The organism is Oligoflexia bacterium (assembly GCA_035326705.1).
Taxonomy (GTDB): Bacteria; Bdellovibrionota_G; JALEGL01; order JALEGL01; family JALEGL01; genus JALEGL01.
On record DAOLES010000003.1, the window covers coordinates 57,672 to 173,014 of the forward strand.

Here is a 115,343-nt window from a genome sequence, read left to right on the forward strand (position 1 = left end):
AAAACTTGTTTAGCTTTTTTATTTTCTTTGAATTACTGAGCTTGGTCACTTATCCTTTGGTTATTCACAAACGCTCAGAAGATGCCTTTAAAGCAGGAAGAAAGTATTTAACTTACACCCTAATGGGTGGACAAGCAGCTTTACTGGGTATGCTTTTTTTATCACCATACATCGACTTAACCTTTAGCAACAGTCCTTCCGTTGATGCTTCTCTGGTTTTTAATAAAGTATTCGTTGCTGGCTATCTCTTACTTTTCTTAGGTTTTTCCGTTAAAACGGCTTTGATGCCATTTCATGGTTGGTTGCCTTCTGCCATGATTGCACCCACACCTGTATCTGCATTATTACATGCTGTTGCCGTTGTAAAAGCTGGCGCTCTAGGAATTTTTAGACTTAATATTAACTTACTATCACCAGATTTAATTTCACAATTACCGTATTACTATGTTCTTATTGGTCTTGCAGCCGTTACCATTGTTTTTGCTTCCCTTATTGCCATGACCCATCAACATATTAAAAAACGTTTGGCCTACTCAACCATTGGACAAATTTCTTATATCACTTTAGGCACATTGATTGGTTCACCTTTGGCAATCTTGGGTGCATTTTATCACTTTTTTGCACATGCCTTGCAAAAAATCACTTTGTTCTGGGTTGCGGGCATCTTCCAAAGTCAAGAAGGCAAAAACTACATTGATGAACTCAAAGGCTATGGTTATGCCTATCCAGTGATCAGTGTTTGTTTTTTTATATGTTCTTTAGGTTTGGCTGGTTTACCGGGAATGATTGGCTTTATCAGCAAAGAAAATTTATTACATGGGAGTATTGAAGCCCACCAGCCTTATTTACTAGCAGTTTTTTTGATCAGTGGTTTTTTAAATCTGCTTTATTTAATTCCTATCACTTTAAAATCATTTGAAACCAGCAGTGACCAGGAACGTCCAAAGCGAGTGAAGCTGGCTTTAGGTATGCTCATTCCCCCCATAATCACTACTTTGATTGCCATGGTCTTTGGGCTTCATCCAGAACTACTTGCAAAGGTTTTAATGCCATGAGCCCATTTACTATTATTTTGATTAAACAATTTATTCTAGGTTCAAGTGCTATGCTTGTTATTTTAATTCTAAACAACCTTTTAACATTTAAAAAACAATCTTCTAACTCTATGGAAGGGACTGACCATGAATAATTTGATTCACTATTTGCCGGTGCTTTTTGTTGTTTGTTTGTTTGTCAAAAAACCCTATTTTTCATGGCTATGGTTGGTCAATTGTTTATTACTTGTTGCAACGGTTGTTGCTAAACACGCTGATGGTCTTGAGCAACTCATTCTACTAAATTACACTGCTGTTGCTCCACACAGTTATTTTCAATTGGCTTTCCTTGTCGCATTATTTTTTTCCTCTCTTATAAGTTTTAAGCAGCTCAATAAACTTGCGGCATTAGCAGCTTACTTTGTTGCCTACTATGCTCTTGAATTACTCAACACATCAACCTGGACAGAGTTTATTTTACATTTTGAACTGGTGGCAATTTTTTCTGCTTTGCTTATTTTTTCACGCAATACCTATGCAGCACAAAAAGCTGCCTTTTCTTATATTCTGTTGCAAGTTTTGGCTGCTTCTTGCTTAATTGCTGGCAGTTTAATTGTTCATGATAACACTTTACTGCATTTTAAGTGGGGCTATGACTTGCCCAGTTATCTTATTTTACTTGGATTTTTGATCCAGGCGGCTGTTTTTCCGTTCCATTTTTGGTTTCTTAACTCCCAAGAAAAATCTTGTACAACCAGCAATTTACTCTCTCATATCTCTTTACCTTTGCTTAGTAGCTTTGCTTTACTACAGTTGTTTTCTGGTTACCCTTATCTTATTTATATTGGAATTGTTTCCAGTCTATATGCAGCAGTTTATTTAACCCTTCAAAATAGTTTACAGGCAATACTATCTTATCTAACGCTTGTTTTACTGGGTTTAATTGTATGCTCTATTGGACTTGGAACTGCTTTTTCTACACAAGCAGCACTTTTTTTAATTTTAACCGCATGCTTTTCATATTTAGGTTATTGCGCAATCATAAAAAATCAGAACTCTGATGAAAACAGTACCTGTTTATTTGAATTACAAAACAAACAACAAAAACTCTCTTCTCTTAATAGTATTTTATGGATTGTGTTTTCTATAGTAGTGATAGGTGTCCCTTTCATAGGCTATGCTTCAATGGCTATGAGCTGGTTTCATCATGGGCTAACAACAGAAAAAACCTTCACCTGGTTGAACTATGCCTTGGTGTTTACTTCCGTTGCTTCATTGTACGCTTTGGTTTTAAAACCCGTGCACTTATTTAAATTTAAAGAGCTATTAAAAAAGTGGCCTCTTTCACGATATACTGAGTGTTTATTTGCAGTGTTACTTTTGTCTCTTAGCATCCATACATCTGTCAACGCACCACAAGACTATAGAGCTATTTTTTCTGGCTATGCCCTGCACCACATTACAGTGCTTTTGGGTGCTCTGCCACTATTTTTTGGCTTTAAAAAAGTTCTTACTTATTACTCCAAGCAAAGCCCCATAGATATTTTTACAAAACTTAAAATCCCCACCATCACTAAAGACTCTACAAAAACTAGACGTTTATTCTATCCTCCTAAAATACCAACACCTCAAGTGAAATTATTTTACTTTGAATCAATTGAAAATAGCATGACTTATGTTTTAGTTGTTTTTATTATTTGTGTTGTAATGTTTTTATGGTTTTAAACTAACTCACATTTGCTTCTACTGTGAACTTTGCTGACTTTTAATTTGTTGCAAGTACTGCTGAGCAAACATATTTTGGGGGTTGATTTTTAGAACTTGTTTAAAAAATAAATCTGCTTTTTGGTAATCTTTTTGTGCGTAATAAAGCTTTCCAGCAGCATACACTAATCTTTCATTATTCTGAAAATCATGGATGACTTGACCCAATAGCCATTGTGCTCTTTTATAATCTTCCATCATTATAAATAAAGTTAAAAAATCACTAAACTCTTCAATATTGAGCTGTTTATAATCTAAAGGCTTAAGCACTTCATAAACATCTTGTTTATTGTTTTCTTTAAACCAAACAGATCTTGCAATTTTAACTCGGTAATAGGGTTTTGTACTGATTAACAAAGATTTTTGGTAATGTTCAATTGATTGCGCATATTGTTTTTGATTAAAATAAATATCTCCCAGCTCACTATGGGCAAAGTCACTCTGGTCATACTCTTCTACAATATCTGACCAAATGATTTGTGGACTGTAATATTTTATATTTTGCAAACTGGTTAATGCTATCAATACAATAATAAAGGGTACAAGCATATACTCTATAGATATTTTGCTTTTCCATTTTTTTAAAGCTACATCAATTGTTAATAAGCTTAAAACTGCTAAAGATGCTACAGCAAAATACATTCTAATTTGATCCTCTATGTTGTACATTGGGTAAAACGATGTGTGGGGAAGCATAGAAAGCCAAAAACCAATAATAAAAAATTTTGCCACAGGTAAAACATCTTTTTTTAATAATGCTAAAAAGCTGCTTAAGATAAGTGTGATATAAAACATTGTATAGCCATTGATCAGCTTGGTCACAGGTAAAGGATCATTCATCAAAAATGGTCTGGGCTTAAAAAACCAAACAACATAATGAAACACTGAACGCATTGAACTTAAAAAATAAATGTCTTTATTAAACACTCTATTTTGAGTCATTTTTCCTAAGCTCGGAGCTAACAAACCTTGAATATAGTCTAATCTAAACCACAGTAAGCCTGCTGCACATACAAATAGAAGAAAAAACAATACGCGTTGACGGGTTATATTTTTCTCTAAATTTTTTTGGTTTAACAGGGCATAGCTAAGCAACAATGCTGGATAGATGATGGCTATTTCTTTACAGAAAAATGCCAATAAAAATAAAGTCCCCTGCAAAAGGGCTGATATATACTTATGATACCGACAATAAGCATACTCACATAAACCTAAAAACATAAAAAAAACCGCAAAACTTGTACTTCTTTTCCAAACAAATTGTACTGCAATACTCTGTATAGGATGCAACAAAAAAATAAGCACCATATAAAATGCATGTTTGCGGTTCACTTTAAAAGAACAAATAAGATAATACAGCAAAATACCATTGCTTATATGTACAAAAAGATTAATCAGTCGCCAGGAAAAAAAATTAGCCCCTAAAAGTTGCGTATTCCATTGTGATATTTGCATTAAAACTGGCCTATAGCCGGCAAAACTTTGTTGACCATCTAAAAACAAAACATGAAACCATGATGGCTTTGGTCCAGACAATAACCAATGATTGTTTTGAAAAAGAGCAATATCATCAAAATAACCTGGAGCATTTAACAAAAAGATGTAACTAAAAAATGGAATTGCTAAAAGTAAGTATATATATTTATTTTCTTTTTTAAGCATTAAGCACCCAACCCATATAAAGCATAAAAATCAATCCTATTTAAGCCCGTCCTTAAGATAAAACAATAAATATTGATCAATTGCCTACTCTGAGCAATAATAACCCCCATGATTAGAGAAAAGCAATTTTTGATAAAACTAACAATTCTCGTATTGTCTCTTTGTTTGTACGCATGTGCAAGTAAAGCACCGCAAAAGCACACTATTTTTCAACGCCACTATGGCAATGATGCTATAAAAAGTGAACTCAATCAGTTGCTTGAAGACAACTATTCCCAAACCCAAGCTATTTCTGTCTACTATATGACCAATAGAAAGCAAGGCAATTTAAACAACAATTGTGGGCCCAACACTTTTGGTAACGACGCCGACAATACCGTTCACTATGGTCAGTGTCGCATTAGCGTACCTACCAATCACTTGGTAGGAGATATCACTTTTTCACAAAACCCAAGAGCAAGCTCACATCAGAACTATAAGTTTTTACAACAAAACTCAATGCAAGAAAGCGAGCTTAGCTCAATGCTCAGTAGTTTTCAAAATGATATTCTAGTCTTTATTCATGGCTTTAATGTTCCTTTTGAACAAGCTGTGTTAAGAGCCGCACAAATCAAATATGATCTAAAATTTAAAGGTGAAATTGTTCTTGTATCTTGGCCAGCTGGCGCTAATGGTAGTAGCTATATGATTCATAAAACTTACGCTGAGAATAAAAATAATACTCTAAAATCATATGCCTTGATTCATACTATGGTTGATGTTTTGGTACAATCCAAACACAAAGCCCATATTTTGGTTCACTCTATGGGACACCAAGTTTTCTTACCAGGCTTGGTCAGTTACTTACAAAAAAATCCTGATATTGCTCAACAAACCCCTATTTTTGCTGAAGGAGTTTTTCATGCGCCAGATATTGCTACTCAAAAAGCTGTTTTATACTTCAAAAACATTCAAAAATTTTTTGATAGAACCACCGTCTACTGTTCACATAAAGATTATGCCATCACAGCTTCTCAACTTTACAATGAGGATCAACGTCTAGGACATTGCTTTAATCTTGAAAACACAGACGTTATTAATGTTTCTTTATTGCATGAACAATTACAAAATTTAGACTATTTAGGCCATAGCTATTATGCTTCAAGAGCACTTTTAGGTGACCTGTTTCAAGTTCTTTTAAATCTAGACGCAAATAAAAGGCTATTTATAAGAAAAGCTGAACCCTATGCACCTGAAAATTATTTTTTAAGACCTTAATGATTATTTTTATATAGGCTCATAAGCATTTTGACCGTTTTAAGAAAAAGTAAGCGCTTTAACAGTTCAATTCCTGCATATTTTTATGCCTATGGAAAAAAACGACCTGGTGTCATAACAAATTTTTCTCAATCAGGTATTTTTTTAAATTCTGAGACTCTTTTAAAAAAAAATACAGACGTAACTGTATTTTTTAAACACAATGGCTACTTACACAAAACACATTATAAAGTTGTTCGTTCACAATCAGAAATTAACTTAAAAAGTGATAAAAGTTATCTGCGTGGAATGGGACTTGAACTCAATGACCACAAAAACCCATTTCCTATTTTTGCCAATTGTGCAGACATTTTTTCTAGCCAAGATAAAATTTCTAACGCTCAGTCTGATCAAGCGTCACACATCATCATTTTTGACCATATTTTTGACTTTATCAACCTCTACCATGCTCAAATTACAAATCTAAATTTTACATTTTTAAACAAACAAAAAATTCCAGAAAAAACCACAATCAATATTATCATAAGAACAAAAGATCAAAATTTTAACTGTAATTTCAATGTGTTGGTTAAAAAACATGTTAAGGATATTCATAGCAAGAACTATTTTATTTACTGTGAAGTCAATCAAAACACTCACCAACACTTACAATCTCTTGTTGATCAAACCTTAAGTCAATTAAACTTAAACAAAAACCTACCCATTGCCAACAAGGGAACCTTAATCCAACATCCTCTGCTTAAAATCATTTTAATTTCTATTGAAATGAAATACTCTGGCATGTTAAATCTGACAAACTTTAACAATCAAACTCTTGCATCTTTTTACTTTAAAGATGGAAGTTTACTACACGTACAAACCAACAGTAAACAACGTTTATTAAAAATCATACTCAATTCAAATAGTATTTCTGATAAATCCAAACAAATCATCTTAAAACAAAATCTAAACCTAGAAACGCCTATTGATCTACGGGATTTTTTAATTAGAAAAAACATTATCTCAGCTGAATTAATGTTTAATATATGGAAACAATATTTATTAAAAAATTTTCATCATTTGGCCAATATGTTTAATTTAAATTACTACTTTATTAAAAAACTACCTAAAGAGATGATAGCACTCAATGAAACCTTAGAAATTAAAAATAATATTTTTGCAATACTCAACGGCTATGATGATATGTTCTTAAAACACTTTAGTCATTTTTCCACAGAAAAGTACTTCAGCATTCATAAGCAAAAGCTCTACTTATGGCCACGCATTATTTTAAATCTGCATCACTTGGTTGATGAACAAACCATTTATAATCAAGATAAGCTGGCCAAAACGCTATCTATTTCTCAAAAAGAGAGTAGAGCTTTTATTTGTTATCTAAGCTTTATCAATGAGTTAATTGTTATTGATTGATTTTAATCAACCCATTTTAACTCAACTCTTCTATTTTGAGCTCTACCTTCAGCGCTGGTGTTGCTGGCCAAGGGTTGGCTTTCACCATAGCCTTTAGCAACCATTCTATCTTGTGGCACACCTTTTTTAACCAAGAATGCCATCACTGACTGGGCCCGAGAATAAGATATCTTTTGATTAAACTCTGCCGCACCCACACTATCTGTGTGACCTTGTATTTCTACCCGCACCCTTGGAAATTCTAAAAGTTCTTTGGCTATGTCCTCTAAAATTACCATTGAGTTTAAGGTAAGCTCTGAACTTCCTGACTTAAAGTTAACGCCTTTAAGCACTCCTCTAGATTTTACTACTTTTGGACAACCTTTAATATCAACTGATTCACCCTGAACTGTGTTAGGGCATAAATCTTCCACATCAGAGACACCATCTTTGTCAGAATCTCGTGGGCAACCCTTTTCGTTTACAGCAATACCTTGTGGAGTATCAGGACAGGCATCATTTTTATCTTCAACACCGTCTTCATCTGCATCAAAAAGACAGCCTTTTTCATTCACTTTACTGCCTGCAGGTGAATTTTCACATTTATCAATACCATCAAACACACCATCTTTATCACTATCAATACCACAACCTTTGGTATCAACTTTTACGCCCTCAGCTGTTTTTTGACATTGATCTATACCATCAAATACGCCATCTTTATCACTATCAATACCACAACCTTTTTTATCAACCTTTGCCCCTAAAGGTGTTTTTAAACATTGGTCAACGTTATCTCTTACCTTATCCTTATCAACATCTTTATGGCCACCAGTTAAATAAGAAATACCCCCGGTAAATTCATAATTTTGTTGATGCTTAGTGACGACTTCTGCGTAAACGTAGCGTGCATCTGCTCTGAATGCCCAATTTTCATTAAAGAAAATCTTAAAGCCTAAGCCGGTATTAATCGCTAAATCATTTGTTTGATTAATCGTTGGATCAATATCGGTTCTTAGCCAACCCATACCCAAAGTTAATGTAGGCGTAAAACGCATATTTCTAAAAAAATGATACATATAGTTGATGTTCAATGTATTTAACTTGGCTTTGGATGTTGTTAGAGCCTCCGTTGGTAACATCTGATAGGCCAGTTCAAAACTGGTTTTATCTGAAGCAAAAACTCCAAAACGAAGACCATACAAAGCCGCATCATTAGGTTCAGTTTGACTAAAAGAATCCAATACCGCATAACCTCCGTAAGCACCCAGTTCCATTTTTCCCTGAGTCAAATACTGGGCTTGGGCAACCACTGCTAGGAAGATAATCAAAGCAAACATATATTTTTTAAACATTTTAAAACCTTTCAATGTGTTTATACAAAGTGAGTCTACTATATTCACGCCAGAAATAAAAAATTTTATGCTATCTGTAAAAAATGCTTTCTTTTATTTCAGATAATCATACGTTCTTCTAATATTGTTTACCACCGTGCCGGTAAGCTCTAGAAGCATTGTAATCCATTTTAAGCTGCAAAACTTGTTCAAGATCCCAGCCCTTATAAGCAAAATAATCTGCAATACGAATCATTGCATCCATCAGCTCTACTGCTTCTCCTTCAGGTTTTAACCCTTGTCGTGCAATATCTTGGATATCTGTGACTGTTATTCCAGAATCTGTTTGAGCATATACAGGAGGGAGATCTTGACGAACACATTCAGTGGCTTCAGATAATTCTGTTACCATTAACATGTGCGCTTCTAAGGGTGATCTTTCCTTATCATACCAACCTTTTTCTTTGGCTGTATCATGGACTATCTTAGCAAATTCATTGATTTTCATGCCAGTAGACATACTGAAAAATGAGTCTTTGGTCCAATTTATTACCATGCGCACAATATGACATCCCTCTGTAATACCTTTTGACCAATAAAAAAAGGGTCTACCTCCTGATAGAGGTAAACCCTTCTATTGCTTGCTTAACTCAATTTTTATAAAAAGTTAACCGTTAAACCGGCTTGGGTTTGGGTGTCTAAGTTTTCTGCTCCGGTAACAGGATCATTGTCAAATCTCATGGCATAGCCCACTTGAAATCCAACTTTTTCAGTCACTTTGGTGGTTAGACCTGTTAATGTATTGAATCTAAAGTCATCGCTTTTTTCTAAGTTGTACAATAACTCAACGGTTTGTGAAAAATCTGCCCAATCTGAAATTTTACGTTTGTAAATACCAAACACACGTGCAGAATGAATGTCTGCTAGAACATCAGTAATACGATCTTCACGGGTGTAGTCATAACCTATTTCATAACGTAAGAAGTCTTTTTCTTTCTTTATTACTTCATGCGCAAAACCGGTACCACCACCAAAACGCCAATCAAATCCAGCAGGTCTATCTTGACCTAAGTGTCCGTATCCAAAAATGGCTATGGTGTCGTTCAAATAACGATCATATCTTAATTGTGTTCTCCAATTTTCTGTATTGGTACTGGTCACACCGGCATCATCTTGCGCGCGACCGTACGCACCTATACCTGATAACTCAACTTTGTTCATACCCGTTCTATTGACCACTGAGAACAAACCACTTACAGTTTGGTTAACTGCGTTACCTGTGTTGGAAACACCATTCAATCCAGCATTGGCTTTCCAACCCATATCATCTGTTTTAACTTCTGGTGCTACTTCAGTTTGTGTTGCAGCTTCAACGGCTGTTTTTTCTGAAGCATCTTCAGTAGCTTCATCATCTTGAGCAAAGGCTGATGCACCTAAAATCAAAATTAAACTTAATAGAATTTTTTTCATTTCTTTATTCCTTTCAAAAATTCACACTAATTATTTGTAAAGTGCCCTGGGAATATAACAGAGGCTAATAATTGTCCAATAGTTTTTAGAATTGATTTTATCTTTAAATTAAAATTTTATTTCCCCTAAACTACTGTATTTAAAAACAAATAAGCATAATTACATATAAAGTACCCAACATGAGAAATTATTGCTTTGCGTATGACTTATTATTAATATATGTGCTGAAATTATATAGGCAATTAATTTAAAATTAAGGATAGAGAATGAAAACAAAACAGTTTCTGAAGATAATACCCTACTTTTCCTTAATACATTCTATGGTATTGGCCAACCCATTCTGTATTGCCCATAGAGGTTATCACACAAGTCAGGAAAATTTACCAGAGAACTCTCTGGCCGCAGTTGTAGCTGCAGAAAAAATCGGGGCAGACGGCGTAGAAGTTGATATCCATCATACAAAAGATGGATTTGCTGTTTTAAATCATGATAAAAAACTTGGAAAGTACGCTAAAACTAAACCAAACTCTACAAAACCTTGTCCTGTTGATATCCCTATAGCTGAGCTTAATTTAAGTCAGTTAAGTTCTTGCATTTTATTAAATAACGAATCTGTTCCTACGCTTGAACAACTTTTTAATCAAATGAAAGTATTGAATAAAATTAGACCCTTTAAACTTTCTCTTGAATTCAAAGATTCAGGAAATGAAAAAACTTTTGATCATTTAAATGGTTTTATAGAGGAAGTTCCTTGTGAAATGTTAAGTTTTAAAAGTTCTATTTTACATGAAATGCAAGAAAGTAGCTGTCATTTATCTTTGCTAAACTCTGAAATTGTTGATCTTGCTTTATTTCCAACTTCAGGTCGAGGCAAGGGTTTTGGCATGGGTTTGGGTTTTGATCATGATATTTCTAAAGTCTACTTTAATTATACTGTTACTGGAACAGAGTTTATTAAAGAACGTTTAGAAAAGGGACTCCCTACAGGAGTATGGACAGTTAACGATGCCTCTAGCATTGAATTGCTAATTGAAGTAGCTTTTCAATATTCCGACACTCACCTTAGCATTGTAACCAACTATCCAAATATTTGTGTTGAAAAACGCAATAAATATCTACAAGAATAATACTCTGTTGCAGGTTTAAATTTTTTAAAGATGAGTTTTTGTTTGCGTAAGTTATTTATACTTTTTCAAGCATCTCTTGCGTCATTTTTTCTAAATTGTATTTTGGGTTCCATCCCCACTCTTCTCTGGCCGCAGAATCATCCATACTATTTGGCCAAGAGTCAGCAATGGCTTGTCTAATTGGATCTATATCATATTTGATTTCAAAGTCTGGAATGTACTTTTGAATCTCTTTGGCCAACTGATCTGGCGTAAAATGCATGGCCGTGATGTTAAATGCATTGCGGTGTTTTAAACGACTTGCATCTGCTTCCATCAACTGCACCATGGCATCAATGGCATCTGGCATGTACATCATATCCAAGGATGTATCTTGCTTTAAATAACAGGTGTATGTTCCGTATTTTTTAGCTTTTCTAAAAATCTCAACGGCATAGTCTGTGGTTCCACCACCAGGTCTGGTTTGATAAGAAATTAAGCCAGGAAAACGAACCCCGCGCGTATCCACCTCAAATTTATTGTAATAATAATCACACAACAACTCACCACTGACTTTGGTAATGCCATACATGGTTTTTGGACGCATCACTGTAGTTTGTGGGGTGTGATCCAGTGGCGTTTCCGGACCAAAGGCGCCAATAGAGCTAGGAAAAAACAAAGCACATTTGTATTGACGTGCGCTTTCTAACATATTGTACAAACCATTCATGTTTAAATCCCAGGCTAGGTTGGGCCTGGTTTCACCAATAGCGGATAACAGTGCTGCCATGTGATAAATGGTTCCAATTTCATGAATTTGCATAACGCGTGTAATTTGATTGGGATTTAAAACATCTAAAAACTCAAAAGGACCACTATCAAGCAACTCTTTGGATTCTGGCATACGAATATCCGTGGCTATAACCTGGTCTGCACCATAAATATTGCGTAAACGATAAATCAACTCAGTTCCTATTTGACCCAAAGCACCTGTGACTAAAATTTTTGTTTTCATAGATTTTTCTCCAATCCAATATAAACTGCCACATCATCAATATTTTCTTGTGTATGATATGGCAATTGTTCAATACCATCTTTTTTGAACAGCAGGGTTGATAAAGTTTCTTGTTCAATTTTCTGTACATGGTTTGAAAATGCATCAATGACTTTTTTATCTTCAGCATGTACTGCTAAATTAATTCTATCTTCAACATTTAACCCAGATTCTTTTCTGAAGTTTTGTACTCTATTGATTAACTCTCTGGCTTGTCCTTCTTGAATCAATTCTTGACTTAGATGCTCGTCAAAAGCAATTACAAATTGGTCCGCCACTGAACATTCATGTTTAAAGTGACTCTCTTGTGCTAACTCTAGAATAAAGTAATCATTGGGATACATCTCTCCATCAAGTTCAAGTCCCTCCCCTAAAGTGATTTTTTCTATCTGCTCTGCAGATAAGTTTTTGCATGCCTGCGCAAAAACTTTCATTTTTGCACCCAAGGCTTTACCTACTTTTTTAAAGTTGGGTTTGATGGCTTTGGATACCATATTGGAAAAAATTTCAAACTGAATTGTTTTGACATTCAGTTCTTCTTTAATGGTATCCAACATGCCTTCAATTAATGTTACATCTTTCTCATTGAGAAAACCTACATACAAAGTGGACAAAGGCTGTCTCACTTTTATTTTTAGCTTTTCTCGTAACTCTCTACCAAGAGCACTCAGTTGTCGGGTTAAATCTATTTTTCTTTCAATGTTTTTTTCTTCTGCACTTAAGGCTTGAGGACTGGTAAAATCTTCTAAATGCACAGATATTTTTTCTGCCAACGCATGCCCTAAAGACAAATGTTGATAAAGATAATCTGAGAAAAATGGAGCGGATGGCGCCAAACATTTACTGAGTTCCACCAAGACCGTGTACAAACAAGAAAAAGCCTGTTGCTTATCACTGTCATTTTCACTTTTCCAAAAACGTCTGCGACTTCTACGAATATACCAATTGTTTAAACAATCCAAAAAGGTATGAATGGCTGGCATCACAGCTTGCAATTTAAATTCAGATAAATTGTCATTGATCTCATGCTGCATGTTTTTCAACTTAAGCAAAATCCACTGATCCAATTCATGATCAAAGTTTTTTGTATAATTTTTTTCTGGATCCCATTCATCTACCGCAGCATAAGTTGCAAAAAAACTATACGCATTCCACATGGGAAGCAATACTTTACGTACCACTTCTTGCATGCCTTCTTTAGAAAATTTCATGTCTTCTGCTGCTACAGCTCCACTTTGCATCAAGTACAAACGCAAAGCATCGGCACCTATTTCATCTAAAACTACGCTAGGCTCAGGATAGTTTTTAAGACGCTTGGACATTTTACGCCCATCTTCGGCCAAAACAATTCCGTTCACAACAACATTTTTATAGGCAGGTTTATCAAACAAAGCCGTTGATAAAACCATTAAGGTGTAAAACCAACCCCGCGTTTGATCTAAACCTTCCGCAATAAAATCTGCAGGGAAAACCTGGGAAAGCTGTTCATCATTCATTTCAAATGGATAATGATTTTGAGCGTAAGGCATAGCTCCTGATTCAAACCAACAATCTAAAACATGGGGAACACGTCTTAAAACATCTCCAGTCTTTGGTGAAACAATCTCCAAATCATCAATAAAATGTTTGTGGATATCTTCTACTTTTTTGCCAGTTAACTGCTCAAGCTCAGCAATACTGCCTACACACAATTGTTCACCGCTGTCTTCATTAAGCCAAATGGGAATAGGATTACCCCAAAAGCGATTGCGTGAGATGGCCCAATCTTTAACGTTCTCTAACCATTTTCCAAAGCGACCATCTTTAACATGCTCAGGCACCCAATGCACCTGTTGATTGTTGGCAATCAACTTGTCTTTAATACTGGTCACATTAACAAACCAGGTAGAAATAGCTCTGTAAATTAATGGTGTATCAGAACGGTAACAAAATGGATAACTGTGCTGTATGGTTTCTTGCAATAACAATTGATCTTGGTTTTTTAAGTGAGCAATGATTGTTTTATTGGCATCTTTAAAATACTCGCCGGCAGCCAATGTGTTTTCTGCAACAAAGTTACCTTGATTATCCAAATGGTCTAAAACTTCTAAGCCCTGGGTTTTACCTACAGCAAAATCTTCCTCACCAAAGGCAGGCGCAATATGAACCAGTCCTGTACCAGAATCTGCTGTCACATAATCCGCAGGATACACTGTAAAACTGTGCTCATTACTTAAATACTTAAAGCCAGGAATCAATTGTTCATACTTTAAACCGAGTAAATCTTTACCCTTTAAAGTCTCAATGATCTCAGCATTTTTTTGCCCAGCTTTTTTCTTCACCACAGACTCAAAAAGATCCGCATGCACATACCAATACTCATTGTCAGTTTTTACTTTAACGTAATCCATTTCTGGATGAACCGCTATGGCCAAGTTGGCTGGCAAGGTCCACGGTGTGGTGGTCCACACCAAAAAGAAACTATTTTTTTGATCTTTGAGTTTAAACTTTACATAAACTGATGGATCTTGCACATCCTGATAATTTAAATTGGCTTCAAAGTTAGATAAAGGAGAAGCAATGGGCGTAGAGTACGGTAAAACTTTTTTATCTTCGTATATTAAACCTTTTTCCCATAATTGTTTGAACACAGCCCAAACAGACTCCATATAGCTGGGATCCATGGTTTTGTAGTCATTGTCAAAGTCAATCCAACGCCCCATGCGTTCAACGGTTTCTCTCCACTCTTTGGTGTAACGCAAAACGATACTTCTACAGGTTTCATTAAACTCGGCCACACCATGCTCAACAATATCCTGCCGACCTTTAAGGCCTAATTGTTTTTCTACCTCAAACTCAACGGGCAAGCCGTGACAATCCCAACCAAAACGACGCTCAATTTTTTTGCCTTTCATGGCCCAAAACCTTGGAATGACATCTTTTATCATCCCAGCCAAAAGATGCCCATAGTGTGGTAAGCCTGTAGCAAAGGGCGGCCCGTCATAAAATGACCAAGGTTCTGCATCTTGGCGTTGCTCAATACTTTTTTGAAAAACTTGATTCTCTTTCCAAAAATTTAAAATGCTTTTTTCAAGCTCTGGAAAGCTGATTTTTGATTGTGGCTTTTGTACTTTCACATGCTCTAAATCGCTTAAAATAGCGTTTTGGTCAAGCTTGAACCGAGATCATGCTATTTTCATGCTTATTTTTTACAGAAGCTTTGTCCACAAAAAAATTTCTATGCTATCAAAGTCATATCCGTTATTTATGTATATTAAGAACCGTATAACTACAGGAAACAACGCATGAAACAAAGCCCCACGCCGTCTGATTTACAAATTGCGCAAGACTGCCAAATGCATCCCATTGATAAAATTGCTGAAAAACTAGGGGTGCACAGTGATCTGTTGGAACATTATGGCAAATACAAAGCAAAGCTTCCCCTTGAACTGATTAATGAAGAAAAAATTAAACACTCTAATCTCATTTTGGTCACGGCTATTACACCAACCCCAGCTGGAGAAGGCAAAACCACGCTATCAATTGGCCTAAATGAAGGTCTAAATAAAATTGGCTGTCAATCTACAGTTGTTTTAAGGGAACCTTCTTTAGGCCCAGTTTTTGGTATCAAGGGTGGCGCAGCTGGCGGCGGCTATTCTCAGGTGGTGCCCATGGAAGATATTAATTTACATTTCACTGGTGATTTTGCTGCCATAGAAAAAGCCAACAACCTACTTTCAGCACTGATTGACAATAACCTACAAAGTAAAAAGCGCAGTGTAAACTTAGACCCAAGACAAATTTATTGGAAACGCGTGATGGATATGAATGACCGTGCCTTGCGTGAAATAACCATAGGCCTTGGTGGAAGCAGCAATGGTATGCCAAGACAAGAAGGCTTTAACATCACCCCAGCCTCTGAAATTATGGCTATTTTATGTTTGGCAAAAGATAGAAATGATCTGAAGAAAAAATTAGGCAATATCTTTGTTGGTTTTACTTTTGCTGGCAAGCCAATCTTTGCCAGAGATCTCAATGCCCATGGCGCCATGGCCATATTGTTAAAAGATGCTATTTTGCCCAACTTGGTCCAAAGTTTAGAAGGCAATCCTGCTATTTTACATGGTGGCCCTTTTGCAAACATTGCCCAAGGAACCAACAGTATTTTGGCCACCAAAATGGGCATGTCTCTGTCTAAATATGTGGTGACCGAAGCGGGATTTGGTGCAGATCTTGGCGCAGAAAAATTTCTCAATATTAAATGCCCTTATGCTGGCATCACCCCCAAAGGGATTGTGATTGTAGCTACAATCAGAGCCTTAAGACACCATGGCGGGGCTAAAAAAGAAAAGCTAAACACCCCCAATTTAAGTTTAGTCCAACAAGGATTTTGTAACCTAAAAAAACATATTGAGAATATTCAACAATTTGGGATTACACCCGTGGTTGCCATCAATCATTTTATGACTGATAGTCCAGAAGAAATCCAGTATGTCATTGACCAATGTGCTCAATTCAAAATTAAGGCAGTTTTATCTAAAGGCTGGGAACTTGGCGGGGCTGGCACCCAAGAATTAGCGCAAGCTGTGGTTGATATGTGTCAATCCAACAACACTTTTCAAGTCTTGTATGATTGGCAATTGCCCATTGAAGAAAAAATAAAAACCATTTCACAAAAAATATACGGTGCTTCCAGCGTTCATTATGAAAAAAAAGCTCAGTCTGATTTAAAAAAAATCAAAACACTTGGTTTTGACAAACTCCCAGTCTGTATGGCCAAAACACAAAAATCATTTTCGGATGATGAAAGCTTGATTGGACAACCCACAGACTTTAGCATTACCGTTAGAGAATTTGAGTTTGCTGCCGGCGCTGGCTTTGTCATCCCAATTTTAGGAAAAATGATGCGCATGCCAGGTTTGCCGGACATTCCTGCCGCTGAGCACATGGACATTGATGCCACTGGAAAAATCTCAGGTTTATCTTAGTTTGTTTTTTGCTTATGGCTTAAACGCAGTATAAGCAAAGCCCCTAAGCTAAGAATTAAACCAGGATACATGGGCTCTAGGCCAAGTGGATAATGCTCATATGATCCAAACTCCTGCCACCAACCTATGCTTAAACTAAGAAATGATACTATGGGTGCTGCCAACATGACATAAACTGCTGTTTGTTGTGGGTAACGTAATTTTGGATAATAACAACCTAAAACAGGAATCAGCAAACCTGGAACCATAACACTGGCAATGCTATACCAAAGCTGAATCACAGAAGGTACATAAAGCGCTAGGCTTGCTGCAAAAAGCAAAGAAATAATAAGCCCCAATTTGGTCAATTGAGTTTCTGAATACCTTTTAAAGTATGTTAATCTCCCTAAAATATCTTTACCCAAAGACATACCTGAAATAAAACCTGTTGTGTTTAATGTAGACATCACCACCGCAAACATGGCCACCCAAAAAACACCAACTAAACCTGCGGGTAAAATATTTTTAGCTAAAATTGGATAGGTCCATAAAGCATTTTTTAAATCTGGAAAAGCAGCTTTGGCATACAGTGCTGTAGAAATACTCATACAATCAAAGATAAACCAAAAAACAATAGAACTTAAAATACCTTTAAAAGCAGTCTTTTCATTTTTTGCAGCTGCACAACGCTGATAAAAAGACGGCTCAACCAAAGTCCATAAAGCGATAAAAAACCAAACCACGATAAACTGAATAGAGTTACCACCATGCCAAGTTTGGTGAAGATGAGGCAAGTTGCTTTTTAAAAAACCAAGCCCACCAAAGCTTTTAACACTAAAAAAAAGCAGTACTGCAAACCCAAGATACATCAAAACAAACTCAAAAATATCGGTGTACAAGTCTGATAAAAACCCGCCTTTAAATAAATAGACTGTTGAGAAAACCAACCCTATCAACATACAAAACCATGGCGACCAACCACTTAAGGTTTGCAATAAAACTGAAAACATTAAAATATAGGGTGCAGGACTACTTAAAAAAAAGACCCAAGTACTGGCAAGCATTGCAGCTTTTTTACCGTAAACAGCTTCAACTTGATCCGGTAAGCTAATGTGTTGATTGCTTCTTATTTTCCTAGCCAATAAAAAAGCAAACACCACAGCAAAGACATAATATGGTAAGCCTTGAATTACCCAATTTGAAAAGCCATAAAGATAGGTAAACTCACCTACACCTAAAATCCCACCATACCAAGATGAGGTTAAAGTCATCACAAACAAGGGGAGCGTTAATTTGCGCCCACCCAATAAGTAACCTTCACTGGAATTGGTTTTTAATTTAGCAAAGAACCCAACAACCATCAGTAAAAGAAAATAAATTCCTATAACACCATAATCTATACCGCTTAATTGAATACTCATCTCATTCCTTTAGGTTAAAATTGATATCCTAATTTCAAATTCCAAACAAAATCATGCTGATTGTCTTGAAATAATTTTTTATAATTTGGAACCCATAGATATTGTCCACTCAAAGATATGAACCAAGGTTTCAACAAATAGTTTATGGGTAATATTAAGGCAAGTTGAGAAAAAATAAGCTGATCAAGATATTGACTTGAAGCTGTCATTTTTACTGCTGGCTCAATATTAATTCGTTCGCTTAGTTTTTTTTGTATTGTATAGACTGTTTCAAAAACATTACCCTCAATGCCTTGATCCAAACCTCTCTTATAAACCAGACTGATTTTAGATAAGGGTGACAATTGAAGATGATGATAAGACGCCAGTTCAAAATCATGTTTATTTGAACCAACATTAGAAAAAAAATTGGATGTCCAATAAAACCAACCCAGTTCTATATAGGAACTGATTTTTTGATTCCAGGCAATGAAATATCCTAATAGGGTATCAAACTCATCCAAAGTAAAACTTTGATCATCTCCTGCCACGCTATCTTTATTTAAACCATAGCTGGTCCAAAAACTGAGGCTGATATTTTTTAGTATTTTATTAAAATGAATCGACAAAGCTTGCGTTAGCACTGGATCATCATGATTAAGATCTGCTCCGTTCCACACATAGGCACTGTGTATTCCTGTTTCTAAACGGACACTGGCAGTGTTGTTGGATTGAGCAAAAACAATTGTTATAAAAATTAAATAAACAAAAACAAATGACTGTAAATATTTCATGATCTCTCCTTACGCCGGTATCACCCGGATCAAGTTAAACGGTCAATGCATTGGATTTGCAATTTCTCAGACTCAAAGCAGAGTCTCCCGTGGAATAATTTGTATCTTCTTCCTACCCTTAATTAAATTCACTTGCTATGTAAAGTAAAAAGGTAGCCGGTACCTTTTGCTAGCATTGCTCGATTATTTTTTATTAAATAGAAAAACACAGGCATAGCCTGACTTTATACTGATTCTTACATCTTCTTGAGTCACTTCATTGCTGACACCTATATCCCCAAGTTTCATGCTTGTATTTTCAAGCGCATACTTTAAACCTTTTAAATTAATCCCTTCACAGTGCCCAAAAGGAATAAAGCTTAATATCTGTCCCGCTTCACATTTTTTTTGCCAATGATCTATGACTGGAAAAGCCAAGTAATCTTTGCCTATGACTTTAAGGTTCAATTGTTCACAGTAATGTTTAAGAACAATAAAATTGGCAATGGCATAATCTGCTCTTCCCCCCTCTAAGCCAATTAGATTGACGTTTTTATAGCCCTTGTCTACACAATAATCTAAAGCTTTTTCTAAATCACATTGGTATTGTGAAGGTTTATGGATAATCTCAACCTTATCCTGAAAAAAATCTCGGCTTTCAGAGCTTAATGAATCCAAATCACCAATAATCAAAGTAGGTATAAAATTGATTTTTTTCATATCATTTGCAGCCCCATCACAACAAATAACCGTATTGAACTTTTGCAGCTGTTGTTGCAAAAACTCTAAATCATCAAAAACATGATTGGCTATAATAAGAACGGACTGTTGCATGTACACTTCCAAAGCTAATGTTCATCTTTTGATACAAAGATGTCCCAACAAAGTCCATTATTAAATATCTGAGCATAAAATCACCGAAATCAAAAATACATAAATATTTGATTTTATTGCATTATTTATGGCACGCCGTTTGCTTTTTTATGTCAGTATGAATAAAAACAAACCCAGCCTTAGTGAAACCATAGACGCAATTTTTTACGATTTGCAACTGGATCTCCACCAGGCTTTACGTAATTATGAACAAGACTTACAAATTATTGTTCAGGATACAAAAAAGCAGCTTAAAAAATAACCCTAGTCTTGTTTTACCTCTTGCCAAAGCTGATCCAGTTCATCAAAGCTGCTTGAAGAAAAGTCTTTCTCCTCAGCTTTCAAGCGTTCTTCTACAGCATAAAAACGTTTTTGAAATTTTTTAATGGCGTCTTGCAGTGCACTTTCAGCATCTAGACCTTCATGTCTAGCCAAACTACACAATGCAAATAACATATCACCTAATTCTTCATTCTTTTCTGCTACTGTTTGCGCTTGCGTAAGTTCTAACAACTCTTCTTCAACTTTTGCATAAACATCTTGTTTTGTTTGCCAGTCAAATCCAAACTTAGCAGCTTTTTTAGATACTTTTTGCGCTTTACTCAATGCTGGTAAAGTTTGACACACATCCAATAACTTTTTTTCACTTGTTTTAGCTTCTTGTTCTTTGATTTGTTCCCATTGAACTTCTACATCTTGTCCAGTATAAACACCTTCTACTTGTTCAAAAACATGCGGATGGCGTCTAATCATTTTTTCACAGATGCCTTGAGCAACTTCTTCTATATCAAAGCAATTTCTTTCACTGGCCAATTGGGCATGAAAATAAACTTGCAATAACAAGTCCCCCAATTCGTCTTTAATGGCAAAGTCATCTTCACTGTCAATAGCCTCACATACTTCATAGGCTTCTTCTAAACAATATTGTTTTAAACTAGCATGCGTTTGCTCTTTGTCCCATGGACAACCCTCATCACTTCTAAGTTTTTGCATGATTGTTTCTAATTTTTTTAACCAACCACTGGTTTTATTCTCTTCTGTACTCATAATTGCATTGCATCCCATCTAAAACTCTGACTTTTGGGCTCGTGCCCAAGGGTATACACCATAAACCTATGCATCAGCTGACCCAGTAAACGTATATCTTGCTCACTATAAATCACATGGTTGTCATTGTTCATCATCTGCGCTTGTGCTGGATTAATCCACATTCCTTGTCCAGCCACAAAACACTGTTTGCATAAAGTTCCACCTTTTTCAAATGAAAAGTAAAATCGTTCTTGCTGCTGTTCTTTTGCACAATGTACACAGTTGTATATATGCGGCCTGTAACCCAACATGGACAATAGTTCAAAATCCATTTTAAGATAATCTATATTATTTTTGCAATCACCATTGGCTACTTGGTTTAGAGTTTGCTCCCACCATAAAAAAATAGTTTCTTGTTTTTGTTCATCTGCCAAAAGTTTTTTTAAACACTCAGACAAATAACTCATACTTGCCAAAGCTTTTAAGTCAGACCGTAAAGGGTAAAAAGCATTGAGCAATTGCGTTTTTTCTAAACGCCACAAAAAACTGCTTTTAGATTTAGGTGGTTTAAGCTGCACATGCAAGTAAGAAAAAAGATCTATACCTCCTGAAAATCTTTTTTTACTTTTTTTTGCTGACATGGCAAATGCAGAAATTTTACCAAAGTCCTTGGTTAGCAGTGAAATAATCATATCATTTTCACCATAAACGCTGCTGGATAAAACAATGGCTTGGGTTTTTTCTTCAGTCATTAGCCCGTCTTTTTAAACTTGTTTCAAGATCAAATTGATGGCGTCTATCACTATCATATGCAAAAACTTTTAATTTTTTTGGATGCATTTGGATGGTTAACTCATGACCATTTTTAAAAGGAATTTTTATATGTGCTCCATCAAAAAAAATAACTCCTTGTCGCATTTTTGAGATAACTTTTAAGGATTCTTTTTTACCTAGGACCGCTCTTGATGGTTTTCGTTTTTCTAAAGGTGCATGGTAGTTTTCACGCACATAAAACATGAACTTCTCATCTTCAAGTGGTAGGACTTCCCCCCCGGTACTCCGCATAGCTCCAGTTGAGCCTGCTGCTGAGGAAACCCATAGTCCTGAAGATTTATAACTGTATTTTTTTTTACCAAACTCTAAATCAAAGCGGGACGTTTCAGCTGGGTTAAGACTTGTGATCAAACAATCATTGAGCACTGGTGGCATATAGTTATCGTTATTAAGGCACATTTGAAGACGAGAAATGTGGTACTGAGGAATACTTTTTTGCATGATTCCTTTTAATGTTTTTTTTAATCGTTTCACATCAATGGCACAATACATTCCTACACTTCTCTTTGGATCTGAATTGACACCTAACATTGGTTTTTTAATGGTGTGCCTTGCGGCATCCAAAAATGTACCATCTCCACCAATGGTTAAAATGAGGTCTGCCCAAGCTTCATTGAATTTTTTTGCTCTATGGATAAATTTGGATTGAATATTTAATTGACTTAGCACTTGGCGTGCTTGCTCTATGCTTTTATAATGGGCTTCATGACTTGGAATAAACTGCGCCACCGAAGGGTGTTTTTGTTCTAACAAATTTAAAAAATGCGGGTCTTTTTTTTCTAAAGCATACAACTCATAGCTGCTCTTTTTATAAACCACAATAACTCGCTTAATATCCATATATGTTTATCCAATGGCAATATTATGTCTACGACCAATTCCAAATGCTTTTTGAGAAACTTTTATAATGGGCGGAGCTTGTCTACGTTTAAACTCACTGCCATTAACCAAACCAACTATTTTTTTAACCACTTCAATATCATAGCCTTGATCAACAATGTCTTTTACTGACTGCAACTGTTCTAAATACAAATACAACACTTTGTCTAAAATATCATAATGTGGCAAGCTGTCAGAGTCTTTTTGATCCTGCCTTAACTCTGCTGATGGGGCTCTTTCAATAATAACTTGTGGAATTATTTCTTGCTGTTTGTTACACCACCGGGCCAAATCATAAACCTGATGTTTGTATAAATCACCAATTACAGACAATCCGCCAATCAAATCACCATATAAAGTAGAATAGCCTACAGCCAACTCGGATTTATTGCTGGTGTTTAAAACCATTCCTCCAAATTTATTGCTGTATGCCATCAACAAGGTTCCTCTTATTCTTGCTTGAATATTTTCTTCGGTGACATTGACTTGTTGGCCTAAAAAAATCTGTTCTAAACTCTGCTCAAAACTTGTTCTTAAGCCATCAATGGCAATTGTGTTTAACGCTATGCCAAGGTTTTTACACAAGTCCTCAGCCCCTTCTTGTGAAATCTGAGCTGAGTATTGCGATGGCATGTAGATTGGCGTCACATTTTCTTTGCCCAAAGCTTCACATGCAATAGCCAAAACTAAGGCTGAATCAATCCCACCAGATAAACCAATAATTGCTTTGGATTGATGGGTTTTAGTAAAAAAATCTTTTACGCCCATACACAATGCTTGCCATAATATTTGCACGGGTTCTGAATAAGTTGTTTGAATAGGACTTAAACTCTTTTTTTCCAGGTCAAAACTAGAAAACCCTTCCGTAAATTTAGAAGACTGTTGCACTATCTCACCTTGGGCAGAAACAACCGTACTTTCTCCATCAAATAATATTTCATCATTGCCTCCAACCAAGTTAACATAAACCATGGGGCAATTCAGTTTTTTTACGGCTCTTTGAAGTACTTGTTGCCTAATCTTTTCTTTACCAACGTAATACGGTGAAGCTGAAATATTCACCAACAGATCAACTTTTTCTTCTTCTAATTGATCTAAAGGATCACTCTCATATTTAAAATGCTTCTCTTCTACAAAATCTTCCCAGATATCTTCACAAATCAAAACGGCAATTTTTTTATCTTTATAATTAAACACCAATGGCTGGCTATGATCTGGTGAAAAGTAGCGCCGCTCATCAAACACATCATAATTGGGTAATAAGCTCTTATGCGCAATATGCTGAATTTTTCCTTCTCCCATAACATACGCAGCGTTATAAATTGCAGAAGATGTTTTGTGTGGAGCCCCAACAATAAACCACATGTTTCCACTGTTTTGAGCCAAGCTTTCTAAATGCACTTGAACCACATTTAAAAAGCCAGATGAAAAACTTGCGTCTGTTAGAGGGTAGCCCGTCAAACTTAACTCTGGAAAAACACATAAATCAATATTTTCATTGCCTGCTTTTTCCAGCATTGAGATTATTTTGTCTTTGTTGAAAACCACGTTGTTAACACATGTATTGATTTGGGCAATGCCTATACGCATGATAAGACCTTATACTCCAAGTCCACAGTTATATCAAACAAGCAATGTGGTTAATCACGCTTCTTACTTAACTTTAATCATCGTTTTAAGTTTATTAAATTTTTTTTCCCCTATCCCCTCAACATATTTTAAGTCATCAATATGATTAAATTGTTTTATTTTACGGCGCTCGACAATGCGTATAGCAAGCGTTCTACCAATTCCAGGTAGGTATTCCAAATCTTTTAAACTGGCCGTATTAAGGTTAACCAAATAAGCTTTTTGATGAACCCCTTTATCTTGTTTTATAGGCGTGGAATTCTGCCCATAAACAATAGGCTCTTGCACCATATGTGTTAATGCCAATAATGCCAACAGTGATGTATTGTATACTTTCATTTGATCCTCCTTAGATTATTTAATGCGCTCTAGGAGTGTTCAATTTTTATACCAAAAAAAATTATGATTTTTCAATAGCTTCTATGGCTTTTTCTCCATACAAGTGACTGATTGTAGGACGGGTATCCTATACCTGGTCACCCCTTCTATTTCTAGGTAATGGGTTTAGACTGTTCCCCTGGCAGCGAGAACAATTAACCTCTTGGATCATTGTATTTTGCTGGCACAGCCTTAGGCATAGGCTCTGCTTCTGGTTCAAAACAATCTAAAACTTCATCAGGTAAATCTTCTTCTTTTAAATTGTTTTCACGTTGTAGTGCGTGGTATTTAAAATATCCCATAGTGTGCAACTGTAAAATAGTGCTAAAACTATACAATATATCTTTATATGCATACTGGATATAAACATCCCGCGAGTTCTTGATTCTTGCAAACAGTATTTCAATAACCAGCTCTTCATTGTTAACCAATTCCTGAGCAACAGTATTGAGGTCCCACTCTCCAGATGCGTTTTGAAAAGCTCTTGCAATATTTGAGTTTTGAACATGTCCATCCATCACAAAACTTAAGGCGGTAAAGATACCGAACTCCGCTATCCCCACTGTTGAAAATATCCAATGATCTCTGCCGTTGCGTGGAGCATTATCTGGTTGTTGCCCCTCTTCTTCCAAAATTCTATTTTCTTCTAAAATTTTAAAAAAATAAGTCAGATCATTTCTAGCAATGGCTTCTGATCGCGCATATTTATCTGTGGCAACAAATGTGGGTGTCTGTATATACCCATCGGGCCCAACATCATTTTCACCCAGATCAGGAAAAAAACCATTTACCCCTAAAGGCAACAACCTGCGCTTGGCCAGCCAGTCTTGAGCCATGTCTTTGCTTTGATCATCATGGTATTCATAACATAGGATATAGCGACCCGAGTCAGCAAGAACACCATATTTACGAGCCATCGCTTCAATATGACGTTGATGACGATTAATAACATCAAGATTACAATGACGCCGCCAATTTTTATCCGTTCCTTCTAAAAATGATTGTAGAAGCAGTTTTTTTTGATGTGCTTTAGCTCTAGCAATACCGTGAATCGCTGGCGCTTGAGAAAAGCTTACAAACGAAAACAATAAACAAGAACACAAGCCTAATTTAAAAATGTTTTGTTTTAATGTGTAAGGTCCCCTCACGCTAAATATTAAGTTACACAGTTATGATTTTGATGCAAATAAATCGCACGCCCTCACACACTTTTTTAGACTCTTTTTATGCTTCATTCAGGGAGCTTGCTCAAATTGACTGACTGTTGTATATAGCGCAAACAAAAAAATATTAGGAGAGGTGTCCGAGTGGCCGAAGGAGCTCGCTTGGAAAGCGAGTAAACGGAGAGAACCTCCGTTTCGGGGGTTCGAATCCCCCTCTCTCCGCCATTTTTTGACTATTCCTACTCATTGTTAAATCAAACCATTTAGCTTACCCTTTAATCCGTTTTAGAGGGATTCGAACCTCGCGCCTTTGGCGCGGTTCGTTTGTCTATTTGGCTCGCTACGCGAGCATGGCCCTCTCTCCGCCATTTTTTTCACTAACCCTACTCAGCATTAAATCAAATTATTTAGCTTACCCTTTAATCTTTTTTAACGATTAAATGTATTCAATAGCTTTATTCAAAATATGCTGCAATCGTTTCATTCATCGTTTCAACATCACACCTAGATACCAATTGTTCTCTTTCACAATAGGTATTCAATACTTTTATTATGAACTTAATTAAATGATCTTGATCAAGCTCTTTGCTTTTTAATGCAGTTTTAAACTTTCTATGCTTTAAAAAACTAGCTTGGATTGCTTCTTGTAAGGCCGTCCTTTTCTCTTCAAAGTCTACAAACCATAATTGACTAGAATTGTAGACTCCATTTAGCTGTTCATGTGATAATTGTTGTGGATAATTGATTGCAAATTGTTTTTCATAGTTTCTAAGATAGCTTTTTTCATCCTCTAAATACAATTCAAGATCTGGCTTAATCCCTTTAGGAGAAGTGCCTTTAGGACCAAAAAACTTGTATTGGGTCAACCAAAACGCCAAAGGACCCACCAAGTAGGACTCTGCCGCTGTTGTCTTACCACTGCTTCTTTGTCCTACAACTACACCTAATCCTAAATCCTGCACCGCCATGGCTACAATTTCTGCACCCGATGATGAAACTGGACTGGTATACACCAGCAAAGTTTTATTGATTGCTGGCTCTTGCCATGAACGCTGAATACTTCCTTGTTTTCTTATTAGCATTCGTTCAGGTAAACTTTCATAGCCTTGTCTATCAAAAAAGCTGGCCATAAGAATATCTTGCTCTTCTAAAGCAATAAAGGGTTCAAGAATGTGTTCAAATTCTGCTCTTATTCCACCCAGCGTATTACGAAAATCATAAACAACACTATCATAGCTGTTTTGATATTCACTGAGTATGCTTAATAAACTATCAGAAGCATCCATACCTAATTCATGACTAAACCTGACCCATAAAACCCTATCTTGTAAGCTAACTTTACCAAAACGATGGGGTCTACTAAAAACACTCTTATTTTCTTGTTGTGAAACTGTTTGTGAAGATGGGCTATTTTGTCCATCAATAAGATTAGAAGCTCGAGCATAACTCGCGCTATCAAAAGTAAACCATGAGTTTGGATCAAGAACTTGTGCTATGCCATGCAAAAGAGCGGCATATTTATAAGCGTCTACTTCATGTTGAAAAATTTCTTTTGCCCTACTTTGCCGAAAAACATGTTCTTCCAGCCAGCTAAAATAGTTCTCATCAACTTCTATTTTTCCTGTTTCTTCATCTCTGTTTACAGGAAGGTACTGGTCAGGCTGTGGATGGTTTTGATTTATGTATTGAATGACATTAGGAAAACTTTCACGATCAAAAAATGCTCTAAACCTAGACTCTAGATAGGTTTTCTCTTCTTGATTGATGCTTGCATACAAGTCAAAACTATTGAGTGTGCCGTTAATAAGAACTTGATTAAGCTCTTCTAGTGAACGCAGTTTAAAATGATGCTTATCAATTGCATCCATTATTACATTGATCTCTTTTTTCCATGGAATAACTTTAATGCTATGATCCATAGAGTTATACGAATACTCAGAGCTGACTGCGTTTAAATGAGAAGATGTTGTACTTGTTTCATTTGCAACCCTAACCCCAGCAATAGGCTCTGACTGACCAAATACGACTTGGACCATAAACAAAATCATTAAACACGTATATTTCCCCCTACACATGTCATTTTCTATTGCATAAATATTATTGTTAATCAATAGGATTAATATTAATTTTTTTAATAGCTTTATATTGGTTAAATTGAAACCAAAAAGTACCTGTGTTTCATACAAAACATGACCGACCTTTTATTTTTTGCTATTTTACTCCAATGCTAAACAATCAATATAGTATTAAAAAAATAAGCCTGTTTTTGTTTTTAAGTCTGTTTGTATCTGCATGTGTTGAAATCCCTGAAACTGGACAAAAAACATTGATGCTCACCACCCCTGCTGAAGAAAAGCAAATGGGTGAACAAGCCTATGCCGAAGTCATGAAAAAAGAAAAAATCAGCAAAGACCCTCGTCTCAATGGCATTCTAAAACGTGTAGGCAATGAAATTGCCCAAGAAGCCGCCCAACCTGACTTTAATTGGGAATTTAATATTATTGTCTCCGAGCAAGTGAATGCTTGGTGCATGCCCGGAGGTAAAGTTGCGTTTTATACGGGTATTTTCCCTTATCTTAAAAATGAAGCCGGCATGGCCACAGTCATGGGGCATGAAGTTGCGCATGCTGTTTTAAGACATGCTGGACAACGCATTTCTCAGCAGATGAAACAACAACTTGGCTTGGGTCTCCTCAGTGGAGCAACCTCAGGCCTGTTTAAAAACCCTGCTGCCCATGATCAAATCATGAATATCTTTGGTGCTGGATCAAATGTCGCTTTTGCTCTTCCGCACAGTAGAGAAAGTGAAACTGAAGCCGATGTGATTGGCTTAAAATATATGGCCAAAGCGGGTTATGACCCAGAAGAAGCTTTACGTTTTTGGCAAAGGTTCTCTCAAGCAGGGGGGCAGGCTCCTCCAGAGTTTTTATCAACACACCCTGCAGGTGCAACAAGAATAAATACCATTAAAAGACTATTACCTGACGCAAAAAAGTACTATCAACAGGCCGAAAAAAAATATGGCCTAGGCCAAACGCTATAAAAAACAGTCTACTCCATGGTCATCATTAAAAAACCGGTAAATGCTGCGTTACTGGGTGAGAGCCTTGCGTCTACCTGTTTTTTCATTTGGTCTAGGTGGCTGCGTATATTTTTATAAAATGACCAGCTGGGTAAAGGTTTATAAACCAGATCCAACTCAAAGTTATGAATAATTTTTTTGACGGTTGTCGGTTTAATAAAATATTCTTTTTTGGGTTTATAATACACTGGTAATGCCGTTAATATTGTCCATTTGGCTAATTTCACTTTTTCTAATTGATCTATAATAATTTCAAAGCCTAATTGCATTTTACCATGTAAAAGTTGATACAAGCCTTGGCATAAAATCTGTTTGTCTTCATGATACATGCTTTTTAAATGGTCTCTCAACTTTGCTTTCTCAAAAACAGAAACCATACTGGATTGACCTACAAGCTTTGTAAAATTTGCAATAAGTAGTTCTACATCATCAAAATTCTGTTTAGCAAAAGTAGATTTTACAAAATCCATCATTTTGGGCATTTTATGTTTTTTAGCAATCTCTTGCATTTCCGGGTTTTCAAACCCGCCAGGGTAACGCATAAAAAACTGCTTTTCATAAGATTTTAATTTTTTAAGGTTCATTTTTTTACTTTAACCAAGACAAGGTATCATAAAATTTTTCATAAACCTTGTACCATTGATTGATATCGTAACCTTTAAGCTTAAGCCAGTCTGGATTGTAATAAGTCTGCAAGTAACGATCACCATTATCACACATTAAACCCACTATAGACCCTTGCTGTTTATTTTTATACATTTGATGCGCAAGATTTATCATGCCAAAAAGATTGGTACCTGTAGAGCCACCATATTTTTTACCCAGCAGTTTCTCTAAAAAGTGAACCCCAGCAATGGATGCTGCGTTGGGTACACGTATCATCTCATCAATCACACTGGCAATAAATGAAGGTTCTACTCTTGGCCGACCTATACCTTCAATGCCGGAAGCTTGCTCTGAACAAAGTGTCTTATCTGCTGTTTTATAATAATCAAAAAAAACGCTGTTCTCTGGATCTACCACGCACAGTTTAGTCGTTTTAGACAAATAGCGAATATAGCGGCCTATGGTGGCTGAGGTTCCTCCGGTACCCGCACCTACAACAATCCAACTTGGATCAGGAAAATCTTCTTTTGCCATTTGTTCAAAAATGGAGTCCGCAATATTATTGTTGCCTCGCCAATCGGTTGCTTGCTCAGCAAAGGTAAATTGATCCATATAATGACCATTCAGTTTTTTTGCTAAAGACTCGGCTTGAGAATAAATTTCTCTATGATCGTCCACCATAAAACATTCGCCACCATAAAATTTGATTTGTTCAATTTTTTCTACGGATGTGCTTTTTGGCATCACAGCAATAAATTTTAAGTTAAGTAGCCTAGCAAAATAGGCTTCAGAAACGGCCGTGCTACCTGAAGAAGCCTCTATAACCGTTGTATTGGCCGTGATCTTTCCATTACAAATTCCATGTAAAAACAAAGATCTTGCTAACCGATGCTTTAAACTTCCGGTTGGGTGAATGGATTCATCTTTAAAATACAAGTGAATATTTTTTAATTTTGGAATATTTAATTTTAAAAGATGTGTATCTGCCGAACGTTGAAAATCCTGCTCAATTGTCTTAATGGCGTCACAAACCCAAGTTCTACACTGCATAAAGTTTTCCTATATGATTTTTTTTAATTTAAAAAGACAAAAATTAAAATTCAGTTTTTACAGCAAAAATTTTTATTTAAGCTTTGATTCAGATAGAACACCTGCATCATGATTCAAACCAACTGGCACATTATCACAGGAGCTCCCAGCTCTGGCATCACCAGTTTAGGAAATTACTTGCGGTTCATGGGCTTTAAAGTGATTCCAGAAGTTGCTCGTGGATTGATTGATATAGGTAACAGTCAAAATATTAGCACACATACCTTGCGTGAAGATCAGGTTGAGTTTGAACGCGATATTGTTAAATTTCAGACACATATAGAAAATCAACTAGATCCAAAAGAATTTATTTTCATTGAACGTGGTCTTCTTGATTGTGCCGCCTATGGCCTGCCTCTTGATGAAATCAACACCTTATCTCAATACCGTTATAAGCATATTTTCTTTTTACAATCTCTCAATTTCCAACAAGACTACGCTAGAATTGAAAATTTTGAACAAGCCAAAATCATTGGTGAGCGTATCCAACAATTGTACCTAGAAGCAAATTACGCCTTAACAAAAATTAAAAAAACTCCTTTGGCAAAAAGAGCTCAAGCTATTTTAGAGCACTGCAAACAAAGCTCTTCCATCTCACTGCTTGATATTTATCAATAAAACCATGCTTCCTCTGACAAATCATCATTTATCTTAAAAATACCTTTATCAAGCAAAATTTATTATCAATTGCTCTGTTTTGCGTTATAAAGCCAGCATGAATAGACGCGATTTTATTGAAAAAAGTTTTTTTGCCAGTTTGAGTACCTTGGTTTTGGGTGCATGCACAAGTTCTGAGAAAAAAGAAGCTCCAAAACAAGCAACTGAACCTCCTCAAGAAAGTATACAGCAAGAAGCTACCCCGGTTGGAACCCCGGAAGCCACTGCCACAGAATCTCCTACGCCTGCTCCAGCTAAAAAAGAATCTGTTAAATATGTAGATCCACAGAATAAAATGGCTGTTAACCTCAAATATGTTGAAGATGCTAAAAATGCTGACCCAGCCCTTAGAATTAAACGCGGTGACGTTGAAGGCAAAGATCAGTTGTGCTCAAATTGTAGCTTTTATACACCAGAAGCTGGTAAAACTTATGGCAAATGCACGCTTTTACCTGATGGTTATGTGCCGGCAAAAGGCTGGTGCAGCACATGGGCTAAAAAAGTATAATTACTTTAAAGTCTTACCGGATTTAGGCCCTTGTAGCATGTGACTTCTACTTTGCATACCAAGCGTCAATGTATTGCTCTTGAGCGCTTTCATACATAGCTCCATACTGGCGCAATTTATGACCAATCTCATACCCAGGACAACCTTGCCTTGGGGGAGCTATATAAATATCTCTTCCATCATCTCCCATTAACATGAGTCTGCTGCTTGAACTATTATTATAGTTTCTTGTACAAGCCATTTGATAATCAACCCCTAAAAGTACAGAAGCATTGCTAAGCTGATTTAAAGCCTTACTGATTTTTGCAATTGGGCACATTTCTAATTTCCAAAACAAAACAGGCACATCCACTAATTGATGTTCTCTTTGGCATTCATCAATATCAGTGTTCGCTTTCTCTTTAAGTAACAGTGATAATTGTAAAACTGATTTACTTAAAAAGACCAAAGGTGTGGCATGATTGTATTCATAACCTTCATAAGTATTACTGGCTTCATTGAATTTGATATCTTCAGAAAACGCTAAATATTGATTGTACATACTGGAAAACAAACTATCCAACTCTTTACAATTATTGATTGCCGGCAAGACCTCTTCTAAAGTTTTATCCGTAACATCGCTGTATAGCGCTATATTGCTTAGCATGGGCTCAGCTTTATCTGAAAACATAATATCAAACAATAGTCTGTTATCTTGATCTTTGATTTTAAAGTGCAAAGAACATTTTTCCGTTTCATCGGAGCATTTGATAGTAAAAGAATAGTTTTGCCGAGCTGTTTTTGTATAACCAACATTGTATTCCATGCTCACTTGATATACTTTCATATCAGCAGTTACACTTTGCATGGTTGCTTCTTGTGCATAAAGATTAAACCCACAACAAACAACAATAATCAAAACAATACGGCGCATTAAGTTTAGATTTTTCATATTTCCCCCCAGAAAAAATCTTAAATTAAAAATTTTATGCGTTGTATTATTTTTTTGTTATGCACTCAAGGCCCTTTTTGTCGCATACAAACTAAAAATACCTTAATGTATGTGCTATTTGCGCGTATTGATTACGGTTATTAACTTTGAGCAAGTACTTCAAATTCTTTTATGCTGGCTTCAGAAAGCATAAATTGGCCTTCATTATGGCGATTCAGCATATGTTGTGCAATCGTTTTACCCGTACTTAAACATTGATAGGGAACACCCAAAGCAGCCAGTTCTTTTTCAACATTAATATTGGGGTCATCCATTCTGTTGGTTAAAGCAATGGCAGCCACAACATCAACTTGTGCTTCTTTAAGCTTTTTGATGGCTAAAACCAAAGACATGCCTGTTGTGGTTACATCTTCAATCACCAGAGTTCTACCTTTGGGAACACCCAAGAAAAATTGATCTTTGGGATTGCCATGCGCTTTCACTTTTCCTCTACCCATAGATAAAACATGCGAGCCTAAAGCAAAATTTTCTGATTGTTTAGCAAACTTGTACTGACATAAAAACCCTAGCTTACTCGCACCTTCAGGAACACCATAAAATGTATCTACCTGTAAATTTAGACTGCTGGTAAAAGCCAAAACTTGATCACATAACAAGTCTAGTGCATAGGCATCTTGGGCTACATCTCTCCAATTAACATACCAGTTAGAGTACCTACCTGAGTTAAGCTGAATTGCTTGTTCAAAGGTCCCAACCACCTTATGCTTTAACATAAAATCAATAAATGTATGTTGATCAAACATGCGCTTGCTCTCCTATAATCGTTTTTTGACAAGTTTCTCCACAGCACCCAGAAAACTTTTCTGCGCATTGTGGGCATTGAATCATTAAAGTATGACATTTAACATTGGCGCAGTCACTATGAACATCATAAGCTGCACCACATTGATGGCATCGGCTTAAAACCTGATCCACAGTGGGTTCTGCCATTCTTCCATCAAACACAAACAAACTCCCTTTAAATTTGGAGTCTTTGCCTTCACGCTTTATAGTATTAAGATAATTGATAATTCCACCTTTAAGTTGATAAACCTTATTAAAACCTTCTTTTTTCATATAGGCACTGGCCTTTTCACAGCGGATACCGCCTGTGCAATACATTAAAATGGTTTTATCTTTTTCTTGCGCAAACTTGGTTTTTATTTCTGGTAAAACTTCACTGAAGGTTTTTGATTGTGGACAGTATGCTCCTTCAAAATGTCCCGTTTCACACTCATAATCATTGCGTGTATCAATAAGAAGAACATCTTTGCTTGCTAATTTTTCATGAAAATCTTGGGGAGACAAGTGTTCTCCGGGCTCAACTTCATCAAATAAATTGCCCTCGATCCCATCCGCTACAATTTTTTGACGTAGCTTAATATCTAACTTTAAAAAGGCTGCTCGTCCTTGATCTGTAGAACGATTAATCATGATTTTTTTTAGTAAAGGAAAGTAATGAACCGTCTCAACAAATTCATTCCACAAAAACTCAGGAACACTGACTTGAGCATTAATCCCTTCATTGGAAACATAAACTCGACCAAAAACACGCATTGGGTACCAAAATTTATACAGTTCGTTGCGAAAATCTTGTGGGCTCTCTATCTTGCCATACTTATAAAAAGATGCTGGAATCCTAGCAAAATTTTCTGCAGCCAAAGCTTGTTCAAGATCCTCTCTTTCTTTCATGTTATGCATGTACTTAAGCATTTTTTTTCTCCATTGTTTTTTCAAAAGCAGGTCTTGCCAAAAGTTTGTTCAACCATTGAAGTGTGGCTGGACACTCATCTAAACTGGCCAACCTTGGATTGACTTTATTCAATTGCCGTAAAAAAGGAAAGACATGAATATCTGCTAAACTGATTGTATCTCCTAATAAATAGGCTTGTTTAACAAGCGTTTGCTCAAGTTTTTCCAAGTCCTTGCGTAAATTATCCGGTGCTTTCTCAACATCTTCTGCTTTTGATCGTGCTGTACCGTACTTATAATGATCAACATGTGGTTTAAAGACGTGATTGCACCAATACGTCCATAGTCGCATTTTTGCTCTTTGTTTAGGGTCTTGACTCAGTAAAGCAGGTTCTGGGAAAGCATCCTCTATGTACTCCGTTATAATAGCTGACTCATATATAACGGTGTCCCCATGTACTAAAACTGGGACTTTAGCCTCAGGATGTTTTTCTTTAAGCTCTTGAGAAAAGGCGCCCCATTTTTCTTCCCTGGTTTCAAAAATAATGTTTTTTTCATGCAAAGTCATGCGCACCCGCATGGCAAAAGGACAGCGCCGATAGGAAAAAACTGTTATTTTTTTTGTTGCATCCATAAGGCATACCCCTTATAAGCTGTGCAAAAACAACTTGCAAGCATGAATTGCAAACTTTAACAATCATGAGCTACATACAAAAATTTGACCATGTTGATATCCTGTATCAAAACCACAACATCTTGGTTGTTGATAAGCCTTCAGGCATGTTGGTTCATCCAGCTGGCAAACCCGGGCAAGATAATTTGGTTGAGTTTTTTCAAAAGCAACTGAATGATCCTGAAATACGGCCTGTTCATCGTTTAGACCGGCTTACTTCTGGTTTGGTGATTCTGGCTAAAAATATTGAAACCGCACGCTTTTATGGCAGGGTTTTTTCAAGTGCAAATTTAGAAAAAGTTTATCTAGCCCAACTCAATGGACCGTTACTCAAAGATGAAGGTGTTTTAGATAACTTTTTGGCTGATGATGATACAAGTGTTGTTAAAATCAAACGTAAAGTTGCTCAAGAAGGTCAAAATGCTTACACCCGCTTTGAAACCATTAAAACTGACGCTAAACATAGCTATGTAAAACTGTTCCCCAAAACGGGGCGTCGGCATCAGTTGCGCGTGCATATGGCACATTTAGGTTGTCCAATAGTAGGAGATCCTATTTATGATTTAGGAGATGATTTTTACTTAAGTCTTATCAACAGCACTGAGCCTTCTCCACCTATGCACCTGCATGCTTGGCAAATAACAACCCCAGTACCTGGCCAAGAAAAAAACATGACCTTTGAAAGCCCCTATCCATCCTTTTGGAAAATTTGATTTGATCTAAGCATTTTGCTCAATGTCAGTATTTTGCTATACTCGACAAGTATGAAACGTCTTTTAATAGCCTTGGGTTTTCTGATTTGTATTACTCTACATAGCAATTGTTCTGAATCAGGAAACGATGGTTTCCCCAATATCCCCGTTCCCAGTGATCTCAGTTTTGACTGTGGAGGGGTAGCCACTTGCAATATTTTCCTCCCTATTTGTGAAGCCAGTACTGGCGGCGCTAATCCTTCTTCTACCAACTATGCTTGCCAAGGCATGCCTGAATTATGTGTAGAAAGTTACAGCTGTGAATGTTTGGAACAAAGCCAACAGTTTTCCAGTCATAGTTGTCAAAGCAATGAAGATGGTGAAATTACCGTTAGCATTAAATACCCATAAATAGTTTAAATAAAGTCTTAATTTTGTGGCCAAAGTATTTTTGAAGACATCGGTGACAGACGCAAATATTCACTGTAATTATTTTGATTTAAATCTTGGTAAGCTTGATTTAAGGGGACTACAATTTCAAAATCATTTTCATTGTAAAACATTTTTGGTGCTAGATTACTGCTTGTGGTATCGACTTCTATCAACTCTATGTTATTGATAGTGGCAGATCCAAAATCAGGTCCAGCATCAAAATAAATCATTGGGTTTGACTCACTCAGTTTCATCTTGATGATAAATTCATAGTTTTGTACTTGCTCAGTTACTTCGGCATACAGCAACTCTGAAAGATACAAGTAGTTTGACACTTTACTGATTGAAAAACGAATCACATCATCTGCTGATCCAGTTATACTGAAACTTAATCTATAGTCTTTTTCTTCTATTGGATCAATTGTGATAGAGCTATCATAAGAGAACAAGTTAATGGAACTTGTACTTGCCAAGTTTGAACTTAAACTATTGTTTACTATATAAGGATTTGAATTGGCCACAATTGTTTGTGACTGTTCTCCATAACCATAACTTTGAAACCATGTTGAAGTGTTATAGCCGGTTCTATGTGTGCCATCGCCAGATTTTCCCCAGGCAATAGCTGTTCCACTTTGATCTGAAAGAACATAGTGATTGTTATTAAATATACCCATTTGTCCTACATCTTCATTGAGCGTGTAAATACTTAAAGCAGCTTGGCCACTTTTTACATTAATAAACGTATTGTTTGTCATTTCTATTTCACGGATTGGATTAGACGGATGTAAATTATCGTGTTTCATCAAGGCACCAGCACGATGTCCATCAAAAAATGTATTGTTTAACACATCAACTCTTTGTGCATTATGAATGTACAATGGCGCATATCCCATCATACCCACTGAATTATTTTCAATGCTTACGTTTTCCGTTAGGTCATCCATATAAATTCCAAAAGCATCACCCTCTCCATTGGGAGTTCCTTCTGAGTTTCCAAAACCATTAACAACAATATTGTTGCGAACCATAGATTGCGCTCTCACCGCTTCACCTTGATAAGAGTAAATGCCAGCGCCATCATCTTTTACAAGACAAAAATCACGAACGACGTTGTTTTCTACTAACATACCTCCACCATAAAAATGAACCCCAGTATAACCTATGCGCTCAATTGTATTATTGGTTATCGTTCCATTATTTGCATGCGAAATAAAAGCACCCCCTTGATTGTCACTGTTTCCACTCATACCTGGGAAAATAGCTATGTCTTGAATATGATTTTGATCAATTAAAGCATTAGGAAATTGAATACCAAGCTTAATCCCTCGATTGGCAATACTTGAAATTGTATTTTTATAAATAATAAGATTGTCAGAGTTTATAGAGTTGTTCTCACCTAAAACAGCGGTATCTCCTATGAGTTGGATACGACTGTTTTGTAGAGTCACGTGTGGAGCATTTGCTAAATATAGCCCACTTCTATCCCCCCCTTCTATCTGTAAATCACTGATCACAATATAACCATGTCCAAGATTATAAATAACATCTCTATGCACACTAACTTCCACCTTATGATGACTTGGTCCTGATTGACCAAAGTAAACATAAAGTCTGTTACTATTCATCGCTGCTGTTTCTTCAACATACCATTCACCAAAAACATCCAAGGTTTTTCGGTCACGTTGAAAAAAATATCCATAGCCCGGTGTTGCATTGTACCCACCACCTGAAAGACTTAAAGTTTGCCCGCTATGTGATGTCACTTGCATACGATCAAAAATCCAACGATTTTTACGAACCAATGCTTGTGCACCGGTCCAATTTGGTGAAGAAGTTAGCTCATTGTCTGTTATTGAACTTGATCCAGAAACAGCTTCAGCTGTCAACCAAGTATCATTGGGGTAACGCCCTACGGCTTTCAAACTACCATTCATTGCAACGGTATTCACATCACTTGTTAAGTCTTGAATATCTGCATAGTAAACGCCTCCCCCATCATTTTGCCATTGGGTCACTTGTGTAAAGCCGGTTAAAACTGGACGTTTGCCTTCACCATAGGCTCCTACAAGAATAGGTGATGAAGAATTTCCAGATTTATTAATTTGTAAACTCCCCCTAAATTGATCTCCTCTTCTAAATAAAACAGCATCTCCAGCAGATAGATTACTAAACATTGTATTAACTTTATTCAGGGTTTTCCAGGGAGCTGAGCGTGTTCCAGGGTTAGAATCATTTCCATCTGAGCTCACATAATATTGTGTTCCCCCTAAAGTGGTCATGGCTTGGCAGACTTGATTCTTTTCAAAATAACCATCCTCACATGTCTCTAAACTACACTCTTTTGCTTTTTTCCAACCCTCTAAATCACAAAGAAAACTTTCTTGACCTTGCCCATGCGGTAAACTGCATGTGCGCAACTCAATATCCCCTAAAGAACATACACCCTTGCCTTCAATGGATGAGTCACAGGCAAGCATAAACAGTGAAAGTGTTATACCGCTAACCAATATTAAACAAATTCTAAACAATCATAATATTTTATCATAATGCTTTACTTAATCACAGGGCTAAGACTTAGCTCAAAACATTTAAAACAAACCCCTACTTATCCTAATATATGGTTTTTATGTTCACTTTTTATTGGAGATTATTGAAGAAAAAATTTATTCAATCACAAAATCAAAATAGGTATCAGGATGTGGTTCATTGATTAATGAAAAGTGCCACCACTCTCTATGGTAATTTTCAAAACCATGTTTTTCCATGGCTTGTTTTAAAATTAACCGGTTGTTTTGGGCCTGTTCAGATACATTTTGACTATGCGTATGCGATAACTCATCTAGGTAATCAAACTCAGTGCCCATATCCAACTCTTGACCTTGACTGTTGATTAAGGTCAAATCAATGCTACTGCCACGACTATGCCCAGATTTACAGGAAAGGTAGCCATTAAAAAGATCTTTTTTTTCTAAGTTGGGATAAAAGCGTTGTTTCATGGCGTTTTTATTATCTTGTTCTGACCATGCTATGAAATGATTAACCGCTGTTTGCGGACGATAGGCATCAAAAATTTTCAGACCCAATCCTAGTTTTTTTAAATCTTTTTCTACTTTTAATAAAGCTTGCGCTGCCGGCTTACTTAAAAAACAACGTGAGGCTTGATAGCCTGGTACTTTTTCACCGGTAAAATTTTCTGTACTATAATAACGCAGCTCGCACTGAATATCTGTATCCAGTGTATCCAAAGCCACAAAGTTTTCTTTACCATCGCTCATAATTTTACTGCCCCGTGCTACCAAAGCCCCCTTGAGCACGCTCAGAAGTGCTTAACTCAGATACTTCTTCAAGTTGTATTGATGGGTAAGGCATAATTAAAAGCTGCCCTACCTTATCCCCAATAGCATACAGTGCGTCGCTATTTTGCGCATAGTAACGCAAACGCAATTCACCCCTGTAACCTGAGTCAACCAAGCCAATGGAATTACACAAAGACTGCCCGGTTTTTGAAACACTGCTGCGTGGAAACAAAAGGCCACAATAACCTTGAGGAATCTCCAGTGCCAACCCAGTACCATATTCTACATACATTTCTGTTTGATCCACAGACACGCAGGTTAAATCCATGCCCGCATCACCCTCTTTGGCATACGCTGGAATCACAGCTTCACTTACTAACTTCTTAATCTTAACGTTCATCCGCCTTCAATAACGCATGCGTTTTTTCTGTCAATGATTATATTGATTAATTACTGTTGACTTGCAGTATTAAATTTTTCTATATTGTTGTTGATATTAAAACGTCATAATTGTAGAAAAGCCGTAAAATCATTAGTCATCTTATTGATAACTCTTCAGAATGCTAGATCAATTTAATCAAACAACTCTATTTAGATTAACAGTCAAGCCCTATTTATACTGTGCAAAATTTCGCCAGTAAAGTGCGATTAGAATAACTTTTTTTGCTCTTTGGACTCTGCTAAGAATATAAAATTCTATGATTTTAGATACTTAAATTATAGTTTTTTAGGAATGAAAATTGCATTTATAATTATAGTCATGATTTATACGACCTGTTATTTTCGTCACTGTTTGTATGCAGGTATTATTAATATGCTACTACTATTTTCTAGCTGTAGTTTGCTTGATCAAAGTATTCAAGTAGAGGATAATGGTTTAAACCCTATAATTGGTGCCGCATGCCAAGAAACGCCTGTGCCTACTACAATTACTCCAACAAAGATTTACTATGTAAGTACAAGTGGCAACGACCAAAACACCGGCTTATCCCCGAGCCAAGCTTGGAAAACGCCACATCATGCTGCTCAAACAGTCACTCAACCTGGAAGCCTTATTGCACTAAAACGTGGAGATATTTTTATTGAAACACAAGCCTTGAGAATATTTAGAAGTGGCACCCAAGAATCTCCTATTATTTGGGATGGTAACTACTGGGGAGATGGTGAAAAAGCTGTTCTTAGAGCTGCTGCTGACCGGACCGCTCCAAATTTAGCTATTGTCAATATTAGTGGTGCTAGCCATGTCATTTTTCAAAATACAACCATAGATGGTTCAGGATACAATGTTTTTGGACTAGTTGTAGGAGGAACTGATAGCTATTATTCACCTGATGCCATTCAATCTATGGAAAATAATATTATTGTACAAAATAACCATATTTTAAACTGTGGTGATCAAAATGATGACTATGTTATAGCTGCATTGATTCAGACATGGAACACGGATATGTCTGATATCCATTTTATCAACAACCATGTTGATGGGGCTTCCAACCATGGTATTACAGCTTATTGTGGTAGAGCTGTTCATGGTGCCACGCCCTCAACACTTACTGACTTATACATCGGGCATAACTATGTAACAAATTTTGGAGTAAATGGCCAAGATCGAGCCACAGGAATATCAATGTCACAAAGCGTTCATAATGCTGTTGTTGAGTGTAATAGAGTTCAGCAGGGCGACAGAGGGAATCAAACTGCTATGGGGTTGGCTGGAAATGAAGACGGTACACCTCAAAACGCTCATATTAGATACAATGAAGTTCACATGAAAAACTACCCAGCTTTTAGTATACAGAACGGCTATGCCCCAAGTGCAAAAGTTTATGGCAATTTTTTCTATACTGAGAACGCGAACTCAAAAGCCGTGATTTGGTTGATGATTGCTGGTAATGGTTACTCGCACAATGGAAGTAAAGCTTCTTTTCAATTTTTTCATAACACCCTTATGGCTGGGCAAGGTAATGTTTATATGGATGACACCACTACACCGGGCGTAAATACATTTAAAAATAATCTTCTTATAAATTTAGGTACTCAGACAAATGGTGATAGTTGCATGGTTGTTAATTTGGGAACATCAACAAACCACAGCAACAACGCTTGTTTTAGACCTACCACAGGGAACGTACTTTACGCCATTGATGCCGATAGTGGTTATATATATAGAGATAACATCCATTCATGGGAACCTTCTATGGTTATTGAGAACCCAGACATTGTTGATATAGATCAATTTGATATGAACCTAAACCCTACATCCCCCTTGATTGGCATGGGAGCGATTGTAGATATTCAAAGAGATATCAATGGTACCTTATTCAATAATCCTCCCAGTATTGGGGCCTATGAATACCCTACGCAATAATCAAACCCTAAATAAAACCAGCTTTTTCGCAGTTCAAAATATAAACTTATAGGAAAAACCATGCAAAAAATACAGTGCATGGAAAGTTCGGTACAAATTCTAGCATAACTACAATAAACACCTGCTGCCATTCACTCCCGTAAATTCTAAAATGAAAAAATACCGATCGTAAATATATCTTCTTTCTTGTTATTTTCTTGAAATATTAGTTTATTTCATACTATATAAACGCTATGCGTTATTTACATGTTTTTTTAATTTTGTTTCTTTTTGCTAATTTTGCTTACAGTGAAATACATAGAGATAATCACACTTCTGACACCATTGAAAGCCTAGTACAATTTGCTTCACTTAGCTGGACGTTTAGCTTTGAAAACTGTCATGAATCAGCCAATCTTTATAAAGAAAGTTTTATCCAATCCATTAAAAGAGGCTTAACCAGGCTCAATGTTATTAATCCACAGTTAACGGGTGCAATCTTGCAAAGCATGTTGAATCGTCCACTTGAAGTGAGTTGTGAACATCAAGTTAGCCAGAAAGCCGATGTATCAACACACCTATATAAAAATAGAATTGATGTTCTTAAGATACTCGAAAAAGTAAAGAATCTACGTTTGGCTGAAATTGGGTTTTTTCATGAGTTCCTACATATCCATAGGGTTGATAATCTTTCTAAGAAAAAACACAATGCTTTGGGACAAAATGTACAAAATAGACTTGAAGATGCTGTGTACGCTTGTCAAACAGCCACTTATCCATTTCTTGACATCTATTTAAACAGCAAGCCCGTAGAGGAAATAGAAAAAACTTACAATTTAATGTGTCAGGCCTGCGCCTTGGTCAGAAAAAACAAACACCATGGCAAAACCTATTTCTCCCGCAACCAAGACGAAATCGCCCTTGCTGTAGAAACATGCAACAACATTGATACCGAATATTTTAGAGACAATTTTTAGTTTACGATCATCACAATCTTTGAGGATGAGCGCCGTGGGCGGAGCCCACACAAAAAACAGACGAACCGCGACCGCAGGGAGCGTGGGTTTGAATCCCAGCACGATACAAAAAAATACTGCAAAATTGAAAAAATGATGAAGATTTTACTAACAAAGAAGTGGCGGAGCATGAGCCATGTGGGCAGAGCCCACACAAAAAACAAACGAACCGCGACCGCAGGGAGCTGGGTTCGAATCCATGCACGATATGAAAAATACTGCAAAATTGAAAAAATGATGGAGATTATACTAAGAAAGAAATGGCGGAGGATGAGCCATGTGAGCAAAGCTCACACAAAAAACAAACGAACCGCGACCGCAGGGAGCTGGGTTCGAATCCTAGCACAATTGACTAAGAACATCTGAACTAACTGTTAATACGATTTAGAGATGAAAGAAGTGGCGGAGGATGAGGGATTCGAACCCCCGAAACAGTTGCCCGTTTAACGGTTTTCAAGACCGCCGCCTTCAACCACTCGGCCAATCCTCCTTGAAAAATCTATAAGAAACCAGGTCCTTATTTTTGAAGTTGTATCTTTAACATATCTTGCATGTAAGGGGAAAGAATTTTTGGTAATTCTATGCTCCCGTCCTCATTTTGGTAATTCTCCAATAAAGCCAGTAAAGTTCTGCCCACGGCTAAACCAGAGCCATTGAGGGTATGTACATAATCCGGTTTACCACCATTTTCCGGTCTAAACCTGATATTGGCCCGTCTGGCTTGAAAATCCTTAAAATTGGAGCACGATGAGATTTCCCGGTATTTTTTTTGACTGGGCAACCATACCTCTAAATCATAGGTTTTGGCCGCGCCAAAGCCAGTATCGCCAGCACATAAGAGCATTTTTCTATAAGGAAGCTCTAAAGCTTGTAGAACTTTTTCTGCTTGTTCGGTTAAGGCTTCGTGCAAATCTGCCGACTCTTCTGGGTGAACAAAACGCATCAACTCCACCTTATGAAACTGATGCTGACGAATCAGACCTTTGGTATCTTGACCGTATGAACCTGCTTCTCGCCTAAAACATGGGCTGTACGCAACATAAGATAAAGGCAATTGACTGGCTTCTAAAATTTCATTAGCATAAATGTTGGTGACTGGGACTTCTGCTGTAGGAATAAGGTAGTACTGCGGGTCTACAATACTAAAAGCATCTTCGCTGAACTTGGGTAATTGACTGGTTCCCGTCATGGCTTGCGCATTGACCAGATAAGGTACAGAAATCTCGCTGTAGCCTGCTTTGCGGTGCATATCCAGCATGAAGTTAACCAATGCCCGCTCCAATTGAGCAGCCCAACCATGCAACACCGTAAATCTTGATCCTGCAACCTTTGCCCCTTGTTCAAAGTTTATAATACCTAAGGCTTCACCTAAGTCTTCATGCGGACGCACATCAAAATCAAATTGCTTGGGCTCACCCCAGCTCATCATACAAACATTATCATTTTCATCTTTCCCTTCAGGAACAGATTCATCCAAAATATTGGGCATACCTAATAAAATTTCAATGATATCTTTGTTTAAGGTTTCATAATCATTTTTAATATTTTGTAATGCTTCCTTTAACTGAGCAGCTTTTTCTTTGGTCTTTGCAATCGTCTCTTGGCTGGCTTTTTCTTGAAAAAGATTTCCTACTTGTAAAGAAACTTCTTTTGCCAGCGCGGCAGTTTCATCATGCTGTTTTTGCAATAGATTGCGTTGATTAATTTTTTCTTTTAATTGTGAAGCATTAAAGTCACTGTTTCTTTTTTCTAAAGAACGTTCTATCGCTTCTAACTTATCTAAAAAATATTTATGATCTATGGCCATATAAAACTTATTAAACGTTTGCGTTAAAATTGGTCAAACTAATTTATATTTTTTCTCAGAAAAGTAATCTGATCTTCAATTGCATCTTTATCTTTAGCATTGGGATTCAAATCCAAATATTTTTGAAAATGTTGTAAAGCTATGCGATAACGACCGGATTGTCTATAAGACAAACCCAGAAGATAATATGGCTCTGGATTTCTTGGGTCAACCTGTTTAGCTTTTTCAAACAAGCTCTGAGCAGTTGTAACATTTCTGCCCTCTTCTTCCAAAATACCTAAAGCTATGTAGGCTTGACTGTTGTTTTTATCCAGCTGAATAACTTTTTTAAAGTAAGCCTTTGCTTTATCTGTATTACGATTAAATTTTTCAATAACTGCTAAGTTATAATAGACCTCTTTCTCTGCGGGTGCCATTTGAATAATTTTAACATAAAGTGGTTTGGCTTTACTGTATAAGTTTGATCTAAAATAATAGTTTGCCATGCTAATATAAGCCGGTAAAAACTGCGGATTTCTATCCGTCGTTTGTTGAAAATAAAAAGCCACCTTTTCTTGATTATCTTTTGCTATATGTGCTTGTTGTAATTCAAACCAGACATTAGGCACCTTACTTTGAGTTTCACTGGCTAAAATCAATTTCTCTATTCCAGCATCCAACTGTCCCGCTTTAACCAGCGCAACACCCAATAAAAATAAAGTTCTAAAATCTGTTCGTTTAATTTTAATTGATTCCTCTAAAACAGTTATTGCTAGCTTAGGTTTATCACTTGCTAAATAAGTTTGAGCAATGAGCGCATTCAACGCAAGATCTTTTTCATTCTTCTGTTGATGGCTTTTTAAACGTTCAAGTGCCTCATCAAACTTTCCGTTAATTAATAAGTTTTTGGCTAACAGCATGTCTTTTTCATAACCATTAAGATCAGACTTTTCTACCTCACTCATTAATTGCGCTAAGCTAGATTTTTTTTCCGTGGCAAAATAGTAGTCAGCATACGCTTGATAAATTTGGTAAACACGTTGATACGGTTTTTTAATAGAACCTAAGCTTTTCTCCGCTAAACCAAAAACATGATAAGCAGTTAAAATTTTACTCTTATAAATAAGTGCAATTTCATTTTGGGGATCTTTTTCTAAAATCTCTCCCACAACTTTATAAGCTTGTTCATAATCATCGTTTTCCATATAAATGGTTGCAATTGCAACATCGTATTCAATTTTATTATCTTTTTCTTTAGCTTGATTTAAATGATCTAGCGCTTCTTCTGTTCTCAATAAACCTCTTTTGATTTGTGAATATTCATATAAAAAATTCCCTGAATCTTTGTATTTATCACTTTTTTCATCTGCCAAAACAATGGCCTTTTTATATTCATTTGCTTTACGCAAGGCTTGCAAATAGGCAACTAAATACTCTTCATTATCTGGCATTAACTCATAGGCCTTTTGATATGATTCCAGTGATTTTTTAAAATCACCCATTTTTTTCTGTAAAAGTGCCATCTTAAAAAACACTTTATGATCTGTTGAGTTTTTTACGGCATTTTGTAGAGAAATAACTGCTTTTTCTGTGTCTTTACTCTCCAAGTAAATTTCAGATAAAATAACATAGACGGCACTTAATAAACGCGGTGGATATTTTAAAATATTTTTTCTTAATGCCGCATCAAACTTATCAACATAGTCTAAACCTAAAACTTGATTACTATGCCCCACTTTCAATTTTAAATACTCAAGCTTAGGGTGGTAAGCACTTATATTTTCTATTGATTTTATATAGATTTCATATGCTCGTTTTGAATCAAGCTGACTTAAGCTAAATGCTTTTAAAAAATGAACTCTTCTATGCCCTGTGTTTATTCGTGCAAGCACTTGATAAGCTGCATCATATTGACCTTGCTCTACAAAAGCTTCTGCTAGCCCCATACTGACATCAATATTTTCAGGATATTTTTCATTCAATTGTTCAAACATGACCAAACTCTTTTTATCTTGTTCTGATGCCAGTAATGAATAAGCTTCAGCAATCAAGAGTTCTTGGCTATCTGAGTAAAACTCATCTAAAACAACCAGCGCATCTTGATTTTTGACGGTTTTTTTTGTAGTAGCTTCATCAATAACCATTTGAGATTGCAACAACGCTTTTAAATACAATGATTCTTTATGCCTAGGATCAATAAGTAAACTTTCATTAAGGTATGCAATTGCTTTTTTTTGTGACAAGGCATGATCATACAAATACTCTTGTTTTGCTTTGCTTAAAATAACTGAAATTTGTTGTAATTCAATCTCTGAAGGTGGAGTGTAAGGTACCCGATTAAAAACCATTTGCTCAATTGTTTTTTTATAGAAAAAAGCAAACCCCAAAGAAACGCATAAAACACCTATAACAATATAACGTATAGGTACCTTAGGAAACGATAATTTACTTAGCCATGGAGGGAGGACAACAGCTTTTGATTTCTTTTCAATTATCTCTTGAGAGATTTCTTCAACAGAATCTTCCTCATCAATTTTTTTTTCGCCTTGTTTAAGAAAACTTTCAAAAGCATCAAAGTCCTCTGCCTTACCTCTAATACTCTTATCTTTATTGGAATTCACTGTTGGAATATCAACTTCTATGTCTGTCACATGATGCTTAGATTCAATATTTTTTTCAGTTGTATTTTCAATATCACTTCCAAAATCTATACCTTCATCATTAACTTGAGGTGTCTCTTGTTCTTGAAGCAATTCAATATCATTGAACAGTTCATTCTCATCTAAATTAATAAAAAGATCTTCTTTGATATTATTGTTTTCTATATTTGGTGTTTTTATTTGATTTTGACCTAAAATAGATTGGGTTGATTTTGATAGCACTGTACTGATTTTTTTTTGTTTTTCATCTTCAGAAAGTTCTAAAGCTTGCTTAACCACATTTGACTTCTGATCAAGTTGTTCATTTTTTGGAACTTGATGAATATCAATTTGCTCTTCATCATGATCCATATGATTAAATGTTTTTGTAGCTTGCTCTTCTTCTTTGAGTTGACTTTGAGACAGCTGATCAGAAGGTAACTCAGCACTGGTCATTGTTGCGGTTTCTTCTATTTTAGCATTGGTCTTTGTTTGTTTAACAACTGGAGCTGATGGTTGAGGTTCGTCTTCGTCATCATCTTCATCATCTTCATCAAAAGAATATCCACCCGTCCCCTCAATGGCTTCAAGATCTATCATACCTGGAGCTAAATCATCATCTTCATTCTTATTTACTGGCTTAACTTGCTGCTGCGTTGAGTCTATTTTTTTGACGGGGTTTTCTTTTTCAACTTTGACATTTTTTTTATCTTCTTCGTCAAAGAGTTCATCATCCTCAAAAAAATCTTCAAAATCACCCATGCTTACACCTAAAAAAGAACATCAACACTAACACCAAAGGTTTTATCCACCGGCTCAACTGTTTGTGAATAGACTCCAACCATATTTATCTTGGGTCCTTGCAACACCAATCCAGCACTAAAAAAATCAGCATCCCTGACATTATCTATGCCAAAACCTCCCCTTAGAAAAAAACCGTCCATTAAAAAAACTTCCCCACCAAAGTAAGCATTAAAACTATCTCCATTTGTCTTTGAAAGATCATTCTCTAAATCAACCAATAACTTTCCAGTACCTTCCAATTCCAACGCAACCCCACCAGCAATCAAAAGAGGGAATTCTTCAAAATTTTTACCTTGAAATATATGGTTCATTGTAAAGCCTAAACTCAGATAGTCCGATGGTTTAAATTGAATTCCAAGATCGGCATCTACACCATCTGGACCACCCGTTTGCATACCAGAATATTTTGTTTTATAGGCTTTAATGTTTGTGCCAATGAAAAAATTCTTAGTAACATCTTTGGCCAATGCAATGGCTGCGTAATTAATTTTTGCTTCAGTACCTTCTATGGTTGCTTTATCATAACCATAAAAAGCACCAAAAGATAATGCCTGTGATGCTCGATAATCTGTTGCAAACAGTGACCATGGTGAAGAGCTTGTTGCTCCAGCAGACATATAAGACCCGCCAAAACTGACTTTATTTTTATGTCTAGCAATTGCGGCAGGGTTTAAAATCATATTTTGGCCTGAAGAGTATGTTGCTCTTCCAGCGCCACCAAATGAAAGGGTGTCCGCATTGTAAAAAAAGTTTTTGACTAAAGAAGTCTCGTCTATCCCTTGAGTAAACCCAAGGGATACAGAAGCTCCAAAAAATAAAACGTAACAGATCTTCAGCAATGAAGGTTTCATGCTAACGAAAGAGTCTTACTCATCTCCAAATAAATCTTCTTCAGAAAATAAGTCTTCTTCTCCTGATCCTCCTGATCCTTCTGATCCTTCTGATGCTGCCCCACCATCATCAAAACTGCCACCTTCGTCAGAAAAGTCATCAAAACCACTTTCTTGGCCAGTGTCAAAGCCATCATCAAGGCCACCATCTGAAAATTCATCTGCTGGGGGAGGAGCTTGCCCTGCATCAAAGCCAGATTCTTCAATAGGCGGCGCATCAGAAAAACCCTCATTTGCCGGTAAAGACGCTCCTGCACCTGCTTGAGTATAATTGGTTAATATACGTATATTTTTACGCTCTACCCAGCCAAAACCTTCTGTATCAGAAGGACTTCTACTAATTTTTACCCAACCTTTTCGGTTCCCACCTCTAGGATTGGTAATGACATAGACCACATCTTGTAAACCAAGTCTGTCTGGTAACAATGAGTTATCATCCCCGGTTACATCAACTTCCCTAGCACTAATTAAAGCTTTAACCACCGGTCTATCTGTTGGAATACCGTCTAAGCCGTCAACTGCACCGCCACCTTTACTCCCTGAACAAGAAGTCGACAGCATAGCTGTAGTAAAACAAACACCTATAATTAAAAAAAACTTTTTTATTCCCATTCTAATGAATCTCCTGGCTGACGTTTATGCGAAACTACAACATCACGTATAAACTCTGAACTGTAAGGCACGTCTCTACCCAACACTTTTTGGTGGCAATTGTTACATGTTTGATCAATGTTTTCTGGAGCCTGAGGATTACGAATCAAGCCATCATGTGCATCATCTTTTTCTTCAGCCCAAGGGTTACCCAAGTGACAAGTGTCACAGCGGTAACTATGGCGTCTAGCAATAGGCTGTTGAAAAGCATGACACGGCAAACAAACCCTTTCGTTCCCCCAAAGCTTTTCTGCTTGCGATCTAGATCCACCATCAATGCCGCCACCTGACTTAGAAGAACATGCATTAACAAGAACCGTCAACAAGCATAATACAAAAGCAAAACATAATTGTGTAAAAAGTCTCATAGCTTTAAGTGTAACAAATAATTGAGAAAAACCACAAAAAAAACTATTTTATTTAATTATTTTATAATCAATACCTTCAATAAAAAAGGCACGCTCAAATTTGGCATGCCTTGGTCTAAACAGTTTTCTATTTTAATTTGTAAGGGTTTTAAAACTCTTCAGAAGAGCTTTCTGATTTTAAGCTATCAACATAAGCCTCATTCACAGCCTCTCTGAGCTCTTTTCCAACCTTAAAAAATGGGCGTTTCTTAGGCTTAACAGATACTTTCTCACCTGTTTTTGGATTGCGGCCCATGTAAGCCTTGTAGTCTTTTATTTTAAAACTACCAAAGCCTCTAATTTCAATACGATCACCACTTTGCAAGGCCTCTATCATTGAATCAAAAATCAACTCAACAATCATTTCTGCTTGACGTTTGGGAAGATTGATTCGCTCAGATAGATTTTCTATTAAATCAGATTTTGTCATATGTCCTTCTTTCGCAATCTTCGTTACTCTTCCTATAATGGCACAATAAACACCTGATATCAAAAGAAAAATTATTTATTGATTCATTGATTCAAGAAACTCTTCATTGGATTTACTTTTTTTAACTTTGTCCAAAATAAATTCCATTGCATCAACCCCATTAAGAGGTTGTAAAAGTTTTCTTAAAACCCATACCCTATTTAGGGTAGCTTCTTCTAATAAAAGCTCCTCTTTTCTGGTTCCAGAACGATTGATATCAATAGCAGGATAAATTCTACGGTCAGCAATTTTGCGATCTAAAACAATTTCCATGTTACCGGTACCTTTAAACTCTTCAAAAATAACTTCATCCATTCTTGATCCAGTATCAATCAATGCTGTAGCCACAATAGTTAAGCTACCACCATCCTCTACATTTCTTGCCGCACCAAAAAAACGCTTGGGTCTGTGTAATGCATTTGAATCAACACCACCTGAAAGAATTTTCCCTGACGCTGGAACCACTGAGTTATAAGCTCTGGCTAAACGCGTGATTGAATCAAGTAAAATTACAACATCTTTTTTATGTTCAACCAATCTTTTTGCTTTTTCAATAACCATCTCTGCAACTTGCACGTGACGTTGAGCCGGTTCATCAAAAGTTGAACTCACAACTTCTCCTTTTACTGTGCGTTTCATATCCGTTACTTCTTCAGGACGCTCATCAATCAACAAAACCAACAGTTCAATTTCAGGATGATTCTTGCTGATCGACTTTGCTATATCTTGCAAAATTGTTGTTTTACCTGATCGAGGAGGAGAAACAATTAGGCCGCGTTGCCCTTTACCAATGGGGCACATCATATCCATGATACGCGTTGAATATGTTTTTGGGTTTGATTCTAGCTGGATTCTTTCTTGTGGATATAATGGGGTAAGGTTATCAAAGTGAACTTTATTCCTAAATTTTTCTGGTTTATCCCCATTGATTGTTTCTAACTTATGTAAGGCAAAATAACGTTCGGAATCTTTTGGAGGGCGAATGGTGCCAGTAATGGTATCCCCTGTTTTAATATGGTAACGGCGAATTTGCGCTGGTGAAACATAAATATCATCTGGACCAGGAATGTAGTTGCAATCTGCTGAACGCAAGAACCCAAAGCCATCTGGTAAAATTTCTAAAACACCTTCTGCTTCTATCGCTTCCTTATTTGTAGATGCTGCTTGTAAAATAGCAAAAATAAGCTCTTGTTTTCTTAAAGCTCCTGCATCTTCAACTTTTAATTCTTCTGCCAATTCGTTCAACTGACTTACTTTTTTCTCTTTTAATTCACGTAAATTCACAATAACCCCATATCAATTATTTATATTTAATTAACTACTACAATCAAAATTTAATGATTAAACCATTTACCTCATTGCCACAAAGGGCTTTCTACACTATGTATTGGAATACTTTATAGAGGCGAGACTGGCGTTTAAAAAAGCTTAACGAAGTCTACAAAACATCTTTAATCAAAAAAGCCTTATAAAAGCAACTGTTTTTACATTTATTATTTTTCTAGACCTTATAAGCAAAATAAATTCTAAACCTCCTCATAGTTCAAATTTCTTTACTAAATAAAATTAAATAACTTCAATTGTGTTTTACAAACCCAACAACTTAGGAATAAGTTTAGTCGTAGAAAAAATTATGCTAAACTGTGTTTCTATGCGTCAAATTTGCTTATTATTTTTGTTAACCACTTTATTTAATTCATTCATTGTTTTTGCTTATGACGACACCACCGCCTACAGTAACTTAATCATTGGTTTGCGCGACTTAAGTTTAGAACAACACTTAGCGGCAATAGAGGATTATTTAGAAAAAAATCCAAACAGCTTGTACAAAACTGAAATTGAGCACAACATTGCTGCCTTACAAAAACTAGTTGAAAAAGAAACCTTGCCTGAACAAGAAAGCCAAAAAGCAAAAGATACCGAGTTGTTTTTTAAAGCACAAGGTTTGGCCAAGACACTACCATTGGCAGAAAAAATACAACTTTGGCAACAGTTCATTCATGAAAACCCGCATTCAATTTACCTCAAAGATGCCAAATACAATCTAAATAAATTACAAGAGAGAAAGAACGCTTTAGACCCACAAAACTCTATAAACACAAGTATTGCTCAGAGCCAAGAAACGCTTGTCGCTAAAAAACTCCCCTACAAAGACCCAAAAAAAGCCATGACACTAGCAACAACTGCTGGCTTGGTAGTTCCAGGTATGGGCCACTGGTATACTGAAGACTATATACCGGCCGGTATTTTTGCAGGACTTCGTGTTGTTGGGATTGGTTTATTTACCAAGGGCTATTATGATAATTCAAGATCAACGCAAGTCACCGGCTTTTTAATTGGCTTGTTCTCATACATTGCTGACATTGCTGATGCCCCATTTTCAGTTGAACGTTATAACGACAGAGTGGATAAAGAAATGCAGAATCAAGTATTAAACTTTAATCAAAGCCAAGACTACCCTACACATAACTTTGTTTTTTCTTTTAAATTCTAAAAGTTCTTAAACTTAATCTAGACCTTCTAACAATTTATCTAAGGATTGATTGGCAAGCTCAGACTGAACATGTTCAGTAACTTTTTTTTCTACAGTTTTCTTGTTTTTAGCAATTTTTTCTTCAATTGATTTTTTTTGATTTTCAGAAAGACTGGGTTTTGCAAAATTATTTTTTAGTGGTGAATATTCTATCCATGTCATGATTTGAGTGTTGGCATAAATACTTTTTGCCTCTGGGTGCCATGAAATAAGAATATATAATAAATAAACAATACATAGCCCTTTGGCAATTCCAACAAAAAAACCTAAAAATCGATTGGTGTATTTGGTGATGGCTAAAGAATTAATCACATGATTGTGAATCAATTTACTTAAAAGCTGTAAGGCTAAAAAAATACCAAGTCCAGCAATAATCCATGCCGCTCGTGAGGCAATCATCTCTGGTAACTTTATAAAACCCGCTATAAAATGCTCTACTCCAGGCGCAAACCAAGGAGCCCCAATATACGCAAGCAGCAAAGCCAACAAGCTCATAACCTGAGTAAAAAATCCTTTAAAAAAGCCATACACAGCAAACAAGCCAAGAATGGTCAAGCACAGAGCATCCAGTTGTGCCATCAAAGCTTTTCCTCTTCAAAGCGAAAGGCAATAAACAAAGCTCTTTCCTGTTTTTGAACCCGCAACAATATATAATCTCCTGAACGCATATCTTTGACTAATTTTGCATATTTTTCAACACTGGTCATGTTTTGTTGATTCAACTGCAAAATAATATCTCCAACGCGTAAGCCCTCTTTAAAAGCTTGACTATTGGGTTTAATTTTTACAATTTTAAGTCCTTGTTCTTTGGATCCTTTTGCCAAAGGTTTCACAACCAAACCCAAAGCATCATAATCTGTCTTAACTTGTTGTTCTGTGGCTTGAACTTGTGTTTCTTCTTGACGCTTTTCAAGCTTCACCTTTGGAAATAACACTTGACCATCACGAATAATTTTTACAGTGATTTTTTTATCTGTATTGGATGTAGCCACCACTGCACTTAACTGTGTCCACTTTTCAATGGTTTTATCACCAAACTTAAGCACTACATCTCCAGCTTTTAAACCTGCTTTTTCTGCTGGACTGTCTTTGAGGACTTGCGCGATAAGAGCCCCTTGCTTACTTTTAAGTCGCATAGCCTTAACATGATCTTGGGTTAATTGTTGAATCTGCACACCCAGCCAGGCCCTTTCTACTTTACCTGTTTCCTTTAAACTTAAAAGAATGGTTTTTGCCATATTGATGGGGATAGCAAAACCCAAGCCCTGCCCTGAAGCAATAATTGCGGTATTGATTCCTACAACTTCTCCATGAATATTTAATAAAGGACCGCCAGAATTTCCTGGGTTAATTGATGCATCGGTTTGTATTAAGTCATCATATTCACTGATACCAATAGAACGCTCTTTGGCACTAACAATCCCTTGGGTGGTTGTGTGTGACAACCCAAAAGGGTTACCAATGGCAACAACAACATCCCCCACTTCTAATTGATCTGAATCACCTAAGACCACAGAAGGAAACTTTATTTTTTGATCTGAGATTTTCAAAAGTGCTAAATCTGTTTTTGCATCTTGACCAATGACTTTTGCTTCATACTCTTTTTCATCAGAGAAAATCACTACAACTCGGCTAGCACCATCGACAACATGGTTGTTGGTTACCACATACCCTTGCTCACTAAGCACAAACCCTGAGCCCAGTCCTCTTTGTTCTTGTTTTGGCATTTCTTGTTGATTTTTAAAGCCAAAAAAACGTTCAAAAAACTCTTGATTAAGGTTAGGACCAAAAGGTGCCATTTTACCTTGATGATCTGCAACCAACTTTTCTACCCTTATATTAACCACAGCTTCAGCATTGGCTTTGGCAACATTAACATAAGCTTTAGGAGATAAGTTTTTTAAATCCTTGTTGACCAGCTTATCTTTGTTATCTTGACCATTACGCCAAAACGCCGCTTGTGAGCTTGGTAAAGCTATAAAAATAAATGTTATTGCCATCCACAAAAGTTTTTTCATCGTCTTCTCCTTAATAAACACCAGCATATAAACTAGGTGTCATGATAAACACTTCTTTGGCTTCGTCAATGATCGTAGTTAACGTGACAACTTGACAAATAATGCAATGTGTTATATTTATTGTGCGGATATTGATTGTTATTATTTTTTTAAACGTGAAAATCTCATTTAAAAAAATAGCCGCAGTTAATTTTATCTTGTATTTTTAACCATTTAATAATAGGAAAAGCATATGGCATCATTTAAAGAACAACTGTCTGCAGATAAATTTGAAAAACGCCGCATCCCAAGATTTCCAGTTCAACTTCCTGCTCAAATTGGAAAAGAAGCAGATTTGTCCTCTATTTGTACTGATTTAAGCTCGCAAGGTCTTGCAATGGAAACTTCTTTAGACATCTATGTGGGACAACGTGTTTCTGTTAAAGTCTTTATTGCCCATAACCAACTCCCTCTACAAATGCTGGGTCAAGTGGTTTGGAAACATGATAGTGATGCTATTGACACATCTTCAAAGCCTGTTTATGAAATAGGTATTAGATTTGTTAAGCCAATGCCCAATCCATGGAAACTTCCACATGATCCCGGCTCTTTTGCCGATTCACCTGAAGATTTCTTTGGCGAAGAAATTTCCTTTTAATTAAGTTATTTTTTTTTTGGAGGCTTTATGGCTCTAACAGTTCAAAACAATGCGCGTCAAAACTTAAGGCTAAAGTACAGCTCTGCTTTACATTTCACCAAACATCCAGACATTACTGCTCAGGAACAGGGTGGGCAGCTTTTCCAAGCACAAACTAAAAACTTTTCTGCACACGGCCTACAAATTGTATGCGCCAATAGCTTGGTCCCTGGCCAAAAATTAAAAATTTATCTCAATTTAGAACCCTATGGCATTATTCCAGTAGATGTCGTAGTTAAGTGGACCCGCATTGAAACATCTCCAGATGCAAGTCCTTATTGGTTGCGCTGCGGTTTATATATTGATTATAGCCGTGGTTTTGAATCAAAAAAGACCATTTTTTCTTACTTAAAAGAGCGCTTCTTACAAGCTAAAATTATGCTGCATGCCTATGCCTAATTACTTACAATGATATAAATAATATAAAAGAGGAATTACTTCCTCTTTATATATTATTATTGGTTGCTATTTAATGATGATATTTTTGATTTCAATTTTTTCTAAGGGGTTATCACGCGCGTCGCGCTCGGCTGCTACAATTTTATCTACTACATCCATACCACTGGTTACTCTACCAAATGCAGTGTATTGCCCATCTAAATGAGGAGCATTGTCCGTCATGATAAAAAACTGACTGCCCGCGCTATCGGGGTCAGAGCTTCTGGCCATTGAAAGAATACCTCTAAGATGCTTGGTATCATTGAATTCAGCATCAATGCTGTAGCCTGGACCACCTGTACCATGCTTACTCCTATCATCGGATTTACTATTTGGGTCACCGCCTTGAATCATAAAACCAGGGATCACTCGATGAAAACGGGTTCCATCATAAAAATCATCCTGAGCCAGCTTAATAAAATTTTTAACATGTTTAGGGGCTTTATCAGGGAAAAACTCCAACTCTATATTTCCCATACTTGTTTCCATGATCGCTTTTGAATGTTCAGACACCGCTTTACCCTTTCCTTTTTTTTCACATCCAATCAATAGCAGCAAGCTGAATATCAAACTGAATGTCCATAGTTGTTTCAATCTCATGCATGACAACTTAGCCAAAGCCAGAGCATTTGCCAAGCAAAAGCTACTTTATGAGCTGAGTAATAATATTGATCGACATCTTTTTACCTTTGCATTAAAGAGTCTGTATGGACAAAGCTATAGATATTGATCAATTGTGTGTGAATACCATTAAATGTTTAAGCATTGATGCTGTTGAAAAAGCTCAATCTGGTCACCCTGGCATGCCTATGGGAATGGCAGACTCTGCCTATGTTTTATGGAACAACTTTTTAAACTTTGATTCTTCTCAACCCAATTGGGAAGGCCGAGATCGTTTTATTCTATCTGCTGGTCATGGTTCCATGCTGCAATATGCTCTTTTACACTTATACGGTTACAAGCTTTCTATAGATGATATAAAGGAATTTAGGCAACTTGGAAGCCTCACCCCAGGACACCCTGAGTACAAACACACTGATGGCGTAGAAGTAACAACAGGCCCTTTAGGGCAAGGTTTTGCCAATGGTGTGGGTATGGCTCTTGCGGCCAAAATGCAAGCCAGTCAATTTAAACAAAGTCATTTAGAAAGCACCATCTATGGTATTGTCAGTGATGGCGATTTAATGGAAGGCATATCTTCTGAAGCCGCTTCATTGGCTGGGCACCTAGGTCTGGGTAATTTAAATTATATTTACGATAGCAACAGCATCAGTATTGATGGCTCTACCGACATTACCTTTAATGAAAACATTCGCATGCGTTTTGAAGCTCAAGGCTGGCATGTCCAAGAGATTGATGGGCACAATCACTCTGAAATTACTCTAGCCCTGGAACGAGCAAAGAAAGAGTCTCACAAACCTTCCTTGATTATTGCTAAAACCATCATTGCACATGGCGCCCCAACCAAACAAGGAACCAGTGGCTCACATGGTGCTCCTTTAGGTAAAGAAGAAATAACTGCGTTTAAACAACTGATTAACTGGGATTACCCAGAATTTACCGTACCTGATGCAGTTTATAAGCACTGTCAAGATGCTGTTAAACAAAAACAAAATGCAAAAAACAAATGGCTTGAACAGCATGCAGCATTCAAAGCTTCTGATCCTATGGGTTATGAAAACTATCAAAACTTTAATCAAAAGAAATTTAAAGCTATTCATGATGAAATTAAAAAAGACACTGATGCTACCCGTAGCATCAATGGCCAAATTCTCCAATACTTAGGAAAAACTGTTCCTAATCTATGTGCTGGCTCAGCTGACCTTGCTGGTTCTACCAAAGCTATTTTTAAAGATAGTGATTATGTTAATAAAGAAGACTTTAGTGCTAGAAATATTGCCTTTGGTATTCGTGAGCATGCAATGGCGGCCATTGCCAATGGCATGGTTTTATACGGTGGTCATATCCCTGTCATTTCTACATTTCTGGTTTTTTCAGACTATCTTAAACCGTCTTTAAGACTCTCTGCCTTAAGTGGCCTACAAGTCATTTATGCCTTGACCCATGACAGTCTTCATGTGGGTGAAGATGGCCCAACTCACCAACCCATTGAACACATCAATGCCATGCGCTGTATTCCCAATGTCAATGTATACCGACCGGCCAACATTGAAGAATCGCAATGGGCCTGGGACAAAGCCTTGGCTGATAAAAACACACCCAGTGTGTTTTGTCTAAGCCGACAAAACTTACCCATGCAAGCTTCTTTGGCTGACTCAATTTCAGATCATGGGGCTTATATTTTTGCCCAACATAACAATCAAGCACTAGCAGAAGATAAACAGCTTATTATAGCCTCTAGCGGCTCAGAGTTACACTTGGCGCATGAAGTCTTTGAGGCCATTAAACAAGACTATAAAACCATTAAGCTCATATCCGTTCCATGTTTGGATCGTTTGCAAGCCTTAGAAAAGTCTGAACAAGAAAAACTGTTTGTACAAAATTGTCCAACCGTTGTGATTGAAGCGGCCAACGCTGACGCTTGGCACAAAACCATTGGCAGACCTAACTTGGTCATTGACATGCAAAGTTTTGGTGCCAGTGGTCCTGGGGAAGCCGTGGCCAAACATTTTGGTTTTGATAAACAGACTATTATTCAAAAAATTAAAGCTTGGAAAAACTAAAGCTTAATCAAACATGGCATCAATAAAGCTTTTGCTATCAAAGGCCTTAAGATCTTCCATACCCTCACCTGTTCCAACAAAACGAATGGGCAAATTCATGTTTAGTGCACTACAATAAATAGCGCCGCCTTTGGCACTGCCATCCATTTTTGTAGCAACAATCCCAGTTAGTTTTGTCGTTTGAGCAAAAGCCTGTGATTGTAAGACTGCATTCTGGCCAGTGGTACCATCCAAGACCAACAATGTTTCATGCGGTAGATGCTCACCCTGTTTTTTTAAAACCCTAATCATTTTTTCCAACTGTTGCATCAAGGGCTCTTTGGTGTGCATTCTACCGGCAGTATCTGCCAACATAATTCCATTTTTTTTCTGAGCATTGTCCCAGGCATCATACACAACGGACGCAGGGTCGGCTCCCATCCCTTGAGAAATTAAATCGACACTGGCTCGTTCTGACCAGAGTTTAATTTGATCAACCGCTCCTGCTCTGAAGGTATCTGCTGCAGCTAATGTGACGTGATATCCTAGGTTTTGCCAATAATGGGCAAGTCTACCCGCAGTTGTTGTTTTACCTACACCATTAATTCCCACCAACAGCACGCAAAAAGGTATACGAACTTGCATGGGCTGAGCATGTAGAGCTTCTATTTTTTTGTATAAAATGTCTTTAAGCCGGGGAATATACTCATCTGAATGATTGACTTTGCTGACTTTTAACTCTTGCAGTACAGTTTCTATAACATCGTAAGAAAAATCTGCTTGAAATAACAAAGCTTCAAACTGCTCTTCATCAAATGCAACTTTAGAAAAAACCTGTCTGATTTTTTGCTTCCATTGGCTGGCCTTTAGATTATCAAACATGCGCCAAGATATAAAACAGCCCAAGCATACAGGCAAGAAATACCCTATACTGAACCACGATTATTTCACAAAACCTTGCTACACTATTTTTATTTTTTAAAAACTCCCAATATGCTAGATTATAAACATGAAATCACTTTTACAAACAATTGTTCGTGCCATCGTAGATCAACCCGATGCTGTACACATTGAACAACACGATGGCTCCAATACCTGTATTTTGGAACTCTCCGTTCATAAAGACGATGTTGGCAAAGTCATTGGCAAAAAAGGAAGCAATGCCAATGCCATTCGGACATTGTTGGATGCTTGCGGCGGAAGAGATAAGAAAAAATACATCTTAGAAATCCTTGAGTAAGGATTTTTTTGTTTACCTGCCCCATTGGCTCCCTATAAATGCTATAGTACACATAAACACATTAATGTTTTCAGCTGCTTAGCTGGGCACAATTTTTGCTTTAATTTTAAGTGAACAGTATGCTTTATTTGTTTAAAATCAGAGACTTAATCTATAACTATATGCGCTTGATCGCTTTATCAACCGTATTTATTGTTTCATTGTTTTTACAGTCTTGTTTTGAAAACAATGAGTTTTTTATCAATTATGAAAGTACTCGCAATGTCCCTATGAATATTGTTTTGCCTTTAATTTATGAAGGCACAACCCCCATCAAAGCCGAAGAATTACAAAACCAAGAAAAATACTCACTGTTAGGTAACTGTAAATTAAACAGTGGCCAAGACAACACTCAATCACAAAAAAGTAACAACGATTCTTCAGAAAACAATGATAAAAAAGAAGAGTTAACCTTATCCAATGAACTTTCTGGAACCCCAATTCCTTTGTTTATTATGCCCAGTGAAGGCTATGAAAAAATTGCCAACAATAAAGTCAGACAATTGGTTTACATCATGCCTGAAGTTTTAGGTCCTGGTGAACATTATTGTTTAAGTGTTAAGCCAATGTACAAAGATACAAAAAACTTAAGTGAAGTCACCCAAACCTTTACCTTTGAATTTGACACTGTGGGTATAAAAACAAATCCTGAAACTGAGTATTCTGGGCCTCAATACTCTGACCCAGATTTTTTTGAACTGGGTTTCCCTATGACATTTACAGATAAAGATCAAAACAATGACTATCTGCTTCCCATTCATTTCCAAGCCTCACAAACTTTTTCTCCAATATTTAAGTTTGCCAAACAAGCCTTGCCGGATGATGCCTTTTGGGCAGATCCAAGAAAAATTCGCGACAGCATTCATGTCTGTGAAATTTTAAAAACCTCCGAGTTAACAAAAACCAACGATAATTTAAGACTTAATCAAAATCAAACTCCCGTATTCAATCAAACAACGGACTGTCAGCCGGTTGATGGCATACTCATTACCATGATTGAAGACTTACCTTACTCAGAAGATGGAAAGCACATTTTAACCAATTACGCTTACTTTAAACTATCTGGAGGAGCTTTAAAGCTCAATACACCCTACCAAATAAAAGTTTTGTACCCTTTTGGTGATAGCAAAGAAAATATTTCTCATAGTAATCAAATTCATAGTTTTATGTTGGTTGATGATGAGCTTATTATTTCAGCCATTGCACCCAAGATAGAAAAGAATGAAGAAGACCTAAGCTCTCCAGAAAGTGAACAAGAAACAGAAGGTTCTGAGAATGATCAAGAGCAAGAGACAAGCGACGAAGAAACAGCCTCAGAAGAAACAACGGTTGAAAAAAAACCTTTGTTAAGTCCAAAAGATTTATTTGATCGTTTCAAACATGCGCATGGGCAAGTTCCTGGTGACAGCTATATAGAGATTCCTATTCGTTCGCTTACAGATAAGGAAACAAATAAATAAAAACAGCAAACTCTTTTTTGACCAACATATAAAAAGCATGCCATAGTCAACATATGTTAAAAAAAATGAGCTGCTTTTTTGTATTGGGATTTTTTTTATGGGGCTGCTCACCTTCCAATACAGAAAGTTTAGCTCAACAGAATAGCCGTTTTAATCAGCAATTGGTCTGGAACGACATTAAAACTCTACAAGTTTTTTTCAAAAAAGATCAACAGGCTCAACTGACCATGCATTTAAACCAGTACCTTCAAAATAATAAAATCATTGATGTCTCCACACTGAGTATGGAAAAAAATACCGATAAAAACACTGCCAGTATCACCCTTACTGTTCAATGGCATGGAATAAATGATGTTACAATTCAACAAGGTCTTTGGCAAGCTCAATGGGAATACATCAGTTCAAGAAAAAACTGGTTTATCTATGATTTAAAGAAACTCTAGAAAACTTTCACGACAACATTTCTTTTGACAAAACTCATAATCTTTGAAAAACGGCTTCCCCACTATGTGGGGAAAATTTTTATTTATTGTAAGCTTTTTATTGTTGTTTCTTAAAATTGTGTTTGCTCAAAATCCTGGGGCCCCCGTTTACAATGGACAATACAACAACGAATCCGACTACATTCTTGAACAGCAAAACAACTATGCTTCTCAACATATAGAACAAGAAAGTGACAAACTATTAAACTTTTTTCAAGGCCATGTAAGCCATATCAATTGGGTGGAGGTTCCAAATGGCACTGTTTCTTGGGAACCCTATCAAAAATATTTAGCCCTTGTTCTTTTACAAAAAAAATTCAGTGATCTAAAAGCTCGTTATGCCCCTAATGATGAACCAACAGATGCATGGTTAGAAATTCTTAATGCCTCAAACCAGATCAATGTTTACTTTGGTAGCCCTGAACAATATCCAAATTTTATTGCCAAAAAAAATAAATACATAAATTATTACAACACTTTTTTTGAACAATTAAAACAGCAATACCGCGACTTGAACATTAACCCCTATCAATTCATACGCGACCACTAAAATAAAAAGGGGCAATAGACTTTGCCCCCTGAAAAAGTATGGATTGTTTAAAACGGAATATCATCCTCAACATCATTTGGATTTGCACCCATTGGCATATCTGATGGAGGAGGAAGGTCTGGCGGCAATTGAGTGCTGCTCTGCATGCCTCCCTCTGCGACTGGAGATAAAAACTGCATTGTATTGCCAACAATTTCAGTTGTATAGCGTTTTTGGCCGTTTTGATCTTCCCAAGAACGGGTTTGCAAGCGTCCTTCAATATAAACTTGTTTGCCTTTGCTTAAATATTGACTAGCCAATTCAGCAAGCTTGGACCAAAGCACAACTCTATGCCACTCAGTTTTTTCTTCTTTTTGACCATCCTTGTTTTTCCAATATTCATTGGTAGCCACACTTAAATTAGCAACCGCAGCACCTGTTTGTGTGTACTTTACTTCCGGATCAGCCCCAAGGCGACCAATCAAAATTACTTTATTAACACTTCCTCCAGCCATAACTATCTATTCCTTTCGTCTATATAACTATTAATAAGTATGTATCAGATTATAATTGATCTGAAAATACCCATAAAAAATATGCATAAACAGAGCCAACCCTACGCCTTAAATCCTCCTGTAAGCAACCCTATGGGTTGCTACAAGACAGCGCTTTAAAGCATAGCCTTACCTTTATTGAACTTGCTTGTAAATCATTTGTTGGCTTTCATTTACAAGCACCTGATATATCTGCTAATAATACAGTGCCATGCTTAAATTTTTTCATCCAAAATATAAGCACATTGAAAAGCTTTTAAAAAATCAACAGTTTTTAGAAGCTGGAGAAGCCTATATGGAACTCAATATGCCCAAAAAAGCCATTTTAGCTTTTAAACAAGGGCAACATTTAGAGAAACTAGCGCAAGCTTACCTCAAAAACAATCAATGGCTTGAGGCCGCACAAATATATTTGCAAAAGGATCTACCTATCAAAGCCGCTGATATATTTTTTGAAAATGGTGATTTTGAACAAGCCGAAAAAATTTATCGTAATAATAAACAATTAAAACTATTGGGAGAACGGTTTTTTTCTATCGAATCCTATGAACAAGCTGCTAAAGCTTTTTTAGATGGTAAACATTATGAACAAGCTGCTAAAGCTTTGTTAAAAGCGGATAAACTGTACGAAGCCAGTGTTTCTTTACAAAAAGCCTATGCTTATTGGCAAAAAAAACCCAATAACCCCAATAATTTAGAAAAACTAAAAAAAATAGGTCTCAATCTTGCTAACCTTTTAAAGCTCACTCAACAATATCAAAAAGCAGCCAAACTTTATATTGATCTAGACTACCAACAAGAAGCACTCATTTGTTTTAGTCAACTCAAAGACTATGATGCCGCTGCAAAACTATCTGAAATGATGCAAGATTACGACAATGCTGCCGTTTATTGGAAACTGGCAGGTAATCTTAGCAAGTATCAAAAATTTGATGCCGAACGTTTGGCCAAGCGTGGAAAACTTTTAGATGCAGCAAAAAAATTTTTAGCAGCCAATGAACTTTCACGTGCTGCCGATCTCTACTTGGAACTAAACGATGTTACCAAAGCAGCAAGTTTATATGAAAAAGCCAAACAATTAAGTTCCGCAGCCAACTGTTATAAACTACTTGGACGTTATGAAAAAGCGGCTCAGCTTTATGAACAAAGCCAAAACTTAAAAGAAGCCATTGCTTGTTACCAACTGACCCCACAGTTTGATAAAGAAATTTTTTTAAGAACACAGGTTGGAGATTATCTAGGTATTGCTAAACGTTATATTGACATGCAAGAGGTCAACAAAGCTTTAGATATTTTAGGGCAAATTACGCAAACCTCGCCACATTACCAAAAGTCTTTGCCCTTAAAAATGAAAGCTTATCTTTTAAGTGGTCAAAATGATTTAGCTGTTGACGTTTTAAAACAACGAGAACATTCATCCCATAAGCTTGAAAAAATCGACCTTGATAACTTAACCCGCTTAAGCCAAGAAAAGCAATATAAAAGCCTGATTCAAAATTACCTTAACAATAATATAAATAAAAAATCAATTGAAGAAAGCTTGGTAAGTCGCGCCAAAAAACTACAGAATGCTTTAGAATCAAGCAATGTTGATCAACTACCACAAAATGAAATGCCAAGTTTAGAAATTATGATCAATCAGTATCCCGCCCATCCATCTGTTCATCCCAATGTTGTTCGTTATCAAAAAGTGCAGGAAATTGGACGCGGAGGCATGGGTTTAATTTACAAAGCAACTGATTCAGTTTTAGGAAGAACCGTGGCTTTAAAAATATTATCTCCTCACTTTAAAACCAATCAAAAAAGTATTGATACATTTTTTAGAGAAGCCAAATCCGCAGCATTACTCAACCACCCCAATATTGTCACTGTCTATGATTTTGGTCTTCAAAATGGCGAGTATTATATTGCCATGGAGTTTGTTGAAGGAAAAACCCTTAAAGACTCTATAAGAGAGTCTAAAAGCGTAGACATTAAAAAAAGTATCAAGTTATTTAAACAAATGCTTGATGCCCTTGCATATGCTCATACACAAGGAATTGTTCATCGAGATTTAAGCAGTACAAATATTATGTTATCCAAACATCAACGAATTAAAGTCATGGATTTTGGTTTGGCCAAGCTGGTGAAAGACTTACTCAATGAGCAATCGATCATTGGTGGCACACCTTCTTTCATGTCTCCAGAACAAACCTTAGGTGATCCTATTGATCACAGAACTGATATTTATTCTCTGGGTATATTGCTCTATGAAATGTTAACCTTACAACTTCCCTTTAATAAAGGAGATTTAGGTTATCACCACTTACACACACCGGCACCAAAAGCTTCAGAAAGAAATAAAACAATTTCTGCAGCCCTTGATCAGTTTATTTTAACATGCATGGAAAAGAAACAGGAAAACCGATTTCAAACCATTGCTCAAATGCAGGATTACTTAAGCGACATTAACTTATAAACTATTATGCGTACAAGAGCTCTCATTAACATCAAACAACTCAAACAAAACTACCTTGCCTTAAGTCAAATGCGAGAACCCGCACACACCATTATGCCAGTAATTAAAGCTCACGCCTACGGCCATGATGCATTGATAGTAGCAAAAGCTCTGGATAAACTTAATCCAGTTGCTTTTGGGGTTGCTGACCTCAACGAAGCACTTGAAATTGGTCACCTCAAACTCAAAACACCCTGCTTTAACTTTGGCTATATTGATCCCTTACTACTACATGAAAGTATTCAACAAAAAGTTATTCTAAGTCTATTTTGTTTAGAAGACATTGCTTATCTTGGAACAATTTCTGCACAACTTAAAGCTCAGTTGCGTTTGCATATTAAGGTTGATACCGGCATGAATCGCATTGGCTTTAAAAAAAACCAATGGTCAGCAGTGATTGAACTCATTGATCAACATGACCTTAAACATGCGATTCAAGGTATTTTTACGCATTTATCAGATAGCAACCAGCTTAACTTTGAACATAGTCAGCGTCAGTTAGATCAGTTTTCTCAAGCAAAAATCTTCTTTGAGCAAGCGCTTAATAAAAAACTCACAACTCACTGCGCCAGCAGCTCGCCAGTTCAACATTTATCATCGTTGATCTCATCATTTGATTGGATTAGGCCCGGAATTGCTTTGTATGGCTACCCTTATCAACAAAATCCAAATATAAAACCGATTTTAACTTGGAAAGCTAAAATCATTCAAATCAAAGATGTAGCTGTTGGAGAAAGTATTGGCTATAATCAAAGCTACATTGCAGCAAAACCTATGCGAATTGGCATTATCAGTGTTGGTTATGGCGATGGTTTTTTTAAAGAATATCACAATCACACCTTATATTATAAGAACGAACCTTGCCCTATTGTGGGCGATATATGTATGGATATGTGTATGATAGATTTAAGTAACATTAAAGAGGCCCTACTTGGGGATGAGGTCTTTTTGATTTCAGAAAAAAAATGCAATGATACCTTGCATTTAAGTCAACAAACAAATAAAAGCGTATACGAAATACTTACCTCAATTGGTAAAAGAGTGGTAAGAGAAGCTACATCAGATAAAAAATCATGAATGCATCAGAAAAACATAACTCTATTCTACATCGCTTTGTGGCATTTTTTGGCCAGCAGGTAAAACTCTTTTTAAGCTATTTTATTGTTCCCCTTTCTCAAACAGGAGCAATGTGTTTGCTATTTTATAAATCCATCAATTATTTATTTAAACCGCCCATTCGTTGGCGTGAGTTGATGAATCAAATGAAATTTGTGGGTGTAAACTCTCTGTTTATTGTGGTATTGACCGGTGCTTTTACTGGAATGGTGTTTGCCTTGCAAAGTGGCCGTTCATTTGCATATTTTGGGGCAGAATCCTTAACAGGTTCTGTTGTTGCGTTAACGCTTTCACGTGAAATTGCTCCAACATTGACTGCTTTAATGGTCACAGCTCGTGCTGGCTCAGCAATGGCCGCACAATTGGGTACAATGCAAGTCACCCAGCAAATTGATGCTTTAAGAGCAATGGCTGTTAGCCCTATTGACTATTTAATTGCCCCAAGACTCGCGGCTTCTATTATTGTCATGCCGTTTTTAACCTCTATTTTTAACTTTGTAGGTTTAGCAGGGGCCTATGTTGTTGGAATCTATTTGCTTGGCATTGACGAAGGTAGCTTTGTTGAGAAAATTCGTTATTACACGGATGTACCGGACTATGTTCAAGGTTTGTTTAAATCTATATTTTTTGGCTTAATAATGGCTATGGTTTGCTGTTATAAGGGAACTTCTGCTAAAAGAGGTGCGGCAGATGTTGGACAAAAAGTGACTGAAGCTGTTGTCATTTCTTCTGTTGCTATTTTAGTGGCAGATTACTTTTTAACGGCTATCTTCTTCTAAAAAACACTGGCTCAATTATGATTTATTTTAAAAACGTAAATAAAGCATTTCAAACTCAGGTTGTTCTTAACAACCTCAATTTACACGTTAAAAAAGGAGAAATCACTGTCATCATGGGCCCCAGTGGTGTGGGAAAATCTGTTTCCCTAAAGCTCTTAATGGGCTTAATGAAGCCTGACTCAGGAGAAATCATTCTTGATGGACAAAATGTGTGTGAGCTTTCCGATGAAGAAATGAAAAAAATCCGAAAAAAGATTGGGATGCTCTTTCAAGACGCTGCTCTTTTTGACTATTTAAACGTCTATGAAAATGTCAGTTTCCCCATGTTAGAACACACCAAATTAAGCGAAGAAAAAATCAAAGTTCATGTTGAAGAAAAACTATCCGAGGTTGGTTTAACCGATATCAATGAGAAATTACCCAGTGAACTCTCTGGAGGTATGAGAAAACGCGTTGGTCTGGCTCGTGCACTTATGCTCAACCCAAAGGTTATTTTGTTTGATGAACCTACAACTGGCTTAGACCCTATTACAACTTCCCAAATAGGTGATTTGATTCTAAAAACACAGCGGAGTCGAAATGCCACTGTTCTTTTAATTAATCATGACTTAGCATTAACTTACAAAGTTGCCGATAAAGTCGCAATGCTTTATAACGGAGAAATTGTGGAATACTGTACCCCAAAAGAATTAAAAAAATCAGAACATCCTTTTGTTAAAAATTTCTTAGAAGCACATATCAATATGGAGAACTATAAATAATGAAAAATTTATCATCAGATTTTAGTGTTGGATTATTTGCACTGATTGCCCTGCTTGTTGTCATTTTTTTATCACTAGAAGTGAATGATAAAGGAACTTTAGGTGCTGGAGCCAAAACCTATTATGCCCACTTTGAATCCGTTTCAGGACTGGTTGATCGCACACCCGTAGAAATCGCTGGGATTATGGTTGGTTATGTAGAGTCTATTGAGCTTGATGGGAATAAAGCAAAAGTTACTCTAAAAATTCAACGTAAAATGAAAGTATACCAAGATGCCCAAGTTGCTATTAAAGATAGAGGTGTTTTAGGTGATAAATATCTTGCCTTAAGTCAAGGAACCCCTGAAACTGGTGAATTAAAAGGTAAAGGTTTTATTCAAAATACCACCTCAAAGAGTGACTTTGATGAACTGTCTTCTTCAGTCAAAGAAACAGCTCAGATTATCAAAGACCTGTTATCTTCTGATGAGCCCAAAGGGGCCTTAGGTGAAACCTTGGTTAATTTGCGCGACACAACTGCCCGCTTGAGTAAACTTATGGAAGCCAATCAAAATCAGATTAATTCTATTGTAGACAATATGGACTCTTTTTCAAAAGATTTGGCCTCTGTTATGCGCAGCAATAAGCAAGCCATTTCTGATACCTTAGCTTCTGTGCAAGATACTCTAGGAGAAGAGGGAGAGCTGACCCAAGCCCTGGCCTCTTTGAATAAAATTATGAGCAAAATTGAAAATGGAGAAGGAACTGTTGGAAAATTAGTCAGCGATGAAACCACCATCAATAAAATTAACGATACCATTGATGGGGTTAATGATACTATTGGTATGTTCAGGAAGATGCAATTGGGCATACGCTATAGAGCCGAGTTTTTACAATCAGACAAAGAAATACAAAATTTAGTTGCCATTGCCATTGCCCCAAGTCCTGATAAATATTTAATGTTTGAAGTTGTAGATTCCCCAGTGGGAGACATAAGAAGAAATACCACCACTGTGAGTTCCGGTGGAAATGTAATCAGTAGCACACAAACCGTAAACCAAAACGATCGCTTGGTATTTAACGTTCAACTAGCCAAGCGCTTATGGAATGCAACTTTTAGAGCTGGTGTATTTAGAAATACCGGCGGTATTGGCATGGATTTACATTTGCTTGAAAACCAACTGGTTTTATCAACAGAACTTTTTAATGCTTCAAGGGAGAATGACGCGATCCAATTTAGAGCTTATGGCTCACTTTATCTTTACAAGCATCTGATGCTTACAGCTGGCATGGATGACATTTTATCTGAACAAGATAGACAAAATTTATTCTTTGGTGCAGGTGTTCGCTTTACGGACAGTGATTTAAAATCGTTCATCCCAGCTATGGGTGCAGCTTTTTAATTAACCACGTATTCCGAAACCTAAAGAAATAGATTGAGTAATTTGATTATAGCCTAAGAGTGTTTCGCCAAAACCGTGATAAGCATGAAACCATAACGATGTAATAGTTTTTTCATCAAGTTTTTTAAAAATGACTTTCCATGGAATATTAAAATTTGTCTCCACAGAGTACTTATCAAACTGAATCCCAGGGTAAACAGAAGCAGACCATTCAACATTATTGGGCCATCGATAGCCTAAATTAAGCTTTAAAGCCCCATAGTATTGCCGTAAATCAGGATTATTATCTTGATCCAGCAATAATGCCACTATGAACTTTGGTTCAAAATAGGCTCTTCCACTCTTAAAATAAAGCTTAAGATAAACGTAGTTCCAACCTCTTGAACTATCTTCACCTTTTCCATTTGATGAATGCAAAACGCCCAGCTGTAAAGCTTTTAATATTTTTTTACCCGCAATACCTTGAACATAGAAAAACTCTGGGCGATAGTTATGATCATAAAATGGGAATGAATAACTGGCAACATCCATGAATGAACGTTGGGTATACGCAAAGTAAAACGGGGACTCCAGAATTTTTAACTTAGCGCTTAGCTGAAACTTAAAAACTATATTTTTAGAATATGGGGAGTCTTCAGCCCCAATAAGTAAGAAGTTGTTTTCATGAATACTTAAAGGCGACCCGTCAATGCTTGAAGCTAAAAGTATAGAGCGTGTATCGATCCAAAAAAACAGTAGTAACTTAAAAACTATTAAAAAAAATCTAAGCTTAGTTTTGCCCGGCATATCTTTGTTTTAAGTGATTAATAAAATAATCTGCTGTTAAATTTTCACCTGTAACTGCAACAAGCAAATCTTTTTTTGACTTTAAAGATGCTTGTGTCCAAACCTTATCTTTTAGCCAACTTCTCACAGAATTAAATTTGCCTTGAGTAAACTCTTGTTCAATATTAGGTATCTCAGACTTTAAAGCATGGAAAAGTTGTGCTGCTGTCATGGCACCTAAAGTATAAGATGGAAAATAACCAAACCCACCACTGGGCCAATGAACATCTTGCATACAGCCATCCTTATAATTACCCTTGGTATCAACACCTAAGTAGCTTTGCATTTTTTCGTCCCATGCTGCCGGAATATCACTGGTTTTTAAGTCCCCTTCAATGATCTCCTGCTCAAGCTCAAAGCGTAAAATAACATGCAGAGGATACGTTAGTTCATCCGCGCTTACTCTAATAAAATCTGGTTGAACTCGACTGTACAATTTTACAATATTGTCCGTTGCCCAAAAAACATCTTGTTTTTGCCCTGCTCCTAAATACTTTTTAAATATTTGTGCCAAATATGCCAAGGTGTTAGGGTTCCTTGCCACTTGCATTTCAAAAAATAAACTTTGGCTCTCATGCATACTCATGCCCAAGGCTTTACCAACGGGTTGGCTATTCCAATCTTGAGGCAAATTTTGTTCATAACATGCATGACCTGTTTCATGAATAACTCCCATGACACTTTCTACAAAGTCAGATTCTTTGTACCTTGTGGTGATTCTTACATCACTGGGGACTCCACCGCAAAATGGATGGTGACTGACATCCAAACGACCATATTCAAAATCAAAACCAAAAACTTTCATCAACTCAAGACAAAGTTCTTTTTGATCATTTATTGCAAAGGTTCCATTGGGATGAATATAGGATTCATTTTTTTGTTTACCCATCACGGTTTGAATAAAATTTGGAAGAAAATTTTTCAACTCCGTAAAAATTTCTGTAGTTTGCTCAATGCTTTGACCTGGATCATATAAGTTAACCAAAGCTTGGTATGGTGTAGTATTCGTAATATCGGCTCTTATTTTTGCTTCTTCTTTACTGACTTGAATCACTTCATCCAATAATGGCTCAAAATCTTTCCAGTTATTCTCACCTCGCATTTGCTTCCAAGCTTGCTGACAATTAGATGTTGCTCTAATTTGATCATCAATAAGTTTTGGCGTTAAACAAGTTGCGTTCTCCCAAACTCTCTTTATTTCTCTAATATTGGCCTGTTGCCATAGATTAAGATCTTCTTGACTGGCTTGATCAATCCAATCTTTTACTCTTGGATCTGTCATTAACATATGACGGGCTTGTTGTAACTTTGAAATCGATTTTGCACGTTGCGTATGGCTTTTTGCCGGCATGTTGACTTGTTCATCCCATCCACATATTGATAGCGCATGGCCATAGGCCGATATTGTCTCAAAATGTTCGTGCAGTTTGTCATAAATTTTTGCCATATTTACCTCATACAATTCATGTATATACTATCGTAGCCCAAGTATCTTTATTCAAATTTTTTTTGATTATAGAAAAAACCATTTTAAGTGAAGTAAAATATTGCGTCAACAAACATATAGGCTCAAGTAAAGTAAGTATCCTGCCCCTTTAAAAACGCTTTATTTACTGTGATTTACTATTAAAAACAGTTTATTCAATTGATGTTGCTGCTCTGGTAAAAAATAATTCTTTAATTTTTCTAGCCAAGCGGTTATACACGGTTTCATGCAAAAAACTTCAAAAAAACGTGCTTTAATTAGTGTTACCGATAAATCTAATCTTGATAAACTTTGTGCTGTACTTAAAAAGTTCGATTACGAAATTTACTCCTCAGGTGGTACCCGTAAACATATAGAAAGTCTAGGGTTTGAAGCCATTGAAGTCAGCCAATACACCGATTTCCCAGAAATCATGTCAGGTAGAGTCAAAACTTTACATCCAAAAATTCATGGTGGACTTTTGGCCCTGCGTGAAGACCAAACGCATATGTCACAGGCCAATCAACACGGTATTTTAATGTTTGATTTGCTGATTGTTAATTTGTATGCTTTTGAACAGCATGCCAGAAATCCTGATTTAAATCCCAATCAAGTTATTGAACATATTGATATTGGTGGCCCCAGTATGTTGCGATCAGCTGCCAAAAATTTCAAACATGTCTGCGTTTTACCGGATGTAAGCTATTATGATCAATTTATTGCCCACCTACAAGACAACAATGGCCAAACAACCCTCGAGTTTAGACAAATAATGTCGGGACAAACGTTTGCACTAACTCAACGCTATGATCAAGCCATCAGTAATTATTTTCAATCTATCCTCCCTTCTTCACCCAATGAAAATAATACTGATAAACCAAGTCTGTATCTCAACTTACAATCTAAATATGATTTACGTTACGGTGAAAATCCCCATCAATCCGCTGGTTTTTACACCAATAATAGCGTTAAAAACTCCATCTTAGAACAAGATATTCCTGGAAAACAATTATCATACAATAATATTTTAGACTTACATGCTGCTTTAAAACTTATTGCTGACTTTCAAGGCCAAACTGCTTGTGCAATTTTTAAACATAATAACCCATGCGGTTTAGGTATCTCAAATAGTAACAGCGTATTAGAAGCCTATGAAAAAGCTCTATCCGGTGACCCTGTATCTGCCTTTGGCGGTATTGTTGTGTTTTCAAAAACCTTGGATAAGGCAACTACAGAACTTATGTTAAAAACGTTTACTGAATTGGTGGTTGCCCCAGATTTTAGTCCTCAAGCAGAGGATTTACTTAAAAACAAAAAAAATCTACGCTATCTGCGTTATAGCTCGGAGCACTTAAATGCTCTTTTACAACAAAGTAATATCCGTTCTGCTTTGGATGGTTTTCTTATTCAAGATCAAGACCTAAAAAGCTTTGAAGCAAAAACAAATCAGTGTGTGAGCCATAATAAACCTACAGAAGAACAACTCAAAGCACTTGAGCTGGCTTGGAAAGCTGTGAAACATATAAAATCCAATGCCATTGTAATTTGCAATGAAAGCCAGATTTTAGGAGTTGGAGCTGGCCAAACCAGCAGAGTGGACTCTTGTCATATCGCAATGAACAATGCAAAACAATGCAAGGCCAATAAAGATGTCTTGGTTGCTGCCTCTGACGCATTTTTCCCTTTTAAAGACGGTGTTGAAACTTTAGCTAAAATGGGTATTCAAAGCATTATTCAACCTGGTGGATCAATTCGTGACCAAGAAGTTATTGATACAGTCAACGAACTCAATATGTCGATGTTATTAACAGGAACACGTCATTTTTATCACTAGACAATAATTAACCGTATTCAATTATGCACTAACAAATATGTCATAACATTGACCTATTCTCTACTCTAAGTAAAATGTTGTACATAAATGCTTAAAAACAAACTACGTATTATTCATATAAAAAATATTTTTAGCTTTAAAGCATATTTACGTACTATTATTTTTATAGCTTTTGCATTTTTTGTTTTATTGACTTATTTACAAGTTTATCAATCTATTCAGCGTTATCGTTATCAAGATTTAATTAACTACTGCCAAAATCAATATTTTTCAAAAAAACTGACCCCCTCTGACCAACAGATAGCTCAAGCTCAAGAGATTGTTCAGCATGTTCGCTATGAATATATGGCTGAAGCCAGCCAAATATTTGAGCGTGCCGTTGCATACCGCTCTGACAGTATTAGCTTTATTGAGCCTCTCATCAGAACTTATATTTTTAGAACTCCACTAGAAAATAATCATAGCTTTGATAAAAATTTAGAAACTCTTGCAAATGGTTTTATTGCAAAACATAAAAAAAATAATTATGGCCATGCTATTCTTAGTAGCCTAGCTTTAAAAAAGAATAAACTTCCTCAAGCAAGCAATCACTTGTCCAATATTTCCTCCAACCATGCGTTGTCAGCAATTTTAGATTTTAAAATTAATTTTTATTACCAAAACTCTACACAGCAGACTTTAAAAGATAAACTTGCACAATTAAAAAAACATCCGCAACTGATTCATTTTTATGAGCTAATGCAATATGAGTATTATATTAAAACTGGCAATTATTTTGCTGCAAAGCCTATTTTAAATAAACGTTTACTTCAATTTCCCAAAGATTATTGGGCACAGATCCAAGTTAGCCAGATTCTAGAGAAAGGACAGAACTTAGAAATATTTAAAAATGAATTAGCGAGTAACAATTTAAACTCACAATACGCTTCAGTTCAACTCTCTTATGCTAAATTGCTTTGCACTTTCCAACAACTATCAAAGTGCATGACTATCTACCAACAACTGGCTAATAAAAACTATCAAATCAATACCCCTATGCTTATGGCCAATGCCCAGTTTCAGTTGGTTTTTTATTTTCTCAAACAAAATCAATCTAATTTGGCTAATACACTCATTAAAAAAATGTACACTTCATCCTTGCATGATATTGATAAAATCAACTTATACTCTGCTCTGAGCTATGATATTTCAGGAAGAGCTTTACCTGCAAAACTTATCATTTCACTCCAAGAACAAAAACTTCCACCTTTAGAAAAAGCGATTGCACAATTTATTTTAGCAAAACATTATTATTCTAAAAATATGATTGATGCTTTTGAAAAAACCATCAACACAATAATAGAGCAAAACCCACAATTTATTAGTGCTCAAGTTTTTTATATAGCCTACTTAATTGAAAAAAAAGAAAACAAAAGAGCGGTAGATTTTGCTAATAAATTTATCTACAGCCAACCCATAAGCCCTTATCATATCTATCCGCTTAATATTCCCTATGACTCCTTATTTTTATACCCAACTTTAAAAAAATTGGAACAACAAATAAACAACTCAACACTATCAAGGTCTGGTATCATCTCATCTTATATTGGCCTAGTTCACCTCATCAACTATATAAAGCATAATAGCAGCTCTTCACTTAATACCTCTGAATATTACTTAAAAAAAGCTGCAAATATTATTAATACTCATGAAAAAACTTATTTATTTCTTGGAATTCTTTTTCATTATAAAAATAATATTCAAACATCAAACCAATACTTAAATAAAAGTTATGCTTTACAAGAAAATGACAGTAATACATTGTTCTGGTTTGCAAAAAATAATTTAACCCGGAAGCAAAATGATTTAGCTGCTAAAACTTTAAACCAGCTTAAACATGATAAAACATGGCAATGGCCCGCAAGTAATTTATTAGCTCTTATTTTACTTGAAAAAAAACAACATAGCCAAGCAATATCCACATTAGGAGGATTACTGCAATTAGACCCTAATCATTTTAGTGCTTGGCATACGCTAAATATAATAGAGTTTTAATATAACCAGTTTTATAATTGCATTATCATTTTGTTTTGACTTCATACCTGCTTTCACCTAAAACGAATCACATGAAAGTTTTGGTTATTGGAAAAGGTGGAAGAGAACATGCTATATGTTGGGCAGTCAATGATGACCCAAAAGTTAATACTTTTTATGCTTATCCTGGAAGCTATGGCATTTTCAAATTAGATAAATCTCAAAAGGTGGATATTAAAAGTTCAGCATCATATGAAGATCTCGCATTATGGGCAAAAAAAAACAGTATAGACTTAACCATTGTAGGTCCTGAAGAACCTTTAAATAAAGGTATCGTTAATACATTCAAGCAACATAATTTAAAAATTTTTGGCCCTAGCAAAGAAGCTGCCCAACTTGAGTCATCCAAATATTTTGCAAAAGAAATAATGCAAAAAGCTAATATTCCTACTGGAGGCTTTCAAATAACAAAAAACTACCAAGAAGCTCAAAAACTTATTCAAAATAACCAGACTTATCCAAAAGTATTAAAATACGATGGTTTAGCTGCTGGAAAAGGGGTAGTAATTTGCCAATCAAAACAAGAAGCAATAGATTTTTGCGATAAAGTCTTCAATCAACATATTTTTGGTGAAACTCCATGCCCTATTATTTTTGAAGAATTTCTTGATGGTCCAGAGCTATCTTTTTTTTCACTTTGTCATGAAAAAAATTTTTATTTTTTTGGGGATGCGCAAGACCATAAAAGATTGCTTAACAATGATCAAGGCCCAAATACAGGTGGGATGGGAGCATACACACCAACACTTCTTATGAATGAGGAGTTGAAAAACACAATAGAACAAACCATTATCAAGCCCTTACTTACACAGTTGTATCAAGAAAACATTCCATATACTGGCTTCTTATATGTTGGTTTAATTCTAACCCAACATGGCCCTAAAGTTGTTGAATTCAATGTTCGTCTAGGCGATCCAGAAGCTCAATGTCTTCTTCACCGTCTTAAAACACCGTTTGCTCAGTTGTGTAATTCAGTATTAAGCAATCAACCAGTATCAATAACATGGAATGAGAAGAAGTCATTTGTTTTAACCCTAGCTTCAAAAAATTACCCTTATCAATCTTCAAACCCAGAAATAATTTCAATAATAAATCCTATATTAGAAAGCTGTAGGATTTATCACAGCGGTACAGAATTAAATGATTCAACATTAATGGCTACAGGTGGAAGAGTTTTATCTATAGCAAGTTTGGGTAAAAGCTATCAACAAGCAGCTCAAAATGCTTATAAATGTGTAAAAGAACATATAAACTTTAATGGCATGCAATTCAGAACAGATATTGGTAAACAGGCCATTGAAAAAGAATTTAGCACAGAACAATAGTTGATTGCTAAATCAATATATCAAAAGCTTTTCAATTAAAAACTGAGTAATTAAATCAACGTAACTTTTACAGCCAGAGTCATTGAAACAATCAATCTTATAAGTTTCACATACATCTTTTGTAGACTGACCAAAAGCAATATAATTGATTTTTTTTTCATAACTGCTTAAAATTTTATCTTGATATGCATGGACAGCTGAGGGTGATGCAAAAAAGATAACTTTGTTATTATCATTATTCTCATTTAAATAATTTAATAACTCTATTGATGATAAATCATCAATATCTGTCTCATAAACCACTTTACAATGTCCTGTAAATTTTCCGGATTTTAAAAAGCGGCTTATTTTTTCCTCTGCTTTATTTGAATGCAAATAAAGAATTGAGTCTTTATCTGTTGCAATTTTTGACAAAACGTCAATAACACCATTTTGACCTTGCAGTTGTTTAGAAAAAAATACTTCAGCATTAATTTCTTTTTTCAAAAAACTAGCAACTTTTTCACCAGAAACAATGATTTTTTTTTGTGACACAATGTCAATAAGATCCTTATATTGCTTTATGATCTCTATTGTTTTTTTACTTGTTATACAAACAATTGAACTGGAACTAGCTGCATCATAATATTTTTTTAAGTTTTTATTATTAATGACTTTAGAAAACTTAAGAAGATTAAATTGTTTTATTTCAACATCAGGGTATGATTTTAAAATTTTATCAATAGACTGTTCATCTACAGCACCAGTAAAAATAATCTCAATTTTATTCATAAGATATTTTGAAGTTTTTCATTGAATTACAAATTGATTGCGCATTATTTTTTTCCATCATGGTTCTAAATCTATCTTCTAAAATATCTAAACTTTCACCATGATGATACATAGAAAACCTAACTTCAGTATTATCAACCGCATTGCCTAAATAAACATTGAAGCACAATTTTTCATTAACTGATTGTATTTCAAGACCAAAGGGCAGAGAACAACCTCCTTCATAGCTAGATATGATCTTTTTTAAACATAAGATAACATCAAAGTAATCTATTATTTTATTTTTATTTAGATACTCAAAAATGTTTTTTTCATCTCTGGTAACTACTGCAATCAAACCTTGTCCCAGTGGAGGTGTAAAAATTTTTTTATCTAGATCAGAAGCAATCATGTTTTTTTTATTAAGCCTAATCAAACCAGCTTTTGCCAAAAGAATTGCATCATAATCACCCTTTTGCATCTTCATAATTCTAGTATCAACATTACCTCTTATTGGTTTAATAACAAGATGTGGATAATGTTTTTTTAAAATACTAAATCTACGCACACTTGATGTTCCAATCACAGCCCCAGCAGGAAGATCATTTATTTTTTTATACTTATTTGAAACAAAACAATCATGGGCATCAACTTGATTACATAACATTTGTAATTTTAATCCCTTAGGGATTTCTCCAGTTAAATCTTTAAAGCTATGAATTGCTATATCACATTCATGATTTAAAAGTGCTTCATCAAGCTCTTTACTAAAAATCGCTTGTCTACCAAACTCTGAAAATGTCTTATTCTGCTCTATATCACCTGAGGTTATAATTTTTTTAAGAACATAATTAAAACCTTGATTAAAAATAATTTCACAAGTTTGTTTAGTTTGAGTCATAGCTAAAAGACTAGCCCTTGTTCCAACAATTATATTTTTTTCTTTAGTCATTATTAATATTAAATATTTTCCTTAGTTCTAATATCTTTTCTTTACTGGGTTTTGATTTAACATATTTGATAGGGTTGGCTAATACTTTTTTTTGTACTGCTTCAAATGTTTTTTCAATTTTTTCTAAATCTTCCATTTCAATAGATTTCAATGATTTCAGCATTTTTTTGATTTCATAAGAAAAAATATCTTCATATTTTTTTCTTAACTCAACAATACTTTCTTTATTGGCTTCTTGCTCTTGCATATCAATAAATTTATTAACTTCTTCACTTATAATCAAATCTGCTTTTAATGCCTCATCGTATCTTATTTTTTTATTGTTGACCGATATTTTTTCAAGATCATCAACATTATAAAGATATACTTCACCAAAATCTTCAACATTTGGGTTAACATTTCTCGGCACAGAAATATCAATGATAAAAACAGGTTTGTTTTTTCTCTTTGTCATCACTTCTTTCATATCATTATATTCAACAATAAAGCTATCTGCGGCAGTTGAAGCTATAATAATATCAAATTTGTGCATCATTTTTTTATATTGATCAAATGCAATTGTAGATGCGTCATATTGAGATGATAAAGAAATTGCTTTTTCCAATGACCTATTTGCAATACTAATGTTTTTAATCTCTTTTACTTGTAAATGCTTCAAACAAAGTTCAGCCATTTCACCTGCTCCTAAAAGCAAAACTTTGCATTGCTTTAAGTCTTCAAAAACTTTTTTTATCAGTTCAACAGCAACATAACTAATGGATACGGCATGTTTCCCAATATTCGTATCTGATTTTATTTTTTTTGATACTGACAATGCTTTATGAATAAACTTATGCATCTGACCAGAAACCAAGTTATGTTCATGTGCTTGTTGATATGATTTTTTTAACTGGGCTGTAATTTGAGGTTCGCCAATGACCAGTGAATCTAAACTACTTGCAACTTTAAATACATGTTTAATAACTTCTTCTTCTTTTTTAAAGTAAAATACTTTATCACTCTCAATTTTATTTTTATCAACATTAAAAAATTTAATTAACTCCTCAAGAATGCTTTCTTTACTCTCTTCTTTCTCATAGCAAATCTCAACTCTATTGCATGTACTTAAAGAAAATGCTCCTTTAATATTTTTTTGCTTAATTTGCTGTTCAATAAACTGTTTTAATTTTTCTTCTGAAGAAAAAGCTTCCCTAAAAGCAAGATCTGCTGTTTTAAAACTCAAACCCACTAAACGTAATTTTTTATAAAATAAACTCATTTGACAAAAGATAATAATAAAAGCCCAACCAAAACCACTTCACAAACAAAAAGTCCCTGTACAAATACTTTTCCTCTCCATCCTTTTTTGAGTCTACCCCAAACTAAAACAGCAAACATCATCCACATTATAGAAGAAGCGATAAATTTTGGATTACTTAGCCACGCATCGTCCCAAAGGCTGTGGGCTAAAACTATTCCAGTCATTAAGCTTATATTAATCACTGCAAAAACTACAAATAATAGTTTTGACATCATTCCATCTATTTTTGACAAGGATAACGTTATTAAATCTAACTGATTTAAATCTCCATGACGTTTTATTAAATTTTGATTGCGTATATAGTTCATACCCAAAAGCAATGACACACTTAAAAATATTATTCCCGTGCAATTGGAAGACATATGGATTAACCAAATTATTTCTTGAATATAGCCCTCATGTAAAAGTCTTTCTTGCTTGGCACCTAACATAGTTATCATTGCCAGAATAGAAAGAAAAAAACTTAGTCCAAAACAAAGCTTTCCAATCAAAAACCGCAGCCTTAATGATAAAAAGATAAAAAGTACTGAAAACAAACCTGCACATAAAAAAATATATTCATGGGCAAATTTAAAAACTTTATACCCAAACAGTATGCTTAAGAAAGCATAACTATAAAAACCAATGATTTGTATAATAACCAAGCTTTTTATGTCTATTTTCTTGCCTTGTTTATTAATTGTTTTAAATAAGTAAAAGCCACATAAAACAATAGAACTTATAATTGCTGACAACAATATGATTTGATGATTGTTCATTATACTCTTTTATTCACTAAACTTAGTTCTACCTTTGCATTCATAAAGTATGGATCTCTATTCACAACTTGCTCAAAATAGATTTTTGCTTGTTTATAATTTCCCAAGCTTTTTTCAACACTTCCTAAATAAAACAAAGCCTCCAGCATAGGCATATCTTTTAAAATCTCTTTTTTCAAATTTTCTCTAGCTTGCTCTATCATAGATCTTGAATAATTTTCTTCCCCCAACTTATATTGACTCCAAGCAGCATATACACGGTATTTTTCATTGGGCAAAATACTGTCACTTTCTTTAAACATTTCGTGTGCCTTGTTAAAATTCTTACTCTTCATATAAGCTAACCCTTCTAAAAACAGTGTTTCTGCTTGCACTTGTTTTTGTGCTTCCTCAGAGTTTTTGTTGGTTTTTCTTATGTTTGACAGTTCTTTAATATACTCTTTTCTTAGCTCAGAAGTACTAATTTTTTTATAGGCCAATGTAATTTTTGAGAATATATTTTCTATATTTTTCTTTTCATTTTCTGGTAAATGGCCATTTTTATCCGGATGATAAACAGCAACCATTTCCATATATTTTTTCTTGATTAGTGCCCCATTGGCAGTTTCATCTAAACCCAAAACCTCAAATGCATTTTTGCCCAATAACTCCTTTTCATTAAATATAATGTCTTGTTGTTGATGTTTTTCTGTGATGATTCCAAGTTCAATAATATTTTGTTCTTTTAAAAACAATAGGTCTTTTATAAGTTCCGAATTTGGTTTTTCAGCAATATAAGTATTGTTTACATCATCATAGGTCACTTGTTGCTGCCTTAGATTCTTTAGATATAAATCAAAAACATTTTGATTTTTTACATTAATGTTAATGCGTTTGCACTGTTCAAGAGCATATGTTGGTTTAAAGTCCTGTTTAAGTGCTTCAAAAACAGTATAAAAAGGACTAATGTGTATGGCATGCTCAGGGATGGATTTTATTTGTGGCATTTTAAGCAATATAGTTTGTTTAGAATGGTAATGTTCAACAAAAATTTTAGAGCAATCATTATTCAACAATGTTTGGTAAGAAGCTTTTTCAATAAACTTTTTATTATATAAATAAGCCCACTGATCAAACGGGGCTAATTTTTCCAATGAACTTTTGATTGATAGAAGTATCTTTGGGTCTATGTTTTTTATAATTTGATCTAAAAGATGTTCTCTTGGCACATTGCTTTTATGAGCAACAATTTTCCCTTGTCTTAAAACCAATACAGATTTTTTTTCATCTGAAACCAGAACAATATTACTACTTACAACTCGTTTTTCAATAAATGCAAAAAACTCTAAAAAATCATTTTTTTTTAAAACTTTTGCATTATGACCTGTTTTATTGCCCATTTATCTTCCAGTATAATATATTTTTAGCCAATCTTTAAGCCAAGTTGACACTCTGATCATTTTAATTTATTCCATACGGATGGCACACGCAGATATCATTAACATCACAGATGAAAGTTTTGAAAAGGCCGTTCTTAAGGCTACTACCCCAACCTTAGTAGATTTTTGGGCAGAATGGTGTGGCCCATGCTTAGCAATAGCACCTATATTGGATGAATTGGCAGAAGAATACAAGGGTAAAGTTCGTATTTGTAAGCTTAATACCAGCGATAACCAGTCTGTGCCTGTACAGTATGGCATACGCAGCATTCCAACCATGATTTTGTTCAAAAATGGTGAAATTGTAGAACAAGTTGTTGGTGCATTGAACGTCAAAGAAAAGCTTTCTGCTGCTTTTGATAAAGCTTTAACTTAATCTTTCTTTTGTAAAGTAAAAAAGCTCTATTTTGTTAATAGGGCTTTTTTATTTAGACATTATCATTTTAAACTTGTTAAAATAAATAACGTCTTAAACTCACATTCATTAAAATCCCAACACCCACAAAAGTTGTTAGCAGTGAGCTTCCTCCGTAGCTTAAAATAGGCAGCGTCATCCCCACCACGGGGAGCATACCTATTTCCATGCCCAAATTGATAATAGTTTGGGTTAAAAGTAAACAAGTTGTACCTAGAGCCAAAAACAAACCAAAACTATCCCTGGCATGCAAGGCAATGGAGAATCCTAAAACTCCAAGCGCAGTATACAAAGCAATGAGGAAAAAAGACCCCATAAAGCCAAATTCTTCCGCAAAGTTGGAGAATACAAAATCTGTATGCTGCTTTGGAAGAAACTGTAATTTACTTTGTGTTCCTTTTAAATAACCTTTGCCAAAAAATTGCCCTGAACCAATGGCTATTTTAGATTGAATCACTTGATACCCCTTGCTTAAGGGGTACTTTTCTGGGTTAAGAAAAGAAACAACTCTATCTTTCTGATAGGGGTGTAACATATACTTCCAAACAAGGGGGACCGATGCAAGCATCAATACAACTGTTGTGATGACAATTTTCTTTTCAACCCCAACAAACAGGGTCATTATCACTCCAGATCCGGCAAGGATTAAAGCAGTTCCTAAGTCCGGCTGTTTTAAAACTAATAAGAATGGTAACAACATTAATAAAATAGGTTTAATTAATTGCACAATTCCCATGGCACCAAAGTCACGTTTTTCCGAATAATATTTTGCCATAGTTAATACCACACTTATTTTTGCTAACTCGGACGGTTGAAAAGCAACACCAGCAATTCTGATCCAGCGTTGAGCCCCCTGAGACGTCTTACCAAAAAATAAAACATACAATAGAATTAATAAAGTCAGGCCATATATAGGGTAAACATATCGACTCCATAAACGATAATCAAAAAGAGCTATCCCAGCAGCAACCATGACTGATAATAAAGACCATATCATCTGACTTTTAAAATATTTTGCCGTACTTAAACCTAAGGTTGCACTGTAGAGATTAAATAATGAAATAATCAATAAAGCCATTACCAATAAAAACAATCCCCAATCAAATCGACCGGTTTTTCCCAAGTATTTACTCATCTATATAATACTCCTTGTATGCATCCATAACTTTCTTAATGATCGGGGCAGCAACAGCACCGCCGTGCCCTCCATGCTCAACAATAATTGCAGCGGCAACCTTTGGGTCTTGAGCCGGAGCATAAGCAACATACCATGCATGATCTTCAAGCTGTTTTTTAGCTCTAAATGATACCACTTGTGCTGTCCCGGTTTTACCCGCAATTTCTATTTTATTACTTCTTCCTCCCCAATAGGCTGTACCACCGGGTGTGTTAACAACATCATACATCCCTTGTAGAATAATCTCTTGAATCTCATTAGGAAGGTCAACCTTCTTTCTGTTTACCTTTTGGTTTATCTCCATGTACTCTAAACTGGGTGTTACCAAGTACCCTTTAGCCAAACCTCCAACCATCCTTGCCATTTGCAATACAGATGTTTGCAAATAGCCTTGCCCTATTGCTACTGAAAGGGTTTCGCCAGCTACCCATGGCTGCTCATATACTTTTCGTTTCCATTTAGAATCAGGAACCAAACCTTTTGCTTCTGGTTGATATTGAATACCCGTGACCTGACCAAGGTCATATTTTCTGGCATATTCAGCAATCTTATCTATTCCTAAACGACGACCAACTTCATAAAAATACACATCACAAGAATGCTTTATTGCATTTTTTGCATTCATCCAACCGTGCCCCCCTCTATTCCAACAACGTTTAACTTCTCTTCCTAAACGATAATAACCGGGACAAAATATCTTATCTTCTGGCCCAATAACTTTTTCTTCCAAAGCAGCATGGGCTGTGATCATTTTAAATGTTGATCCAGGGGGATATACGCCTTTAACCGCTCTATTGTACATTGGATTTAAGTTGTTTTTATTGATCTCTTGCCAATATTGCGTTGATACACCTCGGGCAAACTCTTGTGGTTTAAAGTTTGGATAACTGAGCATGGCCAAAATCTCACCCGTCTCAATATTGAGTAAAACGGCTGCACCAGATTCATGCTTTAAAAAAGCATCTTCAAAAACTTTTTGCAAACGACTATCTATACTCAACTTTACATCTTGCCCAGAAATTGGCTTTTGCTCTTGAAAGGAGGGTAACAAATCGTATGCTTTTTCATCACTTAACTCTCTGCCACGAGCATCTTCAACAACAGGTAATGTCCCGTGTTTACCTCTTAAAACATTTTCATGTTTTTTTTCAATACCATAAACACCCCAATAATCACCCAAACCATATTGACGATTGTCCGCAGTACCCTCATCCTCTTTCATTCTATTGAGTTCTTTTTTTCCTATTTCACCTAAATAACCTAGAATGTGACTGGCCAGAACTCCATATGGATAAACCCTTGTTGGCTCATAATCAATATTAACTCCATGCAGATCATATTGATGGGTCAAAATTTTGCTCATTTGATCGAATGTAATATCACGTTCAAGTGTGATTTTTGACTGATTACTATTGCGCTCTATTTTATTTCTTACTGTTTCTTTTTTTTCTGTAGACCAATCAAAAACATCTCCTAAAAAAACAAGTATTCGCTCCTTGTCAGCGTTTGATAGTTTTTGTGCATTAATCATCAAATCAAATGATGGGCTACTTTTTGCTAAAATGACTCCATTTCGATCTACTATTTTACCTCTTACAGCGGGGATTTTTTTTAACTCTATTCTATTGGCTTCAGAAAAGACTCGCCATCGCTTGCCATTAAAAATTTGTAAATGCCAAACACGTGCTAAAATCAAAAAAAATAAAACTAAAAATACCGCAATACAAATATAAATACGTATTTCAAAAAACTCTTTGCGATTGTCCTCAGAAAGTTGCAATGAGACCTTCTCTCTGTTGGGCAAAAATTACATTCTGTTCTTGTAAGCGAAGTTTAGATAAAGTTTTACAGTCTATCCAAATTAATAAATTTAATACAAATGGAGCAAATATCGCATACAAAAGACATTGGCTTAACATAACAAAAAATGTTCCTAAAAGCATTGCACTTGATCTTTGAAAAATTCCTCCCAACCAATGCTCAACTATGAACATAAACAAACAAACAATAAAACACAAAATAAACTTCTGTATATAGCCAGAGATAAAAATACTTTGTCTAAAAGCTAAACAAAGTAAAACCAGGATTATATAGGTCATACTCAAGCTGCTCCCCCATGCAATACCAAAAGCATTGGTTAAAGAATACAAAAACAAACTCCACATCATGGCTTCATAAGGCTTACGAGTAAATGCTAGATATGTTACAACAATAACCACCGTATTAAAATAGAAGCTTGCAAAAAACATCTTTATAAAAAAAATATCTTGCATGACAATTGAAATTCTAGGCATGACGGATGTCTGGAGAATTAATCCAAGTATGGATAAAGATATTATGGCAAATATATTTTTCATTCTTCGCTAACGACTACACCAACTTCTTCTATATGAAAATAGTCAACGTAAGTTTTAACATATACATCTAAAAACAAGTCATCATTTTTTTCCTGAACCTCAGAAACAAATCCAATTGGCAGCCCTTTAGGATAAACATCATCTAAACCTGATGTAATAAATATATCTCCCACTTTTACATCTTCTGTTGCGGAAAAATATTCTGATTTTAATTGGTCAATTTTATAGCCTCTTAACAGAGCCCTTCTTCTTGTTCTTTGATTAATTACATCAACAACGCTTGTTTTATCTGAAAGCACAAGCACATCACTATGACGAATGGAACTTTCTAAAACCAATCCCACTAAGCCACGTGAATGAACCACTGGCATACCTTTTTCTACGCCGAATGCTCTACCTTTAGCTAAGCGAATCATTCTTTGGTTAGGTGATGCCCCTAAAGCTACCCTTCTTGCCCCCAAAACTACATAGTCTCTTAAGGGTTCTATACTTAAAAGGTCACGTAATCTTTCAGCTTCAAATAATAACTCATCATTTTTTTTAATTTTAGACTGTAATAGGTCAATTTGTTTTTTTAATTGATCATTTTCTTTAGCGGTGTTGGTAAGAAAAACATAATATTTAAATGTTGAAGTTATTTTATCCACTAAATGACCAGCCGCTTTTTGCAAAGGCAGACTTATGAATATAATGGACTTTTCAATAAAACCTAAATTTTGTTTTTTTTGCAAACCAACAGAAATAATTTGAATACCCAAATAACTGACAAGGAAGATAGCTATAGCAATTCTTAGGGGCTTATTCACTGAACCTTACAATATCTTAAACACTGGTTACCACTGCCATTAAACGATCATCATCTAAAACTTTCCCTGAACCAATCACAACAGATGTTAAGGGATCTTCTGCAACCATAACAGGCAGGTTTGTTTCTTCTCTAATCATTGCATCAATATTTTTTAACAAAGCTCCACCACCCGTCAGAACAATGCCTTTATCAACAATATCTGCAGCCAATTCTGGTGGTGTTTTTTCTAAAGCAATTTTAATGGCATCAACTATAACTTTAAGGCATTCTTTTAGTGCATGTCTTATTTCTTCTGAAGAAATGGTCATCGTTTTTGGAATCCCTGAAACCAAATCTCTTCCTTTTACTTCCATGGTTTCTTCTTCACCCTCAATGCAGTATGCTGAACCTAAAGTCAGTTTAACTTCTTCAGCTGTCCTTGAACCCACTAAAATATTGTACTTGCGCTTTAAAAATTGGGTGATGGCTTCTTCCATCTTATCCCCAGCCATTCTGACTGACTGCGAGTAAACAATACCAGAAAGCGATATAACCGCAACTTCAGTGGTGCCTCCACCAATATCAACAATCATATTGCCGGAAGGTTCAGTTATTGAAAGTCCGGCTCCAATGGCTGCTGCCATGGGTTCGTCAATTAAATAAACTTCGCGCGCACCTGCTGCTGTTGCTGACTCTTTTACAGCTCTACGCTCCACATCTGTAATACCAAACGGCACACAAATAATAATTCTAGGTCTAACCCAAGAATTACGATTATGGGCACGGGCAATAAAGTGTTTTAACATGGCTCCAGTAATCTCAAAGTCCGCAATCACTCCATCTTTCATGGGTCTAACGGCAACAATTGAGCCTGGTGTACGGCCTAACATTTCTTTGGCCTCTTTACCTACTGCTACAACTTTTTTGCGTTTTCTACCATCCATAGAAACAGCAACCACCGAAGGTTCATTGATAACAATGCCCCGGCCCTTCATGTAAACCAAAGTATTGGCTGTTCCTAAATCAATAGCTAAATCATTTGAAAAAAAACCTATAAACTGATCAAATACCACGTATCTCACATACCAGAGACCACCGTTCTCTCCAATAAATTATTGTGTTTTTGCACATTCTTTTTGATAAAAACAGTGTCTTTTCCAGCACTTAATATTAACTCTGAAGCAAAAACCCATTGATAAGACTGTAGTTACGATATGAACTGTAATTTTAAGACTTTTTGTACCACTTACTGTCCTGATACTCTGTGTAGGTGAGTTTAAGGTATTTATCCGACCTTGAACCAATAAATTTGGTAAAACATTAAAAAATACGCTATATCTGGCCCCTAAAGTTATAAAACCCATTAGCCTGCATTTTGGCTACATATTATTTAAGGAGCATTTTTCAATGTTACAATCAATTAGTGAAGGTATGGTTTCTCCTTTTGCAAAAGTATTACTTTTTATTCTTGCTGCTGCTATGATCGGTTTTTATGGTTTCTCAGGATCATGTGGCGGAGCAATGTCAGAAAATATTATTGCCACCGTTGATGGCAAAGAAATCAGTCAAAATGAACTGGCTCGTGCCTTTCAAGAAATGATAGCTTACCAACAAAGCCAAGGTATGAATTTCAACAATCTCCCACCTGAAATGATTACGATGTTTCAAAAACAAGTGTTGCAAAGTATGATTCAAAAAAACCTATTACTTAAACAAGCTAAAGCTTTAGGTATGGTGATGCCCAAAAAAGCTGTTCAGAAAAATATTTATGACCAATTCACTCAAGGTAATCAAACCTTTGATTTCCAACAGTATAAAAATATTCTTGCTCGTTTTGGTCAAACTCCTGCCCAATTTGAAAAAGAAGAAGGTGAAAAAATTATGGTCAATAGTTTGTATCAAGCCATGAATGCAATAGCAAAAACTCCATTGCACCTTTTAAAAGCTGATTATGCAATAAACAATACCAAAGCCAAAGTCAGTTACATAAAGCTCAATGCCAACCAAGTTCAAAATAAATTAGGTGTTGAACACCCTACCCAAGAACAACTCAAAGAGTACTTTGAGCAAAACAAAGAAAATTATAGAGTCCCAGAACAACGTGATTTTTCTCTTTACTGGCTTAACTTAGCAACGTTTTTACCGCAACCCAATGATGAAGATCTAAACCAAACCTTAAAGTCTGCGTACAACGCACAACAAAAAGAAAAACTCACCCAAGCCCGCTACCATGCTCGTCACATATTAATTGCAGGCGACAATGAGGCAAGCAGAGCACAAAAAATTTATCAGCGCATCAAATCTGGAGAGTCTTTCAATAAAATTGCCCTTATGGAAAGTGAAGATCCAGGTTCAAAAGGCAATGGTGGTGACTTAGGTTATTTTTCTTCTGACAGCATGGTTCCAGAATTTCAAAACGCTGTAGAATCTTTACGCGTAGGTCAAGTCAGTACTCCAGTAAAAACATCTTTTGGTTATCACATCATTGAACTCTTGGATAAAATTCAAGCCGGCCCAGTCAATGTCACACGTCTCAAAAAAGAATTGGCTTACACTTGGCAAGCACGTGCACTCGAACAAGATAATTATAAAAACATAGCTCTAGATGCTGCAAAAAAAGTTTTTGCCAATCAGGCTAAGAAACAGACCTACAACAACATCAATCAAAATGATGACTTGCCCCAAGTTCCTGATAGCAATGATACAAGTATTATTATGGGTAAAGTCATGGGTGCTAGCTTAAAGCAAAAAAGTGATGTGTTTACAGCTGCATCATCCAATTATCTTTATCAAGTTGAGTTACATAAAATTGAAGAAAGCCGTATTCCAAGCTACGACAGTATTTCTCAAACTGTTAAAACCAACTACCTTGATCAAGCCTATCAAAAAGCTTTTTCAACTTTGATGGCACAAAAAAATCAACAACTGCTAAAAGGTGAAATTACCAATTTACAAAGTTTAGCCAATGAACTAGGCCAAAGCATTCAAACAACAGGTTGGTTTTCAGCCAATGATTCATCTCAATTAAAAGGTCAACTGGATATTGAAGACCTTAAGCCGGCACTGTCCATGCAAAAAGATAGCCTATTTAAAAAAACAATTGTGCAAGGGAAAGATTATTATTTCTTAGCAGTTGCAGATCTTCAAACTCCTAATTGGAGTCAATTTGATATAGATTCTTCAACCCAAAATAATTCTGAGTTAATCAACACACAAAAAATAACTCAATGGATCAAGAGCCTTGAAGAAAATGCAAACATCGAAATTGCCCCTCAGTTTCAGGATTCATAATGGATAATCTAGACTATTCTTAGCGTTTCACTCTGAGTAATAGTCTTGAATAACTAAAGCTACGAAGACTTATGTTTTTATTTTTTACTGAGCAAGCTCTTACTTTTCATTTGAATAGGAACTTTAATATTCATGGTTTGTAAAATTGTTGGTGCAATATTACTTAACACGCCTTCTGATTGTAGTTTTATATTTTTCACATCTCGTCCAAGTAAAATAAATGGAACTGGATTGAGCGTATGGGCGGTATGAACATTACCATTATCATCTAACATTTGTTCAATATTACCGTGATCGGCCGTAACAAAAACTTTATAATCATTTTCTAAGGCAGCCTGCGCTATACGCTCTAAACAAGTATCTGTTGCTTCTACTGCTTTTAAGGCCGCTTCAAAATTACCTGTATGCCCAATCATATCAGGTTGCGCATAGTTGACCACAATCAAATGTTCTTGTTTTTGCTCTATTGCAGAACAGACATGATCCGTAACTATGCTTGAATTCATCGCAGGAACTTCATCATAAGTTTTGACTTTTGGTGAAGGAACCAAATATCGACGTTCTTCACGGTAAGGCTCTTCTCTACCTCCATTGAGAAAAAAAGTTACATGCGCATATTTCTCTGTTTCAGCAACACGAAATTGCTTTAAATGATGACTTTCTATCGTTTCTCCTAAGCACATATCAATTTTTTGCTCATCAAATAAAACAGGGAAAGCAAATGCCCAGCTGTACCTGGTCATGGTAAAAACCTTGCTTACATCTAACAGTGGACCTTCATCTGTCATATCAACACTTTGTAAGCATTGTTCTTTAATAGTTTTTTCTGTTAATGCTTTACAGATTTGACGCATACGATCAGAGCGAAAATTAAAACAAAAAACAACATCATGCTCTTCAATTTTCCCTGCATAAGATTGATCTGGAGTTAAAACCTTACATGGTTCAAAAAACTCATCACTGATACCTTGTTCATATGATTTTTCTATTGCTTTAATAGGATCTGTACAGGATTTATTACTACCAATATCAAGCATTACCTTTAATGCTTCTGCGGTTCTTTCCCAACGCTGATCTCTATCCATAGCAAAAAAACGCCCACTTAGACTTGCCAGTTGTCCTCCCCAACGATTGAGCACAGCTTGTAAATTTTTTATATACTGCAAAGCAGATCTTGGTGATGTGTCTCTTCCATCCAAAATGGCATGAAAATAAACTTTTTTCATGTCTGCTCCCTGTTCAAACAAAAGCTGAATGATTTGACTGTAATGCTCTTCAGATGAATGAACGCAACCATCAGAAATAAGACCTAATAAATGAATTTTTCTACCGGTGGCTTTATGCTGAGTCAGCATAGATTGAAAGCTTTTATTCTCGGTAAAAGTTTTATTGGCAAGGCTCTCATTGATTCGCACCAAATCTTGTGCAATCACTTTACCGGCCCCAATATTCATATGACCTACTTCTGAATTCCCCATGACAGCTTCAGGTAAACCCACAAACCCGCTGGATGCTTGTAATTGCGTCATTGGATATTGCCTTAACATCTGCTCATAAAAAGGCGTATTTGCCTGGGCAATGGCATTACCTTTAATTTCGTTGCGGATTCCCCAACCATCTAAAATAACCAAGACCGTTTTATTTACATTTTTTTTTGTCATGATAGTTTTCTTTCATGTTTTTTAATTCTTCCAACAGTTCGCCAGCAAATGTATCCAAGCTTAGTGCAAATGCAACTTCTTTTTTAAAAGGAGACAAAGATATAACCCTCATTTGTGTACATGGATTCACAGGTTCTAGCCATGACTTTTCTATTGTTGCCCCATATTTAAAAAACCTGTTCAACATCAATTGTATCTCGTTGAGCCTACCCGGACACACCGGAAAAATAGAAGATTTAAAGGCCATTCAATATCAAGATTGGCTTAATGTCATTCAAGGTCACATTGACTCATGTTTAGAGAAAAACCACCAGGTTCATTTAATGGGGCTATCCATGGGAGGGTCTTTAGCCATGATTATAGCTGCCCAACTTCAGGATAAAATTAAATCCATGACTTTATTTTCTCCAGCAATATGGATTATCAATCGTAAACAAGATCTTGCACTCTATTATTTAAGCAAGCTTCCTCGTTTTCTAATCCCAAATATTACAATTAAAAAAGATAAAAAAAAGAATGAAGTTCTTTTGTTTGAGTCTTATCCTTTACAGGCTTTAGCAGAATATAAAAAAGTCACCCTTTTAGCTAAAGATGCCTTACCCAAGATCAATTGCCCTAGTCTGGTTATCTACTCTGATGATGATGATGTTATTTCACCTAAGTCTAGTCAGTTTATCTACAAACACAATAAAAATAAAATCAACCACATATTAAATCTAAAACATGCAGGGCATATTATTCCAATGATTCAAGATCAAGAGCAAGCAAGCATGCTTAATGCGCTAAAAACTTTTTATACAGAGATTTTTTAATAGAACGCAGGTAAAACTACAATAGAATTGCAAACCAACTAATGTTTTTTCTTTAGTTCTAACAGAACCAGTTTTGCAATTGACTTAAGCGTATCAAACACACCTTGACCATCCGTTGCCACCGCTTCAAACTCAGGAACTTTATAAAAGTTTAAGTCTCTGCGCATTTGTTCAATACCCATAGCAGACGGTAAATCGCGTTTATTGTACTGTATAACATGTGGAATTGTATCTAAAGATAAGCCGTTTTCCTTTAAATTAACTTTTAAATTTTCATACGATTCAATGTTGGCTTCTCTTCTTTCTTCTTGTGAATCTGCTACAAAAACTACCCCATCTGCTCGTTCAAGAACTTTTCTTCTGGTTAAGTCGTAAAAAACTTGCCCAGGAACTGTGTACAAATGAAAGCGAGTTTGAAAGCCATTGACAGTTCCTAAAGATAAATGCAAAAAATCAAAAAATAAGGTTCTTTCAGTTTCAGTCGCCAAGGATATTAGTTTACCTTTTGCCTCAGGTTTAATTTTTTTATCCAAAAATTTAATATTGGTGGTTTTGCCACATAAGCCTGGACCATAATAAACTATTTTTAAATGAATTTCTTTTTCGTAAGAATCTATATACATAATCTTTAATCACCAAACAGTTGATCAATATCTTGATCAGAAATTTCCTCAAAAATGGCGGCCACCGCTGACTTAGGATCAGCTTTACTGGCCAGCTTATTAAATAAATCACTCAATTCTCGACTGAACTTTTTAACCCGCAAACGCACCAAACCTAAACTAGACTCTGCATCAAAAAGCACAACCAAGATAATTCTTTGATCAATTAATGATAGGTGAATATTATCTTTTTCACCTTCATGAAAAATAATAGAAAATTCTTTTTCACCCAATAGTTTAGCTATACCCGCTGTTGCAGCAAAATTACCGGCCGTTAACGATGCTAAACCAATAGAATCAATCTCTTTGGTTTCACCCGTTGAGGCAATCAACTGTCCATTTTTATCAACCAAAAAACAAGCCTTTGCATGCGCTTCATTATTTAAGTTTTCTATGATTGAAAAAATCTCAACCATTTCTTTCTCAAATACAACCATAGGAGAATTGTCCATACCCCTATTTTTAACAGCTTATGTTACGAAACACAAAGATTTTCATACTTTATAAGTCGTAGACTGCCCTTTTGGGCTTACAAAAATACATCTAAATAAATATAAAAATTTTATGAGTATTGTCTGCGTTCAGCAATGGCTCTACCTAAAGTAATCTGATCTGTATACTCTAGGCTACTGCCCATGGGGACTCCCATTGCAATTCTGCTGGTTTTAACAGCCCGATTACCCACCAATTTATTGGCAATATAAAGCGCCGTAGCATCTCCCTCCACGTCAGGGTTCATGGCTAAAATTACTTCTTGTATAGCCCCTTGCTCAATTCTTTTAAAGAGCTGACTAATTTTTATCTGTTCAGGACCAACCCCTTCCAAAGGTGACAAGCGACCATGCAAAACATGATAAACCCCTTGGAATTGAGCACTTTCTTCAATAGCAAAAATATCTGTTGGGTTTTCTACCACGCACACCAAACTGTGATCTCTTTTTGGATTTAAACATATTGAGCAAACTTCATCATCACTATAAGCATGGCAGGACTCACAGAGTCTAATACTCTGCTTAACTTTAATCAAAGCTTGGGCAAGGTTTAAACTTTTTTCTTCTGGGAGCTTTAACAAATGCATAACCATGCGTTGCGCAGATTTTTGTCCAATACTGGGCAACTGACTGAATGCTTTAACAGCCTCTTGAAAAGACTTAGGAATATAACTCATTTTAAAACATTGACCTCATCCACTTTAGCATCAAATAAACCTAAAGTTTCCTGAACCTTTTTATCTTCTAAAACAGTTTTTTCTGCTTGTGCTTGCTTCACTGAGTGTGGGGTTTCGTCTTGACTTTGCTCACCACTTTCACGGATACTCAATTGATACTTTTCTCCAAAAAGTGTTTCGCTTAATTCTTCAACATACTGTTTAAATTCTTTTTCTTTTGCACGCTCAAGATAAAAAGAGCTTTTTGGAAAGCCTAAAACAATGCGCTGATTTTCAACCTTATGCCTATCGCTTTGTAATAAAATGGCTGCATACGATGGTTTATTTTTCTTTGTTACTTGCAACAGTTGATCCCAATGCGTCTGATCACTCTTGTCTTGGATATCTGTTGTTTGTGCTGAATTTTGAGCCATAGGTTCATTGTTTATTGGCTCATGCATTGGCTTTGCAACAGGCATGGCTTTCTGTAAAGATTGTGATGTTTGAGTTTGAACTGCTGGTGCTTTACCTTGAACCGGTGTCAAGTTTGTACCTTTTTTAGCATTGATTTGTTCAAGTAAATCATCCACATCAATGCGTGGAATATAACGCGCTGCTTTTATCATGGTCACTTCCAGCAAACGCTTGGCAAAATTACTGCGTCCCAACTCATTGATGGTATTTTTAAACAAATCAAACCAACGCTCTAGCTCTTCATCTGCAATAGTTTGCGCTAAACCTTTAAGCCTAGCCAACTCTTCTTCTGTTGCCCGCACCAAATGATCTGCTCCACCAGCTTTAATGACTAAAATATCACGCACTTTCTCAAGTAAATCTGTTAGATAGTTTTTTGGATCAACTCCGGTTTGAAATACCTTTTCCAGAACTTGTAAAATACCCTCTACAGAATGTTCACTTAAACACTGCAAACTCTCATCTAAAATAGATTTATGGGTTAAGCCCAAAATATCAATAACGTCTTTTTCTAAAATGGTTTCATCTAAACTAGAAATCAAAGCAATGACCTGATCCAATAAAGACAAAGCATCTCTAACACTACCCGCCGCTTGTATAATCAATAAATCCAGGGCTGCTGGCTCCATATTGATTTTTTCTTGTTGTAAAATGTTTTGCAAGTGTTGCTTAAGATGGGTTTCAGCCACTTCTTTAAAGTCAAAACGTTGACAACGTGAATGAATGGTATCTGGAATCTTCTGAGGCTCAGTGGTTGCAAAAATAAATTTTACATGTGAAGGCGGTTCTTCTAATGTTTTTAATAGCGCATTAAAGGCACTGGTTGAAAGCATATGCACTTCATCAATGATAAAAATTTTATACTTTGATTTAGAGGGTGCATATTGCACATTATCTTTTAACTCACGAATATCATCAACAGATGTATTAGACGCGCCATCAATCTCAATCACATCAATGTTTTGGCTGGCTGAAATCTCTTTGCAATTGGTGCACTCATTGCACGGATTAATATCTTGTGGATTTTCACAGTTTAAGGCTTTGGCAACAATTCTTGCGGATGTGGTTTTACCGACCCCACGGGTTCCAGTAAACAACATGGCATGCGGTACACGATTTAAGCGAATGGCATTTTTTATGATTTTTACAATGGTTTCTTGTCCAACCAAATCATCAAAACTTTGTGGTCGCCATTTCCGCGCCAACACCACATAACTCATACAAGACTCTCCTTAAAGCACCATAGAAATAAAGTGATCGCCAGAAAAAAAGCGGCACCCAAAGAGGGCTCCGTGCCGCTGCTTCCTTCCGGACCTGACGGAATTGGGAGTCGTTTGTCGCGCAAATTCCGGCGATCACTGCGACCTATACCATTAAGATGGGTTTTTTTAAAGTAGAAAAGCAGAAATTGGGTCAAAATCATGGATCGATGGCCATAGCCTTAGATTTTATTGACAGGTCAAAAAAATATGGTAGATAAGCATACTTCACATAACAGACATATATTATGTTTGTATGCTATGGAGAGGTGGCCGACATACAGATTCTTGTGAGCGTAGCGAGCTAGAATGTGTTAGGTTACAGATACTCTTTGTAAAGATAAATAGACTTGCTCCATGCAAAATTAGGCATGGAAGCACAATGGAGAGGTGGCCGAGTGGCTTAAGGCACAGGTTTGCTAAATCTGCGTACGGGTTAAACTGTACCGGGGGTTCGAATCCCCCTCTCTCCGCCATTTTTCTCTAATTCCACTCATTGTTCAATCAAATTATTTGGCTTACGCTTCAGTCTTTTTAGAGGGATTCGAACCTCGCGCCTTTGGCGCGGTTCGTTGGTTTATTGGGCTCGCTACGCGAGCATGGCCCTCTCTATAATTTACTTTTACCTGACAAACTTAAGATGACGCGTTATAAATTCATTTATGGATCTTTTTGAACAGCTTGTTGGTCAGCCGCGGAATGTGTTGCCCTATGATGGGACGGTTTATTATTATGGTCCTATCTTTGCCGCTGATCATGCTCAATATTATTTTGATTGCTTGTTAAAAGAAGTTGCTTGGCAGTATGATCAAGCCGTTATTTTAGGTAAAACCATTGTTACCAAAAGGAAAGTAGCTTGGTATGCTGATCAGGCATTTACTTACACCTACTCTAAAACAACCAGAACTGCTTTACCTTGGTTACCTATCTTGCTTGAGCTCAAGACTCATGTAGAAAAGACGAGTCAAGCAAATTACAATGCCTGTTTATTGAATTTTTACCATGATGGTCAAGAAGGGATGAATTGGCACAGTGATGCTGAAAAAGAACTGGTTACGCAAGCTCCTATTGCCTCATTAAGCTTTGGTGCTGAACGGAAATTTTCTTTTAAACATAAAACAAGCAAAGAAAAACGCTCTTGTCTTTTAGAGGCTGGCAGCTTACTGGTCATGAAAGACAAAACTCAAAGCCATTGGCTTCATAGTCTACCCGCCACAAAAACAATTTTAAAACCAAGAATTAATCTTACCTTTAGACTGATGCATGGCTATTTTGGTTCACTATAATAAATCAATAGCAGATTGTTATTTAATTGTAGACAAGACCTTAATAGCCTTGCCTACAATTTAAGATTTAATATTGATTACATTCAACACCTTGATTAAACCCAAAGTCTGCAAGGTCTTGGTTACAGAATATTCTGTAATCGAGAGACTCTTGACTATGGTTTTTGGTGTAAAGATATTGTTTTAAAAATTCTTTACCCATTGGATTACCACTTTGTTCAATTGCACTGGTCCCTGGATGAATATTTTCTAAGACTCTATCGTTGATATCACTTACACTAGAGTTTTCTGTAAAAAATACTGTTTTTACTTCAGTACCATCAGTACCAATATCAATATTATTTATATATTTATAATAGCGTAGTTTTTTATTAACGCCATTGACCTTGATGGTATACTTATATTGATCATCATTGTTCAATACACTGTAACGGGTAAAGCCCATGTTTTTTGGATTATAGGGATAAACATGAAACATGGCTGAATTGTGTAATTGAAACGCAATGTACGATTGCTCCATCTGATCATCCTGTGTATTGCTATTGCATTTGGTATAAAAATCATTTTTACTAATGGTCTCAGCTTTTAAATGCGAATTGTACCTAGAATGCATGCGCACTCTCAATTGAGAATTACTGCTATTGGATTGGTTTTGTAAATCATCATACGCAGTGTTTAAACACATCAACAAGCGCTTTCCATAAGCTTGGCCTTTAAAAGTAACAATACTATCTCCCTTAGCTTCAAGCTCAAACTGAATAGAAGATAAGCCTCCAGCACCACTATCTTTTCTAAAAAACAGTCTATGAACTTTTAAAACACCTGGATGCAAGGTACTATCATTATCTACCCAAGTACCATTTCCTAAACTTGCTCTTAATTTTTTTTCAGCATAGCTTTTAAACCATTGTTGACCAATTTTTTCATTTTGTAAATCCGCAATAACACCCATAATCTGCTGACTTGTTACCGCAAGTAAAGCACTCCAGAATTGCCCACCGTTTTTTTCTGTGCCTTGATGTTCAATGCATTCAGGTGAGTTTAAAATATCTTGTTGCTGTTGTTGCGAAGTAGCTCCTGACAAGTTACATGGATCATCAATACCCAAATCATCATAAATTTCAGGACAGGTTCCTTCTGCATTGATACTTCCACCCATTTGATTACAGGCATCCGCTGAATAGGTTGCAAATACTTCACCTGGCGTGGTCCCTTGATCAATTTGTTTATGAATTCTACTGTAGTCATCAATGGGAGGAGCACAGTAAGAAAGACTGACTAAACATAAGATTAATATAACGTGACTTAATATTATTTTTTTTGGCTTCTTGATTCTTTTCATGTGACTTAAAATTTCAAAAAGTATGCCAAACAAATTATAACGCAAAGCATTAAATTTATTATGCTCTTAAAAAATTTTTTGATGTGCAAAACTAAGGCCATTGAATCATAAGATGTCTAAAACAAAAAATTTTACTTTCATATCGCACATGCTCAAAAATAACGCAATATGTTATTCATGCAAAACATTGATATAACTTGTTTTTTTTGGCACGCAAATTGCCATATTTAATCTTTATGAAGCCAAATAAAAACTTTCCCTACGCTATATTTTTATTTTTAATCCTATTCATCTTAAACTGTGCACGTGATGACAGCGTAGATACCCCTTTACCCGATACTGAATTTTATGTTGTTGACTTAACACCTGGATTTCAAACAACCACCAGTTCAGGTTTTGGGAAAAAAATTGTAGTTGTCTTTAGCATGCCCGTTGATCCATACACTTTATTAACATCCGGAAATTTTTCATTCATAGAAGATATTAATGGTGTACCACAAAACTTAACACATACATTGCTCCCTGATCCGCAATCAAGTTTTGAAGTCGTGACTTTTAATATCAACTATCCTTTATCCAACCGTGCAGACTATACTTTTAACATCAGCAACGCTGTAAAAGATTTATCCTTAAGTTATAACCTAAGATATCCTGTCAGCCATCAATTTAATACCGGTGGTGGGTTTACTCAGGGTGATTATGGGACAACCGTTCCGGGAAACCCCTATATTGTTGATACTGATTACATTCGTGTGTGTGAAACATTGGCCAATGGAACTCAAGAAGATAAGGCCTACATTGATGTTAGATTCAATGAAGCTTTAGCTTTTCCTCCACTGATAGATATTCAAAGAGTTGATTTATCCAGTCAATGGACAATCAACAACAGACCGATGATTCAAAAAACACCAGGTGACCCAACACTCATGACGGTTGAGGTCGATAGTATTGGCGGTCTCAATGGCTATAGAATACGCTTCAACAACAATACTGTTCAAGACCTGCAAGGTTTAGGCATGGATGACTTTACAAGCTCAGGCATGTACCAAGCTTTTGGTGGCTGCTAAAGATGTTTGCAAGAATTATGACATATAATAAATATGTCAAACGATGGTTTAGTTTAATTTTAATTCTATTTATTATCCATCCTTCTTTAACAAAGCCTAAAGTATTAAAAAAATCTTTATCAGAAGTTATCAGCGATATTCAAAACATCATGTCCGTTACAGTTATTGCTGTTGGAGGTAACTCTAACGATGAACTAACTATAAAATCAACCCAGAAAAAACAAAGTTACGAAAAAATCTATTACTCTTTGCTTGCAGCCCTTCACAAGGATAACAAATATGAAGTCACTCTTTCAGAATCCAAAAAAACACTACTAATTAAAAAAAGATTCGGTTGTGTTATACGCTCAAGTGCAGAAAGCATATTCAATGATACTAAACATCTTTTAATATCTAAAGGTAATGAATAGATTGGCTTTATCAATTATTAATATGCATAAGTCTAGGTTCAGGGGTATATTTCGGAAGCGGTGCAGAAAAGATACCTGGCACTTTGATGCGGGTAAAAAATTTTTACTTTAGTCCAAAACTTTCTTTACAAACTTGGACTTGAGTCCCATTTGACCAATACCAGGAATTTTACAACTGATGTCATGATCCCCTTCAACCAAACTGATGTTTTTGACTTTGGTTCCTACTTTCACTACAGAGGATGAACCTTTAACTTTTAAATCTTTAATCACTGTCACCGTATCCCCATCTTGCAGTGGGGTTCCATTGGCATCATGAATAAGTTTTGATTCTGATTTATTGTTTTCTTCCAAAGTACGCATAGGCCATTCATACGCGCACTCTGGACAAATCAAAAGATGGCCATCTTCATAAGCATACTCAGACTGACACTGGGGACAGTTGGGTGTTTTACTCATGATTTAAGCTGCTCATATCAATCACAAAACGGTGAGCTACATCACCTTTTTTTAAGTGGGCATAGGCATTATTGATTTCTTCAACTGTGATGGTTTGACATTCTGGGTGAATGTTATGTTCAGCACAAAAATCAAGCACTTCTTGGGTTTGCTTAATACCACCAATCAAAGATCCAGCAATTCTTCTTCTCCCTAAAATCAAAGGCAGGGTAACCGGCTCTTCCAAAGGACCAACCTGCCCAACAATTACCAATGATCCATCCACATCCAACAAAGACATATAAGGATTGACATCATGTTTAACTGGAACAGTGTCTATAATCAAATCTAGGGACGATGCTGCTTTTTGCATCGCTTCTTCATCAGTTGATGCTAACATTGCCTTTGCACCAATACTTTTGGCTTGCTCCTCTTTACTTTTTGAACGGCTAATCACCGTTACTTCTGCGCCCATGGCAACCGCAAGTTTAACTGCCATATGTCCTAATCCACCTAAACCAATCACACCCACGCGTGAACCTTTGCTGACATTCCATTTTTTTAAAGGTGAATAAGTAGTGATGCCTGCACATAAAATAGGTGCTGCTTTAGATAAGTCCAAATTTTCTGGAACACGTAAAACAAATTCTTCACGCACAACAATATGCTTTGAATAGCCGCCTTGTGTTGTCTCACCTGAAATACGATCAGACGCACCGTAGGTTCCTGTCATACCCTGCCGGCAATACTGTTCTTCTCCATGCTGGTGACATTGATCACAGTCCTGACAACTATCTACCATGCAACCCACGGCAACGTTCTGCCCCACTGTATAGTTTTTAACCTCAGAACCAACTTCAATCACCTTGCCCACAATTTCATGCCCAGGTACTAAGGGATAAGGTTGTGGACCCCAATCACCATTAACCGTATGCAAATCTGAATGACAAATACCGCTGTATAAAATTTCTATGGCCACATCATTGGCTCTTAAATCTCTGCGTTCAAAATGGTACGGACTCATATGAGCATCTGTGCCACGAGCAGCATATCCTATGGTTTTCATTTTAGGCTCCTAGCTTAAGGTTATAAACTTTCTTGACTGAGATCATTGCATACCTTGATGATTTAGCCAAGCATTTGCTCTCCGGCTGAAACAGTTCATTTTTCAACTCAAACTTTTAAGATAATGATCAGCATCTCTCCAGTTGGGCATGACTCTATCTAAGAGTAGATAAAAACGCGGGCTATGACTAAAATACTGGGTGTGACACAGCTCATGATAAATGACGCTTTTTAAACAGATGTCAGGTAAATGAAGCAGTTTTGTATTGAGTGTAATACGATGTTGTTTTTTACTGTAATTGCCCCATTGTCGTTTCATGTTTTTAATGTTCCACTGTGGATAAGCTGTAGTGTAAAAATTTTTAAAATGTGCAAAACAGTGTTGGATATAAGGTTCAAACATGGTTTCAGATAATTCCAACATAGCTTTATCAAAATACAATTTTTGATTTTTTTTTCCAATGCGCTGCGAGTAATAAAAAATAAGTTGCCTTTGCGCTAGTTTAATTTTTGTTTGTATGGCAGGCACCATTAATAAAACATAGTTTTCCCCTAATATGGGAATTTCATGGCCGTTGTCTATTTGACTTGCATATAAATAATTATGCTTAGCCATCTGAATTTTTCTTTGCTCTATCCACTGTTCATGTTTAGCAACAAACTCATCAATAAATGTCCGCGACATTTTTAATGGTGCTCTCACTTCTACAGTTTGATCTGGCAAGACATGCAAAGACACTGTTTTTCTTTTTTTACGAACCAAGGTGTAAGTTATAGCTTCTGAAACATTTAGGTCAGTTGCTTGATGTTTAGGAAAAATATTTAATTTTAACTGTTCAAACATTCTATTAGGTTTGTTCTAGCCTATGCTAGAAATATTTACCAGCCCAACAAATAAGCAAAAATGAGTGGCGCTACAATGGTTGCATCACTTTCAATGACAAATTTGGGTGTATCAATATCCAGTTTACCCCATGTGATTTTTTCATTGGGTACTGCGCCTGAGTATGAACCATAGCTTGTGGTAGAATCTGAGATTTGGCAAAAATAACTCCAAAATGGAATGTCATCCATTTCATTATCTTGAAACAACATGGGCACAACACAGATGGGAAAATCCCCAGCAATCCCACCACCAATTTGGAAAAAACCAATACCTGCATCATTCTTATTTTTTAAGTACCAGTCTGCCAAATAAACCATGTATTCAATACCAGATTTTACTGTTGATGGTTGCAACTCATTCTTAATCACGTAAGAGGCAAAGATATTGCCCATGGTTGAGTCTTCCCAACCAGGAACCACCATGGGTAAGTTTTTTTCTGCTGCAGCTAACATCCATGAATTCTTTGGATCAATTTCATAATATTGCTCCAACTCCCCACTGAGCAAAATTTGATACATGTATTCATGCGGAAAAAAGCGTTCACCTTTTGCTTCTGCTTGTTGCCAGGCTTTAAAAATATGCTTTTGTAAACGTCTAAAGGCTTCTTCTTCTGGAATACATGTATCGGTTACTCTGTTGAGCCCTTGATCAAATAATTTTTTTTCATCCAGACCGGATAAATCTCTATAATTGGGGACTCTTCTGTAATGTGAATGCGCCACCAAGTTCATCAAATCTTCTTCTAAGTTGGCTCCAGTACAAGAAATAAAGGCTACTTTATCTTGTCTAATCATTTCCGCAAATGATAGACCTATTTCTGCGGTACTCATAGCTCCAGCCAAGGTGACCATCATTTTTCCATTGTTTGCTAAATGATCTTGGTAACCTTGAGCTGCATCAATTAAAGCTGCTGCGTTAAAGTGTTTAAAATGGTCTGTGATAAATTTTGTTACTGTTCCTGCTGACATTTAATATGCTATATCCTTAAATTTAAAAATATGCTCATAAAATCCGTAAAAAAATTCTAGCTTTCAAATCAACGCATCATGTTCCACAGTAAGTGATATACTCTTGATCTTCAGGTTTGGGTGGTTGTATTAAGTACTCACAATTTTTTTGTTCACTGTAGGGCTTAGATAAATGGGCATGCATCTCTTTAAACAAAGTGAGATCGTGATCATTTTGTGCTTTTTGTAACGCTTCTTCAACAAGATAGTTTCTTGGAATAATAACGGGATTGTATTTTTGCATCAGTTTTAAAGCATTTTTTTCTGAATACTTTTCTAATTTTAAACGCTGCTTCCACTGTTGATACCAGTGTATAAAGTCTTTATGTTTATAAATTAGATCATATTCATTATCACTGTTAGGTAAACTCTCTTGCATCAAACAATAAAAAGTATAGGTATAATCCACTTTATTTTTTTGCATCCAGGTCAGTAAATTTTTTATCAAATCTAAATCACCCTTTTGCTGACTTTTTAAACCCAGTTTTTTTTGCATCATCGATAGCCATTGTTTTTCAAAGTTGGGCAAAAAACTTTCTACCCGTTCTTTAGCAATCACATAGGCATCTTTAGCATCATTTGCCATTAAAGGCGCTAAACATTGGGCCAAGACACCTAAATTCCATTGCGCAATATTGGGCTGCTGACCAAAAGCATAACGTCCATGACGATCTATAGAACTAAAAACAACCCCCATATCAAAGGCATCCATAAATGCACACGGTCCATAATCAATGGTCTCACCACATATGCTCATGTTGTCTGTGTTCATTACCCCATGCACAAAACCAACGCGCATCCAATCAATCATAAGATCAACTTGTCTATCCATCACTGCCTGCAAAAATAGTTCCGCTAAATTATTTTCCCCTTTTAATTCTGGGAAGTGCCTACAAACACTATACTCTAATAGTTGTTGCAAAATCTGAATATCGTTTTGCAAGTAAGCAAACTCAAAGCTGCCTACTCTTATATGGCTTTGCGCTACTCTGGTTAAAATTGCCCCTGGCAATGCCGTCTCTCTGTAAACATCTTCTCCCGTTGCAATCACAGCCAAACTTCTGGTTGTTGGAATTCCTAAAGCATGCATGGCCTCACTGATTAAATACTCTCTTAACATTGGGGCCAGTGCAGCTCTTCCATCACCGCCTCTTGAGTAAGGTGTTCTACCAGAACCTTTCAACTGAACATCAAAACGTTTACTTTCTTTTGTTATATGCTCCCCCAAAACAACAGCTCTGCCATCCCCAAGCACCGTTGGATAACCAAATTGATGACCAGCATAGGCTTGGGCATAAGGCTGTGTATCCGCTAAAATTTTATTGCCTGATAAAATTTGCTCTATTTTTTCTTGATCTATAGTTCCTGTCTCTGTTTGAGTAAAAAGCCCCAAGTCATGGGCCAAGTTTTGATTAAACATAACCAAACTTGGTTTTTTAACGGTCTGGGGTTTTAAGCAAGAGAAAAAAACGCGGGGTAGTTTTGTATAACTAAAATCAAACTTAAAATTTAATTCATTCATAAACCACTTATGGTTATACCTTAACTACTGTTAAAGCTCCATACCCATATTTTTCATGAGATGCTTAATGCTCAGCAAAATTTTAAATGTTTTTGTTACAAAAATAAATATGAAATCAGTTATTTGAATTTAAAAAAAATGCTCTCTGCATGTATTGGTTATCTCTCATAATTTTACTTTTAAGTTTAAAACTTAGCAGTTCAGGAAACAAGTCCCAAAATAGATCATGTAAATCAATACAAATTTGCTTATCTTTAAGCATTTCTATTGATTCTTGCTCGCATGCTAATTTATCAAAGCCCAATTTAATCTGTGAAAAAGCTAAAGGTTTAGGTAATGTGTTGAGAATAGTATTTATGTGTTGCAAGACGTCTTGCAAATGTAAAAATTTGATCTTAGCTTCTTCTGAACGCAAATCAAAAGCCATAAAACGACTAAAAGACCAAGCATCAATTGTAATATTAACTCTATGTTGATTGGCAGCAAGCCAGTCTTCTTGTAGACCCGGGTGGTCTTGAGCCAATTTTAAAAAATAATATGGTTCAATATACTTTTCAACAATAGATTCATTGTACATTTTTAATGAATTATAGGATGTATCTGTTTCATTATTATCAAAAGGCTTGGCATCTTCTAAGTATTCTTTTGCATAAGGATCAACAACAACAAATGTATCCTTTTCTACAATTGAGATCCCTATATTATCATTGCCTTCAAGAATGATATAATATTTGCCATCTAAATCAATTCTCATATCAGCTAAATCTAAAAAGCCAAATTGTGGCGCAAGCTCATGACTGATTTGACCATTGGACAAAAGAAATTCAAGAAGATTTATAATATGTTGATGCTGTGCGGTTGAGTTACGTTCAATATTCTGACGTTTTTCTAACCTTACGCTTGATGGCCTACGAAATGCCTTGCAGATAAACTCAAACTGCTACGCCTTTGCTGCTCCTAAAGATATTAAAACTACACTTAAACTAATCCATTTCCCCATAAAGTTTTGTATACCATAACGTTAAAGGACATTGCAAATGCCTTTATTTTAAACCCTTATAAACACTTGTAATTACAAGTCTTCCAAAGCTTTGTCTCGCTGACTATTTTGCACCTGTTGATTGAGGTTTTTCTTAAACTGGTCTAACTGCTTTTGTGTTTTAGGTGCCTGTTGAGTGTTTTGGCTCTGAGATGATTGAAAATATTGATAACTTAAAAAAGCAATGATCGCTAAAACAATCAATAAGCCCACAACTGAAAAACCCATTGTGTTTTTTCTCATCTTATTATTCTAACAAAGGCATTACTTATAGGCATTAAAAAACTAAACTATTTTTTTGATCCGATGTATACAAACAATCATGCCTTATATTCAACACAAACTTGGAAAAACATTTTATCTTAGTCAAGGACCTAAAAACACTTCTAATTTACCTATTGTTGGTCTTCACGGTGGTCCTGGCAGTACCCATAGTGGCAGATTGGCTTTATTAAACTTATCTAACAAAAGAAAAGTCTATATTTATGACCAAATTGGTGGTGGCAAAAGTTCAGTCACTCAACAAAAACATTGGACCATTGAGACCTTTACTCAAGAACTTCATACGTTAATTCAAGCTTGGGGTCTTAAACAGTTTCATTTGTATGGTGGTTCATGGGGAACAACCTTAGCCTTAGAGTATTATTTGCGTTACAAGAATAATGGCGTAGCTTCTCTTATCTTTCAGTCCCCTCTATTTTCTGGCAAAGACTGGAGCAATGATGCCAAAGTTTTAATTAAAAAACTCCCACAAAAATATCAAAAAATTATTCGTTATTGTCATGAGATTGGTGCAACCGATGCTGCTGTTTATCAACAGGCCATGCATGAATATTATAAACGCCACGTTTTGCGTGATGAAAAAAAATTATCGCAAATGTTAAATCCCAAAAAAGGTAAAAATAATAACGGTAAGAATATTTATCAATACATGTGGGGAGAGTCTGAGTTTTTTCCAACAGGAACACTTAAAAACTACAATCAGGTTCAAGCTTTAAAAAAAATTACCGTGCCATGTTTGCTCATGTGCGGTCAATACGATGAAGCCAGACCAGAAACCTCTCAAAAATACACCAAGATGATTAAGAGCGCTCAATACAAGACCATCAAAGGCGCAGCACATGCTGTTTTAACTGAAAAACCAAATGAGGTTTTAAAGCATGTTGGTCAATTTATTTCTGAGGTAGAAAAAAGACGCTAATTACTCTTCATCTTCATGAACACCGCGTAATAAGTCTTTAAAGCGGCCTTCTAAAAAGCGCGTGAGCACCAAAACAATAACACAAGTAATGGTAATCATAAGCGCTGATATGTACTGCTCAAAACCTATAGCTGCTCCAACTGCTGCCAACACCCAAATCACCGCCGCAGATGTCATGCCCAAAACTAAACCATCTTTGGTTAAAATAACACCTGCACCTAAAAACCCAATACCTGTTACAACTTGTCCCAAAACTCTTGAGTAATCTGTAGCTACTCCTTCTATCTGAGCTGATAAATGAATAAAAAAGCATGTCCCGACAACGATTAAAATACTGGTTCTTATCCCTACAGGTTTGCCGCGCAGCTGTCTTTCAATTCCAAAAATAGTGCCGCACATAATGCTGATTAAAACTTTGGTTACAATTACAGAGTGCAGTTCTGTCATGCGCAATACTATATACCTTTCAATTTTCTATGCAAGATCTCACCTAAGCAATTTAAAATATATTAAATTTGTTTTTGTTTGTACTCAACAAACCCAGTCTTTTACCTTTAATAAAAAAGCATCCTAAGTAAACTTATAGTACTTTGCCGTCTTTATAATATGATATATTACTTTTATGCCTTTAAAGCTTGTCTACAACGTTAGTGACTTATCAGAAGCAACCTTAATTGTAGCCTACCTTAAAAACTATGGCATTGAAGCCCAATCCTTTGACCAGCATATGAACAACCTTTTCCCGGCTGGAAATATCTTAGCGCCCATTAGAATTGTTGTGAATGATTATGATTATGATCAAGCTTTGAAATACATTAAACGCTATCAAGATCAAACCACTCAGGCTTAATACAATTTAAAATTTTACTATTTTTTATCTCACTCTCAATAACTCTTTCCAGTTCGTCGTATAACTGGGTGATTTATAAATATTGTTTTTGTGGGTTTTTTTAAGGTTGCCTTGAGCTGCTAAAAAAATAATATCTTTTCCGGCCTTTTGATTAATTTGATCTATGATTTGCATGGTCTTTTCATTGTTGGCTTGCCCATAGCTACAAAAAATATTGCTCTGAATTTCATTTTTTTTAATCAAGTCCATTAAAATAATACCCGCTTTATGGTAACGCACTCCGGGTTTATAAATTGCTCTTAATGCCGGCTTGATCTGATTTAAAATAAAACTAACATCCTGAGAAGGAGAAGGAAGTATTACCGAACAACCATTTTTATAATAATCATTATGCTGTAAATGTGTTGAGCTTCTAATAAAAATATAAACCGATTGCGCATAACTATGTTGCTCTCTTAATTTTTGACAGGCCCTAAACGTATAATTGGCAACAGCTCTGTATAAATCTATCAATCTTGTGACTTTTTTAGGAAATGAACGTGAAGACATGATATTTTTTTTACCATTTCTTTTTTCCCGTTCTAAGACCGCATGGCCATTGAGTTCATAGACCAAACGTTCTCCAACAACTCCCATTTTTCTTCTAATGTATAAAGGCTCACTGTGTTTAATATCTAAAGGCGTATACAAACCTAAAGCACGCCAATGTCTTGCGCCCCTGTATGATAAGCCCCACAGATCTTCTAGCTCAAAGGATTGTAAAACTTTTTCCACCAAAATATCTTGACGCAAGTCAAACACATGTTGATTTTTTTCTTTTTTAGCTAAAACAGCTGCCGCTTTGGCCAATGTTTTACTGTGTGCTAAGCCAATAGACACCGGAATACCTGTCCATTGCATTATCTTTTTTTCTATCATCAAACATTCTTTTAAGACTTGCTCTGAACTTAAGCCTTTAAAATAAAGAAAAGCTTCATCAATAGAATAAATTTCTATATGTTCTGCCCACTGGCTAAGACATTGCATGACCCGTCTGGACATGTCACCATACAAAGCAAAATTGGTAGAAAACAGTTTAACCCTATGTTTTTGAATGATGTCTTTATGTTTAAAGATAGGTGCTCCCATAGGGATATCCAAAGCTTTGGCTTCATTGGAACGCGCTATAATACAACCATCATTGTTGGATAAAACAACAATGGGCTTATTTATCAACTGAGGCTGAAATACCCTTTCACAAGATGCATAAAAATTATTGCAATCCACCAAGGCAATATGTTTTTGATTCATGATGGATAATCATGCCACTTTATAAAGCGTGAATCACATTGGTCACTACGCCCCAAATCATAAAACTTTCTGGGTCATGAACAACAATAGGTTTGTATTTTTTATTTTCAGGCATCAACTTCAGCTCATTGTTTTTTTGATGCAAGCGCTTAACAGTAAGTTCATTGTTTAAAACAGCAATCACAATTCTACCATGTCTGGCTTCAATGCTTCTATCCACAATCAACAAATCATCTTCATGTATTCCGGCCTCAATCATAGAGTCCCCAGAGACACGCACAAAAAAAGTGGCCGCGGGATGTTGAATCAAATGCTCATTAAGATCTAACATACCTTCTACATAATCTTCCGCTGGCGATGGGAATCCCGCAGACACCGTGCAACTGTATAATGGCAAAGAAAAACCCTTCATTTTGACATAGTGATGCACTTGATCAACCATGCTAACAGGAATGCGTACTGGCTTGGTGGCTTCACCATAAGGCCCTTGTCCAGCTGGTCTACCGGCACCTTTACGCTTACCGCCCCACTGTTTTGGAACAGCTCTTAAAGTGTTATTTTGTGACTGATGAGAAGACTTTTCTTTATCCATTTGATTAATGTAACAAAAATCAAAAAAATGGCAATTATTTTTTTATCTTCTTTCAATCAGTATTTATTATTTCACGTATAGACTGATAAGGAGAGCCTAAAGAAAGACTCACATCATAACCTTTAGCAACACATTCAAAAATATTATTTTTAAATGTAATAATAAAGTGTTTTAAGTCTTTTAAAAACCATTCTCTATTATGTGATGGGTGAACACTGTTCATTTTTTCAAGTTCTACTATCCATGAAGAGTTTATAACTTCAGCATTATATAAAGAGTCTAAACCTTTGTTATACAATGCGTGACTAGACAAAACTTCATCATTAGGCAACCCCACCATATATTTGCAAAAACTTTTAAACACAACTGTAACCACACAATCTTTTTCATAATTTGTAACTTTAAGATTATTAGAGCTTATATTTTGATATGATTCAAATGTTTTTTCAGATGTATAAAACGAAAGATATAGATCTGAGTCGTTGCTTAAAATCCAAGGAATAGGCGCACCAGGGTTTGGTTTAGGTATATCTGCTATTTCTTTAAGCGTTTCTTTAGAACCAAAATTCAACACGTACTCATACGATACAAAACAGTTTATCAAAAGTAAAACAATTTATTTGCTTGTTATCTATATCGCCTCATTTACACTTTAAATTCAACATAACTTGTTTAACTTTTTTCTTTCTTCTTCCGTTAATCCCAATCAATGTTTATCTTGAATTGCATCCATCAAAACATAAGCCATATTGGCATTAATGTAACGTGGATTATGTTCCGCCATCAAGAGCATGTTTTTTTCCCAACTCAAAGTTCTAATCTTATCGATGCTGTCTAAACCCAACTGCTCTAATAACGCCATTGATTTTGGCCCCATCCCAGGTTCTTGATTTTTTTTCATGTTTAAGCCAATAATTTCTGTGTCACATAAAAAGCCAATAAGCCTAAAAAGACTTGCGCACTGATATTGACTGCTGCCCAGACAAGTTGTTTCATACTGATTAACATATGGCTGTGGGCAATAAAGCTTGAAAAGGTGGTCATCCCGCCTAAAAAACCGGTAAACACAAATAAAGTAAAGGCCACAGACCACTGTTCTTTCAACCAAGAACTCAACAAGGCAAACAAAAAACACCCTAAAATATTAACCAAGGCTATACTTAAAACATTGGACCAAGAAAATAAATGCGCTCCTAATAACTCCAAGCCATAACGAACACTTGCCCCTAAGGCACCGCCTGCGCAAACTGCTAAAAAATTAAATACTTTCATAACATAAAGTGTTAGACAAAAACTGAAAAATTTTCTACATAAATCAAGTTTTGAAAAACATTCCTCAACGCGAAATTCGCAATAGAATCTATGATAGCCAACGTCAGTTACCCAGCTATCTCAACGTTCTTCCTGAAGCTGTTTCATTTTTAAAAAAAGATAATGCACTTGGTCTGGTCTACATCAATGGTAAAGCCTTGTGTAATTTAGAGGAAAAGTACGGCAGCACCATTTTTGATGACATCATGTTAAAAATTTCTAATATTCTGATTAACATGCGTGGCACGGTCATTCGTAAGGGTGATATTATTTCTTTAAATCGTGTTAAGGGTTACTCCTTTATTTTATTTTTAGGGGGTACACGTAAAAACAATAAAGACTATAACTATCTTTCTAAAGATGATGTTGAAGACACCTGTGAACGTATTTTAACTCATTTACAAAATCATTTATTTTTGGAGCTGTATCATTTTATAGGCAGCTTGCCCAAAATCAATGTTGGTTATTCTTTTACCGTGCATAACCCTATTATTGATCCTTGGCGATCTATCTATAGACTCATAGAAGAAGCCCGTGAAAATGCTGAACTACAAATGTCACAAGTTGAGCTCAAAAACCGTGGTCGTATTCAAAAAGTCATCTTGGAAGAAGGTGTTCGCAGCGTTTACCAACCCATTGTAAACCTTAAAGAAAAAAATACACTAGGGTTTGAAGCACTTTCTAGAGGCCCGCAAAATACTGAACTTGAAGCCCCAGCAATTCTTTTTTCTCTGGCAGAAGAAACCGGCATGCTCTATGAGCTGGATAGAGTTTGTCGCCGCCGTGCCATTCATTACGCTACTGAAAAAAAGCCTCAACAAAAACTTTTTATTAACACCTTGCCAAACCTTATTCATAACCCAGAATTTGAAGCCAAACAGTTTTTACAGTTTTTGGATATGTATGGTATCTCTCCTAAAGATATTGTATTTGAAATCACAGAAAGCCATGCTATTGATCAATACTCTAGTTTTCGTCAGGCTTTAAAGTACTATACCAACTCTGGAATCACTTTAGCCATTGATGATGTTGGAACGGGCTACTCAAGCCTAGAAGCCATCATGGAAATTCAACCCAAATACATCAAAATTGATGCTTCTCTGATTAGAGGTGCGCATACCAACCCTGCCAAACAAGAAATGCTCAAAGCTCTTAAAACCTTAGCCAAGTCTTTAAACGCCTTGACCATTGCGGAAGGTATTGAAATCCAAGAAGACCTAACTCTGGTTGAAGCAATGGATATCGATTTTGCCCAGGGTTATTTTTTTGCTAAACCCGCCGCTAATTTTTTTGAACCTAGCTTTTAAATCTCAAAAGGTACGGCCTTACTTTTGAGATGTTTTTAATTTTCTAATTTATCCGTAAAAAAACGCTGTGCGCCCAAAGCTTTGCATTGTTCAAGTAGCGCACTATCGTTTACGGTATAAATACGAATTTCAGGAAAATCTTTTGCTTGCTTGTCTTGTGAAAAAATATCTAAAAAATACTCATGCGACATATGCAAGGCTTCCACGGTAAAATTTGCATTTTGATAAAAAGATAAAACAAAATTGTTATCCACCAGACCTGCATAACGAAAGTCTGGATACTGATCATAAAACAAAGCAATCAACTCATGATCAAAAGAAGAAAAAACCAAACGTTTTTGCAATTGATGCCGCGAAACCATTTCGGCAATAGCCTTTAAATAATCATTGGAAAAGTACCGTTGATCTTTTTTAAATTCCCAATTCATTTGGCAGTGAGGATGACTTTTAAGAAAACGGGCAACACTCTCTAAATCAGGCACTTTCTCATTTTTATACTGATTGCTTTTCCAACTGCCAGCATCAAGTTTTTCAATATCCGCAGCCAAGTGATCTTTAAACAAACCATCGCCATTGCTTGTCCTATTTAATCGATCATCATGAAACAGATACGGTTGATGATCTTTGCTAAACTGAATATCACACTCGATAAAATCAAAACCTTTATCAATCGCCAATTTGAATGCCGCCAAAGTATTTTCTGGCGCTTGATAAGAAGCTCCTCTATGGGCAATTAAATGGTTCATAATCCCAACACAATCTCAAAAGGAAGGCCGTACCTTTTGAGATTACTCTTCCAAGGTTTCCAAGTAGCGCTCGCAGTCAATAGCAGCCATACAGCCAGAGGCCGCGGCAGTGATGGCTTGTCTGTAAACCTCATCTTGAACATCTCCACAAGCAAACACCCCTTCTTTGCTGGTTTTACTGCCTTCTTGCGTAAGAATGTAACCATTTTTACTAAGTTCTAATTGCCCCTCAAATAATTTAGTCATGGGTTTATGGCCAATAGCAATAAAAACACCCTGTACATTAAGCTCTGTTTTTTCATCCGCATTATTAATATTGGATAACTTTAAACCTGTTACTCCAGAGTTATCTCCAACAATATCATCCACCACGGTATTCCATAACCATTCAATTTTTTTATTGGCTTTGGCTCTTTCCTGCATGATTTGTGATGCTCTAAGCTCTTCTCTTCTATGAATCACGGTTACTTTATTGGCAAAACGGGTTAAAAACATGGCTTCTTCCAAAGCTGAGTCACCCCCACCAACGACAGCCACTTCTTTGTCTTTATAAAACGCACCATCACAAGTTGCACAAGTAGAAACACCTCTGCCCATCATGGTTTTTTCAGCCTCTAAACCTAAGAGTTTTGCAGTTGCACCGGTAGCAATAATAACGCTATCGGTTTCATATTCATTTTGTCCTACCCAAATTTTATAGGGTTTGCTTGAAAGATCGACTTTGGTTACATCCTTAGTCTCAAGACGTGTCCCAAAACGCTCAGCTTGTTTACGAAACATCTGCATCATCTCTGGTCCCATGACCCCTTCAGGAAAGCCTGGAAAATTTTCTACATCTGTGGTGGTCATCAACTGACCGCCTGCTTGATAACCTTCAAACATCAATGGTTTTAGCAATGCTCTTGATGTATAAATGGCCGCCGTTAAACCCGCCGGTCCAGACCCAATGATAATAACTTTTTCTTTTGCGTTGGCTGTTTCTTGCATGGTATTTCTAGTACACATAACTTAACATCTAATCAAGGTTATGTTACGCTAATATTCATTTTAGAATAAGACATGAAAAACAGTATTAAAAAATTTCCACTGCATTTAGGCTTAGACGCAAAAATCTTCTCTGAACCAATGTTTACCGGGTTTGATTGGTATGAAAGCTATGGTAAACGACATGCCAATGATGGTAAAGAAGGTCGTTTGGTATCCCTACATACTTTTGAAGAGTCTTGGGATGCCTGGGAGCAACATCCTGAAGGAGATGAAGTGGTTTTATGTCTTGAAGGTCGTTTAACCCTTATTCAAGAGATAAGTCCAGAAACCTACAAAGAAATTACTTTAGAACCTTATGAGTATGTCATTAATCCCAAGGGAGTTTGGCATACTGCCGATACTCAAAGC

110 protein-coding genes, 3 tRNA genes, 1 other RNA gene and 1 riboswitch (2 of these 115 cut by a window edge) are annotated in these 115,343 nt (G+C 36.0%); of the genes, 42 read left to right on the plus strand and 72 right to left on the minus strand.

The genetic code is table 11. The features are described from left to right. Positions 1–1,055 carry the 3' portion of a proton-conducting transporter membrane subunit gene (locus PKC21_05195; GenBank protein ID HMR24732.1) on the plus strand. 376 nt of this gene lie to the left of the window's left edge, so the window shows 1,055 of its 1,431 coding nt (coding positions 377–1,431); its start codon lies beyond the left edge, outside the window; the stop codon is at positions 1,053–1,055. A gap of 126 nt (positions 1,056–1,181) precedes the next feature. Then, the gene (locus tag PKC21_05200; GenBank protein ID HMR24733.1) at positions 1,182–2,759 is read left to right on the plus strand and encodes a proton-conducting transporter membrane subunit; all 1,578 of its coding nucleotides are present in this window, start codon (positions 1,182–1,184) and stop codon (positions 2,757–2,759) included. A gap of 18 nt (positions 2,760–2,777) precedes the next feature. Here the strand turns inward: PKC21_05200 and PKC21_05205 are convergent, their stop codons facing one another. Beyond that, positions 2,778–4,460, minus strand: coding sequence for a tetratricopeptide repeat protein (locus PKC21_05205; GenBank protein ID HMR24734.1), 1,683 nt, complete (start codon positions 4,458–4,460; stop codon positions 2,778–2,780). Between the two features lie 129 nt (positions 4,461–4,589). Between PKC21_05205 and PKC21_05210 the strand changes: the two genes are divergently transcribed. Next, positions 4,590–5,717, plus strand: a complete 1,128-nt coding sequence (locus tag PKC21_05210; GenBank protein ID HMR24735.1) for an alpha/beta hydrolase — start codon at positions 4,590–4,592, stop codon at positions 5,715–5,717. A 30-nt stretch (positions 5,718–5,747) separates the two neighbouring features. Next, on the plus strand, positions 5,748–7,127 hold the full coding sequence (locus tag PKC21_05215; protein ID HMR24736.1) for a PilZ domain-containing protein: 1,380 nt from the start codon (positions 5,748–5,750) through the stop codon (positions 7,125–7,127). Positions 7,128–7,129: 2 nt separating this feature from the next. Here PKC21_05215 and PKC21_05220 read toward each other — a convergent pair whose 3' ends face one another. From PKC21_05220 to PKC21_05230, 3 genes are all read right to left on the minus strand, one after another. After that, positions 7,130–8,461: an OmpA family protein gene (locus tag PKC21_05220; protein HMR24737.1), complete on the minus strand. Its 1,332-nt coding sequence runs from the start codon at positions 8,459–8,461 to the stop codon at positions 7,130–7,132. A 118-nt stretch (positions 8,462–8,579) separates the two neighbouring features. Continuing rightward, positions 8,580–9,002 (minus strand): hypothetical protein, encoded by a 423-nt coding sequence (locus tag PKC21_05225; protein HMR24738.1) that lies wholly within the window; start codon positions 9,000–9,002, stop codon positions 8,580–8,582. Positions 9,003–9,097: 95 nt separating this feature from the next. Then, a complete protein-coding gene (locus tag PKC21_05230) occupies positions 9,098–9,910 on the minus strand; it encodes a DUF481 domain-containing protein (protein HMR24739.1) in 813 nt (270 codons plus the stop codon). Between the two features lie 266 nt (positions 9,911–10,176). Between PKC21_05230 and PKC21_05235 the strand changes: the two genes are divergently transcribed. Beyond that, the gene (locus tag PKC21_05235) at positions 10,177–11,037 is read left to right on the plus strand and encodes a glycerophosphodiester phosphodiesterase family protein (GenBank protein ID HMR24740.1); all 861 of its coding nucleotides are present in this window, start codon (positions 10,177–10,179) and stop codon (positions 11,035–11,037) included. A gap of 55 nt (positions 11,038–11,092) precedes the next feature. Here PKC21_05235 and PKC21_05240 read toward each other — a convergent pair whose 3' ends face one another. Both PKC21_05240 and ileS read right to left on the minus strand, forming a co-directional pair. After that, positions 11,093–12,031, minus strand: coding sequence for an L-threonine 3-dehydrogenase (locus PKC21_05240; protein HMR24741.1), 939 nt, complete (start codon positions 12,029–12,031; stop codon positions 11,093–11,095). After that, a complete protein-coding gene (ileS, locus tag PKC21_05245; protein ID HMR24742.1) occupies positions 12,028–15,186 on the minus strand; it encodes an isoleucine--tRNA ligase in 3,159 nt (1,052 codons plus the stop codon). The genes PKC21_05240 and ileS overlap by 4 nt, the downstream gene beginning before the upstream one ends. A 168-nt stretch (positions 15,187–15,354) precedes the next feature. Here ileS and PKC21_05250 point away from each other — a divergent pair, with 168 nt between their 5' ends. Beyond that, entirely contained in the window at positions 15,355–17,037 is a 1,683-nt protein-coding gene (locus tag PKC21_05250) for a formate--tetrahydrofolate ligase (protein HMR24743.1), read from the plus strand. Here the strand turns inward: PKC21_05250 and PKC21_05255 are convergent. The 3 genes from PKC21_05255 to PKC21_05265 form a co-directional block, all read right to left on the minus strand. Beyond that, the gene (locus PKC21_05255; protein ID HMR24744.1) at positions 17,034–18,437 is read right to left on the minus strand and encodes a sodium:solute symporter family protein; all 1,404 of its coding nucleotides are present in this window, start codon (positions 18,435–18,437) and stop codon (positions 17,034–17,036) included. The two genes, PKC21_05250 and PKC21_05255, sit on opposite strands and share 4 nt — an antisense overlap. A gap of 14 nt (positions 18,438–18,451) precedes the next feature. Then, positions 18,452–19,210, minus strand: a complete 759-nt coding sequence (locus tag PKC21_05260; GenBank protein HMR24745.1) for a hypothetical protein — start codon at positions 19,208–19,210, stop codon at positions 18,452–18,454. Further along, positions 19,200–19,311, minus strand: a riboswitch (TPP riboswitch). (Overlaps the previous gene by 11 nt.) An 82-nt stretch (positions 19,312–19,393) precedes the next feature. Continuing rightward, positions 19,394–20,023 carry a thiamine diphosphokinase gene (locus PKC21_05265; protein HMR24746.1) on the minus strand — a complete coding sequence of 210 codons (630 nt, stop codon included), beginning with the start codon at positions 20,021–20,023 and terminating at the stop codon, positions 19,394–19,396. 157 nt (positions 20,024–20,180) lie between these two features. Here PKC21_05265 and PKC21_05270 point away from each other — a divergent pair, with 157 nt between their 5' ends. Beyond that, positions 20,181–20,324 carry a hypothetical protein gene (locus tag PKC21_05270; protein HMR24747.1) on the plus strand — a complete coding sequence of 48 codons (144 nt, stop codon included), beginning with the start codon at positions 20,181–20,183 and terminating at the stop codon, positions 20,322–20,324. 2 nt (positions 20,325–20,326) lie between these two features. Here PKC21_05270 and mazG read toward each other — a convergent pair whose 3' ends face one another. From mazG to PKC21_05300, 6 genes are all read right to left on the minus strand, one after another. Further along, positions 20,327–21,109: a nucleoside triphosphate pyrophosphohydrolase gene (gene mazG, locus PKC21_05275; GenBank protein ID HMR24748.1), complete on the minus strand. Its 783-nt coding sequence runs from the start codon at positions 21,107–21,109 to the stop codon at positions 20,327–20,329. Then, on the minus strand, positions 21,106–21,843 hold the full coding sequence (recO, locus tag PKC21_05280; protein HMR24749.1) for a DNA repair protein RecO: 738 nt from the start codon (positions 21,841–21,843) through the stop codon (positions 21,106–21,108). The genes mazG and recO overlap by 4 nt, the downstream gene beginning before the upstream one ends. Beyond that, complete coding sequence (locus PKC21_05285; protein HMR24750.1) at positions 21,836–22,765, minus strand: NAD(+)/NADH kinase; 930 nt, start codon at positions 22,763–22,765, stop codon at positions 21,836–21,838. Before PKC21_05285 ends, recO begins: the two co-directional genes overlap by 8 nt. A 6-nt stretch (positions 22,766–22,771) precedes the next feature. Next, on the minus strand, positions 22,772–24,394 hold the full coding sequence (locus tag PKC21_05290) for an NAD+ synthase (GenBank protein HMR24751.1): 1,623 nt from the start codon (positions 24,392–24,394) through the stop codon (positions 22,772–22,774). 63 nt (positions 24,395–24,457) lie between these two features. Further along, on the minus strand, positions 24,458–24,772 hold the full coding sequence (locus PKC21_05295; protein ID HMR24752.1) for a helix-hairpin-helix domain-containing protein: 315 nt from the start codon (positions 24,770–24,772) through the stop codon (positions 24,458–24,460). Positions 24,773–24,966: 194 nt separating this feature from the next. Then, positions 24,967–25,959: a hypothetical protein gene (locus tag PKC21_05300; GenBank protein HMR24753.1), complete on the minus strand. Its 993-nt coding sequence runs from the start codon at positions 25,957–25,959 to the stop codon at positions 24,967–24,969. Between the two features lie 145 nt (positions 25,960–26,104). Between PKC21_05300 and PKC21_05305 the strand changes: the two genes are divergently transcribed. After that, a tRNA-Ser gene (locus PKC21_05305) sits at positions 26,105–26,199 on the plus strand. Positions 26,200–26,429: 230 nt separating this feature from the next. Here PKC21_05305 and PKC21_05310 read toward each other — a convergent pair. Further along, positions 26,430–28,022 carry a S41 family peptidase gene (locus PKC21_05310; GenBank protein HMR24754.1) on the minus strand — a complete coding sequence of 531 codons (1,593 nt, stop codon included), beginning with the start codon at positions 28,020–28,022 and terminating at the stop codon, positions 26,430–26,432. A gap of 125 nt (positions 28,023–28,147) precedes the next feature. Between PKC21_05310 and PKC21_05315 the strand changes: the two genes are divergently transcribed. Further along, the gene (locus PKC21_05315) at positions 28,148–29,017 is read left to right on the plus strand and encodes a M48 family metallopeptidase (GenBank protein ID HMR24755.1); all 870 of its coding nucleotides are present in this window, start codon (positions 28,148–28,150) and stop codon (positions 29,015–29,017) included. Positions 29,018–29,025: 8 nt separating this feature from the next. Here the strand turns inward: PKC21_05315 and PKC21_05320 are convergent, their stop codons facing one another. Both PKC21_05320 and PKC21_05325 read right to left on the minus strand, forming a co-directional pair. Beyond that, positions 29,026–29,640, minus strand: a complete 615-nt coding sequence (locus PKC21_05320; protein HMR24756.1) for a hypothetical protein — start codon at positions 29,638–29,640, stop codon at positions 29,026–29,028. Positions 29,641–29,644: 4 nt separating this feature from the next. After that, positions 29,645–30,712 (minus strand): PLP-dependent cysteine synthase family protein, encoded by a 1,068-nt coding sequence (locus PKC21_05325; protein ID HMR24757.1) that lies wholly within the window; start codon positions 30,710–30,712, stop codon positions 29,645–29,647. A gap of 108 nt (positions 30,713–30,820) precedes the next feature. On the opposite strand from PKC21_05325, the gene PKC21_05330 reads away from it, so the two are divergent. Together PKC21_05330 and PKC21_05335 are read left to right on the plus strand one after the other, a co-directional pair. Beyond that, the gene (locus PKC21_05330) at positions 30,821–31,369 is read left to right on the plus strand and encodes an ATP-binding protein (protein HMR24758.1); all 549 of its coding nucleotides are present in this window, start codon (positions 30,821–30,823) and stop codon (positions 31,367–31,369) included. A 97-nt stretch (positions 31,370–31,466) separates the two neighbouring features. Beyond that, entirely contained in the window at positions 31,467–31,916 is a 450-nt protein-coding gene (locus tag PKC21_05335; GenBank protein HMR24759.1) for a high-potential iron-sulfur protein, read from the plus strand. 46 nt (positions 31,917–31,962) lie between these two features. Here the strand turns inward: PKC21_05335 and PKC21_05340 are convergent, their stop codons facing one another. The 4 genes from PKC21_05340 to PKC21_05355 form a co-directional block, all read right to left on the minus strand. After that, on the minus strand, positions 31,963–32,847 hold the full coding sequence (locus PKC21_05340; GenBank protein HMR24760.1) for a hypothetical protein: 885 nt from the start codon (positions 32,845–32,847) through the stop codon (positions 31,963–31,965). A gap of 140 nt (positions 32,848–32,987) precedes the next feature. After that, positions 32,988–33,650: a hypothetical protein gene (locus PKC21_05345; protein ID HMR24761.1), complete on the minus strand. Its 663-nt coding sequence runs from the start codon at positions 33,648–33,650 to the stop codon at positions 32,988–32,990. Continuing rightward, positions 33,643–34,599 (minus strand): rhodanese-related sulfurtransferase, encoded by a 957-nt coding sequence (locus PKC21_05350; protein HMR24762.1) that lies wholly within the window; start codon positions 34,597–34,599, stop codon positions 33,643–33,645. The genes PKC21_05345 and PKC21_05350 overlap by 8 nt, the downstream gene beginning before the upstream one ends. After that, positions 34,592–35,212, minus strand: a complete 621-nt coding sequence (locus PKC21_05355; protein ID HMR24763.1) for a glutathione S-transferase family protein — start codon at positions 35,210–35,212, stop codon at positions 34,592–34,594. The genes PKC21_05350 and PKC21_05355 overlap by 8 nt, the downstream gene beginning before the upstream one ends. Before the next feature lie 65 nt (positions 35,213–35,277). Between PKC21_05355 and PKC21_05360 the strand changes: the two genes are divergently transcribed. Together PKC21_05360 and PKC21_05365 are read left to right on the plus strand one after the other, a co-directional pair. Next, entirely contained in the window at positions 35,278–35,964 is a 687-nt protein-coding gene (locus tag PKC21_05360; GenBank protein HMR24764.1) for an RluA family pseudouridine synthase, read from the plus strand. 51 nt (positions 35,965–36,015) lie between these two features. Further along, a complete protein-coding gene (locus tag PKC21_05365) occupies positions 36,016–36,354 on the plus strand; it encodes a hypothetical protein (GenBank protein ID HMR24765.1) in 339 nt (112 codons plus the stop codon). Positions 36,355–36,371: 17 nt separating this feature from the next. Here the strand turns inward: PKC21_05365 and PKC21_05370 are convergent, their stop codons facing one another. The 3 genes from PKC21_05370 to PKC21_05380 all read right to left on the minus strand — a co-directional run bounded on the left by PKC21_05370 (position 36,372) and on the right by PKC21_05380 (position 40,071). Beyond that, on the minus strand, positions 36,372–38,852 hold the full coding sequence (locus tag PKC21_05370; protein HMR24766.1) for a right-handed parallel beta-helix repeat-containing protein: 2,481 nt from the start codon (positions 38,850–38,852) through the stop codon (positions 36,372–36,374). A gap of 186 nt (positions 38,853–39,038) precedes the next feature. After that, positions 39,039–39,650 carry a M15 family metallopeptidase gene (locus PKC21_05375; GenBank protein ID HMR24767.1) on the minus strand — a complete coding sequence of 204 codons (612 nt, stop codon included), beginning with the start codon at positions 39,648–39,650 and terminating at the stop codon, positions 39,039–39,041. Between the two features lie 4 nt (positions 39,651–39,654). Next, positions 39,655–40,071, minus strand: a complete 417-nt coding sequence (locus PKC21_05380; protein ID HMR24768.1) for a dUTP diphosphatase — start codon at positions 40,069–40,071, stop codon at positions 39,655–39,657. Positions 40,072–40,431: 360 nt separating this feature from the next. On the opposite strand from PKC21_05380, the gene PKC21_05385 reads away from it, so the two are divergent. After that, complete coding sequence (locus tag PKC21_05385; protein HMR24769.1) at positions 40,432–42,039, plus strand: hypothetical protein; 1,608 nt, start codon at positions 40,432–40,434, stop codon at positions 42,037–42,039. Positions 42,040–42,272: 233 nt separating this feature from the next. After that, complete coding sequence (locus PKC21_05390) at positions 42,273–42,995, plus strand: hypothetical protein (protein ID HMR24770.1); 723 nt, start codon at positions 42,273–42,275, stop codon at positions 42,993–42,995. A 439-nt stretch (positions 42,996–43,434) separates the two neighbouring features. Here PKC21_05390 and PKC21_05395 read toward each other — a convergent pair. The 8 genes from PKC21_05395 to rho all read right to left on the minus strand — a co-directional run bounded on the left by PKC21_05395 (position 43,435) and on the right by rho (position 51,964). Next, positions 43,435–43,524: transfer RNA gene (locus PKC21_05395), tRNA-Ser, on the minus strand. 27 nt (positions 43,525–43,551) lie between these two features. Continuing rightward, positions 43,552–44,841 (minus strand): serine--tRNA ligase, encoded by a 1,290-nt coding sequence (serS, locus tag PKC21_05400; GenBank protein ID HMR24771.1) that lies wholly within the window; start codon positions 44,839–44,841, stop codon positions 43,552–43,554. A gap of 38 nt (positions 44,842–44,879) precedes the next feature. Continuing rightward, positions 44,880–48,221: a tetratricopeptide repeat protein gene (locus PKC21_05405; protein HMR24772.1), complete on the minus strand. Its 3,342-nt coding sequence runs from the start codon at positions 48,219–48,221 to the stop codon at positions 44,880–44,882. An 8-nt stretch (positions 48,222–48,229) separates the two neighbouring features. Next, complete coding sequence (locus PKC21_05410; protein HMR24773.1) at positions 48,230–49,114, minus strand: hypothetical protein; 885 nt, start codon at positions 49,112–49,114, stop codon at positions 48,230–48,232. Between the two features lie 15 nt (positions 49,115–49,129). Further along, the gene (locus tag PKC21_05415) at positions 49,130–49,714 is read right to left on the minus strand and encodes a hypothetical protein (GenBank protein HMR24774.1); all 585 of its coding nucleotides are present in this window, start codon (positions 49,712–49,714) and stop codon (positions 49,130–49,132) included. 41 nt (positions 49,715–49,755) lie between these two features. Continuing rightward, a complete protein-coding gene (locus PKC21_05420) occupies positions 49,756–50,172 on the minus strand; it encodes a hypothetical protein (protein ID HMR24775.1) in 417 nt (138 codons plus the stop codon). 148 nt (positions 50,173–50,320) lie between these two features. Further along, the gene (locus tag PKC21_05425) at positions 50,321–50,641 is read right to left on the minus strand and encodes an HU family DNA-binding protein (protein ID HMR24776.1); all 321 of its coding nucleotides are present in this window, start codon (positions 50,639–50,641) and stop codon (positions 50,321–50,323) included. A gap of 75 nt (positions 50,642–50,716) precedes the next feature. Continuing rightward, positions 50,717–51,964, minus strand: coding sequence for a transcription termination factor Rho (gene rho / locus PKC21_05430; GenBank protein ID HMR24777.1), 1,248 nt, complete (start codon positions 51,962–51,964; stop codon positions 50,717–50,719). A gap of 367 nt (positions 51,965–52,331) precedes the next feature. On the opposite strand from rho, the gene PKC21_05435 reads away from it, so the two are divergent. Then, the gene (locus PKC21_05435) at positions 52,332–53,174 is read left to right on the plus strand and encodes a hypothetical protein (protein ID HMR24778.1); all 843 of its coding nucleotides are present in this window, start codon (positions 52,332–52,334) and stop codon (positions 53,172–53,174) included. 12 nt (positions 53,175–53,186) lie between these two features. Here the strand turns inward: PKC21_05435 and PKC21_05440 are convergent, their stop codons facing one another. Together PKC21_05440 and PKC21_05445 are read right to left on the minus strand one after the other, a co-directional pair. Continuing rightward, a complete protein-coding gene (locus PKC21_05440) occupies positions 53,187–53,792 on the minus strand; it encodes a CvpA family protein (GenBank protein ID HMR24779.1) in 606 nt (201 codons plus the stop codon). After that, positions 53,792–55,231, minus strand: coding sequence for a Do family serine endopeptidase (locus PKC21_05445; GenBank protein ID HMR24780.1), 1,440 nt, complete (start codon positions 55,229–55,231; stop codon positions 53,792–53,794). The genes PKC21_05440 and PKC21_05445 overlap by 1 nt, the downstream gene beginning before the upstream one ends. A gap of 232 nt (positions 55,232–55,463) precedes the next feature. On the opposite strand from PKC21_05445, the gene PKC21_05450 reads away from it, so the two are divergent. Next, complete coding sequence (locus PKC21_05450; GenBank protein ID HMR24781.1) at positions 55,464–55,868, plus strand: PilZ domain-containing protein; 405 nt, start codon at positions 55,464–55,466, stop codon at positions 55,866–55,868. Between the two features lie 27 nt (positions 55,869–55,895). Further along, positions 55,896–56,306, plus strand: a complete 411-nt coding sequence (locus tag PKC21_05455; protein HMR24782.1) for a PilZ domain-containing protein — start codon at positions 55,896–55,898, stop codon at positions 56,304–56,306. Positions 56,307–56,372: 66 nt separating this feature from the next. On the opposite strand, the gene PKC21_05460 is transcribed toward PKC21_05455, so the two are convergent. Beyond that, on the minus strand, positions 56,373–56,834 hold the full coding sequence (locus tag PKC21_05460; GenBank protein HMR24783.1) for a peptidylprolyl isomerase: 462 nt from the start codon (positions 56,832–56,834) through the stop codon (positions 56,373–56,375). Between the two features lie 218 nt (positions 56,835–57,052). Between PKC21_05460 and tkt the strand changes: the two genes are divergently transcribed. Further along, a complete protein-coding gene (gene tkt / locus PKC21_05465; GenBank protein ID HMR24784.1) occupies positions 57,053–59,029 on the plus strand; it encodes a transketolase in 1,977 nt (658 codons plus the stop codon). A gap of 3 nt (positions 59,030–59,032) precedes the next feature. Here the strand turns inward: tkt and ftsY are convergent, their stop codons facing one another. Then, on the minus strand, positions 59,033–59,890 hold the full coding sequence (gene ftsY / locus PKC21_05470; protein HMR24785.1) for a signal recognition particle-docking protein FtsY: 858 nt from the start codon (positions 59,888–59,890) through the stop codon (positions 59,033–59,035). A 127-nt stretch (positions 59,891–60,017) separates the two neighbouring features. On the opposite strand from ftsY, the gene PKC21_05475 reads away from it, so the two are divergent. The 4 genes from PKC21_05475 (at position 60,018) to PKC21_05490 (ending at position 62,779) form a co-directional block, all read left to right on the plus strand. Next, positions 60,018–60,248, plus strand: coding sequence for a KH domain-containing protein (locus PKC21_05475; GenBank protein ID HMR24786.1), 231 nt, complete (start codon positions 60,018–60,020; stop codon positions 60,246–60,248). 119 nt (positions 60,249–60,367) lie between these two features. Next, the gene (locus PKC21_05480; GenBank protein HMR24787.1) at positions 60,368–61,747 is read left to right on the plus strand and encodes a hypothetical protein; all 1,380 of its coding nucleotides are present in this window, start codon (positions 60,368–60,370) and stop codon (positions 61,745–61,747) included. Between the two features lie 53 nt (positions 61,748–61,800). Further along, a complete protein-coding gene (locus PKC21_05485; GenBank protein ID HMR24788.1) occupies positions 61,801–62,190 on the plus strand; it encodes a hypothetical protein in 390 nt (129 codons plus the stop codon). Between the two features lie 64 nt (positions 62,191–62,254). Further along, positions 62,255–62,779, plus strand: a complete 525-nt coding sequence (locus PKC21_05490) for a hypothetical protein (GenBank protein HMR24789.1) — start codon at positions 62,255–62,257, stop codon at positions 62,777–62,779. Between the two features lie 47 nt (positions 62,780–62,826). Here the strand turns inward: PKC21_05490 and PKC21_05495 are convergent, their stop codons facing one another. Then, entirely contained in the window at positions 62,827–63,273 is a 447-nt protein-coding gene (locus PKC21_05495) for a single-stranded DNA-binding protein (GenBank protein ID HMR24790.1), read from the minus strand. Between the two features lie 250 nt (positions 63,274–63,523). On the opposite strand from PKC21_05495, the gene PKC21_05500 reads away from it, so the two are divergent. Genes PKC21_05500 through PKC21_05520 form a run of 5 tightly spaced genes read left to right on the plus strand, consistent with a single transcriptional unit; the run spans position 63,524 to position 69,847 of the window. Continuing rightward, positions 63,524–65,770, plus strand: a complete 2,247-nt coding sequence (locus PKC21_05500; protein HMR24791.1) for a protein kinase — start codon at positions 63,524–63,526, stop codon at positions 65,768–65,770. A 6-nt stretch (positions 65,771–65,776) separates the two neighbouring features. Next, the gene (alr, locus tag PKC21_05505) at positions 65,777–66,886 is read left to right on the plus strand and encodes an alanine racemase (protein HMR24792.1); all 1,110 of its coding nucleotides are present in this window, start codon (positions 65,777–65,779) and stop codon (positions 66,884–66,886) included. Beyond that, positions 66,883–67,704 (plus strand): ABC transporter permease, encoded by an 822-nt coding sequence (locus PKC21_05510; protein HMR24793.1) that lies wholly within the window; start codon positions 66,883–66,885, stop codon positions 67,702–67,704. The genes alr and PKC21_05510 overlap by 4 nt, the downstream gene beginning before the upstream one ends. A gap of 17 nt (positions 67,705–67,721) precedes the next feature. Next, positions 67,722–68,465, plus strand: coding sequence for an ABC transporter ATP-binding protein (locus tag PKC21_05515; GenBank protein ID HMR24794.1), 744 nt, complete (start codon positions 67,722–67,724; stop codon positions 68,463–68,465). Then, positions 68,465–69,847: an MlaD family protein gene (locus PKC21_05520; protein ID HMR24795.1), complete on the plus strand. Its 1,383-nt coding sequence runs from the start codon at positions 68,465–68,467 to the stop codon at positions 69,845–69,847. The genes PKC21_05515 and PKC21_05520 overlap by 1 nt, the downstream gene beginning before the upstream one ends. Here PKC21_05520 and PKC21_05525 read toward each other — a convergent pair whose 3' ends face one another. Then, positions 69,848–70,633, minus strand: coding sequence for a phospholipase A (locus PKC21_05525; GenBank protein HMR24796.1), 786 nt, complete (start codon positions 70,631–70,633; stop codon positions 69,848–69,850). Next, the gene (locus tag PKC21_05530; protein HMR24797.1) at positions 70,617–72,119 is read right to left on the minus strand and encodes a carboxypeptidase M32; all 1,503 of its coding nucleotides are present in this window, start codon (positions 72,117–72,119) and stop codon (positions 70,617–70,619) included. Before PKC21_05530 ends, PKC21_05525 begins: the two co-directional genes overlap by 17 nt. Before the next feature lie 265 nt (positions 72,120–72,384). Here PKC21_05530 and purH point away from each other — a divergent pair, with 265 nt between their 5' ends. The 3 genes from purH to purD all read left to right on the plus strand — a co-directional run bounded on the left by purH (position 72,385) and on the right by purD (position 77,369). Further along, entirely contained in the window at positions 72,385–73,971 is a 1,587-nt protein-coding gene (gene purH / locus PKC21_05535; GenBank protein HMR24798.1) for a bifunctional phosphoribosylaminoimidazolecarboxamide formyltransferase/IMP cyclohydrolase, read from the plus strand. 87 nt (positions 73,972–74,058) lie between these two features. Continuing rightward, positions 74,059–76,005, plus strand: a complete 1,947-nt coding sequence (locus tag PKC21_05540) for a hypothetical protein (GenBank protein HMR24799.1) — start codon at positions 74,059–74,061, stop codon at positions 76,003–76,005. Between the two features lie 71 nt (positions 76,006–76,076). Continuing rightward, the gene (gene purD, locus PKC21_05545; GenBank protein HMR24800.1) at positions 76,077–77,369 is read left to right on the plus strand and encodes a phosphoribosylamine--glycine ligase; all 1,293 of its coding nucleotides are present in this window, start codon (positions 76,077–76,079) and stop codon (positions 77,367–77,369) included. Positions 77,370–77,381: 12 nt separating this feature from the next. Here purD and PKC21_05550 read toward each other — a convergent pair whose 3' ends face one another. The 5 genes from PKC21_05550 to PKC21_05570 form a co-directional block, all read right to left on the minus strand. Beyond that, positions 77,382–78,140: a uroporphyrinogen-III synthase gene (locus PKC21_05550; GenBank protein HMR24801.1), complete on the minus strand. Its 759-nt coding sequence runs from the start codon at positions 78,138–78,140 to the stop codon at positions 77,382–77,384. Next, a complete protein-coding gene (gene hemC, locus PKC21_05555) occupies positions 78,133–79,071 on the minus strand; it encodes a hydroxymethylbilane synthase (GenBank protein ID HMR24802.1) in 939 nt (312 codons plus the stop codon). Before hemC ends, PKC21_05550 begins: the two co-directional genes overlap by 8 nt. Further along, on the minus strand, positions 79,064–80,293 hold the full coding sequence (gene hemA / locus PKC21_05560) for a glutamyl-tRNA reductase (GenBank protein ID HMR24803.1): 1,230 nt from the start codon (positions 80,291–80,293) through the stop codon (positions 79,064–79,066). Before hemA ends, hemC begins: the two co-directional genes overlap by 8 nt. Before the next feature lie 32 nt (positions 80,294–80,325). Continuing rightward, entirely contained in the window at positions 80,326–81,015 is a 690-nt protein-coding gene (gene ccsA, locus PKC21_05565) for a cytochrome c biogenesis protein CcsA (protein ID HMR24804.1), read from the minus strand. A 113-nt stretch (positions 81,016–81,128) separates the two neighbouring features. Next, entirely contained in the window at positions 81,129–82,508 is a 1,380-nt protein-coding gene (locus tag PKC21_05570) for a DnaJ domain-containing protein (GenBank protein HMR24805.1), read from the minus strand. A 79-nt stretch (positions 82,509–82,587) separates the two neighbouring features. Here PKC21_05570 and trxA point away from each other — a divergent pair, with 79 nt between their 5' ends. Beyond that, a complete protein-coding gene (gene trxA, locus PKC21_05575) occupies positions 82,588–82,923 on the plus strand; it encodes a thioredoxin (protein HMR24806.1) in 336 nt (111 codons plus the stop codon). Positions 82,924–82,999: 76 nt separating this feature from the next. On the opposite strand, the gene rodA is transcribed toward trxA, so the two are convergent. From rodA to PKC21_05600, 5 genes are read right to left on the minus strand one after another with little or no spacing between them, the layout of a single operon-like run. Then, positions 83,000–84,097 carry a rod shape-determining protein RodA gene (gene rodA / locus PKC21_05580; protein ID HMR24807.1) on the minus strand — a complete coding sequence of 366 codons (1,098 nt, stop codon included), beginning with the start codon at positions 84,095–84,097 and terminating at the stop codon, positions 83,000–83,002. Beyond that, the gene (gene mrdA, locus PKC21_05585) at positions 84,090–85,919 is read right to left on the minus strand and encodes a penicillin-binding protein 2 (protein ID HMR24808.1); all 1,830 of its coding nucleotides are present in this window, start codon (positions 85,917–85,919) and stop codon (positions 84,090–84,092) included. The genes rodA and mrdA overlap by 8 nt, the downstream gene beginning before the upstream one ends. Further along, complete coding sequence (locus PKC21_05590) at positions 85,906–86,433, minus strand: hypothetical protein (GenBank protein ID HMR24809.1); 528 nt, start codon at positions 86,431–86,433, stop codon at positions 85,906–85,908. The genes mrdA and PKC21_05590 overlap by 14 nt, the downstream gene beginning before the upstream one ends. Before the next feature lie 59 nt (positions 86,434–86,492). Next, positions 86,493–87,302 (minus strand): rod shape-determining protein MreC, encoded by an 810-nt coding sequence (gene mreC / locus PKC21_05595; protein HMR24810.1) that lies wholly within the window; start codon positions 87,300–87,302, stop codon positions 86,493–86,495. Positions 87,303–87,318: 16 nt separating this feature from the next. After that, positions 87,319–88,356 carry a rod shape-determining protein gene (locus PKC21_05600; protein HMR24811.1) on the minus strand — a complete coding sequence of 346 codons (1,038 nt, stop codon included), beginning with the start codon at positions 88,354–88,356 and terminating at the stop codon, positions 87,319–87,321. A 334-nt stretch (positions 88,357–88,690) separates the two neighbouring features. Between PKC21_05600 and PKC21_05605 the strand changes: the two genes are divergently transcribed. Further along, positions 88,691–90,574 carry a SurA N-terminal domain-containing protein gene (locus PKC21_05605; GenBank protein ID HMR24812.1) on the plus strand — a complete coding sequence of 628 codons (1,884 nt, stop codon included), beginning with the start codon at positions 88,691–88,693 and terminating at the stop codon, positions 90,572–90,574. A 77-nt stretch (positions 90,575–90,651) separates the two neighbouring features. Here the strand turns inward: PKC21_05605 and gpmI are convergent, their stop codons facing one another. Then, on the minus strand, positions 90,652–92,235 hold the full coding sequence (gene gpmI / locus PKC21_05610; GenBank protein HMR24813.1) for a 2,3-bisphosphoglycerate-independent phosphoglycerate mutase: 1,584 nt from the start codon (positions 92,233–92,235) through the stop codon (positions 90,652–90,654). Between the two features lie 14 nt (positions 92,236–92,249). On the opposite strand from gpmI, the gene PKC21_05615 reads away from it, so the two are divergent. Further along, positions 92,250–93,047 (plus strand): alpha/beta fold hydrolase, encoded by a 798-nt coding sequence (locus PKC21_05615; protein ID HMR24814.1) that lies wholly within the window; start codon positions 92,250–92,252, stop codon positions 93,045–93,047. Between the two features lie 38 nt (positions 93,048–93,085). Here the strand turns inward: PKC21_05615 and PKC21_05620 are convergent, their stop codons facing one another. The 5 genes from PKC21_05620 to ffs all read right to left on the minus strand — a co-directional run bounded on the left by PKC21_05620 (position 93,086) and on the right by ffs (position 96,684). Next, positions 93,086–93,673: an ADP-ribosylation factor-like protein gene (locus tag PKC21_05620; protein HMR24815.1), complete on the minus strand. Its 588-nt coding sequence runs from the start codon at positions 93,671–93,673 to the stop codon at positions 93,086–93,088. A gap of 2 nt (positions 93,674–93,675) precedes the next feature. Further along, positions 93,676–94,161, minus strand: coding sequence for a roadblock/LC7 domain-containing protein (locus PKC21_05625; protein ID HMR24816.1), 486 nt, complete (start codon positions 94,159–94,161; stop codon positions 93,676–93,678). Between the two features lie 110 nt (positions 94,162–94,271). Beyond that, positions 94,272–94,877 carry a recombination mediator RecR gene (recR, locus tag PKC21_05630; protein HMR24817.1) on the minus strand — a complete coding sequence of 202 codons (606 nt, stop codon included), beginning with the start codon at positions 94,875–94,877 and terminating at the stop codon, positions 94,272–94,274. Beyond that, positions 94,874–96,550, minus strand: coding sequence for a DNA polymerase III subunit gamma/tau (gene dnaX, locus PKC21_05635; protein ID HMR24818.1), 1,677 nt, complete (start codon positions 96,548–96,550; stop codon positions 94,874–94,876). The genes recR and dnaX overlap by 4 nt, the downstream gene beginning before the upstream one ends. A 35-nt stretch (positions 96,551–96,585) precedes the next feature. Next, positions 96,586–96,684, minus strand: an RNA gene (gene ffs / locus PKC21_05640) — signal recognition particle sRNA small type. Positions 96,685–96,973: 289 nt separating this feature from the next. Here ffs and PKC21_05645 point away from each other — a divergent pair. After that, positions 96,974–97,065: transfer RNA gene (locus PKC21_05645), tRNA-Ser, on the plus strand. Between the two features lie 186 nt (positions 97,066–97,251). Continuing rightward, on the plus strand, positions 97,252–97,875 hold the full coding sequence (locus PKC21_05650) for an alpha-ketoglutarate-dependent dioxygenase AlkB (GenBank protein HMR24819.1): 624 nt from the start codon (positions 97,252–97,254) through the stop codon (positions 97,873–97,875). Between the two features lie 67 nt (positions 97,876–97,942). Here PKC21_05650 and PKC21_05655 read toward each other — a convergent pair whose 3' ends face one another. Next, positions 97,943–99,217 carry a hypothetical protein gene (locus tag PKC21_05655; GenBank protein HMR24820.1) on the minus strand — a complete coding sequence of 425 codons (1,275 nt, stop codon included), beginning with the start codon at positions 99,215–99,217 and terminating at the stop codon, positions 97,943–97,945. 236 nt (positions 99,218–99,453) lie between these two features. Here PKC21_05655 and PKC21_05660 point away from each other — a divergent pair, with 236 nt between their 5' ends. Next, on the plus strand, positions 99,454–100,284 hold the full coding sequence (locus PKC21_05660; protein ID HMR24821.1) for an Ig-like domain-containing protein: 831 nt from the start codon (positions 99,454–99,456) through the stop codon (positions 100,282–100,284). Positions 100,285–100,286: 2 nt separating this feature from the next. Beyond that, a complete protein-coding gene (locus PKC21_05665; protein ID HMR24822.1) occupies positions 100,287–100,694 on the plus strand; it encodes a hypothetical protein in 408 nt (135 codons plus the stop codon). Between the two features lie 108 nt (positions 100,695–100,802). Here the strand turns inward: PKC21_05665 and PKC21_05670 are convergent, their stop codons facing one another. From PKC21_05670 to PKC21_05700, 7 genes are all read right to left on the minus strand, one after another. Then, positions 100,803–101,153: a zinc ribbon domain-containing protein YjdM gene (locus tag PKC21_05670; GenBank protein HMR24823.1), complete on the minus strand. Its 351-nt coding sequence runs from the start codon at positions 101,151–101,153 to the stop codon at positions 100,803–100,805. Continuing rightward, positions 101,146–102,198 (minus strand): NAD(P)-dependent alcohol dehydrogenase, encoded by a 1,053-nt coding sequence (locus tag PKC21_05675; protein ID HMR24824.1) that lies wholly within the window; start codon positions 102,196–102,198, stop codon positions 101,146–101,148. The genes PKC21_05670 and PKC21_05675 overlap by 8 nt, the downstream gene beginning before the upstream one ends. A gap of 102 nt (positions 102,199–102,300) precedes the next feature. Then, on the minus strand, positions 102,301–103,041 hold the full coding sequence (locus PKC21_05680) for a SprT family zinc-dependent metalloprotease (GenBank protein ID HMR24825.1): 741 nt from the start codon (positions 103,039–103,041) through the stop codon (positions 102,301–102,303). Positions 103,042–103,076: 35 nt separating this feature from the next. Further along, positions 103,077–104,051 carry a deoxyhypusine synthase family protein gene (locus PKC21_05685; protein HMR24826.1) on the minus strand — a complete coding sequence of 325 codons (975 nt, stop codon included), beginning with the start codon at positions 104,049–104,051 and terminating at the stop codon, positions 103,077–103,079. 76 nt (positions 104,052–104,127) lie between these two features. Next, complete coding sequence (locus PKC21_05690) at positions 104,128–105,612, minus strand: YdiU family protein (protein ID HMR24827.1); 1,485 nt, start codon at positions 105,610–105,612, stop codon at positions 104,128–104,130. Between the two features lie 115 nt (positions 105,613–105,727). Continuing rightward, positions 105,728–106,429 carry a hypothetical protein gene (locus PKC21_05695; GenBank protein ID HMR24828.1) on the minus strand — a complete coding sequence of 234 codons (702 nt, stop codon included), beginning with the start codon at positions 106,427–106,429 and terminating at the stop codon, positions 105,728–105,730. A gap of 255 nt (positions 106,430–106,684) precedes the next feature. Beyond that, on the minus strand, positions 106,685–106,894 hold the full coding sequence (locus PKC21_05700) for a hypothetical protein (GenBank protein HMR24829.1): 210 nt from the start codon (positions 106,892–106,894) through the stop codon (positions 106,685–106,687). Positions 106,895–106,973: 79 nt separating this feature from the next. On the opposite strand from PKC21_05700, the gene PKC21_05705 reads away from it, so the two are divergent. Further along, entirely contained in the window at positions 106,974–107,852 is an 879-nt protein-coding gene (locus PKC21_05705) for a proline iminopeptidase-family hydrolase (GenBank protein HMR24830.1), read from the plus strand. Here the strand turns inward: PKC21_05705 and PKC21_05710 are convergent, their stop codons facing one another. Beyond that, positions 107,853–108,299: an MgtC/SapB family protein gene (locus PKC21_05710; protein HMR24831.1), complete on the minus strand. Its 447-nt coding sequence runs from the start codon at positions 108,297–108,299 to the stop codon at positions 107,853–107,855. Between the two features lie 175 nt (positions 108,300–108,474). Here PKC21_05710 and PKC21_05715 point away from each other — a divergent pair, with 175 nt between their 5' ends. Further along, entirely contained in the window at positions 108,475–108,702 is a 228-nt protein-coding gene (locus PKC21_05715) for a DUF2007 domain-containing protein (GenBank protein ID HMR24832.1), read from the plus strand. Between the two features lie 24 nt (positions 108,703–108,726). On the opposite strand, the gene PKC21_05720 is transcribed toward PKC21_05715, so the two are convergent. The 5 genes from PKC21_05720 to PKC21_05740 form a co-directional block, all read right to left on the minus strand. Further along, positions 108,727–109,992, minus strand: coding sequence for a Y-family DNA polymerase (locus tag PKC21_05720; protein HMR24833.1), 1,266 nt, complete (start codon positions 109,990–109,992; stop codon positions 108,727–108,729). Between the two features lie 19 nt (positions 109,993–110,011). Next, entirely contained in the window at positions 110,012–110,584 is a 573-nt protein-coding gene (gene umuD, locus PKC21_05725; protein ID HMR24834.1) for a translesion error-prone DNA polymerase V autoproteolytic subunit, read from the minus strand. Positions 110,585–110,636: 52 nt separating this feature from the next. After that, positions 110,637–111,155 carry a hypothetical protein gene (locus PKC21_05730; protein ID HMR24835.1) on the minus strand — a complete coding sequence of 173 codons (519 nt, stop codon included), beginning with the start codon at positions 111,153–111,155 and terminating at the stop codon, positions 110,637–110,639. Between the two features lie 135 nt (positions 111,156–111,290). Continuing rightward, positions 111,291–111,485, minus strand: a complete 195-nt coding sequence (locus PKC21_05735) for a hypothetical protein (protein HMR24836.1) — start codon at positions 111,483–111,485, stop codon at positions 111,291–111,293. Between the two features lie 2 nt (positions 111,486–111,487). After that, positions 111,488–111,856 carry a CrcB family protein gene (locus PKC21_05740; GenBank protein HMR24837.1) on the minus strand — a complete coding sequence of 123 codons (369 nt, stop codon included), beginning with the start codon at positions 111,854–111,856 and terminating at the stop codon, positions 111,488–111,490. Positions 111,857–111,906: 50 nt separating this feature from the next. On the opposite strand from PKC21_05740, the gene PKC21_05745 reads away from it, so the two are divergent. Beyond that, positions 111,907–113,202, plus strand: coding sequence for an EAL domain-containing protein (locus tag PKC21_05745; GenBank protein HMR24838.1), 1,296 nt, complete (start codon positions 111,907–111,909; stop codon positions 113,200–113,202). A 35-nt stretch (positions 113,203–113,237) separates the two neighbouring features. Here PKC21_05745 and PKC21_05750 read toward each other — a convergent pair whose 3' ends face one another. Both PKC21_05750 and trxB read right to left on the minus strand, forming a co-directional pair. Continuing rightward, positions 113,238–113,948, minus strand: coding sequence for a glycerophosphodiester phosphodiesterase family protein (locus PKC21_05750; protein HMR24839.1), 711 nt, complete (start codon positions 113,946–113,948; stop codon positions 113,238–113,240). A 42-nt stretch (positions 113,949–113,990) separates the two neighbouring features. Beyond that, on the minus strand, positions 113,991–114,953 hold the full coding sequence (gene trxB, locus PKC21_05755) for a thioredoxin-disulfide reductase (GenBank protein HMR24840.1): 963 nt from the start codon (positions 114,951–114,953) through the stop codon (positions 113,991–113,993). 54 nt (positions 114,954–115,007) lie between these two features. Between trxB and PKC21_05760 the strand changes: the two genes are divergently transcribed. Beyond that, positions 115,008–115,343: the 5' portion of a cupin gene (locus tag PKC21_05760; GenBank protein HMR24841.1), read on the plus strand. 78 nt of this gene lie beyond the right edge of the window; only the first 336 of its 414 coding nucleotides appear in the window; its start codon is at positions 115,008–115,010; its stop codon lies beyond the right edge, outside the window.

Coding starts and splice junctions, on each gene's coding strand:
- PKC21_05455 (HMR24782.1), top strand. CDS start 55,896: ATGGCTCTAACAGTTCAAAACAATGCGCGTCAAAACTTAAGGCTAAAG.
- PKC21_05685 (HMR24826.1), bottom strand. CDS start 104,051: ATGTCAGCAGGAACAGTAACAAAATTTATCACAGACCATTTTAAACAC.
- PKC21_05550 (HMR24801.1), bottom strand. CDS start 78,140: ATGAATAAAATTGAGATTATTTTTACTGGTGCTGTAGATGAACAGTCT.
- PKC21_05735 (HMR24836.1), bottom strand. CDS start 111,485: ATGAAAAAAAATCAAGAACCTGGGATGGGGCCAAAATCAATGGCGTTA.
- PKC21_05340 (HMR24760.1), bottom strand. CDS start 32,847: ATGAAAAATCTAAACTTAATGCGCCGTATTGTTTTGATTATTGTTGTT.
- PKC21_05750 (HMR24839.1), bottom strand. CDS start 113,948: ATGAACCATTTAATTGCCCATAGAGGAGCTTCTTATCAAGCGCCAGAA.
- PKC21_05375 (HMR24767.1), bottom strand. CDS start 39,650: ATGAGCGATGGTAAAGAAAACTTTGTGGCTTTGGATACACTGGATACA.
- PKC21_05390 (HMR24770.1), top strand. CDS start 42,273: ATGCGTTATTTACATGTTTTTTTAATTTTGTTTCTTTTTGCTAATTTT.
- rodA (HMR24807.1), bottom strand. CDS start 84,097: ATGAGTAAATACTTGGGAAAAACCGGTCGATTTGATTGGGGATTGTTT.
- PKC21_05460 (HMR24783.1), bottom strand. CDS start 56,834: ATGGAAACAAGTATGGGAAATATAGAGTTGGAGTTTTTCCCTGATAAA.
- PKC21_05520 (HMR24795.1), top strand. CDS start 68,465: ATGAAAAATTTATCATCAGATTTTAGTGTTGGATTATTTGCACTGATT.
- PKC21_05205 (HMR24734.1), bottom strand. CDS start 4,460: ATGCTTAAAAAAGAAAATAAATATATATACTTACTTTTAGCAATTCCA.
- PKC21_05235 (HMR24740.1), top strand. CDS start 10,177: ATGAAAACAAAACAGTTTCTGAAGATAATACCCTACTTTTCCTTAATA.
- PKC21_05475 (HMR24786.1), top strand. CDS start 60,018: ATGAAATCACTTTTACAAACAATTGTTCGTGCCATCGTAGATCAACCC.
- PKC21_05670 (HMR24823.1), bottom strand. CDS start 101,153: ATGAGTAAAACACCCAACTGTCCCCAGTGTCAGTCTGAGTATGCTTAT.
- PKC21_05445 (HMR24780.1), bottom strand. CDS start 55,231: ATGAAAAAACTTTTGTGGATGGCAATAACATTTATTTTTATAGCTTTA.
- PKC21_05290 (HMR24751.1), bottom strand. CDS start 24,394: ATGCGTATAGGCATTGCCCAAATCAATACATGTGTTAACAACGTGGTT.
- PKC21_05710 (HMR24831.1), bottom strand. CDS start 108,299: ATGACAGAACTGCACTCTGTAATTGTAACCAAAGTTTTAATCAGCATT.
- purD (HMR24800.1), top strand. CDS start 76,077: ATGAAAGTTTTGGTTATTGGAAAAGGTGGAAGAGAACATGCTATATGT.
- PKC21_05715 (HMR24832.1), top strand. CDS start 108,475: ATGCCTTTAAAGCTTGTCTACAACGTTAGTGACTTATCAGAAGCAACC.
- PKC21_05345 (HMR24761.1), bottom strand. CDS start 33,650: ATGTTTGATCAACATACATTTATTGATTTTATGTTAAAGCATAAGGTG.
- PKC21_05515 (HMR24794.1), top strand. CDS start 67,722: ATGATTTATTTTAAAAACGTAAATAAAGCATTTCAAACTCAGGTTGTT.
- PKC21_05255 (HMR24744.1), bottom strand. CDS start 18,437: ATGAGTATTCAATTAAGCGGTATAGATTATGGTGTTATAGGAATTTAT.
- purH (HMR24798.1), top strand. CDS start 72,385: ATGCAAAAAACTTCAAAAAAACGTGCTTTAATTAGTGTTACCGATAAA.
- PKC21_05335 (HMR24759.1), top strand. CDS start 31,467: ATGAATAGACGCGATTTTATTGAAAAAAGTTTTTTTGCCAGTTTGAGT.
- PKC21_05360 (HMR24764.1), top strand. CDS start 35,278: ATGAGCTACATACAAAAATTTGACCATGTTGATATCCTGTATCAAAAC.
- recR (HMR24817.1), bottom strand. CDS start 94,877: ATGAGTTATATTCCTAAGTCTTTTCAAGAGGCTGTTAAAGCATTCAGT.
- gpmI (HMR24813.1), bottom strand. CDS start 92,235: ATGACAAAAAAAAATGTAAATAAAACGGTCTTGGTTATTTTAGATGGT.
- PKC21_05625 (HMR24816.1), bottom strand. CDS start 94,161: ATGGACAATTCTCCTATGGTTGTATTTGAGAAAGAAATGGTTGAGATT.
- PKC21_05675 (HMR24824.1), bottom strand. CDS start 102,198: ATGAAAACCATAGGATATGCTGCTCGTGGCACAGATGCTCATATGAGT.
- PKC21_05270 (HMR24747.1), top strand. CDS start 20,181: ATGAATAAAAACAAACCCAGCCTTAGTGAAACCATAGACGCAATTTTT.
- recO (HMR24749.1), bottom strand. CDS start 21,843: ATGACTGAAGAAAAAACCCAAGCCATTGTTTTATCCAGCAGCGTTTAT.
- PKC21_05495 (HMR24790.1), bottom strand. CDS start 63,273: ATGGCTGGAGGAAGTGTTAATAAAGTAATTTTGATTGGTCGCCTTGGG.
- PKC21_05370 (HMR24766.1), bottom strand. CDS start 38,852: ATGCTTGCCTGTGACTCATCCATTGAAGGCAAGGGTGTATGTTCTTTA.
- PKC21_05240 (HMR24741.1), bottom strand. CDS start 12,031: ATGAAAACAAAAATTTTAGTCACAGGTGCTTTGGGTCAAATAGGAACT.
- PKC21_05530 (HMR24797.1), bottom strand. CDS start 72,119: ATGGCAAAAATTTATGACAAACTGCACGAACATTTTGAGACAATATCG.
- PKC21_05450 (HMR24781.1), top strand. CDS start 55,464: ATGGCATCATTTAAAGAACAACTGTCTGCAGATAAATTTGAAAAACGC.
- PKC21_05490 (HMR24789.1), top strand. CDS start 62,255: ATGTGGGGAAAATTTTTATTTATTGTAAGCTTTTTATTGTTGTTTCTT.
- umuD (HMR24834.1), bottom strand. CDS start 110,584: ATGGATAAAGAAAAGTCTTCTCATCAGTCACAAAATAACACTTTAAGA.
- PKC21_05320 (HMR24756.1), bottom strand. CDS start 29,640: ATGAACCTTAAAAAATTAAAATCTTATGAAAAGCAGTTTTTTATGCGT.
- PKC21_05355 (HMR24763.1), bottom strand. CDS start 35,212: ATGGATGCAACAAAAAAAATAACAGTTTTTTCCTATCGGCGCTGTCCT.
- PKC21_05425 (HMR24776.1), bottom strand. CDS start 50,641: ATGACAAAATCTGATTTAATAGAAAATCTATCTGAGCGAATCAATCTT.
- PKC21_05310 (HMR24754.1), bottom strand. CDS start 28,022: ATGATTTTGTTTATGGTCCAAGTCGTATTTGGTCAGTCAGAGCCTATT.
- PKC21_05665 (HMR24822.1), top strand. CDS start 100,287: ATGTTTGCAAGAATTATGACATATAATAAATATGTCAAACGATGGTTT.
- PKC21_05680 (HMR24825.1), bottom strand. CDS start 103,041: ATGTTTGAACAGTTAAAATTAAATATTTTTCCTAAACATCAAGCAACT.
- PKC21_05740 (HMR24837.1), bottom strand. CDS start 111,856: ATGAAAGTATTTAATTTTTTAGCAGTTTGCGCAGGCGGTGCCTTAGGG.
- PKC21_05385 (HMR24769.1), top strand. CDS start 40,432: ATGATTTATACGACCTGTTATTTTCGTCACTGTTTGTATGCAGGTATT.
- hemC (HMR24802.1), bottom strand. CDS start 79,071: ATGACTAAAGAAAAAAATATAATTGTTGGAACAAGGGCTAGTCTTTTA.
- PKC21_05700 (HMR24829.1), bottom strand. CDS start 106,894: ATGAGAAAAAACACAATGGGTTTTTCAGTTGTGGGCTTATTGATTGTT.
- PKC21_05410 (HMR24773.1), bottom strand. CDS start 49,114: ATGAAACCTTCATTGCTGAAGATCTGTTACGTTTTATTTTTTGGAGCT.
- PKC21_05285 (HMR24750.1), bottom strand. CDS start 22,765: ATGGATATTAAGCGAGTTATTGTGGTTTATAAAAAGAGCAGCTATGAG.
- PKC21_05570 (HMR24805.1), bottom strand. CDS start 82,508: ATGGGCAATAAAACAGGTCATAATGCAAAAGTTTTAAAAAAAAATGAT.
- trxB (HMR24840.1), bottom strand. CDS start 114,953: ATGTGTACTAGAAATACCATGCAAGAAACAGCCAACGCAAAAGAAAAA.
- PKC21_05325 (HMR24757.1), bottom strand. CDS start 30,712: ATGCAGTGTAGAACTTGGGTTTGTGACGCCATTAAGACAATTGAGCAG.
- PKC21_05440 (HMR24779.1), bottom strand. CDS start 53,792: ATGGCACAACTGGATGCTCTGTGCTTGACCATTCTTGGCTTGTTTGCT.
- PKC21_05500 (HMR24791.1), top strand. CDS start 63,524: ATGCTTAAATTTTTTCATCCAAAATATAAGCACATTGAAAAGCTTTTA.
- PKC21_05265 (HMR24746.1), bottom strand. CDS start 20,023: ATGCAACAGTCCGTTCTTATTATAGCCAATCATGTTTTTGATGATTTA.
- PKC21_05330 (HMR24758.1), top strand. CDS start 30,821: ATGATTCAAACCAACTGGCACATTATCACAGGAGCTCCCAGCTCTGGC.
- PKC21_05485 (HMR24788.1), top strand. CDS start 61,801: ATGTTAAAAAAAATGAGCTGCTTTTTTGTATTGGGATTTTTTTTATGG.
- ftsY (HMR24785.1), bottom strand. CDS start 59,890: ATGTTTGATAATCTAAAGGCCAGCCAATGGAAGCAAAAAATCAGACAG.
- PKC21_05260 (HMR24745.1), bottom strand. CDS start 19,210: ATGAAATATTTACAGTCATTTGTTTTTGTTTATTTAATTTTTATAACA.
- PKC21_05690 (HMR24827.1), bottom strand. CDS start 105,612: ATGAATGAATTAAATTTTAAGTTTGATTTTAGTTATACAAAACTACCC.
- PKC21_05525 (HMR24796.1), bottom strand. CDS start 70,633: ATGCCGGGCAAAACTAAGCTTAGATTTTTTTTAATAGTTTTTAAGTTA.
- PKC21_05200 (HMR24733.1), top strand. CDS start 1,182: ATGAATAATTTGATTCACTATTTGCCGGTGCTTTTTGTTGTTTGTTTG.
- PKC21_05480 (HMR24787.1), top strand. CDS start 60,368: ATGCTTTATTTGTTTAAAATCAGAGACTTAATCTATAACTATATGCGC.
- PKC21_05420 (HMR24775.1), bottom strand. CDS start 50,172: ATGAGACTTTTTACACAATTATGTTTTGCTTTTGTATTATGCTTGTTG.
- PKC21_05435 (HMR24778.1), top strand. CDS start 52,332: ATGCGTCAAATTTGCTTATTATTTTTGTTAACCACTTTATTTAATTCA.
- PKC21_05650 (HMR24819.1), top strand. CDS start 97,252: ATGGATCTTTTTGAACAGCTTGTTGGTCAGCCGCGGAATGTGTTGCCC.
- PKC21_05380 (HMR24768.1), bottom strand. CDS start 40,071: ATGAACGTTAAGATTAAGAAGTTAGTAAGTGAAGCTGTGATTCCAGCG.
- PKC21_05220 (HMR24737.1), bottom strand. CDS start 8,461: ATGTTTAAAAAATATATGTTTGCTTTGATTATCTTCCTAGCAGTGGTT.
- trxA (HMR24806.1), top strand. CDS start 82,588: ATGGCACACGCAGATATCATTAACATCACAGATGAAAGTTTTGAAAAG.
- PKC21_05350 (HMR24762.1), bottom strand. CDS start 34,599: ATGCTTAAGTACATGCATAACATGAAAGAAAGAGAGGATCTTGAACAA.
- PKC21_05615 (HMR24814.1), top strand. CDS start 92,250: ATGTTTTTTAATTCTTCCAACAGTTCGCCAGCAAATGTATCCAAGCTT.
- PKC21_05510 (HMR24793.1), top strand. CDS start 66,883: ATGAATGCATCAGAAAAACATAACTCTATTCTACATCGCTTTGTGGCA.
- mazG (HMR24748.1), bottom strand. CDS start 21,109: ATGAGTACAGAAGAGAATAAAACCAGTGGTTGGTTAAAAAAATTAGAA.
- PKC21_05415 (HMR24774.1), bottom strand. CDS start 49,714: ATGCTGTCGACTTCTTGTTCAGGGAGTAAAGGTGGCGGTGCAGTTGAC.
- tkt (HMR24784.1), top strand. CDS start 57,053: ATGGACAAAGCTATAGATATTGATCAATTGTGTGTGAATACCATTAAA.
- dnaX (HMR24818.1), bottom strand. CDS start 96,550: ATGAGTTATGTGGTGTTGGCGCGGAAATGGCGACCACAAAGTTTTGAT.
- PKC21_05230 (HMR24739.1), bottom strand. CDS start 9,910: ATGAAAAAAATTCTATTAAGTTTAATTTTGATTTTAGGTGCATCAGCC.
- PKC21_05405 (HMR24772.1), bottom strand. CDS start 48,221: ATGGGTGATTTTGAAGATTTTTTTGAGGATGATGAACTCTTTGACGAA.
- PKC21_05705 (HMR24830.1), top strand. CDS start 106,974: ATGCCTTATATTCAACACAAACTTGGAAAAACATTTTATCTTAGTCAA.
- PKC21_05655 (HMR24820.1), bottom strand. CDS start 99,217: ATGAAAAGAATCAAGAAGCCAAAAAAAATAATATTAAGTCACGTTATA.
- PKC21_05365 (HMR24765.1), top strand. CDS start 36,016: ATGAAACGTCTTTTAATAGCCTTGGGTTTTCTGATTTGTATTACTCTA.
- serS (HMR24771.1), bottom strand. CDS start 44,841: ATGGCCATAGATCATAAATATTTTTTAGATAAGTTAGAAGCGATAGAA.
- PKC21_05605 (HMR24812.1), top strand. CDS start 88,691: ATGTTACAATCAATTAGTGAAGGTATGGTTTCTCCTTTTGCAAAAGTA.
- PKC21_05295 (HMR24752.1), bottom strand. CDS start 24,772: ATGAAAGTATACAATACATCACTGTTGGCATTATTGGCATTAACACAT.
- alr (HMR24792.1), top strand. CDS start 65,777: ATGCGTACAAGAGCTCTCATTAACATCAAACAACTCAAACAAAACTAC.
- PKC21_05660 (HMR24821.1), top strand. CDS start 99,454: ATGAAGCCAAATAAAAACTTTCCCTACGCTATATTTTTATTTTTAATC.
- PKC21_05540 (HMR24799.1), top strand. CDS start 74,059: ATGCTTAAAAACAAACTACGTATTATTCATATAAAAAATATTTTTAGC.
- PKC21_05720 (HMR24833.1), bottom strand. CDS start 109,992: ATGAATCAAAAACATATTGCCTTGGTGGATTGCAATAATTTTTATGCA.
- PKC21_05250 (HMR24743.1), top strand. CDS start 15,355: ATGAAACAAAGCCCCACGCCGTCTGATTTACAAATTGCGCAAGACTGC.
- PKC21_05590 (HMR24809.1), bottom strand. CDS start 86,433: ATGCCTAGAATTTCAATTGTCATGCAAGATATTTTTTTTATAAAGATG.